This is a genomic window from Borreliella mayonii (assembly GCF_001945665.1).
GTDB lineage: Bacteria > Spirochaetota > Spirochaetia > Borreliales > Borreliaceae > Borreliella > Borreliella mayonii.
Window position 1 is genome coordinate 807401 of sequence record NZ_CP015780.1, and the last position, 96987, is coordinate 904387.

General features: G+C 27.9%; 80 protein-coding genes, 1 tRNA gene and 1 pseudogene (1 of these 82 running past the window's edge). 54 read left to right on the forward strand and 28 right to left on the reverse strand.

Annotated features, from left to right (window positions below):
* The 13 genes from Bmayo_RS03865 to flgF form a co-directional block, all read right to left on the reverse strand.
* Window positions 1-426, reverse strand: the beginning of a protein-coding gene (locus Bmayo_RS03865; RefSeq protein WP_075552405.1) for a two-component system sensor histidine kinase NtrB. 723 nt of this gene lie to the left of the window's left edge; 426 of the gene's 1149 nt are visible here — the first part of the coding sequence; its start codon is at window positions 424-426; the stop codon falls past the left edge of the window.
* A complete protein-coding gene (locus Bmayo_RS03870) occupies window positions 423-1469 on the reverse strand; it encodes a DNA polymerase III delta subunit-related protein (RefSeq protein ID WP_075552406.1) in 1047 nt (348 codons plus the stop codon). The genes Bmayo_RS03865 and Bmayo_RS03870 overlap by 4 nt, the downstream gene beginning before the upstream one ends.
* A gap of 10 nt (window positions 1470-1479) precedes the next feature.
* A complete protein-coding gene (locus tag Bmayo_RS03875; protein WP_075552407.1) occupies window positions 1480-1968 on the reverse strand; it encodes a CvpA family protein in 489 nt (162 codons plus the stop codon).
* Window positions 1965-3056 carry an undecaprenyldiphospho-muramoylpentapeptide beta-N-acetylglucosaminyltransferase gene (gene murG / locus Bmayo_RS03880; protein ID WP_075552408.1) on the reverse strand — a complete coding sequence of 364 codons (1092 nt, stop codon included), beginning with the start codon at window positions 3054-3056 and terminating at the stop codon, window positions 1965-1967. Before murG ends, Bmayo_RS03875 begins: the two co-directional genes overlap by 4 nt.
* Before the next feature lie 150 nt (window positions 3057-3206).
* Window positions 3207-4001: a PfkB family carbohydrate kinase gene (locus Bmayo_RS03885; protein WP_075552409.1), complete on the reverse strand. Its 795-nt coding sequence runs from the start codon at window positions 3999-4001 to the stop codon at window positions 3207-3209.
* Window positions 3976-5016, reverse strand: a complete 1041-nt coding sequence (tsaD, locus tag Bmayo_RS03890) for a tRNA (adenosine(37)-N6)-threonylcarbamoyltransferase complex transferase subunit TsaD (protein ID WP_075552410.1) — start codon at window positions 5014-5016, stop codon at window positions 3976-3978. Before tsaD ends, Bmayo_RS03885 begins: the two co-directional genes overlap by 26 nt.
* On the reverse strand, window positions 5013-5891 hold the full coding sequence (locus tag Bmayo_RS03895) for a divergent polysaccharide deacetylase family protein (protein ID WP_075552411.1): 879 nt from the start codon (window positions 5889-5891) through the stop codon (window positions 5013-5015). Before Bmayo_RS03895 ends, tsaD begins: the two co-directional genes overlap by 4 nt.
* A gap of 50 nt (window positions 5892-5941) precedes the next feature.
* A complete protein-coding gene (gene rpoS, locus Bmayo_RS03900; RefSeq protein WP_075552412.1) occupies window positions 5942-6742 on the reverse strand; it encodes an RNA polymerase sigma factor RpoS in 801 nt (266 codons plus the stop codon).
* A 146-nt stretch (window positions 6743-6888) separates the two neighbouring features.
* The gene (locus Bmayo_RS03905; RefSeq protein ID WP_075552413.1) at window positions 6889-7209 is read right to left on the reverse strand and encodes a rod-binding protein; all 321 of its coding nucleotides are present in this window, start codon (window positions 7207-7209) and stop codon (window positions 6889-6891) included.
* The gene (locus Bmayo_RS03910; protein ID WP_075552414.1) at window positions 7199-8197 is read right to left on the reverse strand and encodes a flagellar basal body P-ring protein FlgI; all 999 of its coding nucleotides are present in this window, start codon (window positions 8195-8197) and stop codon (window positions 7199-7201) included. The genes Bmayo_RS03905 and Bmayo_RS03910 overlap by 11 nt, the downstream gene beginning before the upstream one ends.
* 171 nt (window positions 8198-8368) lie before the next feature.
* A complete protein-coding gene (locus Bmayo_RS03915) occupies window positions 8369-8803 on the reverse strand; it encodes a hypothetical protein (protein ID WP_075552507.1) in 435 nt (144 codons plus the stop codon).
* Window positions 8804-9002: 199 nt separating this feature from the next.
* A complete protein-coding gene (flgG, locus tag Bmayo_RS03920; protein WP_075552415.1) occupies window positions 9003-9800 on the reverse strand; it encodes a flagellar basal-body rod protein FlgG in 798 nt (265 codons plus the stop codon).
* A 12-nt stretch (window positions 9801-9812) separates the two neighbouring features.
* The gene (gene flgF, locus Bmayo_RS03925; RefSeq protein WP_075552416.1) at window positions 9813-10661 is read right to left on the reverse strand and encodes a flagellar basal-body rod protein FlgF; all 849 of its coding nucleotides are present in this window, start codon (window positions 10659-10661) and stop codon (window positions 9813-9815) included.
* 245 nt (window positions 10662-10906) lie between these two features.
* Here flgF and Bmayo_RS03930 point away from each other — a divergent pair, with 245 nt between their 5' ends.
* From Bmayo_RS03930 to Bmayo_RS04010, 17 genes are all read left to right on the forward strand, one after another.
* On the forward strand, window positions 10907-11467 hold the full coding sequence (locus tag Bmayo_RS03930; protein ID WP_075552417.1) for a DUF2147 domain-containing protein: 561 nt from the start codon (window positions 10907-10909) through the stop codon (window positions 11465-11467).
* A 63-nt stretch (window positions 11468-11530) separates the two neighbouring features.
* Window positions 11531-12061: an adenine phosphoribosyltransferase gene (locus Bmayo_RS03935; RefSeq protein ID WP_075552418.1), complete on the forward strand. Its 531-nt coding sequence runs from the start codon at window positions 11531-11533 to the stop codon at window positions 12059-12061.
* Between the two features lie 56 nt (window positions 12062-12117).
* Window positions 12118-12429, forward strand: coding sequence for a 50S ribosomal protein L21 (gene rplU / locus Bmayo_RS03940; RefSeq protein WP_075552419.1), 312 nt, complete (start codon window positions 12118-12120; stop codon window positions 12427-12429).
* A gap of 5 nt (window positions 12430-12434) precedes the next feature.
* A complete protein-coding gene (locus tag Bmayo_RS03945) occupies window positions 12435-12755 on the forward strand; it encodes a ribosomal-processing cysteine protease Prp (protein ID WP_075552508.1) in 321 nt (106 codons plus the stop codon).
* Window positions 12755-13000 carry a 50S ribosomal protein L27 gene (gene rpmA / locus Bmayo_RS03950; protein ID WP_075552420.1) on the forward strand — a complete coding sequence of 82 codons (246 nt, stop codon included), beginning with the start codon at window positions 12755-12757 and terminating at the stop codon, window positions 12998-13000. Before Bmayo_RS03945 ends, rpmA begins: the two co-directional genes overlap by 1 nt.
* A 45-nt stretch (window positions 13001-13045) precedes the next feature.
* Entirely contained in the window at window positions 13046-14032 is a 987-nt protein-coding gene (gene obgE / locus Bmayo_RS03955; RefSeq protein ID WP_075552421.1) for a GTPase ObgE, read from the forward strand.
* Window positions 14033-14115: 83 nt separating this feature from the next.
* Window positions 14116-14697 carry a nicotinate (nicotinamide) nucleotide adenylyltransferase gene (gene nadD, locus Bmayo_RS03960; RefSeq protein WP_075552422.1) on the forward strand — a complete coding sequence of 194 codons (582 nt, stop codon included), beginning with the start codon at window positions 14116-14118 and terminating at the stop codon, window positions 14695-14697.
* Window positions 14694-15878: an LCP family protein gene (locus Bmayo_RS03965; protein ID WP_075552423.1), complete on the forward strand. Its 1185-nt coding sequence runs from the start codon at window positions 14694-14696 to the stop codon at window positions 15876-15878. The genes nadD and Bmayo_RS03965 overlap by 4 nt, the downstream gene beginning before the upstream one ends.
* Complete coding sequence (gene rsfS, locus Bmayo_RS03970; protein WP_075552424.1) at window positions 15853-16203, forward strand: ribosome silencing factor; 351 nt, start codon at window positions 15853-15855, stop codon at window positions 16201-16203. Before Bmayo_RS03965 ends, rsfS begins: the two co-directional genes overlap by 26 nt.
* Before the next feature lie 113 nt (window positions 16204-16316).
* Entirely contained in the window at window positions 16317-16610 is a 294-nt protein-coding gene (spoVG, locus tag Bmayo_RS03975; protein ID WP_002557374.1) for a DNA-binding protein SpoVG, read from the forward strand.
* A 68-nt stretch (window positions 16611-16678) separates the two neighbouring features.
* A tRNA-Gln gene (locus Bmayo_RS03980) sits at window positions 16679-16750 on the forward strand.
* Between the two features lie 23 nt (window positions 16751-16773).
* Window positions 16774-17322 carry a 50S ribosomal protein L25/general stress protein Ctc gene (locus Bmayo_RS03985; RefSeq protein ID WP_075552425.1) on the forward strand — a complete coding sequence of 183 codons (549 nt, stop codon included), beginning with the start codon at window positions 16774-16776 and terminating at the stop codon, window positions 17320-17322.
* 4 nt (window positions 17323-17326) lie between these two features.
* Window positions 17327-17893: an aminoacyl-tRNA hydrolase gene (gene pth, locus Bmayo_RS03990; RefSeq protein ID WP_075552426.1), complete on the forward strand. Its 567-nt coding sequence runs from the start codon at window positions 17327-17329 to the stop codon at window positions 17891-17893.
* Entirely contained in the window at window positions 17893-19215 is a 1323-nt protein-coding gene (tilS, locus tag Bmayo_RS03995; RefSeq protein WP_075552427.1) for a tRNA lysidine(34) synthetase TilS, read from the forward strand. The genes pth and tilS overlap by 1 nt, the downstream gene beginning before the upstream one ends.
* Window positions 19212-21131, forward strand: coding sequence for an ATP-dependent zinc metalloprotease FtsH (ftsH, locus tag Bmayo_RS04000; RefSeq protein WP_075552428.1), 1920 nt, complete (start codon window positions 19212-19214; stop codon window positions 21129-21131). Before tilS ends, ftsH begins: the two co-directional genes overlap by 4 nt.
* Window positions 21132-21141: 10 nt before the next feature.
* Window positions 21142-22623 carry a hypothetical protein gene (locus Bmayo_RS04005; protein ID WP_075552429.1) on the forward strand — a complete coding sequence of 494 codons (1482 nt, stop codon included), beginning with the start codon at window positions 21142-21144 and terminating at the stop codon, window positions 22621-22623.
* A gap of 105 nt (window positions 22624-22728) precedes the next feature.
* Window positions 22729-23832: a thymidine kinase gene (locus Bmayo_RS04010; RefSeq protein ID WP_075552430.1), complete on the forward strand. Its 1104-nt coding sequence runs from the start codon at window positions 22729-22731 to the stop codon at window positions 23830-23832.
* On the opposite strand, the gene Bmayo_RS04015 is transcribed toward Bmayo_RS04010, so the two are convergent.
* Window positions 23829-24458 carry a DUF8513 domain-containing protein gene (locus tag Bmayo_RS04015; RefSeq protein WP_145924595.1) on the reverse strand — a complete coding sequence of 210 codons (630 nt, stop codon included), beginning with the start codon at window positions 24456-24458 and terminating at the stop codon, window positions 23829-23831. The two genes, Bmayo_RS04010 and Bmayo_RS04015, sit on opposite strands and share 4 nt — an antisense overlap.
* A 13-nt stretch (window positions 24459-24471) precedes the next feature.
* Complete coding sequence (tmk, locus tag Bmayo_RS04020; RefSeq protein WP_075552431.1) at window positions 24472-25080, reverse strand: dTMP kinase; 609 nt, start codon at window positions 25078-25080, stop codon at window positions 24472-24474.
* Window positions 25081-25165: 85 nt separating this feature from the next.
* Here tmk and Bmayo_RS04025 point away from each other — a divergent pair, with 85 nt between their 5' ends.
* The 18 genes and pseudogenes from Bmayo_RS04025 (at window position 25166) to Bmayo_RS04110 (ending at window position 52468) form a co-directional block, all read left to right on the forward strand.
* Complete coding sequence (locus Bmayo_RS04025) at window positions 25166-29566, forward strand: translocation/assembly module TamB domain-containing protein (RefSeq protein ID WP_075552432.1); 4401 nt, start codon at window positions 25166-25168, stop codon at window positions 29564-29566.
* Between the two features lie 17 nt (window positions 29567-29583).
* A complete protein-coding gene (gene bamA, locus Bmayo_RS04030) occupies window positions 29584-32049 on the forward strand; it encodes an outer membrane protein assembly factor BamA (protein WP_075552433.1) in 2466 nt (821 codons plus the stop codon).
* Between the two features lie 20 nt (window positions 32050-32069).
* Complete coding sequence (locus Bmayo_RS04035; protein WP_075552434.1) at window positions 32070-32603, forward strand: OmpH family outer membrane protein; 534 nt, start codon at window positions 32070-32072, stop codon at window positions 32601-32603.
* 283 nt (window positions 32604-32886) lie between these two features.
* Window positions 32887-35475 carry a DNA mismatch repair protein MutS gene (mutS, locus tag Bmayo_RS04040; protein WP_075552435.1) on the forward strand — a complete coding sequence of 863 codons (2589 nt, stop codon included), beginning with the start codon at window positions 32887-32889 and terminating at the stop codon, window positions 35473-35475.
* 1 nt (window position 35476) lies between these two features.
* Window positions 35477-36098, forward strand: a pseudogene (locus tag Bmayo_RS04045) (ComF family protein).
* A 101-nt stretch (window positions 36099-36199) separates the two neighbouring features.
* On the forward strand, window positions 36200-36637 hold the full coding sequence (gene rimP, locus Bmayo_RS04050) for a ribosome maturation factor RimP (RefSeq protein ID WP_075552436.1): 438 nt from the start codon (window positions 36200-36202) through the stop codon (window positions 36635-36637).
* Window positions 36638-36650: 13 nt separating this feature from the next.
* A complete protein-coding gene (gene nusA, locus Bmayo_RS04055; RefSeq protein WP_075552437.1) occupies window positions 36651-38099 on the forward strand; it encodes a transcription termination factor NusA in 1449 nt (482 codons plus the stop codon).
* Between the two features lie 2 nt (window positions 38100-38101).
* Window positions 38102-40681 (forward strand): translation initiation factor IF-2, encoded by a 2580-nt coding sequence (infB, locus tag Bmayo_RS04060; RefSeq protein ID WP_075552438.1) that lies wholly within the window; start codon window positions 38102-38104, stop codon window positions 40679-40681.
* 23 nt (window positions 40682-40704) lie between these two features.
* A complete protein-coding gene (rbfA, locus tag Bmayo_RS04065; RefSeq protein ID WP_075552439.1) occupies window positions 40705-41067 on the forward strand; it encodes a 30S ribosome-binding factor RbfA in 363 nt (120 codons plus the stop codon).
* Window positions 41068-41069: 2 nt separating this feature from the next.
* Window positions 41070-41921 (forward strand): tRNA pseudouridine(55) synthase TruB, encoded by an 852-nt coding sequence (gene truB / locus Bmayo_RS04070; protein ID WP_075552440.1) that lies wholly within the window; start codon window positions 41070-41072, stop codon window positions 41919-41921.
* A gap of 168 nt (window positions 41922-42089) precedes the next feature.
* The gene (gene rpsO, locus Bmayo_RS04075) at window positions 42090-42356 is read left to right on the forward strand and encodes a 30S ribosomal protein S15 (RefSeq protein ID WP_075552441.1); all 267 of its coding nucleotides are present in this window, start codon (window positions 42090-42092) and stop codon (window positions 42354-42356) included.
* A 14-nt stretch (window positions 42357-42370) separates the two neighbouring features.
* On the forward strand, window positions 42371-44539 hold the full coding sequence (pnp, locus tag Bmayo_RS04080) for a polyribonucleotide nucleotidyltransferase (protein ID WP_075552442.1): 2169 nt from the start codon (window positions 42371-42373) through the stop codon (window positions 44537-44539).
* A gap of 6 nt (window positions 44540-44545) precedes the next feature.
* A complete protein-coding gene (locus tag Bmayo_RS04085; protein WP_075552443.1) occupies window positions 44546-46066 on the forward strand; it encodes a ligand-binding sensor domain-containing protein in 1521 nt (506 codons plus the stop codon).
* Window positions 46041-47330 (forward strand): LptF/LptG family permease, encoded by a 1290-nt coding sequence (locus Bmayo_RS04090; protein ID WP_075552444.1) that lies wholly within the window; start codon window positions 46041-46043, stop codon window positions 47328-47330. The genes Bmayo_RS04085 and Bmayo_RS04090 overlap by 26 nt, the downstream gene beginning before the upstream one ends.
* Window positions 47327-48394, forward strand: coding sequence for an LptF/LptG family permease (locus tag Bmayo_RS04095; protein ID WP_075552445.1), 1068 nt, complete (start codon window positions 47327-47329; stop codon window positions 48392-48394). Before Bmayo_RS04090 ends, Bmayo_RS04095 begins: the two co-directional genes overlap by 4 nt.
* 27 nt (window positions 48395-48421) lie before the next feature.
* Window positions 48422-49549, forward strand: a complete 1128-nt coding sequence (tgt, locus tag Bmayo_RS04100; RefSeq protein WP_075552446.1) for a tRNA guanosine(34) transglycosylase Tgt — start codon at window positions 48422-48424, stop codon at window positions 49547-49549.
* Window positions 49542-51062: a murein biosynthesis integral membrane protein MurJ gene (gene murJ / locus Bmayo_RS04105; protein WP_075552447.1), complete on the forward strand. Its 1521-nt coding sequence runs from the start codon at window positions 49542-49544 to the stop codon at window positions 51060-51062. Before tgt ends, murJ begins: the two co-directional genes overlap by 8 nt.
* Window positions 51059-52468, forward strand: coding sequence for a HEAT repeat domain-containing protein (locus Bmayo_RS04110; RefSeq protein ID WP_075552448.1), 1410 nt, complete (start codon window positions 51059-51061; stop codon window positions 52466-52468). The genes murJ and Bmayo_RS04110 overlap by 4 nt, the downstream gene beginning before the upstream one ends.
* Before the next feature lie 24 nt (window positions 52469-52492).
* Here the strand turns inward: Bmayo_RS04110 and coaBC are convergent, their stop codons facing one another.
* Window positions 52493-53665 carry a bifunctional phosphopantothenoylcysteine decarboxylase/phosphopantothenate--cysteine ligase CoaBC gene (coaBC, locus tag Bmayo_RS04115; RefSeq protein WP_075552449.1) on the reverse strand — a complete coding sequence of 391 codons (1173 nt, stop codon included), beginning with the start codon at window positions 53663-53665 and terminating at the stop codon, window positions 52493-52495.
* A 74-nt stretch (window positions 53666-53739) separates the two neighbouring features.
* Between coaBC and Bmayo_RS04120 the strand changes: the two genes are divergently transcribed.
* From Bmayo_RS04120 to miaA, 9 genes are read left to right on the forward strand one after another with little or no spacing between them, the layout of a single operon-like run.
* Window positions 53740-53934 (forward strand): DUF997 family protein, encoded by a 195-nt coding sequence (locus Bmayo_RS04120; RefSeq protein WP_075552450.1) that lies wholly within the window; start codon window positions 53740-53742, stop codon window positions 53932-53934.
* 59 nt (window positions 53935-53993) lie between these two features.
* Window positions 53994-55328: a sodium/pantothenate symporter gene (gene panF, locus Bmayo_RS04125; RefSeq protein WP_075552451.1), complete on the forward strand. Its 1335-nt coding sequence runs from the start codon at window positions 53994-53996 to the stop codon at window positions 55326-55328.
* 9 nt (window positions 55329-55337) lie between these two features.
* Window positions 55338-56285 carry a pseudouridine synthase family protein gene (locus Bmayo_RS04130; protein ID WP_075552452.1) on the forward strand — a complete coding sequence of 316 codons (948 nt, stop codon included), beginning with the start codon at window positions 55338-55340 and terminating at the stop codon, window positions 56283-56285.
* Complete coding sequence (locus tag Bmayo_RS04135) at window positions 56254-57201, forward strand: hypothetical protein (RefSeq protein ID WP_075552453.1); 948 nt, start codon at window positions 56254-56256, stop codon at window positions 57199-57201. The genes Bmayo_RS04130 and Bmayo_RS04135 overlap by 32 nt, the downstream gene beginning before the upstream one ends.
* Window positions 57191-58597, forward strand: coding sequence for a UDP-N-acetylmuramate--L-alanine ligase (gene murC, locus Bmayo_RS04140; RefSeq protein WP_075552454.1), 1407 nt, complete (start codon window positions 57191-57193; stop codon window positions 58595-58597). The genes Bmayo_RS04135 and murC overlap by 11 nt, the downstream gene beginning before the upstream one ends.
* Window positions 58598-58607: 10 nt before the next feature.
* Window positions 58608-59474: a YicC/YloC family endoribonuclease gene (locus Bmayo_RS04145; protein ID WP_075552510.1), complete on the forward strand. Its 867-nt coding sequence runs from the start codon at window positions 58608-58610 to the stop codon at window positions 59472-59474.
* Complete coding sequence (gene cmk, locus Bmayo_RS04150; RefSeq protein WP_075552455.1) at window positions 59471-60013, forward strand: (d)CMP kinase; 543 nt, start codon at window positions 59471-59473, stop codon at window positions 60011-60013. Before Bmayo_RS04145 ends, cmk begins: the two co-directional genes overlap by 4 nt.
* A 35-nt stretch (window positions 60014-60048) precedes the next feature.
* On the forward strand, window positions 60049-60249 hold the full coding sequence (locus Bmayo_RS04155) for a DNA-directed RNA polymerase subunit omega (protein ID WP_075552456.1): 201 nt from the start codon (window positions 60049-60051) through the stop codon (window positions 60247-60249).
* Entirely contained in the window at window positions 60236-61156 is a 921-nt protein-coding gene (gene miaA, locus Bmayo_RS04160; RefSeq protein ID WP_075552457.1) for a tRNA (adenosine(37)-N6)-dimethylallyltransferase MiaA, read from the forward strand. Before Bmayo_RS04155 ends, miaA begins: the two co-directional genes overlap by 14 nt.
* Window positions 61157-61294: 138 nt before the next feature.
* Here miaA and Bmayo_RS04165 read toward each other — a convergent pair whose 3' ends face one another.
* On the reverse strand, window positions 61295-61666 hold the full coding sequence (locus Bmayo_RS04165) for a hypothetical protein (RefSeq protein WP_075552458.1): 372 nt from the start codon (window positions 61664-61666) through the stop codon (window positions 61295-61297).
* A gap of 80 nt (window positions 61667-61746) precedes the next feature.
* On the opposite strand from Bmayo_RS04165, the gene Bmayo_RS04170 reads away from it, so the two are divergent.
* A complete protein-coding gene (locus tag Bmayo_RS04170) occupies window positions 61747-62292 on the forward strand; it encodes a hypothetical protein (protein WP_075552459.1) in 546 nt (181 codons plus the stop codon).
* On the opposite strand, the gene Bmayo_RS04175 is transcribed toward Bmayo_RS04170, so the two are convergent.
* The 4 genes from Bmayo_RS04175 to topA all read right to left on the reverse strand — a co-directional run bounded on the left by Bmayo_RS04175 (window position 62285) and on the right by topA (window position 68727).
* On the reverse strand, window positions 62285-62932 hold the full coding sequence (locus Bmayo_RS04175) for a phosphodiester glycosidase family protein (protein ID WP_145924596.1): 648 nt from the start codon (window positions 62930-62932) through the stop codon (window positions 62285-62287). The two genes, Bmayo_RS04170 and Bmayo_RS04175, sit on opposite strands and share 8 nt — an antisense overlap.
* 127 nt (window positions 62933-63059) lie before the next feature.
* A complete protein-coding gene (locus tag Bmayo_RS04180) occupies window positions 63060-63575 on the reverse strand; it encodes a hypothetical protein (protein ID WP_075552461.1) in 516 nt (171 codons plus the stop codon).
* Window positions 63576-63703: 128 nt separating this feature from the next.
* Window positions 63704-66175 carry an ATP-dependent RNA helicase gene (locus Bmayo_RS04185; RefSeq protein ID WP_075552462.1) on the reverse strand — a complete coding sequence of 824 codons (2472 nt, stop codon included), beginning with the start codon at window positions 66173-66175 and terminating at the stop codon, window positions 63704-63706.
* 5 nt (window positions 66176-66180) lie between these two features.
* Window positions 66181-68727 (reverse strand): type I DNA topoisomerase, encoded by a 2547-nt coding sequence (gene topA / locus Bmayo_RS04190; protein WP_075552463.1) that lies wholly within the window; start codon window positions 68725-68727, stop codon window positions 66181-66183.
* Between the two features lie 74 nt (window positions 68728-68801).
* On the opposite strand from topA, the gene Bmayo_RS04195 reads away from it, so the two are divergent.
* From Bmayo_RS04195 to Bmayo_RS04205, 3 genes are read left to right on the forward strand one after another with little or no spacing between them, the layout of a single operon-like run.
* Complete coding sequence (locus tag Bmayo_RS04195; RefSeq protein ID WP_075552464.1) at window positions 68802-70043, forward strand: exonuclease SbcCD subunit D; 1242 nt, start codon at window positions 68802-68804, stop codon at window positions 70041-70043.
* Window positions 70030-72876 (forward strand): AAA family ATPase, encoded by a 2847-nt coding sequence (locus tag Bmayo_RS04200; protein ID WP_075552465.1) that lies wholly within the window; start codon window positions 70030-70032, stop codon window positions 72874-72876. The genes Bmayo_RS04195 and Bmayo_RS04200 overlap by 14 nt, the downstream gene beginning before the upstream one ends.
* A 33-nt stretch (window positions 72877-72909) precedes the next feature.
* On the forward strand, window positions 72910-73845 hold the full coding sequence (locus Bmayo_RS04205) for an ROK family protein (RefSeq protein ID WP_075552466.1): 936 nt from the start codon (window positions 72910-72912) through the stop codon (window positions 73843-73845).
* On the opposite strand, the gene Bmayo_RS04210 is transcribed toward Bmayo_RS04205, so the two are convergent.
* From Bmayo_RS04210 to Bmayo_RS04225, 4 genes are read right to left on the reverse strand one after another with little or no spacing between them, the layout of a single operon-like run.
* Window positions 73842-74663, reverse strand: coding sequence for a hypothetical protein (locus Bmayo_RS04210; RefSeq protein WP_075552467.1), 822 nt, complete (start codon window positions 74661-74663; stop codon window positions 73842-73844). The two genes, Bmayo_RS04205 and Bmayo_RS04210, sit on opposite strands and share 4 nt — an antisense overlap.
* A complete protein-coding gene (ileS, locus tag Bmayo_RS04215; protein ID WP_075552468.1) occupies window positions 74657-77785 on the reverse strand; it encodes an isoleucine--tRNA ligase in 3129 nt (1042 codons plus the stop codon). Before ileS ends, Bmayo_RS04210 begins: the two co-directional genes overlap by 7 nt.
* A gap of 14 nt (window positions 77786-77799) precedes the next feature.
* Window positions 77800-80019: an AAA family ATPase gene (locus tag Bmayo_RS04220; RefSeq protein WP_075552469.1), complete on the reverse strand. Its 2220-nt coding sequence runs from the start codon at window positions 80017-80019 to the stop codon at window positions 77800-77802.
* Window positions 80020-80041: 22 nt separating this feature from the next.
* Window positions 80042-81751 carry a phospho-sugar mutase gene (locus tag Bmayo_RS04225; RefSeq protein ID WP_075552470.1) on the reverse strand — a complete coding sequence of 570 codons (1710 nt, stop codon included), beginning with the start codon at window positions 81749-81751 and terminating at the stop codon, window positions 80042-80044.
* Between the two features lie 137 nt (window positions 81752-81888).
* On the opposite strand from Bmayo_RS04225, the gene uvrB reads away from it, so the two are divergent.
* From uvrB to Bmayo_RS04240, 3 genes are read left to right on the forward strand one after another with little or no spacing between them, the layout of a single operon-like run.
* Window positions 81889-83880 carry an excinuclease ABC subunit UvrB gene (gene uvrB, locus Bmayo_RS04230; RefSeq protein ID WP_075552471.1) on the forward strand — a complete coding sequence of 664 codons (1992 nt, stop codon included), beginning with the start codon at window positions 81889-81891 and terminating at the stop codon, window positions 83878-83880.
* Window positions 83881-83899: 19 nt separating this feature from the next.
* The gene (gene uvrA / locus Bmayo_RS04235) at window positions 83900-86752 is read left to right on the forward strand and encodes an excinuclease ABC subunit UvrA (RefSeq protein ID WP_075552511.1); all 2853 of its coding nucleotides are present in this window, start codon (window positions 83900-83902) and stop codon (window positions 86750-86752) included.
* Window positions 86707-90144, forward strand: coding sequence for an LPS-assembly protein LptD (locus Bmayo_RS04240; protein WP_075552472.1), 3438 nt, complete (start codon window positions 86707-86709; stop codon window positions 90142-90144). The genes uvrA and Bmayo_RS04240 overlap by 46 nt, the downstream gene beginning before the upstream one ends.
* Window positions 90145-90153: 9 nt before the next feature.
* On the opposite strand, the gene Bmayo_RS04245 is transcribed toward Bmayo_RS04240, so the two are convergent.
* Genes Bmayo_RS04245 through Bmayo_RS04255 form a run of 3 tightly spaced genes read right to left on the reverse strand, consistent with a single transcriptional unit; the run spans window position 90154 to window position 92893 of the window.
* The gene (locus Bmayo_RS04245) at window positions 90154-90702 is read right to left on the reverse strand and encodes a hypothetical protein (protein WP_075552473.1); all 549 of its coding nucleotides are present in this window, start codon (window positions 90700-90702) and stop codon (window positions 90154-90156) included.
* The gene (locus Bmayo_RS04250) at window positions 90665-91270 is read right to left on the reverse strand and encodes a ribonuclease H family protein (RefSeq protein ID WP_075552474.1); all 606 of its coding nucleotides are present in this window, start codon (window positions 91268-91270) and stop codon (window positions 90665-90667) included. Before Bmayo_RS04250 ends, Bmayo_RS04245 begins: the two co-directional genes overlap by 38 nt.
* Window positions 91271-91276: 6 nt before the next feature.
* Window positions 91277-92893, reverse strand: coding sequence for a hypothetical protein (locus tag Bmayo_RS04255; protein ID WP_075552475.1), 1617 nt, complete (start codon window positions 92891-92893; stop codon window positions 91277-91279).
* A gap of 178 nt (window positions 92894-93071) precedes the next feature.
* On the opposite strand from Bmayo_RS04255, the gene arcA reads away from it, so the two are divergent.
* From arcA to Bmayo_RS04270, 3 genes are read left to right on the forward strand one after another with little or no spacing between them, the layout of a single operon-like run.
* Window positions 93072-94304, forward strand: coding sequence for an arginine deiminase (gene arcA, locus Bmayo_RS04260; RefSeq protein WP_193402200.1), 1233 nt, complete (start codon window positions 93072-93074; stop codon window positions 94302-94304).
* A gap of 57 nt (window positions 94305-94361) precedes the next feature.
* Window positions 94362-95345, forward strand: a complete 984-nt coding sequence (gene argF, locus Bmayo_RS04265) for an ornithine carbamoyltransferase (RefSeq protein WP_075552477.1) — start codon at window positions 94362-94364, stop codon at window positions 95343-95345.
* A 51-nt stretch (window positions 95346-95396) separates the two neighbouring features.
* Window positions 95397-96821, forward strand: a complete 1425-nt coding sequence (locus Bmayo_RS04270; RefSeq protein ID WP_075552478.1) for a YfcC family protein — start codon at window positions 95397-95399, stop codon at window positions 96819-96821.
* Window positions 96822-96987 lie beyond the last annotated feature (166 nt).

Here is a 96987-nt window from a genome sequence, read left to right on the forward strand (position 1 = left end):
TTCTTCTTGTTTCTTTTTCTCTTTAATATCTTCGATTAAAATAATATTGCCTTCAAGTTTTTTTTCTTTTACATAAGGCATAAATGAAATTTTAATATATATATTGTTTGAGATTGGAACTTCTAATCCTATTATTTTATCTTCTGTTCTAACTAGTTCTTTTATTAAATTTATTAAGATTGGAATTTGAATATCATCAAGAATTTCTATTTTTGATTTAGATGTTAATGCTAAAATTTGGTATAAAATTTTGTTTGAATAGATTATGTTGTTTTGTTTGTCAAGTACAATGATTCCTTCATTAATTGATGCAAATATTCCATCATATATTTCTATTTTTTTGTAAATTTGTTCGATAAATTTAGTTTTTTGCTCATTAGATAATTTGTTTAGCTTTGTTAAAGCTTTTTTAAAAAAATTATTCATATCTCCTCATAATTTAGCATCAAGTTTTCTATTATTAATTTTTTATTTTGATTATAGGGGCGATATTTGTAAATATTTTTCAAATGTTCTGTGTATTTTAGATATTGATTAATATCTATTTTGCTTTCTAAAAAATCTTTTCTAATGTTAATTGCAAGTTCGTTTAAAAATATTTTAAAGCTTTGATCATCTTTTATAAAATCGATTTCTTCAAGATTTAATATAGATTTTTTTTCTTTTATTATATTTAGAATTTTTATTAATTCTTTTTTTATTTTTTTGCTTTCTTCTTTGTAAAATGAGGCAAAATACTCCTCAATTGTTATATCTTTATTTATTAGAAAGCTTTCTTTGAATCTTTGAATTTCTAAGCTTCTTTCTGGTTTTGTGAAATTGTAGACTCTAAGTCTTGAAAGTATTGTTTTTGGAATTTTGTTTTTATTTCTTGCTGATAAGATAAAGTAAATATTTGAAGGAGGCTCTTCTAGTATTTTTAAAAGTGAATTGTGCACGTTAAATGATAAATTTTCAATTTCGTTTATGTATATTACCTTTGGTTTTTCTTTTTCAGAAAAAATCCAAGTTTGAATTTTTTTTACATCATAAACAGTAATACTATGATTTAACTCTTTGTTTATATTTTCTATATTTTTTATAAGCTCATTTTTTATGTTTTCATTGTATTCTTTTTCATAATAAACAGAATTAATGTAGTTGATATTTTTCTGTATTTTTTTCAAATTTTTTTCATTGCTGAAATAATATTTGGTAAAAATTACAGTTTTAATGTATTCTAAGTATTTATTTACTCTCTTGTGTGAATTTATAGAAAGATGCGCTTTTGCTTCTACTGTGTCAAGATTTGAGAAAATGAGCAAATTGGGGTTTGTTAAATTTTTTCCGTTTAATATTTTTTTTGCAAGCTCAATTGCGCTAATCTTTTTTGATGAAAATTTTTCTCCTAGTAAAAGAATTGCATTTGGCAATATTTTTTGATCATATGCGCTTATTATGTCTTTGGCAATCTCTGGAAGCACTGTCATTATTGGTTCCTTATTTTGTTTTTGAAATTTTAAAGAGATAGTTTATTCCAGGATTCAAATAATCAAGTAGTTTGCTTTCTTTTAGGAAATATTCAGGTTTAAATATTTGTTGTGAGTGTATTATGTAAACCACGATTGCAATTATTCCAAAAGCTTCAAGTAGACCAAGTACTAAGCCTAGTATTCTGTTGAAGAATAATAATTTAAGTTGACTTATTATTGATTCTATTAATGATTGTAGGATTAAAAATCCTATATGTATGAGCAGAAAAAATACAAGTAGTGCTTGAATGTAGGATAGTTCAACAATAGGTTCAACCAGTTTTCTAAATTCTTCAGTTTTTTTGTAAAGCAGCAGTATTAAAACAAAAACTTCAGCAAATCCACTAATTTCCTTAATAAATCCTCTTAAAAATCCTCTAAATCCTAAAGATGTAAAAATTATTATTATTAGTATGTCTACTATTCCGGTTATTTTTACAGGATCGTTTGCTATCATTTAGATTTTGTCTCCTTAATGTCTTTTATTAGTAATTTGGCTATTAAAGTTGAAGAATGCTTATTGTTGAATTTTTTAATATTTTCTTTGAGAGAGTTGATTTTTCCTCTATCTTTTAAAGTTTCTTTTATAATTTTTAAAATATTTGTATTTAAAATTTCATCTTCATCTATATAAATGCAAGCATTTTGATTTTTTAGTAATTTTGCATTTTTAATCTGATCTCCTCTAGAGCCTTTTTTAAATGGAATCAAAATTACACATGCACCAGCATTTGCAAATTCTTTTATTGCTCCAGCTCCAGCTCTGCTTATTATTATATTGGAAAATTTAACTATGCTTGCCATTTCCTCTGCGTTAAAAAATTGTCTTCTCAGATAATTATCTTCTCTCAGGTCATTTAAGTTTTTACCCGATTGATGGATGAAGTAGATTCTAGCATCCTTTTTAATACAGAGTGCAAGATTGTTTAAAGCATTAGCACCAAGAGATCCTCCAAGTATGCTAACAATTGGTTTACTAGTGTTTTGGGTTAATTGTTTGATGATTTTGGGATTTGGAGTTAAAAATTCTCTTCTTATGGGAGATCCTGTGTAAACAATGTTTTTTTTGTTTTTAAAGTATTTTTCACTTTCTTTAAAGCTTATATGTATTTTATTTGCGAATTTAGAGTTAATTTTTGTTGCAAGTCCAGGATCTAGATCCATTTCATGGGTTATTCTTTTTATTTTTAGCAAACTAGATGCAATAATTGTAGGAGTTGAAACAAATCCTCCGGTTGCGTAGATAATCTGGGGTTTATATTTTTTTAAAATGTAGAAGCTTTTTATTATTCCGGTTATTACTTTGAAAAAGTCAGTAAAGTTTTGAAAAGAAAAATAGCGTCTAAGTTTTCCGCATGGAACCGAAATAAATTTAATATTATTTTGTTCTTTTATTATTTTTTCTTCTATAGATTTTTTTTTACCTATCCAAAAAAATTCAATTTCATTGTCAAATTCTTTTAATGTCTGTATTATTGATATTCCTGGAAATACGTGACCTCCAGTTCCCCCTCCTGTAAAAAATATTATTTTTTTATTTGACATATATTTATTTACTCATAAAAATAATAAAGCATTTGCTTTGTAATAGATTTTTGTACATTTTATTCTAATAATAATATATTGCAATGCAAATATTTTCTTTGTACTAAAGATCGAATCGATCTTTAAAATTGAATTTACCGAAATTTAAATTCAAAATGTATTTTTTAAAAACTTTTCAATCTGAACCCCTTCTTTTTTAAAAGCATTTTCTTTAATTGAATCTTTTATTATTAAGTGAATAGCTTTTGTTGTTTTTTCTAGGGCCTGTTCTATTTCGAATTTTTCCAAGTATCCTATAAGCAAGCTAGTAAATAAATCTCCTGTTCCACTGAAATTTTGCTCTAATTTTTCTAAAAAAAACTCTGAGTATTCTTTGTTTTTAGGATTGTAACAAATGTTTCCTAAAAGATCTCCCTTTTTAATGCTTGTAACAACCACTATTCCTTTTGTATCAAGATTTAATATTGCTTTTATAATATCATCTTTGTTGTTAAGTTGTGAGCTTTTGCTTAGCATTTCAAGCTCTGTGATATTGGGTGTTATTATGTTTGCATACTTTATGATTTTTCGAAATCCACTAATTATTTTATTATCAAATAGAGGATAAATTATTCCATCATCAGCAAATACAGGGTCAATTACAATTTTTTCAAATTTTATTAATTTAATCATTTTTTCTATTGTTATTTGCTGTTTTTCACTTCCCAGAAACCCCGTATAGAGTATGTCAAAGCGTTCATTTTGCTCTTTCCATATATTGATAAATTTTTCCAAATGATCGGTTAAATCCACTATTTCAAATTTTTTATAAGCTGTGGAAGCAGAAAGGACAGCTGTAACAAAAGGGCACACTTGCATATTAAATGAAGATATTACTGGTATGCATATTGTAAGGGATGTTCTTCCCATGCTTGAAATATCATGCATTGCTAAAATTCTTTTCATTATTTTTCTCCCTATTCTGGTTTTTATAATTTTCTATTCTTGAATTTGCATCAATTTCTATTGGACTTTCTCCATATTTTAAATACATATTAAATCCAAGTCCTGCAATCATTGCCCCATTATCTGTGCAAAGATCAAGAGGGGGGTAGTAAGTTTGTATTTTAAGCTTATCTATTTTTTCTCTTAAGTATAAATTGCTTGCAACACCGCCCGCTATTACTACTTTATTGATTTTAGTATCTTTTATTGCTCTTTTTAGTGGGGTGATTAGATTTTCAAAGGCAGCTTTTTGGAAGCTTGCAGCTATATTATTTTTTGTTGTTGGATTATTTTTGCTTTTGAATTTTTCTAGTTGATGTATGCAAGCTGTTTTTAGTCCAGAGTATGAAAAATCGTACCAGTTTTCTTTTTTTCTAAAGGTGGTAACTGGAAATTGAAATGTATTTTCATCTCCATTTTTAGATATTTGTTCGATGTTTGGACCTCCCGGAAATCCCATATCATAATGTTTTGCTACTTTATCAAAAGCTTCTCCACAAGAATCATCTAGAGTTCTTCCAAGTATTTCAACATCATCGAAATTTTTTTGTTTAGCAATCAATGTATGCCCACCACTTAATAATAATGATATAAATGGATATTCTATTTTTGAGTGCATTAAAGGAGCATAAAGATGGCCTAAAATGTGGTCAATGCAAACAATAGGTTTTTTTAATGAAATTGCTAGACCTTTGGCAAAGTTTAATCCAACTATTAAAGACCCAATAAGTCCAGGTCTAGATGTTACAGCTATTAAGTCAATTTCAGATATTTTAGTATTTGCCTTTTTGAGCGCTTTTATGCAAACAGACATAATAGCTTCAGTATGAAGTCTTGAGGCAATCTCAGGCACTATGCCATAATATTTTTTGTGTTCTGTTTGATTTAATTTTATATTGCTTAAAATATGAATTCCGTTTTCCACTACAGCTGCGCAGCAGTCGTCACAAGAGGTTTCTATTCCAAGCACTTTCATTTGATTGTTTCCTCGTAAAGATTTAATAAGTTATCAAATTCGAATTCCTGGTTTAAATCAGGCTCTTTTTTTCTTAGGACTTTTAGTGTATTTTTAGACCAAATGTGTCCGATTACTTTTACTATTCCATTTTTTCTGGCAATATTTTTTGCTTTTTCAAGCTCCTTAAGTACGGACTCTTCTGTGTCTTTGCTATCAAGAAATACGTCTCTTTTTTCTACTCTAACTCCAATTTCTTTACCCATTGTTTCTGGTATGCTTCCCGCAATAGTTACGCTGTCGAAAAAATATCTGTCAATCTCTTTAAGCTTTTCTAAAATGATTTTCATCAAATCTTTATTTGAAGTGATTAAACTGCCCATATGATTATTCATTATTTTTGCATCAGGATACTTTTTAAATGCTTTTTCGATTTTATTATGTATTTCTTCTTTTTTATCTTTTATGCTTATATGAAATTTTTCTATTGAATTTCTATGTTTTGATTGCATTGGGAAATGTATTATTACTGTTTTGTTGGCATTTTTTAGTTTTTTGTACAAACTCATTGATTTTGGTAAAAATGGAATAATGGCATAATTTATTTTAAGATTAAGTTTTATAAATTGTTCTAACATGAATTCATCATAGCCCACGTCGTCGATGATTAAGTAAAACTTAGGCTTGATTTTAGCTTTTTTATCTTCTTTGTTATTTTTTATCATTAAACTGACTTTTTGTATTTTTTCAAACCCATTTTTAAGTGGTACATTTGCAACTTTTGAATTGTTGTTAAAATAGAAAAAACTTGCAAATGCCTGAGTTATTGCAATAACAATAGAAATTATAATAAAAATTACAATAAACTTGTTTTTTTTAATATAAAATATAAACATTCATGACCACTGACTTACAAGTAGATCAGAACATGTCATGAATGTCAATGTTAATTTATCTCTTCTTTTAGTTTTTTAAGAACTCTTTTTTCAATCTGTCTTACAGTTTCTGATGATATTCCAAGCTCTGTTGAAATATCTTTTAAGGTGCTTTTTTTTGGACTATTGTCTAGGTTGTATCTTTTTTTGATTATGTATCTTTCCTTTTCGCTTAATTTTGTTTCAAGTATATAATTCAAGTGTTTTAGGGTTGAATCTTGTTCAAGGGTAATTTCAGGGTTAAAAGAATTATCTTCGTATAGATTTAAGAGTGTTGAATTTTCAGATCCCTCTATTTCTTTGTCCAGAGAATATTCTTTTTCAAGATAAGGAATAATTTTTATATACTGAGCAGGAGATAAGTTGAATCTTTTCATTATTTCTTCTTTTTTTGGTGATTTTTCTTCTTCTGTTAAATATTTATTTATTTGTAGTATTAGATTTTCTTTTCTGTATGGGACTTTTACCAACCTAGTTTTAGTGTTTAATGCTCTTTGTAGCGATTGCTTAATCCAGAATGATGCATAAGTTGAAAATTTAGTGTTTTTATTTGGGTCATATTTTTCAGCAGCTCTTATTAATCCTAAGTTGCCTTCTTGAATTAAGTCTTCAATTTTTAGTCCTTTGCCTGCATATCTTTTTATTATTTTTAAAACAAGTCGTAAATTTGCATTTATCATCTTGTTTTTTGCTTTTGCATTGCCTCTTTGTATTTGTCCTGCAAGCTTGATCTCTTCTTCATGAGTAATCAGCTTGTGTTCTCTTACCGATTTTAAATATATGTTTAAATCCTCATTGCTAAATATATTCATAATATTATATTTTTCTCCCCTTTTTTGAATTATTGTGATTAAGTTTTTACTACTTAACTTCCATGCAAAAATTGTGCCAATTTAGCTTAAAATCATCTTTAAATTAAATTGGATCTAATTTTGAGATTAGGGTGTGTTTTTTTGAATTATTTACTTTTTTGTAATTGGTTGTAAATTAAATCGGCAAGTCCAAAGCTTTGAGCTTGTGCTATTTGTTTTGCTCTTTGTTCGCAAAGCATGTCTTCGAAAATTTCTTCTACTTGACCTCCGTTTAGCAAATTTTGATCTTTGTTGAGAGTTTTTTTCATGCTTTTAAGCATTTGTTTGATAAATATAGCTTCAAATTCTAAAGAAGCTTTTCGAAGTTCTTCGTTTTTTTGAAAGGATTTTTTTATTTCTGCGGGATTTTTAAAATTATTTATTTGATTTTTAAATTTTAGATTTTGTGAATTAATTTTAGTTTCCATCAACTTCCTCCAAGATAAGTTCTCCATTTAATTTATTGATTTTTTGTGCAGCTTGAATTATTTGAATTAATTCTTTATTGCTAAGATTGTTGGAATTTTTTAATATAAATTCGTTTAATTTCATTGAGTTTACTTGAATTGTTGTTTTATTATTTTTACTTAAAATATTTTGATTGTCTTTTTCAATTGAAAATGTAAACGTACCTATTTTTGCATTTTCACTTGCTAGAATAATGCCATTTTTTTTGTCTATTAATATTTTAGGGTAGGTTTCTATTTCAATATTTTCAATTTCTTCTAATAGGCTTATGTTTTTTGCTTCTATTTCTATGGTGCTATCTGATTTAATTTTGTTATTGATTTTTTTAGAGGTCAATATTTTGTGAATTCTATTTATTAATGTATAATTTCCTTTTTTAAGAATTATATTATAACTGTAGTTAATATTTTGATTCTCATTTATTATTATGCTATCTAGGGTATATCCAGATCCTCTTAATTTGTTATTGGTCTTTATAATTCCTGATGCAATTGCTATTATTTCTCCCTCTTTATTTTTAAGATTTGTTTTTAAAAGTATTCCATTTGTTAAATCTTTTGAGTCTAATATTGATGCAATGCAAGCCTGATGTTTTGAGCCCTTGATTGTATTGCCTTTTACTTGGAGACTTACATTTACTAGTGCAATATTTTTACTTTCTATGTTATTTAGGCCTATTTCATTTGTTGTATTATTTTCTTCTAAAATTTTAATTATAAGGTCTTTTTCTTTTAGAGAGTCTCCTTTCCCAGCAAGACCTGCTACTATCCCAATGCCTGTTAAAAAATTTGTGTTTGTGGGATAAATATCTGCAATTTCTCTTAATTTTACGATTTCAGACAGACTATTGTTAAATGATTGTTCTGCTTTTAGTCCTGTTGAGGCTTTATTTGTTTGGGCTAATAGGCTTGTTGCAAATGTAATTAACATCAACATTAGTTTGTTCATTCTTTACCCTATTTATTTTATTTCTTTAATATCTATTATTTTATATCAATTATTGTAATTAATGAAACTTTTTAGGCAAATTACTAATTAATCCTTGATTTGTTAAATATTATTTGTATTAATAAAGATTAAAATTAATAATTTTTAGATTGAGGAAGATAAAGCAAGGCATTATTCTTTTTGCACTTTATTTAATCTTATCTCTTCATTTTTTATTGTGCTGCGTATAACTTTGTATTTACTATTGTTTAATTCATTTAGACTTAAAACATCATTCATTCTTGTTGTGTTAATTTTGTATTTAAAGTAGATATTGCGTTCATTAAGGATTTCATTTTTTTTTAGATTTTCTTTTGCAAATACAATGGGCTCGATTATATCAATATACATATTAATGTAATTATGTCTTTTGTAGCTTTCAAAGTTTTTTGCATAATAAACTAGAGTTTTTTGAATTGGAATATTTTTGTATGAACTGTTGCTTTTTACTTTAAATTTTATTTTTTTGAAAAATTTATCTTCTATGTTTATTTCAGATTCATCAAAGCTGAATTGAAGTATATACATGTTTTCATTTGATAAATTTTTTGTGATGTAATAAATTATTTCAAAAATTATTGATTTTTTTGTTAAATGTGGAGGGATATATATTTTTGATAAGCTTTGATTGTTACATATTGTTGAATACTTCTTTGAAAAGAAATATGCTTTACTAGGAGTGATATTGAAGCACAAATCATGAGTAGCACTTATAATTGAGCTTGTTGTGGAAAATAAAATAAAAATAAATAATCTTTTTTTTATTTTACTGCCTTTTTAAATTATTTGCAATTCCTAACATATTGTCAGAGGTTTGAATAGCCTTTGAGTTTATTTCATAAGCTCTTTGAGCTACTATCATTGTTACCATTTCTTCAGCAATAGATACATTTGACATTTCAAGTATGCCTTGTCTTAGTCTTCCCATGCCCTCACTTCCTGGTATTCCTGCTATTTCTTGGCCTGATCCAGCTGTTTCTTTAAATAAATTACTTCCAATAGCGCTTAGTCCTGCCGGGTTAACAAATCTTGATATTTCAATTTGTCCAAGCTCTATTGGTTCGTTACTGTTATCAATTTTTACCGACACTATTCCTTGCTCAGATATTGTAATTGAGCTTTGTATATATTCTTCTGGAAAAAATATATTGGGCAATACCTTGTATCCTTGGCTTGTTACAAGCTCTCGATTAGAATCAATTTTAAATGACCCGTCTCTAGTATATGCATAAGTTCCATCAGGTAGAAGAATTTTGTAAAATCCATCTCCTTCAATAGCAACATCAGTGAGTAAATTGGTAGATTGCATTTTTCCTTGTTCAAATATTCTCTGAGTAGCAGCAATTTTTGTTCCGTGACCGACTTGATTTCCAAGCGGTCTTAAAGTATTTTCAGTTGCAGGGGTTCCTGCTCTGTTTTGGGTCTGATAAATCAAATCTTCAAATTCTGCTCTTATTTTTTTAAATCCTATAGTATTCACATTTGAAAGATTATTGGCAATTGTGTCTACATTGTATTGTTGTGCAGTCATTCCGCTTGCTGCTGTCCATAATGCTCTCATCATAAAATATGCTCCTTAATATTTTCCAATTTCATTTATTAATTTTCCTAAGAGACTGTCTTCAGTTTGTATTGTTTTTTGATTAGCTTCATAAGCTCTGTTAATTTCAATCATTAAAACCATTTCGTTAACAGTATTAACATTTGAAGCTTCAAGTGTTTCTGTTTCTATTTTAGGCCTTAATGATACATCAATTTCTTGTGCTTTGCCAGATATTTTTGTATCAACCCACAAAGAATTACCCTGTTTTTTGAGAAATCTGGGATTTTCAAAATTTACAATTCTAATGGTGTCAAGCAGCTCATAATTTTCCCAAGAATTTTCATATTCACTAACAAGTCTTTTGGGGGTTGATTCAAAGTTTGAATTGTGAAAGATTTGTCCCTGAGATGTTATTTTAAAATTATTTTTTTTAAGATATATATATCCTTTTTCCCCTAGAACAGGAAATCCGCTTTTTGTAACAAGGATTCCCTCTTTTCCAATAGTAAAAGAGCCGTTTCTTGTATATCTTTCTCCATCTGAAGTTTGTATTACGAAAAACCCTTGATCAGTGAGTGCTAAATCTAATGGATTGCCAGTAGTTTTTAATGGACCTTGTTCAAACACTGTGTATATCTCATTTTCTTCAACTCCTGTTCCTAGTTTACCTACAACCGGAGCTGTTTCAAGGTGTCCTTTAGGAAATTTATAAAGGCCATCATCATTTAGTCTTCTTATTAGCATTTCTGGAAATGCTTTTTGAATGGATAAATCTTTTTTGTATCCAATAAGATCTATGTTTGCCAAATTATTTGACACTGCGTCAAGTTTGCGTCTTTCTGCCATCATTCCGCTGGCAGCTGTATAAATTCCTCTTATCATAGTTGAATCCTTAAAGACAAATAACTTTATTAATATTAGCATTAATTGTTCCATATAACAATTAATTGACCTATTGTGTTTTGTTTAATTTTATATTTTTATCTAGGTTTTTATTTTTATAAATAATTAAACTTATAGGATAAGTTGTATAATTGTGTTTGTGGCTAATTTTAAATTAGCTGCCTTAAATGAGTAATTTAAAAAAAGAACTATAATTTAGGATTATTTAGTTTTAAGGAGAATTGATGAATAGAGTTTTTTCAAGGTTTTTTCTTTTTCTTTGTTTTTCAATGTTTTTATTTGCAAATTCAGAAGATTCAAATGAAAACAAAATTGTTAATAAAGATGAAAACCTTGGTTTTGAAAATGAAGTTTTAGGATATTGGGTTGGTTATAATGATGTGAGTAACATAAAAAATTCTATTATATATATTTATAAATATAATGGAGAAGTTTATGGTCGAATTTTAGCTATCATAAAAGATGGTAAAAAGTATGATACTAAAAATCCCTCAGGAGACACTGTTGTTGGGTTTGAAAATCTTGCAATAGAAGGTCTTGATTTTATGTGGGGCCTTAAGTATTCTTCTTCTTCTAAAAAGTGGGATAGGGGCAAAATAATAGATCCTAAAAACGGCAAAATTTATAATTCTGAGATGAGTGTTGATAGTAAAACTGGGAATCTTGTCACCAAGGGGAAAGTTTGGATTTTTGGTAGAAGCAAAATTTGGACAAGGGCTAAAGCTGATGAAATGCCAGAAGTAGACTTGCAAAATCTTGTTCCAGCTCCCCCTATAAAAAATTAAATTTGTCTTTTGGTCTTGCTATTTTGAAAAAATATATAAACATATAGATGGGGTGAGTAGGTTATGAAAAATAAGACAGAGTATTATGATCAGTTTATTTCAAAAATACCCGATTTTCCTAAAAAGGGTGTTCTTTTTTATGATATTACTAGTGTTTTGCTAAAACCCGAAGTTTATAGTTCATTAATAAATGAGGTATATTCTTTTTATAATTTTAAAAAGATTGATTGCATTGCAGTTGTTGAGTCTAGGGGATATTTAATAGGTGCTCCTTTGTCTTTAAAAATGCAACTTCCTCTTGTTTTAATTCGAAAAGAGGGTAAATTACCTAGAGAGGTTTTTAGTGAGGAGTATGAGCTTGAATATGGTTTTGGGAGAATAGAAGTGCACAAAGACGATGTTAGGATGTATTCCAATATTCTTTTAATAGATGATATATTAGCTACCGGTGGAACTTTAAAGTCGTCTGCAATTTTGCTAGAGAGAGCCGGAGGCAAGGTTAAAGATATTTTTTGTTTTATTGAGCTTTGTGGTATTAATGGTAGACAAAGCCTTGAAAGTTATGAAGTCAATTCTCTTGTAAGGTATAATTAATTTAATGCTTGACTTTTCTTTTTTATTAAATTTACAATATTTAGTTGAGGTAATGTATGTATGCACTGGTAGAAATAAATGGCAAGCAATATAAGGCTATTGAGGGCGAATTTTTAAAAATAGATAAAATTTCTCATATTGAAAAGGAGAAGTTGGAATTTAATAATGTTTTGCTTATTAATAAAGACGGAGAGGTTAAAATAGGAAAGCCTTATGTTGTAAATTCTCTTATTAGATGCACCTATAAAGAAGATAAAAAAGATAAAAAGGTTGTTTCTTATAGATACAGAAGAAGAAAATCAAGTGAGAGAAAAGTTGGGCACAGACAAACCTATTCTTATATTTTGGTTGATGAAATAGTTTTTTAATTTTGTTGATTAATGTTTTAGTAAAAGTAAAAGACGATGTAATCATTTATCTTTTAGCCAATGGTCATGCTATAAGTAAGAATAATATTAACGTTGTCTGTTCTTCTTTTTCTTTTATTTTAAGAACCTTTTTTAGTGTTCTTGATCTTGAGGGTGAGGCTTTTGTTGTGAAAAATTCAGAAAGAGGTTATTTAGAATTTAAGCCCTTTTTTAAGGATTTGAGCAAAGAAAGTCTTTTATATTATAGTAGGTTTTTAATTAGAGGTATAAATGATTTGTGCTTTGAATATCCTGATGATATTAAATTAATTTTGGAGGAAAATTAATGGCAACAAGTAAAAGTGGTGGTAGTTCAAAAAATGGACGAGATTCTATATCCAAGCGACTTGGAGTTAAAAGAAGCGGTGGTCAGTTTGTTAGGGCTGGAGAAATAATTGTTAGACAAAGAGGTACAAAATTTCATAAGGGTAAAAACGTCGGCCTTGGAAGAGATTATACAATATTTGCACTTTCATCTGGTAAGGTAGAGTTTAAAACTTTGAAGGGACGAAAATATGTAAATATTGTTTAGTTTTAATTGAAAAAATTAGGGATTAATTGAAAAATTGGAGAAAGGTTGTATAACTTTAAGGACTCTGTAAATATAACGGTAGTTTCAGGCAATGGTGGTTCTGGATGTGTTTCTTTTTTGAGAGAAAAGTTTAATGCAAAAGGCGGTCCAGATGGCGGAAATGGCGGGAGTGGTGGAAGTGTAGTTTTTAGGGTGAGAGAAAATCTCAGCACTTTGTCTTTTTATAAAAATGGCCATGTGCTTTGTGCCGAAAATGGTAAACCTGGAATGGGTTTTAAAAGAAGTGGTGCTAATGGTAAAGATTTAATTCTTTTTGTTCCCCCAAATACAGAAGTTTATAATGAAAATGATGGAACTCTTTTGTGTAGGCTTAAAAATTTAAATGACGAATTTGTTGTTTTAAAAGGTGGCAGAGGTGGTCTTGGTAATTGGAATTTTAAAACTTCAGTTAGAAGGGCGCCAAGGTTTGCTCAACCTGGGGAATCGGGCAATAGCTTGGGTGTGCGCCTTGAACTTTTTTTGGTGGCAGATATTGGACTTGTTGGTCTACCTAATGCTGGCAAATCTTCTCTTCTTAATAGAATAACCTCAGCAAAATCCAGGGTAGCAAATTATCCTTTTACAACAAAAATTCCTCATCTTGGTGTGTTGAGACTTTCTTATGATGATTTAATTATTGCAGATATTCCGGGAATAATTAAGGGTGCTAGCTTTGGAATAGGACTTGGGACTGAATTTTTAAAACATATTTCTAAAACCAAAATTTTAGCTTTGGTGATTGATGTTTCTGAAGCAAATTTTTTGGACTCATACAGCATTCTTTTAAATGAATTAAAATCTTATAATTATGATCTTCTTAATAAAAAAAAAATTATTATTGCCAATAAGCTTGATTTGAATGGTTCTGAGGAAAATTTTGATTGCTTGAGAAAAGCTTTAGGAAAAGAAAAGATTGTTGGCATCTCTATTTATGAGAATAGAGGAATTGATGAACTTATTAAAGAATTTTTTATTTTGGCTAAAACTTTTTAATAAAATTGATTTTTATGTCGGGCTTTTTGTTGTTAAGACTTGGTTTTTGGATATCAAGTTTAATTTGATTTAGGAAAAAATTTATGAGAATTGCAATATTGGGAGGCACTTATAATCCAGTTCATATTGGACATATTTTTTTGGCAAAAGAAATAGAGTATTTATTAAATGTTGATAGGGTAATATTTATTCCCACTTGCAATCCTGCTCATAAATTAATTGAAGAGAATGTTAGTATTAATAATAGAATAGATATGCTCAAGCTTGCATTAGAGAATGAAGATAAAATGTTTATAGATGATTGCGATATAATAAATGGTGGCATAACTTATACTGTTGATACTATTTCTTGTGTTAAAAAAAAATATAAAAACGATAAACTTTTCTTAGTTATTGGTGATGATCTTTTTCAAAATTTTGATTCATGGAAAAATCCTCAAAGCATTGTAAGTTCTGTTGATCTTGTTGTTGCTCACAGAGTCTACAAAGAGAAGCTTAAAAGTTCTTTTAAGCATATTTATATAGATAATAAAATAATACCGATTTCTTCATCAGAGATTAGAAATAGAATTGCAAATGGATTTCCTGTTAGCTATTTATTGCCTTTTGGTGTGTTAAAATACATTAAAGATAATAATTTATATGTCAAAAAGGTAAATATTTGAGAAAGGATTTAATTTTTTTATTTTTAATTGTTCTGATAATAGCCAGTGTAGTAGTTTTTTTTATTAGAAGTTCTAAAAAAGAGTTGGTTTACTTCGAGCTTAATACAAAAAGCAATATTAGTTTTTTGTTTTTAATAGAAGATCTTAACAAAAACCTTGTAAGTATGCAAGAAATTTTTATTAACATAAAAACAGGAAATATTGGGTTTTTAGATATTCCAATTCATACTGGATATGAAGATTTAAAAGGGAATATATCTTGGTTTAAAGATCTTTATAAAAAAAATTCTTTTAATAAGTTTTTATCTAAAATTTATACACAATTATCTCATGAATCAGATTATTATATTCGTTTCCAAAAAGAAAATTTTGTTAAACTTATTGATTACTTAGGGGGAGTTAGACTTCTTGTTAAAAACCCAGTAAAAGTTTATAGCTTTGAGGATTCTATTTTAATACCCTCTGGTACTTCCAATTTTGATGGTGACAAGGCATATGATTATTTGAGATATTTTAATGATGTTAATCAGTTTGAAGAGAGAGTTGAATTTTTTAAAGAATTTTTTAAAAAGCTTCTTTTCCAAATTTTAGATTTTGGTATTGAAAATGACAATTTTTTAAAAATATATTCCATGTTAGATACTAATCTTTCAGAGGTTGTTTTTAAGTATATTGTTAAAAATTATAAAATAAATAATGATAAAATTATTTCTATTAATATTAAAGGACAAGAAGAGATTTTTAAGGACAATGATAATAATTTGATAAAGGTGGTTTTTCCTTATTACGGGGGTGCTATTTTAAAAGAATCGGTGGATAAATTGAACAAAGAGCTTGTTAATGAAGGCGCAGAAGAGATAGTAAAGATTGTTGTTTTAAATGGAACAAAAGTTGTTGGGCTTGCAAAAAAAACAGCAAACATTTTTAATTCTTTAAAATTTAAAGTTTTAAAATTTGGTAATGCAGATAAAAATTCTTATAAAAATACCTTGGTTATAAATAATTCAGATAATTTAGAAATGGCTGTTAGAGTTGGAGAGTCAATTAAAACTTCAAATATTAAGCCAATTTCTGAGGTTCAAACTAAAAGATTGTTAGAGCTTGATAATCTTGATATTAATCCTGATGTAATAGTTATTTTAGGAGATGATTTTAATGGAAGATATGTTAAAAGTAAATGATATTAATGATTTATGTAAAATAATAAGTGATTTTAATGGAATTGATGTTATAGGCATTAATGTTAGCAATATTTGCAATTGGACTGATTTTTTTATAATAGCCACTTTTGTATCATTTAAGCAGATGGAAGCTTTGTATATTGATAAGATAATTAAATTTTTTAAAGAAAAAAAAATTAATCTTAATGTTCAAGGAAAAGGGTTGGTTTATGACTGGACTGTTGTTTCAGGTTCAAATTTAGTAATTCATTTAATGAGTGAAAAGTCTAGAAAATACTACGAACTTGAAAAAATATGGTCCAAAGGAATCATTATTTATTCTTAATTACTGTTTAATTAAAATTAATTAAAAAAACTAAAAATATCATAAAAATATGTTTACAAAAAATAGAAAATATTTTAGATTTAAGTTATGTACTTTTTGCGGGAGGCTTATAAGTGGATATTACAGACATAAGGATTAAGAAAGTTGATAGTAAAAATTCTGGTTCTAAATTGTTAGCATATGTTGCAGTTACTTTTGATAATTGCTTGGTTCTTCACAATATTAGAGTTATCAAAGGGCAAAAGGGAGTATTTATTGCTATGCCTAACAGAAGAACTAGAGTAGGTGAATATAAAGACATTGTACATCCTATTAGTCAGGACTTTAGGAAAGCTTTGCAAACTTCTATTTTTAAAGAATATATAAGAGAAAATCCAGCTGATCTTGAGCTTGAATTAGATTTTTAAATAATTGTTGACAAAGCTCGTTGTATCTTGTATGCTTGTCAATTGTAAGTAAGTATTAATAAGGTATTTGGGACGTCGACAAGTGGTAAGTCAACTGGTTTTGGTCCAGTCATTCGAGGGTTCGAATCCTTCCGTCCCAGTATTTTACATTAGGAGTTTTTTGGTGGAAAATAGCAGGATTTTAAGTTGCCAATATAGATCAAGTTTTGGGTCTTCTAATGCTCGCAGAATAAGAGCTAAGTGTGAAATACCGGCTGTTGTTTACGGGCAGGGTAATGATGTTTCACACTTGAGAATTAAGAGTAGTGAGTTTAATAAGAAATTTGCAAAGTTTACAGATAATACTGTCTTAATATTGGATGACGGCAAGCTTGAAAGATGTGTTTTTGTTAAAGATGTTGCAGAAAATATTGCCAGCAAGCTCATTTATCATATTGATTTTTACGAAGTAGATAGGAATGTTGAGATTGAAAAATATGTTCCTGTCAAGCTTATTGGAGCTTCTGTTGGGGTTAAAGAGGGTGGAATTTTGACTGTTTTAAAAGAGCAGGTTAAAGTAAAGTCTTTGCCCTTGGATTTGCCAGAATTCATAGAGCTTGATTTAACTCCTGTTAATAAAGGGGATAGCGTTCTTCTTAAAGATCTTGTGTTGCCTTCTAATGTTAGGCTTGCAGAAAATGACGAGAATTTGGAAGTTGTTATTATAAAGTGATTTTATGGGGTTGTTGATACTTGGATTAGGAAACCCTGGATTAGAATTTTCTTTAACTAGGCATAATGTTGGTTTTTCTCTTTTAGATAAAATTGTTTCTAAAAACGGCCTTTTTTTAAAAAGAAAAAAAAAATATGAATATTCAGAATTAAGAATGATTTCTAGAAGAGTAATTTTGGTTAAGCCTTTGACTTATATGAATCTAAGCGGGTCTTTATTCCCTTCAATATTTTCAGATTTTTATATGTGTATAAAGAATTTATTAGTGGTTCTTGACAATGTTGATCTTCCTTTGGGGAAATGCAGGCTTAAAGAGCGAGGAGGCATGTCTAGTCATAATGGTCTTAAGTCAATTTCAAGTGTTCTTGGAAGCTCTAACTACAGCAGACTTTATATTGGGGTTGGAAGCAATTCTATGTGCGATATAAAGAGTTTTGTTCTTTCTAGATTTTGTAAGGATGAAATAGATAGGCTTGAAAAATTGTATGATTTTTTAAGTGATGAGCTGATTGATATTAGCGAGGCAAATTTTCAAAATAAGGTTCAAAAAATTAATTCTAGTAATTTTTAATGCATTTTTTAGACGATAATATACAAATTAAAATAGATAAATTTTATAAAAAAAATTCTTTAAATAAAAATCGGGTTATTGTTGCTTTTTCTGGTGGGGCTGATTCTACAACTTTATTATTGAATTTAAAATATTATTTGAGCAATAATGTTATTGCATTTTATTTTGCTCATTTTATTAGATCTGATAATGAGCAGAATCAAGAGATAGAGCATGTAAAGGGGTTTTGTGATCTTTACAATATTTCTTTACAAATTAAAAAATGTGATATAGATATAAAAAGTGAATCAGCTAGGTTAGGGATATCTATTGAAGAGCTTGCAAGGAAATGTAGATATAATGCTTTAGAAAATGCTCTTAAAGAAAATGATGCAAATTATATTGCACTTGCTCATAACGAGAACGATCAAATTGAAACAATAATTATGAGATTTTTTCAAGGATCTTTTTTGGATGGTCTTATAGGTATTCCTGGTGTCAATAGAAATATTATAAGGCCCTTACTTGAGGTTTCAAGACTGGAAATTGAGAATTTTTTATCTTTGAATAATATTAGGTTTTTTGTTGATAGCACAAATGCTCAAAATTTATATCTAAGAAATAGGGTTAGAAATAATTTACTACCCGCTATAAAAAAGGTTTTTAAAGGATATGAAAAATGTCTTAAAAGAATATCTGAATTTTCAAAGGAGTTTGTAGATTATTTTGAAAAAGATGAATTTTTTCCTGTTGAGAAAGGTAAATATTATTATTCTTTTGATTTGAAAACTTTTTTAGATTTTCCTAAGTATTTGGTGTTTAGATTGATTTTTAAAATTTTAAATTCAGAAGGAATTGTGACCAAAGTTTCTTATAAGGCCCTTAATGAATTGTTTAAAGTAGAGGTTAATAGGAAGAAAAATAATGTTTTGTTAAAAACCAATGATTTTTTTTTAGAAAAAAGGCATAATAAAATTAATTTAATTTTTAAAAGGGATGAAAAATTTTACAAACCTTTTGATTTTATTTTGGAAGTTGGCAAATGGTATAGTTTATCTTTAGGTAAGATTTTGCTAAAATATTTAGAGTGTAATGCAGCTTCTATATCAAGGTTAAAATGTTGTTCTTATGAGTTTAGGTATAAATTTTTTAAGGATAGGTTAAAAGCAAAAAAATTTTTTTCTAAGTTTATAAGGTGTAATCCAATTTATTTAATGTTGTTAGCATTGGATAACAGGTTAATTGGAATTATTGATTTAAATACTTTAAACTTAGTATGGAGTGAAAAAAGCATTCTTAAAAAAATTAGTATATCTTTGATTGGAGGGCTTTTAGAGGAATGAATGGCAATAATAATATGAATAATAATGGAAAATCTAATAACAAAAAGAAAAATAAAAATTGGATTTTAGGGCTTGTTGTTGTTTTCCTAATTTCAGCGATATTTATGTCATATTTTGTAAAGGGGGGGGAAAGCTATAAAAATGTTCCTTATAGCACTTTTCAGAGCTATTTAGATAATGGTTTAGTTGAGTCTGTAGTAATAATTGATAAAAATTTGATTCAATTTGTTGTCAAGGGTTCTAACTTTGCAAAGTCTTATTTTTCTACCAGTATTCCCTATCTTGATATAAATCTGCTTGCAGAACTAAAAAGTAAAAAAGTTGAGCTTAGCTCAGGAAAAAGTCAAGCTTCTCTGATTGGAGTTTTATTGCAAACTTTGCCATGGATTTTATTTTTTATTTTCTTTTTCTTTATATTTCGTCAAACTCAAGGTGGTGGTGGAAAGGTTTTTACATTTGGGAAAAGTAATGCTCAAAAGTATGAAGCTGGAAAGAATAAAATCACCTTTAAAGATGTGGCTGGCCAAGAAGAAGTTAAGCAAGAGCTTTGCGAAGTTGTTGAATTTCTTAAAAATCCAAAAAAATTTGAAAAAATAGGTGCTAGAATCCCCAAGGGAGTGCTTTTAGTTGGTTCTCCGGGTACTGGTAAGACTTTACTTGCCAAAGCTGTTGCCGGTGAGGCTGGGGTTAGTTTTTTTCATATGTCAGGTTCAGATTTTGTTGAAATGTTTGTTGGGGTTGGAGCAAGTCGTGTTAGAGATTTATTTGATAATGCTAGAAAAAATTCTCCATGTATTATTTTTATTGATGAGCTTGATGCTGTTGGTCGAAGTCGTGGTGCAGGGCTTGGTGGTGGTCATGATGAAAGAGAACAAACTCTTAATCAGCTATTGGTTGAAATGGATGGATTTGGAACGCATACTAATGTAATTGTTATGGCTGCCACAAATCGTCCAGATGTTCTTGATTCTGCTTTGCTTAGGCCCGGTAGGTTTGACAGGCAAGTAACAGTTTCTTTGCCTGATATTAAGGAAAGAGAGGCAATATTAAATATTCATTCTTCAAAAACAAAGCTTTCAAAAGATATTAATTTGCAGGTAATAGCAAGAGCTACTCCTGGAGCTAGTGGTGCTGATCTTGCAAATTTAATTAATGAAGGAGCTTTAATAGCTGCAAGGAATAATCAAGATGAAATTTTAATGAAGGATATGGAAGAGGCCAGAGATAAAATATTGATGGGAGTTGCAAAAAAATCCATGACTATTACTGATAGGCAAAAGCTTGAAACAGCTTATCATGAGGCAGGTCATGCTTTACTTCACTATTATCTTAAACATGCTGATCCACTGCACAAGGTTACCATTATTCCAAGGGGCCGGGCACTTGGTGTTGCATTTTCTCTTCCAAGGGAAGATAGGCTTTCAATAAACAAACACCAAATTCTTGATAAAATAAAGATATGCTATGGCGGTTATGCTAGTGAGCAAATAAATTTGGGCGTTACAACAGCGGGCGTTCAAAATGATTTAATGCAAGCTACTAGCTTGGCTAAAAAGATGGTTACGGAGTGGGGGATGGGTGAAGAAGTTGGTCCAATATTTTTAGTAGACGATGAAGCGCCTATTTTTCTTCCAAAAGAGTTTTCAAAGTCTAAGGCTTATTCTGAGAACACTGCTGATAAAGTTGACAGAGAGGTAAAAAGAATACTTGAGGAATGTTTAAAAGAGGCATCAGATATACTTTTAAAGCATAAGGACCAACTTGTTAAGCTTGCAAAAGAACTTGTTTTAAAAGAAACTTTGACAGACAAAGAAGTGAGAGAGCTTTTGGGTTTTGAAGCTAATAAAGATGAATATGATTTATTAGTGGCAGACTCTATTGTAAAAGAAGCAAAGGAGGAAGATGTAAAAGGCTAGGTAAGTGTTTATGTTTTATTTAAAGATGGGTTTAATTCTTTTTATTTTTATAAACCTAGATGCAATTTCAATCAAAGAAGATGAAGATATTTCAATTATTCTTTTTAATGAGTCTAAAAAATTTTCCAATTTACAAAAAGGAAATGATTTGATTTATGGATCTCTTGATTTCAATTTGTTAGCTTCAGATGCTCTTTATGAACTTTCATTAAAAGAGGATATTGCCTTAATAGATAAAATTTATTTATTAAAAGAAGCAATTAATATTAATAACTTTAAAGTAGTAACTCTTAAAGAAGTATATACTTATTATTTTGCGTTGCTTTTAAGGCAAAATGAAAATAAGAGTATGTATGAAGAAATTATCGCTTTGTATGGAAACTTAAATGAAGAATTGCAAATAGATAAAGATTTAATTTACATGAGACTTGAAGCTTCTGGAAGACTTGAAAGTTTTGGAAAAGATTTTAAAAAAATTTTATTTAAAGCTTTTTCTTTGTATGGCAATGATTTTTTATTTTTTAAGTGGTTTTTAAAAGAAGATAGGTTTTTTTTTAGCATTTTTAATACCATTAAATCAAAAGAAAATTTTTTCTTTACACATGAAAACATTAATTATATATTTAGAAATTCAGATTTTAATTATGACAATTCTGTTTCTTTGTTTTCTTTTCTTAAGGATAAAATTAAAGAATACAATGGAATTCATAGCATTTATTTTTTAAAATACAAACTTTTAGATCCTTCTGAAGCTTATAGGGCTTTTAAAAAATTTCCTCCCGAGACGATAAATGAATATAAAATGTTTTATGATCTTTTAGAGGATCCTGACATGAAGAATAAATTTTTAGAAGATTATAAAAATTTGTCAGGAATTTATTGTATTGATAATAAAAATAATATTGCCATACTCAAAGATGGAGTTTTAGTAGGCATTTTTTCAGGAATAGTAGACTTTGACAATAAATTTAGTTTAAATAGCAAATATTTTAATAAAGTTTATTTTAAAGACAAGTTTCCAGTTTATTATGAGAATAGTTTGCTTGGTTATAAAATAAGTTATTCTGTTTACCCTTACGTTGATATGATTGAGGTTCAATATCCTAATAAAAGAGATGTTTATACTTTTGCTTTACATACTTTTAAGTGCAATCTTTTTAACAATTTGGGCTGCAATTTAAATAGTCTTGGGATCAGGGAGTTGTTCTTGGTTGATATTAAAGATTTTTTTATGCCAAATGCTTTAAATTTATTTTTTAAAAAAACTTCTGTTTTAGATATTAGATCAAGCTTAATAAGTAAAAAAAAATATTTTGGATCTAATTTGGTAGAAATTAAAAATTATGTGGTTGGAGGTTTGGTTTCAATTTATAGAAAAGTTAATGGTTCTGAAAAATTTAATTATATTGAGATTTATGAGAAAGGTAAACTAAAAATAAAGAAGGCTTTATTAGATGATGATATTTTTGAAAGTTATTATTCTTTTGAATAAGAGCTTTAATAAAGGCCTAAAAATTAATATTTAGGCTTTTAGTGTTAATGTTTTTTTGTTCTTTATTTTGTATAATTGAATTTTAATTTACTCTAGGGAGGATTTTTGGGCTTTTGTTTAGACTTTGCTAATAAAGAAGATACTAAATTAAATAACATTGTCTCTATTAGTCATTTTGATTTTAAAGTAAAAATAAACTTAATTCTTGTAGTTGGACCTATGGGAAGTGGAAAAACAGAATATGCTGCAAAAATTTATAAAGATTCGCTTGTTGTAAGAAAAAAATCTTTCAAAGTATTGGGTAATATTATTAAAGGAAATAGAAATAGAGTTAATGTATTTTTTATTAGAAATTTTCTTGACAAGAGGAGGTTTCAGGATTATCCAGAAAATGTAATACCATATAGAGGTGGCGGAAAAGATAAAATTGATGAGATTGGTTTTGCCAGCAACTCTTTTGATATTGAAAATTTAATAGCTTCTAATCCTAGTTGTGGCACCTTTATTATTGATGAGGCATGTTTTTATGATGAGCGTTTAATTTTTGTTTTAAATAAAATTTCATTAAATGAGAATATCTTATTTGTATTGCCCACACTGCTTTATAATTTTAGAAAAGAATCTTTTAATGATACTGCTAAACTTTTGGTAGAATATTCAGATAAGATTTATAAGCTTGGAGCTTATTGTGGGCACATTGATTGCATGGAAGAATCTTTTTTTTCGTATAGGTATTATTTTTACAATAATAAAGAAATTCCAGCTCCTTATTTTGATCCTTTGCTTATTGTTGGTGGTGATGAAAAGATTGAATCTGCTATTTACCCAAATTACTCTACAAGATGTTCAATGCATCATTATCTTGTGGGCAAGGAATATTTTTTTTCTTTTTTAAAGCCATTTGCCTTGCTATATTCACAAGGAGATAAAAAATTTCTTGAAAATGAAATTATAGCGTTAAGCACTGATGTTGAAAATTCTAATTTTGTAAATTCTTTAGATAGTGAAAAAGCGTGTGAATTTAGAGCTGAGATTTTAAGGAATATTTTAGAATTGCCTTTTTTAGCAGAAAGAGCGTTAATAACTCTTTTCTCAGAATATAGTATTTTGAGTAAGGATAATTTTAAAGATCTTGTTTTTAAGTTTTCTTTAAATAAGGATTATATAAATAAAATTTTTTTTCCCAAAGAAGGTAAAGAATTTTTTTAATAATAGTTTGGCCTTTGTTCAAAAAATGCTTTAGTTTCGTCAATTCTTAGTAGTTCTTTTTTAATAATGTCATAGTAATTAAGCTTTTTAAGAGAAATTTTATGATATTCGTCTTCCCAGTTTGTTATTCCATCGTTTTCTAGTTTGACAGATTTGTAATTTTCAAGTTTTTTATGGTATTTTAATGCTTCATTGTAATAATTAATAGCCATTTTATATAATTTTTTCGATTTTTCTAGATTTAGAATAATTCCATTTTTTTCTGGAGTTTTAAAAAAATATAAATTTCTTGTGTCGAATAAATCTCCTAAATGTAAATTTTGCTTAACTAGAAGCAAGTTTACATGCATTTTGAAAAGAAGTTGATATTTTATCCACTGTTCTTTAGTTTCTATTTTAGTTAGTGAGTATTTTGGGTTTCCAAATGGGTATTTTAAGGCTTTTTGAAGAAAAAATATATTTTTTTTGTAGTTTTCAGGTTTTTTTTTCATTTGAGTGTTAAAGATTACGTACCATTGTTCTGCATAATAAAATTTGGACGATGCATTTATCTTTGCAGATGCTACTAAAAGAAGTAAAATTAAATTTATTTGGAAAGTGATATTTTTAAAAATATAATTAATCATATGATTAATTATATTAGAATTTTATTAGATTAAAAATTTTTTTTGCGTTTTTATCTAAATTGTCTTTTATTGAATTGTCGATGTAAATCACATTAATTTGATTTTCTAGTTTTTTAAATATTTTTAAGTATTTTAGAGCAATTTGTTCAAAAGTTTTGTATTTTTCAAGTTCAAAAAGATCACTTTGTGTTCTATTTTTTTGTATTCTTTCATAAGCTATTTTTGGGTCTGTTTTAATAAAGAATACTTTTTCAGGCAATGGAAAGTTTTTATTTAATTCATATCCTAATTTTCCTTGATAGGCAATTGATGAGAATAAATAGCGATCAGTTATTATTTTTGTGGATTTTGTGTTTAAAATTTCTAGTATACCACCTTTTTTATATAAATGATCATGTCGATCTGCTGCATAAAGATATGCAAATGTTGATTCTTTTAAAGGGTTTTCAAAATTCATTAATTGTTCTCTTATCATTTCTCCAATTATTCCGCTTGATGGTTCTTTTGTAAAATAATACTTTGATTCATCGTTGCAAAGAGTTTTTAGTTTATTAGTTATGCTTGTTTTTCCGCTTCCATCAATTCCTTCTATGCAATAAAAGTTTTTTAATATTTTAATCACAAATCTTTTTTCTTCCTTTCTTTTGGTGTTAATAATTAAGTTATCGATAATTATTATATAATAATAATTATCGATATATGAGTGTATGAATTTGGTGTTTTGGAGAAATAAGACATTTTTATTATTGATTTTATCATTTTTTATTTTTGTTTTAATAATTTTTTCCATTAATCTATTTGTTCAAGTTCAAATTTATTCTGCAAAGTTTTTTGCTATAAAATATCTTGAATCAAAATTTGGCTTTAGGATTAAATATGATAAAATTTCACCGTATTTCTTATCATCTATCAAAATAGACGGTTTAGAGCTAAGCTTGGATGGAAAAGATAAGATATTAATAGATATTGTTAGGGTAGATTTAAATCTGTTTAAATTAATTTTAGGTGATGAAAATATTATTTTAAATGTTTATGTTAAAGGAAGTAATTTAAATTTTGATATAAACGACTTTAGTTTATCTGATGATTTAAATCCTAGCAATGCCTATCCTGACAATGGAAATGTAATTTTAAATAAAATTTTAAACTATCTTTATAGGTTAAATATTAATTTAGAAAATATTAATATTAATATTAAGCTTAACAATAATAGTTGGTTGAATTTTAAAGTTAAAAATTTTTCCTTAAATACCGTAGATGAAGATTTTTTATTTAGCTCTGTAGTTGATTTTAGTGCTGTTAAAAATTCAAAAATTAATTTGCTGTCTGAAAGAGTTGATAATGAAATTTTAGATTCAACTTTCTATTTTGAGGGGAAATTCAAAAAAGGCTTTGAGGATGGCTATGTTAATTTTAGTTTTTTTGAATTTAAAACAAGTTATTTTTCTTTGCTTGATCAAGGATTTCAAATAAATTATTCAAAAGGAAATTTAAAAATTTTTAATTTAAGAAGAGAGAATTTTGATTTTAATTTAAGTTATGATAAGGCTAATGGTTTTGTTCGATTAGATGCTTTATTTTTAAATGTTAATCTTTTAGATTGGATTAAGCTAAACAAAGGCTTTGAAATCTATAAAGATTATTTTGATATAAGTTTAAATAGTCAATTTGCATTTTCCTATGATTTTAAGGATAAAGATTTAAGATATGCAGGAATAATAGATTCATCTTTAAATTTAGATACTATAGGTAAAGAAATTCAAGGTTTACAGCTTGAAATCAAGGGAGATGATAGCATTGTAAGCATTAAGAATGCTTTTTTAAAGCTTAAAAGGGGAGTTGTAAATTATAAGGGTTATTATTCTTTGAAAGACTTGCTTCCAATAGGACGTCTTAACTTTAAGTCTGCAAAAATTTTAAACTTTAACGACCTAAATGGGTATTTAGATTTTAGTAAAGATAAAGATATTTTTTCGGTTAAGTCTGATAATTTTAGTCTTGGAAATCTTAGTTTTCAAAATTTAAGTTTAAAAACTTATTTTTTAAACGATAAAATTTTTGTTGACTATTTGATTTATTTAGAAAATAAAAATTCTCAAATTTCTTTAAAAGGAGATCTTAATGATAAAGAATTTTCTTTTAATTTGGGTATTAAAGAATTTCCTTTGCTTTTTTTAAAAGAAGTAATTCCTAATTCTCACTTAATAAATTTTTTTCCCAAGACTTTATTTTCAGGTAAATATTTAAATTTAGTTTCCGATTTTAATTTAAATAAATTTGATTATTATAAAAATAAATTAAAAAAATTCAATTTCATGGTGTTTTCAAAGTTAGACAATTTTAAATTTGTGCTTGATGCTAGTGGAGAAAAAAATTTTTACAAATCAAACAATTTTGATTTTCAATACAATGATCATAATTTGCATTCCAGCCTGTTTGTTGAGCTAATTGAAAGTGGGTTTAATGTTATCACGAATTTTTCTTATTTGAATAAAATTTATCCTTTGCATTTTTCTGTTAATCTTAAAGATAAGTTTGTTGTTGCCGAATCTCCTCTTGGTCTTAAATTAGATTTCAATTATTTTGATTCTAAAATAATTTATACCCTTAATGTGAATGATTTTAAGGTTTACAATAAGACCTCTGATCTTTTGATAAATATAAATTTTTATGGGAATTATTTAGGCTATAATGACAATTTGAAATTTAAAATAGATAAGTTTAATATAATAAAAGCTTCTAAAATACCTGCCTATAATTTTAATTTTGGCTTTAGAGGCTTATATGAATATGATAATTTGTACATTTCTGATGTTAAGTTTGTAAACAAGTTTTCAAATTTACAAGGATATGGACAATTCAATTTAAAAGATAATTTTAATGGAAGTTTAAATCTATTTTCTAGTTCAAATTCAGAGAGATATTTTTTAGGAGTTAATTCCGATGAATATGGAAGTTATTTTTTGCTTAAATTTCAAGATCTGGATTTTTACAATTTTAATTCTTTATCCCTTTTAGAAGGAAAGGTTAATGGAAATTTTTTGCTAAATTTTAAAAAGAATGATTTTAAAGATTATTCTTTGAGTGGATATCTTGAGGCTGATAAATTAACTTTATTAGGCATTCCTATTCGGTTTTCTATGAATTTAGGATTATTGGACAATAAACTTAACATATATGATATAAAGGCTAAGCGCAATAGAAAAGAATTTCTTAGTGGTAGTCTAAGATACGATCTAAACAGCTCTATAGGTGTATCTAATATAGTTTTTAATAGCGACTTGTTTTCTTATAAGTTTAATGCAAATTTTAGAAACTTTCAAAGCAGGGATGAAGAGCGATTTGGGGTTTTGAAAACCAAAACAGAGGGTGAATTTTTCTTTAGAGATATTAAATATAAAAATGAATTTTTATCTAATCTTACGGTTGAATTTAGTAATGATTTTGAAAAATTTAATATGACTTCAATTGATTATGACCTTATTAATGTTTTATATCATTATGGCAGTGGAGAATATAGCTTTATTTTAAAAGATTATTTGCCTTTTAGTTTTAATTCATCAGGCAAAATAATTAAAAATAAAATTTTTGGAAATGTCAGAGATATTAAATTTGATTCAAAAATAATCACTAAAGATTTTTTAGATTCACATTCTTTATTCAATATTGACAATCATTTTATTCTTTACGATCTTCTTTTAAATGGCGAATTTGATATTGATGGGGATTTGTATAATCCCAATATTAATGGAAGTTTAAATATTCAAAAAGGATCAATTAGTACTGAGTATTTAAGAGCTTCTAGAAAGTTTGGTGGCGATAGAGCTTTAGAAATATTTGATATGCCAGTTGAAATTCAGGATAATAAAATCATTTTTAGTAATGAGTTTAGCCTAGATCGATATTCTAAGATTTTTGTTTCTACTAGTTTAAATTTAAATTTTTTAAGCGATACTATTATTGATTATTACAAAATAGACATTAATGTTACTGGTAGAACGGGAGTTCCTATTAAATTTGACAAAATTGCTTTAAGCTTTACAGGCTATGCTTTAGGCAATTTTTCAATTGAAGGAAATTCTGATGAAATTATGTTTAAGGGCATTTTAAATATTTCAAATGCTTGGGTTTATTCTCTTGAAAGTTCTGTTGTTGATTTATTAATAAATCCTTTCAAGCGAGCAAAAAGATCGCAAGCAGTTGATATTAATGTTCTAGATTTTGATATTTTAACTGATCTTGAGATAAATTTTGACAGCGGTGTTACTTTTCATTGGCCAGATAGTAATATTTCTTTTTTACAAGCTACTATTTCAAGAGGGGATAAACTTGTAATAAAATCTGACACAAAAACCGATGATTTTATTATTAAAGGAGATTTAAATATTTCAAGTGGTTTTGTTAATTATAACAATAAAAAATTTATCTTTAAAAGTAGCTCTTATATATCTTTTAATGAGAATAGAACCAAATTTGATCCATGGATAAAAGCTGAGGCCACAAATACTATTAAGGATGGAAATGATAAACTGCTTGTTACAATAAGTATTGATAGTCCTTTAAGTTTATGGAAAATTGAGTTTATGTCTTATCCTTCTAGAACTGAGCAGGAGATTAAATATTTGCTTTCAGGCTCAACAATAGGGGGGGCTGAGGGAGGATTGCGATCGGCAGGCACTAATGCTGCTGAAATGGCAATTGGAATAGTAAGTGACATTGCTCTTGATTTTTTAATTCAACCCATTGAAGATTATATGCGTTCTGTATTAAACTTAGACTTGTTGAGTATAAAGACAGATATATTGAAGAATTCTATTAATAGTAATTTTTTCAAAATCGGGAATCCTACTTTTGTTGATGTTCTTGACAATACAAGTGTTAAGGTAGGCAAATATCTTGTTGAAGGTGTTTTTATTAGCGGGGGCTTTGGCTTTTTGAAAGAGCAAATGACTCCTTTTTCAAAAGATTTAAATTTTGTTATCAATTTGGGCATTGAGTTTGATTCTCCATTTTTTTTGGTTAATTATGAGTTTGATTACAATTTTATGAAAAAAGGTTTAGATGGAATAGGAAATAATATAGGTATTTCTTGGAAATTTAAATATTAAATTGTTAAGAGGTTAAGATGGGTTCAATTAGAGGTTTGTTTTTTGTAAGTTTTTTAATATTTTTTGTTGTTTTTAGTTTTGGTCAAGTTGAAAATTATAAAGGGAAAATAATAAAGGATATTAATTTTGAAGGACTTAAGAATAAGAAGGAGAGAGATTTTATTAATATTTTAAAACCTTACATTGGCTTAGCATATTCTAATGAAATTTTTGATAAATTACAAATTGATCTTTATTCTCTTGATTATTTTTCTGGGCTTATTAAGCCTATGTTTAAAATAGATGGTGAGGATCTTTTTATCACATTTATTGTAAAAGAAAAATCTTTAGTTAATTCTGTTGTTTTTTCTGATAGCAGTAGAGTTTTTTGGAATAGCGAGCTTGTTGAAAAGGTGAATATTAAGACCAATGAGCCTTTAAATCTTGCAAGTGTTAATAAAGGTATTGATAAGCTTGAAGAGATGTATAAAGATATGGGATATTTTGAGGTTTCTGCAAATTTTGAAATCAAAGAAGAAGGAAATTTAGTTGATATTATTTTCAATATAGTAGCTGGACCTAAATATGTTGTTAAAGGGATTGACTTTGAAGGAAATTTAAGCTTTAAAAGCAGTACTTTGAGAAAATCTTTAGCATCAAGAGTAGTATCTCTTTTCTCAGATGGCAAATATTTAAAAAGTAATGTTGATAAGGACAAGCGTCAATTAGAGTCTTTTTATAAAAATAATGGATATATTGATGTTAAGATTATCAATAGTACTGTTGATATTAAAGATTCCCTTAAAGATTCTAAACGGCTAGAAAAGGAAGTTTTTTTGAAATATTTTCTTTCAGAAGGCAATGTTTTTAGATTTGGAAAGCTTGAAATTTCTGGTAATTCAGTTTTTAGTTTAGAGGAATTAAAAAGTTTTATTACCTTTAGTGAAGGTGATATTTTTAATAATTCTAAATTTGAGCAGGATTTTGCCAAAATTAAGGAAAGTTATTTTAAGGAGGGATATATTTTTACAGAAATTATTCCTTCACAAAAGATAAGAGGTGAGTTTGTCGATTTGTTGATTAAAATTTTAGAAAAGGATAAAGCTCATATTGAGTCTATTACTGTTTCTAAAAATAAAAATACAGCTTCGCATGTAATACTTAGAGAAATTCCTCTTCAAGATGGAGATGTTTTTAGTTTGGATAAGTTTAAGATGGGCATGGCGAACTTACAGCAACTTGGTTATTTTTCAAATGTAATTCCCGATATTGTTCCAGGCAATACGGAAGGGCTTATGAAAATAAATTTAAACATTGAGGAGCGAGCAACAAGTAATTTTGGATTTGGTATGAATTTTGGAGGCAATTCAAATTCTTCGTTTCCATTCTCAGTATTTGGGCAATGGGAGCTTTCTAATTTTTTAGGCGAAGGCTACTATTTTGCTGCAAGACTAAATTTATCTTTTTTAGAGCAAAGTCTTAGTTTGACATTTAGAGATAATTGGTTTTTTCAGAAAAGATGGACTGTAGGTGGATTTATAGATTTTTCACATTCTGTTAATACTGCTTATCAGGATATTAATGGGCCTATTTTTTCTGGCAAAAGGGAAGTTCCTGATCCATTTACAAGTTGGGAAGAATATCGAGATGCTAAAAGCTTTTCTGATTTTAATGCTATGAATTATTCTTTGCTTAAACTTAGTTTTGGAGGGTTTACAGGGTATACTTTTTCTAATTATCTTGGTAAGCAAACCCTTCTTGGTACTTTGCAAACCGCTTTAAAATATGTTTTTTATGATAATGAAATTAATAGGCCTTCAAATTATTATTTAAGAGATAATTACAAAACTTTTAGATTTGAAAATTCTCTTAGTTTGAGCGCAGCTTGGGATACAAGAAATTCTACCTCTTTATCTAATAATGGATTTTTACTTAAACAGCAGTTTGATTTTTTTGGTGGATTTTTATTTGGCCAGAGCCATTTTATTAAATCTTCTACAACCTTTGAGAGATATTTTTCTCTTTTAGGATATGAGGATGTGTTTACCCCTTATTTTGATATTATTTTGACCTTAAGGAGTGTCTATTCAAATATATTACCTCCTCTTGGTAATGGTTTTGAAATTGAAATTCAACCCCATCATCACATAGTTCTTAGTGAAAATTTCATGCAGGCTAGAGGTTGGGGGATTTTGAAAAATATTTACAGCTCCTTTGTAAATACTGTGCAAATATCTATTCCTTTGTTAAAAAATATTTTAGTTTGGGATGCTTTTTTTATAGATTTTGCTTCCTATTCTTTAGAAGGGCAAGAAAATTCTTTGTTTAGGCCTTTTAGTAGTTTTGTTTTTAGCTGGGGGACTGGAATTAGAAGTCTTTTGCCTCAATTGCCACTGTCTTTTGTAATAGCTTATCCTTTTTATTTTGACAATGATAAAGTTAACAGTTATTACAAATATTTTTCTGGATTTAAATTTTTCTTAGGAATTGAGATGAGATATTGATTATGCTATGGAGAAAATTTGTGTTTTTTTTGATTTTGCCATTGTTTTTTTTATTATCTTTTAATGTTTTTTCAATAGATGTTGTTAAAATAGGCATTGTTGATTTTGATAGAATTGTGATTGAAGTTTTAAATCCTCAATTGAAAGCTAATCTTGATCAAATAAAAAATCGGTATCAAGAACAAATAAATACATTAAATTTAGAACTTAAGAATTTAAGACAGATGTATGATAAATCGATTGCTGCTAATGACTTAGATAATGCAAGATCTTTTGGAAATCAATATAATTTGAAAGTTGATGAGCTAAAGAGAGTGTCTAGTTTGGCAAAAAATAATTTAGAACAGCAGAGATTGGCCAATATTAATAGTTTAAATAATAATAGTGAATCTTTAAGCAAAATACTTCGTGGTATTCAATATGTTGCAGAAATTAATGGGTTTTCTTTGATTATGAAAAAAAATAATCCGTATATTCTTTACCACAATAGCACTGTTGATATAACAGACGATGTTGTTAAGCATCTTTTGGAAAAGGACAATAAAAATCCTTAAATCTTTTTCTTTTAAGGTATTTTTTTTTAAAAAATTTGCAATATTCTATTTCAGAATAAGTCTAAATGTAGCTTAAACAAAAAGTTATTGCTTATTGTGAAAATTTTTTGTAAATGTTTTAAATTAATTGAATTTAAAACATTATACTTTCTAATAACTAGGTAGCTTTAATTGTATAAAATATTGCTTTTAGAGTCTTTTTATCATTTTATATTCTTTCTTTTTAATTGAATTATATTTATTTTATAATATCAATTGTAATTCAATATTATTTAGGAAGCATATGAAAAAAAATGTTACCCCAATGATGAGGCAGTACTTAGATATCAAGAAAAAATATAAAGACGCTATTCTTTTTTTCAGAGTAGGAAGTTTTTATGAAATGTTTTTTGATGATGCAATTGAGGCAAGCAAGCTTCTTAATTTAACATTGACAAAAAGAGAAAATGTTCCAATGTGTGGTGTGCCTTACCATACTAGTAAGGAATATATAAGAAAATTAATTTTATTTGATAAAAAGGTTGCAATTTGTGAACAAGCCTCTAATTCTACTTCTGTGGGGCCTTTAGAAAGAGAGGTTGTTGAGGTAATAACCCCAGGTGTTATTATTGATGAAGATTTTTTAAATGATGATGTTAATAACTATTTAGTTGCTATTAGTGATTATAAAAATTATTATTCGTTTTCTTATATAGATTTATCTACTTCTAGTCTTGGGATAATGTTTTATGAGAATAGTTTTATTGAAAAGCTTAAAAGGGATCTTGAGAAATACTCTCCTAAAGAGATAATAGTTTCTGAAAATTTTTATTATGAATATTCAGAGAAGCTTAATCTTAGTCGGTTTTTAATTAATAGAGTGCCCACTTGGCATCTTGATAAGGATGTTGCAATAAAAACAATAAAGGAGCATTTTAACATACTTGGATTGAGCCCTCTTGGATTTGATGAAGAGAAGCCTTATTACATTTCAATTTTTCTCATTATAAATCATATAAAAAATAATTTAAAAAATTTATTAAGCAATATTGATAAAATAGATATTAATAATGATTCTTTATACATGTTTCTTGATGATGTAACTCAAGTTAATCTTGAACTTGTAAAAAATAATAATGATTTTTCTTCTCAATATTCATTATATTCTGTGTTAAATGATTGCAAAACTGCAATGGGAAAAAGACTTTTAAGAGAATATATTTTAAATCCAATTTTAAATATTTCTGAGATTAATACTAGACTAGATCATGTTGAATTTTTTTGCAAAAATATTAGCTTAACTATGGCTTTAAGGGAAACTTTTATTAATATATGGGATATTGAGAGAATAATATCTAGGATTCAAATGAAAAGATATATTAAAAAAGATTTTTTATTTATTGAAAAAGCTCTTTCTGTATTTTTTACGGTAAAAAGGTTATTTGACAAACATAATTTTGATTATTGGAATTTTGATAAGTTTGAAGAGGATAGCATTTCTAAGGTTTATTTTTTGATCAATAGTGCAATTTCAAGCTCGCCCGATGAGCTTATTAAAAGAGGTTATGATTTAAAGCTTGATAGCTTGAAAGATTTAAAGATTAATGCAAATAAATATATTGATGAATATCTTGAATCAGAAAAATTTCTTAGCAAAATCAATAACCTAAAGATTAGAAAAACTAATAATAGGGGATTATTTTTTGAAGTTACAAAGAGTAATTATGCTCAAGTGCCTTCGCATTTTATAGAAAGCCAAGCTTTAAATTCTTCAAAAAGATATAAAACAGAAAAACTTATTTCTCTTGAAGCGGATATTAATAATGCTGAAGACAATGTGGTTGCTTTTGAGCAGGAAATTTTTGATGAAATAGCATCAAATGTTGTTAAGCATAATAAAGTTCTTAAAAAGGTTGCAGAATTTTTTGCATATATTGATTTGGTTGTTAATTTTGGTTATTTGGCAAAAAAAAATGAATATGAAAGGCCTGTGTTGACATCTGGTAAAGAAATTTTTCTTGACAAGTCTCGTCATCCTGTTGTTGAGCGCTATGTGAAAAACACTGAAATCTTTACTGAAAATTTTGTAAGGATTAATAAAGAAAAGCATTTTTGTTTAATTACTGGCCCTAATATGGCAGGTAAATCAACTTATTTGCGTCAGGTGGCTTTAATTACTTTAATGGCGCATATAGGTTCTTTTGTTCCAGCTTCTAAGGCTGTAATAGGTATTACAGATAAAATTTTTTGCAGAATTGGAGCAAGTGATAATATTGCCAAAGGGGAATCCACTTTTTTGGTTGAAATGAATGAAACAGCTAATATTTTAAGAAATGCAACAGAAAAGAGTTTAATAATTATGGATGAAGTTGGAAGAGGTACTAGTACAAATGATGGGCTTGCTATTGCTTATTCTATTATAGAGTATATTTTAGAGTATATTAAAGCTAGAAGTTTGTTTGCCACACATTTTCATGAGCTGTCGTCTATCAATCATAAAGCTTTTATTAATCTTTCAATGAAAATTGAAAAGCAAGGCAACGATCTTGTTTTCTTAAGAGAAGTTGAAGAAAAGCCATCTCTTAATTCTTATGGGATTTATGTTGCTCGTATAGCGGGACTTCCTTTAAGGGTAATAGATAGAGCCAATGTTATTCTAGAAAGTTTGGTGGGCAGAAAGGGTAGCTCTTGTTTAGAGTTTTTTCCCTGTGTTTCTTCTGATGGTAATGATAAAGAGGTCTTGAAAGATGACACTGATGTTCATGTTAAATTAAATGAGTATTTAGAGTTAAAAAATTTTATTTCTAGCATAGATATTAATAATATTACCCCTTTTCAATCAATTGAGCTTTTAAATCAACTTGTTTTAAAGGTTGTCTCTCAGTCCAGTTAGTATGCGCTATTTAAATGTTCTAAAGAGTATATTTTTGCCTTTTTGTATTTTTTGTGGAAAAAGATATGTATCTTCTAATGCTCTTTGTGATCAATGTAAGTCACTTTTTAATTTTGAAATTAAATTTGATGAGAATTTGATTTATTTTTTTGAATATAAAGAGCATTACAAATCTTTAATTTTGTCTTATAAGAGGGATGCTCAAAAGTCAATTGGTAGATTTTTAGCAAGTGGAATTGCTGAATGTTTGAATAATTTGATTTTGATCAAATAGTAACGGTTCCTTGTAGTTTTAAAAGAAAATTATTTTATGGTTTTGATCATATGGAATACATTGGTATTTTGTTAAGCCGTTTTGGTTTTAATTATATAAATATTTTTTCAAGAAATTATGGAAAAAGTCAGAAGTTAATGAAAGGAAATCTCAGATTTAAAAATCTTGAAAATAAAATTAAATTAAGATCAAAATATAAAAATTTTCAATTTAAAAAGATTGTTTTGCTTGATGATATTGTTACCACAGGAGCATCTATGTGTATTTGTGAAGACCTTATTATGCAATTGGGAGCTGCTTATAAAAGATGATAAAGCTTTCGTTGGCTAAATCTTATACTTTGGCTTAATGTTGACATTATTTTTGCTAAGTGTTAACCTTGACTTAAGGTTTAGTTTATGTATTTAATAAGGTTCTTTTAAAAGAACCTTATTATTTTTAGGAATACAGTTGATTAAATATTTTGACAAAAATAATGAAGTTTTTAATTTGATAAAAGATTTAACAGGACGGCTAGATGTTGAAATATTAGAAATTAATATCTTTAGAAATAAAAATAATGGAAAAATTCAAATAGTTCTTTATAGTAAAAATTTTTCCTTAGGTATTGATTTGTTGGCTGATTTGCATAAGATGATTTTATTAATTTTAGAAGCAAATCTTAAATATAGTTTTATTTTAGAACTTTCTACTCCAGGAATAGATAGAAAAATAAAAAGTGACAGAGAGTTTGAAATTTTTGAAGGCAAAAAGATTAAGTTGATGCTAGATAATGAATTTGAAGAGGGTTTTATATTGGAGTCAAAACCAAAAAGTTTTATTTTTAAAACAGATAGCAAAGAAGTAAATGTTTTTTATAGTGATGTTAAGAAGGCTATATTAGTTTAAGGAGGAATTTTGGATGATAAAGGGCACGGGGCATATGATTGTAAACATTGCAAATGATCGCGGCATGAGTATAGATTCTATTAGAAAAACAATTAAAGAATCAGTATTGATAGCTTATAAAAAGTATTTTGGAAGTAATGAGAATGCTTTTATTAATTTTGATGATGATACAGGAGATTTGTCTGTTTATGCAAAAAAGAAAATTGTAAAAGAGGTAAAAGATTCTTTGCTTGAAATATTAGAAAAAGATATCTCAAAGGAAAATATTGTAGAAGGCGATTATGCTTATATTGAAATTAATCCTAAAGTTTTTGATAGGCTTTCTATTCAAGTTGCAAAACAAAGAACCAAAAATGACTTGCAAGGAATTGAGGATAATGAGATTTTATCGGAATTTAAAAGCAAGTTGAATAAAGTTGTTATTGGGTATGTTCAACAAAATAGAAATGGCGATCTTTATGTTAATCTTGGCAATACGGATGGTATAATTCCTAGGAAGTATCAGTCTCCAAGAGAAGTTTATAATCTTAATGATAAGATTAGGGTTTTAGTTTATAATGTCAAAAAGGGTAAAAATGGCATTGAAGTTATTCTTTCTAGAACTCATCCAAAGTTTATTGAAGAGCTTTTAGCGCTTGAAATTCCTGAAATTGAAGAAGGCATTATTAAGATCCATAAAATAGTTCGTGATCCTGGTTACAGAATTAAAGTCGCTGTTTATTCTGAAAAAGAAGAGATTGATCCTGTTGGTCCTTGTATAGGACAAAAAGGAGTCAGAATTCAATCTATAATTAAGGAACTTGAGGGAGAAAAAATCGATATTATTCCTTATAGTAAAGATATTAAAGAATTTATAAAGGATTCTTTGACTCCTTCAAAGATAGAGCATGTTTATATTATTGACGAGGATTTGCATAAAGCTTTAGTAGTTGTTAGTGATGACCAACTTTCTCTTGCTATAGGTAAAATGGGTCAAAATGTTAGACTTGCTAATAGACTTCTTGACTGGGCTATTGATGTTAAAACTAGTAGTCAATTTGCAGAAATGAAAGCTAATTCAGAGTTTAAGCAAGAAACACTTGAAATGTTTGATAAAGTTATGCAGGATGTTGTTGAAGAGGAGCAATTTGAAGATATAAGCAAAATAAGTGATCTTAAATTACTCGATTCTTCTGTGATTTCTAGTTTATCAAAAGAGGGGCTTGATGATATTAACAATTTTTTACAAGCAGATGAGGGAGTGCTTTTTGATCTTGGTGTAAGTTATGAAAAACAAGAAGAAATTAACAAAATATTAAAAGAGGGGATGATAATAATTGCTAATGACAATGATGAGTCTATGGAAAAGGTAGAAGAAGATGAGGAGCTTCTTTGTCCTGAATGTGGTGTTGTTATTAATGAAAATATGACCTCCTGTCCGGGTTGTAAAATAGGGCTTAGTTTTGAGTTTGAGGAGGAGTAGGTTTGTCGAAAAATATTGATGATATTAAAAATGAAGATGGCAAAAAAATTAAGATTATTAAGTTAAAAAAGAAGGTAGTAAAAATTGTAACGCATAATGATTTAAGCGGTAAAAATGATTCAAATATTTCTGTTGATTTGCATAAGCACAATAACAAAACTGAATATTCGCAAAACAGAGATAACAGAGGTGAATATTTTCAAAATAGAGACAACAGAACTAGTGGGTATTCTCAAAGCAGAGACAATAGAACTGGCGGGTATTCTCAAAGCAGAGACAATAGAACTGGCGGGTATTCTCAAAGCAGAGACAATAGAACTGGCGGGTATTCTCAAAACAGAGACACCAGAACTGGTGGGTATTCTCAAAACAGAGACACCAGAACTGGTGGGTATTCTCAAAGCAGAGACAACAGAACTGGTGGGTATTCTCAAAACAGAGACACCAGAACTGGCGGATATTCTCAAAACAGAGACACCAGAACTGGCGGGTATTCTCAAAACAGAGACAGTTTAGCCCCTCAATATCAAGGTTCAGCAAAGAAAACATATGTTGCCAAAAATAATTCTCAAAATAAATATACTACCTCTATGTCTTTTAGAAGAGTTATAAAAACCAAAGTTCCTGTTATTGTTAGCAGCACATCTTCATCAGATTCTGAGAATAGCAAGGAGTTAAATCGTAAGCTTGGCGAGAAGAAAAAGCAGCAACAAGAAAGTCAAAAAAGCTATAAGAGAAAAAAAGCAGAAACTGAGAGCAAAACAATTGAACAAAAGGTTTTTGAACAACTTCAAAAAAAGAAAAGAGAAAATTTAGCTAATCCTATTCCAAAGTCAATTGACATTATGGGCAGCATTACTGTTTCTGATCTTGCAAGAAAGATGAATTTAAAATCTTCTGATTTGATTGCTAAATTAATGGCTTTGGGCGTAATGGTGACTATTAATGAAAAGATAGATTCTGATACGGCAACTATTTTAGTTGAAGAATATGGTTCAAAAGTTAATGTTGTTTCTATTTATGATGAAACGGTTATAGAAGAAGAAGTGGAAGATCAAAGTAAAAGAATTGAAAAGCCTCCTGTTATTACAATAATGGGTCATGTTGATCATGGTAAGACCAAGCTGCTTTCTGTGCTTCAGAATATAGATATAAATCAAACAGAATCTGGTGGTATTACTCAGCATATTGGAGCTTATACTATTGTTTATAATGATCGAGAAATAACATTTTTAGATACTCCTGGTCATGAAGCTTTTACTATGATGAGAAGTCGTGGGGCCCAAGTTACAGATATTGTTGTTCTTGTTGTGTCAGCAATTGATGGTGTTATGCCCCAAACTATTGAGGCTATTAATCATGCAAAAGAAGCAAATGTTCCAATTATTGTTGCTATAAATAAGATTGATTTGCCAGATTCAAATCCCGATAAGATTAAACATCAGCTTTCAGAATACGGATTAGTATCTGAAGATTGGGGAGGGGACACTATTTTTGTGTTGATTTCTGCTCTTAAAAATATAGGAATTTCTGAACTTCTTGATATGATTCTTTTGCAGTCAGATATGATGTTATTAAAGGCAAACCCATCTAAAAGAGCTATTGGAAAAGTGCTTGATGCTAAGATTGATTTGGGGCGCGGAATAGTTTGTTCTGTTATTATTGAAGATGGGACCCTTTATGTGGGAGATTCTTTTGTGGGTGGAGCGTGCTATGGTAAAGTTAAGGCATTAATTAGCGACAAGGGTGTTTCTGTTAAGAGTGTTGGACCTGCTAAAGCCATTAGTGTTTTAGGATTTTCTTCAATGCCTCAGGCTGGGGATCCTTTTCAAGTAACTAAAACTGAAAAAGAAGCAAAATTGATCAGCTCTAAAAGGCAAGACCTTAAAAAATATGAATCTTCCAAAAATGTAAAAAAAGTTACCATGTTAAATCTTTATGATTCAATCAAAGAAGGAACGCTTAAAGAGCTTAAAATAATTTTAAAAGCAGATGTTCAGGGCTCAGTCGAAGCTTTAAAGAATTCTCTTGAAAAATTAACAAACGATGAGGTTAGAGTAAGAGTTGTGCATGCATCAGCAGGGGTAATAACTGAAACAGATATTAGCTTTGCTTCAGCAAGCGATGCTATTGTTATTGGATTTCATGTAAGGCCTACTGCAAAAGCTCAGGTACTAGCAGATCAGGAAAAAGTTGAGATTAGAAAGTATAATGTTATTTATGATGCTATAAATGATGTTAAATCAGTTCTTGAGGGGATGCTTGAACCAGACGTTGAGCAGCAGTTTATTGGTTTTGCTGAAGTTAGAGCTGTAATAAATGTTCCTAAAGTTGGGGTAATAGCTGGCTGTTATGTTTCTCGGGGACTAATAAAGCGAGATGCGATTACTAATGTAATGAGAGATGGTTTGCAGATTCATTCTGGTAAAATTTCATCTTTAAAGCGATTTAAAGATGATGTTAAAGAAGTCGCTGAGCAATATGAGTGTGGTATTGTGATTGATAATTATGCTAATATTAAAGAAGGAGATATAATTGAAGCATTTGAGGTAAAAAAGGTAAAAAAATCTTTTAAAGCTTAGTATTGTTTTATTTATGTGTGTTTATGTATAAGAATATAAAAAAGTTTAAACTCGAAAGTTTTATTGCTCAAGAAATTGGCAATTTAATAGTAAGTGGGGAGATTAAAGATCCCAGAATTCATTCATTTTTAACCGTGATTAAAGTAGAATTTTCAAAAGATTTAATAAATGCCAAAGTGTTTGTGGGCTCTATCAAAGAAGGAGCTTCTTTGGATAATGCAGTTAAAGCTTTAAATAATGCTAAGGGATTTATTCAAAGTCAAATTATTAAGCGAATTAAAGTTAGAAGCACTCCTAAATTATTATTTTTTAAGGATGATTCTCTTTCTAAGTCATTTTATGTTAATAAGTTAATTGAAGGATTAAATACTACAAGAGAGAATTAAATTTGGAAAATGGATTCCTTTTAATTAATAAAGAGCAAGATAAAACTTCTTTTGAAACTCTTTTCCCTATAAAAAAATATTTTAATACAAATCGTGTTGGACATGCTGGCACACTTGATAAATTTGCAAGTGGAATTTTGATTGCTCTTGTAGGAAAATATACAAAGCTTTCAAGTTATTTTACTTCTTTAGATAAAGAGTATGTAGCAGAATTTAGATTTGGATTAGAAACAGATACTCTTGATCCGAATGGGAGAATAGTTAATAAAACGGATTATATCCCTAATTTAGAGGATATAGATTTAAAACTTAAAGATTTTGTAGGAGAGATTTATCAAAGTCCCCCTAGATTTTCTTCTGTTCATATTGATGGTAGCAGGGCTTATAAACTTGCTTTGAATGGAAAGTTTTTTGAAATTAAAAAACGAAGAGTGACTGTTTATGATATTCAAAGATTAAGTTATGATTTTACTTCTTCTTTGCTTAGTTTAAAAATTAGTTGTTCAAAAGGCACTTATATTAGGAGCATTGCAAGAGATTTGGCTTATTCTCTAAATTCTTTTGCGTATGTTAGCAATTTAAAAAGAACTAAAGTAGGTATGTTTAGATTAAAAGATTCCACATTGTGTGGAAATTTGAGCAAAGCCTCTTTAATTAGTCTAGAATCTTTAAGAAGTTTTTTTGAAAAGGTTTACATTGATTCTAATAAGATAAATCTTGTTAAAAATGGTGCTTATGTTGAAATTAAAATTAATATTAATGAATTTAAGATTTTAAAATCCAGAGAAGGAAAAATATTAGCAGTAATTCAAGGAGTGGGTTTAAATAAATATAAATATATTATTATATTTTAATTTTATATTTATTTTTTAAGCAATTTAATATTTTTTCTTAAAAATAACCTGAAAAGGATAAATTGCTTTTGTTATTTTTAAGAAAAAATATTATAATCTATCATAGTAAGTTTAAATTATGGCAATAGGTTTGTTAGAGCTTTGTTATAATGGTATAGGAGTTGCTTTATGATAGATAAAAAGCAAAAACAAAAAATAGTTTCTGATTTTGGAAAAAATGAAAGTGATACTGGTTCTGTTGGGGTTCAGATCGCACTTATTACAGGTAGAATAAAGTATTTAACTGAGCATTTAAAGATAAATAAAAAAGATCACAGTTCAAAAAGAGGCTTATTAAAGTTGGTAGGGCAAAGGCGAAGTTTATTGCGGTATTACCAGAAAAAAGATTTAGAAGCTTATAGGATGTTGATATCTAAACTTGGTCTTAGAAAATAAAAAGAGGTTGAATTTTGAGGAAAATATTAAAGTTGAAAATAGGTAGAGACGAGTTAGTGTTTGAGACTGGATTTATGGCTAAGCAGGCTAATGGATCGGTTCTTGCAACTTATGGAGGATCTTCGGTTCTTGCAACTGTTTGTTGTTCAAGCAATGTGAGAGAAGATTTAGATTTTGTTCCGCTTTCTGTTGAATATAATGAGAAATATTATGCAGCTGGTAAAATTCCAGGAGGATTTATCAAAAGAGAAGGAAAGCCAAAGGATAAAGAAATACTTGTTTCAAGGCTAATAGATAGGCCAATGAGACCTCTTTTTGATAAAAGATTTGGTCGAGAAATTCAAGTAATTCCTACGACCTTAGCCACAGATCAGCTCAATCCTCCTGATGTTGTTGGAATGAATGCTGCTTTTACGGCAGTTTTTTTGTCAGATATTCCTTTTAATGGTCCAATTGCAGCTGTTAGAATGGTTTATTTGAATGGTAAGTTTATAGTAAACCCTTCATTTGAAGAGATTCATAATTCTGATCTTGATATTGTTGTTGCTGGAAGTTTAAATGGAATTACTATGGTAGAAGGTGGTGCTAATGAGGTTAGTGAGGATATTTTGCTCTCAGCAATAGACGGTGCGCATGAATATATTAAACAAATTTGCAATGCTCAAAAAGAATTTTTAGATATTGTAGGCAAGAAGGAAAAACTTCCTTTAGCTTTTGAAGAAAAAATATTTGAATTTAAAGAGGAGCTTAGAGATTTTATTTATACTGACCTTAAAGAGGCTTGTTTTGTTAAGGGAAAGCTTAATAGAGATAAAGCTATAACTTTGCTGCGAAATAAATCTTATGAGCATTTTTATTCTCTTGAGAAATTGACCGATAGCAATGAGTCTCTTTTTCATAAAGCTTTTGATGATTTTGAGAAGGAGATTGTTAGAAATTCTATTCTTAACTACAATATTAGAACAGATGGTCGAGCTCCTGATGAGATAAGAGATATTATTGCGGAAGTTGATATTTTAAGTAGAACGCATGGATCTGCACTTTTTACAAGGGGAGAGACACAAGCTTTAGCAGTAACTACCCTTGGTACAAGCATTGATGAGCAAATAATGGATGATATTGATGGCGATAAGCGTCTTAATTTTATGCTCCATTACAATTTTCCTCCATTTTCAGTTGGTGAGACTGGTAGACTTATGACTGGTAGGCGTGAGATTGGTCATGGTCATTTAGCTCAAAGGGCTTTAGAATCAATGGTTCCTGAGAAAAACGATTTTCCATATACTATTAGGGTAGTTTCTGAGGTTTTAGAGTCTAATGGATCTTCTTCAATGGCTACTGTTTGTGCTGGGAGCATGTCTTTAATGTCAGCAGGGGTTCCTGTTAAGGGGCAAGTTGCAGGAATAGCCATGGGGCTTATTAGCGAAGGGGATAAATATGTAGTTTTAAGTGATATTCTTGGAGAAGAGGATCATTTAGGCGATATGGACTTTAAAGTGGCTGGTACAAAAAATGGAATTACTGGATTTCAAATGGATATTAAGATTGAAAATGTTACTAAAGATTTAATGAGGGATGCTCTTGAGCAGGCAAGAATAGGTAGAATACACATACTATCTATTATGAATACTGTAATTTCGAATTCAAGAGTTGGTATATCTAAGTATGCTCCCAAAATTGTTCAACTACAAATTGACATTGACAAGATATCTCTTGTGATAGGATCTACTGGAAAAACTGTTAAGGCTATAACAGATGAATTTGAAGTTAAGGTTCAAATTGAGCAGAATGGAAAAATTATTCTTTTCGGGGATGATGATTTTAAGATGCAAAAGGCTAAAGAAAGAATAGAGAGTATTGTAAGAGAACCAAAAGTAGGCGAAATTTACGAAGGAACTGTTAAAAAGATTAATAGCTTTGGGGCTTTTATTGAACTTACTCCTGCAAAGGAAGGGTTTTTAAGTACTCGTTTGAAACCTAGAGACAGTAAGTATGGTTCTGGAAGATTTGGGAATGGTAATAGATATTCTAGATTTGGCAGTGGCGCAGACAATATAAGAGGCAATACAGGGTTAGTTCGACCTCCAAAATTAGAAGAAGGACAGCGAATTAAAGTTAGAATAATTGATATAGATAAATTTGGAAAAATTGATCTTGAAATTGTTAGAGATAAAGATTATTAAAATAGTATGAAATTTGTTTTGAATAATTTATTTAAAGCTTATCCAATATGTTTTGTCTTGTTTTTTTCCTGCCTTACTACAAATAGATCTATTCAAGATTCTAATATTAGCGATCTTAGTAATTTTGTAGAGAAGCAAAAAGAAGCAGTCATTATTAGTGATAATAATGTTGTTAATGAGAGTAAATTTAAAAAAGACTATTTGATAGGATTAAAAGATAATGAATCTTTCTTCTTTAGTGATGCTTTTCTAAAAGAAAATAATTTTTATTTTAGAAAAGCTAGAGAAAGTTATGCTAAAAAAAATATTGGCTTGACAAATTATTATTTAAATAAAATAGTAGTTAATGAGAATCAGCATAATAGAGAATTACTAGCTAAGGCGAATTTGTTTTTTGGGTATGTAAATTATGAGAATGGTTTTTATGATCTTTCTGAATATAATTTTGACCTCTTTTTAAAAGACTATAAATATTCTCATGCTAGTTTAAGATCAGCTGAGTTGAAATATCTTGTTAAAGAAAAATCAGATGCAATTTCTGCATTTAAAGAGATTAATGAATTTTCTATCTCAGGTTATGATAAAGAGATTTATGATTTTTTAAGTAATAAACTTGGAGTAAGTCATTTAAACTTAGAATCTTTAGGATTTCTTGATAATAGCGTTTTTGACGCATTTGTCTTTAATGATAATATATTTGTAACTAATATATTGGGGGGGCTTTTAAGATATAATATTAAAAAAAATGATTGTAGAGTTTATATTAAGGATAAAAAGAGCATTTTTTTAAATGGTATTAGAGGTTTTGCAGATTATAATGGAATAATTTATATTGGTGGGAAAAATGCTGTTTATTATATAGATGATGTTGATGGAGATTTAAAGCAAATAAATGTTCCCGGTAATGCTGATTTTAGTAATGTACAAGTTTTGCTTGGTGTTAAAAATGGAATATTTGTTGGTACTCTAAATTCTGGGTTATGGTTTTATGATTTAAAAAATTGGAAAAATATACCGCTTGGATCTAATAAAATTTCTTCGCTGTGTTTTAATAGTTTAAAGAATTTATTATTGGTTGGAACGGTTGACAAGGCTATTTATAGTATTAATATCGATAATTTTAAAAAGATCGAACATTTGAATTTTTTTAGCAAAAATGATAATGAAAAAAATATTAATTTTATAAAAGAATATAAAGATAATTATTTTGTTGGAACATATGGTGGAGGTCTTTTTGAATTAAATTTAAATAAAAATAGCTATAAAAAGCACGTTATTGCCAATAATATTGATGTTAATTATTTCATGGATATGGAGATTAAAGATAAAAAGTTATTGTTTGCAACCTTTGATCATGGGTTATTGATTTATGATTCTGAAAATGACAATTGGGATTATTTTGGACCCAATAATGGACTTCTTAATTTGAATTTAATAAAAGTTTCTAGATTTGAAAATTATGTTATACTAGGTACTCTTAATAACGGTTTGGTTTTTGTAGATGAAAATATTAAAAAACAGTTATGAGTCTTACATAATTACTGAATTTTTTAAATATTTTTTAATTACGTTTTTATTTTTCTTTTTCGTATTTTTTATAAATCAAATTTTATTCTTTATGAGAATACTTCTTCAAAATTATGTTCCCTTTTTTAAGGCTTTTATTTTTATTATATATTCTCTTCCCATGGTGATTGCACTTTCTCCCCCTTTTGCTTCTTTGATTTCGGTAATTCTTACTATTCATAAATTCAAGCTTCATAACGAAATTTTAGCTTTTCGTTCAATTGGCATATCAGTTTTTGATTTACTTTTTCCATTTTTTAAATTGGGAGTAGTTATTGTTTTTGTATCTTTTATATCTAATGATATTTTGCTTCCACTTGGATCTATTGGTAGGTTGAAAATTTTTAATGAAATAAAAGAAGAAGTTCCCCATTTAGTATTAAAGCCTTATTCAAGCAAGCAGTATGGAGATTTAATTTTTGTTTCTGGTGAGAAATCGGAAAATGGTTATAAAAATGTAACTTTTTTTGATAACACTAGGCTTAAGGGTTTTGATAGAATATTTATGGCAAAAAATCTTGATATTAGAAAAGAAAATTTTCAAGTGTATTTTATTTTAGATGATGTTCTATCTATTGCTTTAACAGACAGTGAGAGTGGATTTTATGATTATTTTTATGCAGATAAGATGAAATATTCAATCGATCAGGTTACATTTAGTGATAGTTTTTTATTAAATTATGTAACTCCTTCCCAAATGAGTATGAGGGATGTTATAAGATTAATTAAAAAGCAAAATAATTTAATTGCAGATTCAAATATAAAAAATAATTTAGAAGGAGACTTTTTAAGTTTAAATTTTTCAAATCTTTATTTAAATTATTTGTACAATCAAAACTATTATATGGATGAATATTATGTGTTTGAAAATTTAAACTATATGTATAATTTAAATTTAAATTTTAAACCTTATCAAGATAAAAGCATGAAGCAAAATTTGGCTTTGTTTAATCTTGAATTTTATCAAAAAATTAGTTTGCCACTTTCAGTTCTATTTTTTATTTTTTTGGCTTTTTCAATGGGAATGTATTCTAATAGAAAATATTCCATTATTCTTGAGCTTGTAATTTCAATTATTGTTTGTGTTTTTTATTGGGTAATGTTTATTGGGGGGAAAGTTTATACTGTGCAGTATGCACCAAATCCTATTATTGTTACCATTTTGCCCAATTTAATTTTAATTATTGCAGGAGCAATTCTCTTTTTGAGATTGTTGAAAAAATGAAAATAGATAAGCTTTTTGTAAAAAGCATCATTTTGACTTTTTTATCCATGAACTTACTTTTCATGATTTTAATTATGCTTGGTGATTTATTTGTCAATCTTCTTAATTATCTTGAAAAGAATATTGGCTTTAAGGATATTCTTTATATTTATTATTTGTATTTGCCAAAAGCGTTCTCAGATGGAGTGGTTTTATCTTTTCTTTTTGCTATTTCTAACCTTATTGGTAATCTTTCTATGAGAAATGAAATAATAGGTCTTTTTAGTTGTGGAGTTTCACTTACCAGAATATTAAGATCAATCATTTTGATTAGTGTATTTATTTCAGTTGTTCTTTTCTTTTTTGATAATTATTTAGTAATAGATACCGTAGCAAGAAGAGATATTCTTATTAAGAACAGCATTGGTAATACTGGATCTGGCGATAAAACTATAATAATCAGAGATCTTGCTAGAGAAATTTACAATATTAAATCTTATGATATTGATGAGAATGTTTTTTTTAACTTAATGATTATAATTAAAGATAGTGAAGATGAATTTCAAGCAAGGTACGATATAAATAAAGCTGAATGGAAAGATAATAAATGGAAGCTTTATGGTATTAGAGAGTTTGTTAAGGTTGGTAAAAAAATTGAGGAGAATGCCTACGATGTTCTTGATGGAACAGGAATTATTAAGCTAGCGCCTGATTACATAAGAACTGTGATGCTTTCGTCAAAGGCATTAAGTTTTACCAAACTTATTAATTGGATAAGTTTTCTAAAAGCCGAACGTTTAAATTATTCTGATGCATTGTTTGATTTATTAAATAGGGTATTCTTTTCATTTAGATTGATTCTTCTTAGCTTTACTGTTGGGTTTATTGCTCTTGCTCTTAAAAAAAATATTTTTATACTCAGTTTATTAAATAGCATTGCTTTTGCTGTTATTTATGTCATTTCTATTGTAATTTTTAATTTTTTAGCGGATCTTGGCTATTTGCACATATATATAGCAAGCTCTTTTACAACTGTATTTTTTTTGATTATCAATTTTTTTGTTTATAGGGTTGTTAGGAGATAATATATAATAACTATTTTGGATGTTTATATGTTTAGTGTAATTAAAAATGACAAACATTCTAATGCAAGGGTTGGATTTCTGAATCTTCCCCATGGTAGAGTAGATACTCCTTGTTTTATGCCAGTTGGTACTTTGGGGGCAATGAAAGGATTAAAACATACTGTTCTTGAGAAATTGGAATGTAATTTGATGCTTGCAAATACTTATCATTTATATTTAAGACCAGGTATTAAAACTATTGAAAAATATGGTGGTCTTCATAATTTTACAACTTGGAATAAAAATTTTTTAACTGATTCGGGTGGATTTCAGGTATTTTCTCTTTCTGGTCTGAGAAAAATTGATCTAAAAGGTGTGCATTTTAAATCTCATCTAGATGGATCGTATCATTATTTTACTCCTGAGGGGGTGTTTGCTATGCAAGAAATTTTTGGCAGTGATATTATTATGCCACTTGATATTTGCAGCTCTTACGGGATTGATTATAATGAAGCCAATTTATATACAAATATTACAACAAATTGGGCTCGCAGTACATTTAAATCTTATAGAAACAGAAAAGAGGGATGCAACGGGCTTTTATTTTTAATAACTCAGGGAAATTTTTTTAAAGATTTAAGGAAAAGAAGCATCAATGATATATTAGAATTAGACAGCCCAGGTATTGCTATAGGAGGCATTTCTGTTGGAGAGCCAAGAGAGAAATATTTAGAAATTCTTGAATATAGTTCTTTGTTGATACCAAAAGAAAAACCAAGGTATGTAATGGGTATTGGTACTCCTCGTTACATACTTGATGCTATATATTACGGAATTGATATTTTTGATTGTGTTAATCCCGCAAGAATTGCTAGGCATGGGTCTCTTTTGACAGATAATGGGGTTATGCGCATTGGTAGGAAGGAATATAAGGATGATACTTTCCAAGTAGATAAAAATTGCTCCTGTACTTTATGTACAAGGTATTCAAGAGGATATTTAAGACATTTGATAAAATCGAAAGAGCTTTTTGGAATAGTTTTAGCAAGTGAGCATAATATTCACTATATGTTTCGGTTGATTTCAAAGATCAGAACCGCAATTCTAAATGATAATTTTTTAAACTTTAGAACTTCATATTTAAAAAAGTATGAAGAAGGAAATTTCGATGAATAAATATGTTGTTTCTACGATTTTGGTCATGATTTCCACTTTTTTTTCACGAATAATGGGCTTTGCAAAGATAAAGATTTTCTCTTATTATTTTGGTGCAAATCTTGATGCTGATATTTTTAACTATGTTTTCAATATTCCTAATAATTTGCGCAAAATTCTTTCAGAGGGTGCAATGACTTCGGCTTTTTTACCTGAATTTACACATGAAAAAAACAAATCACACGAAAAAGCCGTTTCTTTTTTCAGTACTGTTATAACCTTTAACGTTATTTCCATTGGGTTAATTGTTTTAGTTATGATTATTTTTGCAAAGCCTATTATGTATTTTATATCTTATTATAGGGGGGAAAACTTAATTTTTGCAAGTTCTGTATTTAGTTATTTGGCATTATATATTTTACTAATAAGCCTATCATCAATCTTCGCGTCTGTTCTAAATTCATATAAAATTTTTTTTATTCCTTCATTTTCTCCTATTATGCTTTCTTTTGGAATAATATTGAGTATATTCTTATTTTATGGTCGTTTTGGAATATATAGTGCTGTTATTGGCGTAATTTTTGGTGGGTTTTTGCAATTTTTGATTCCGTTTGTAAATTGCCTTATGATTGGTTTTGCCTGGAAACCAACATTTTATTTTAGAGAAAAAGTATTTTTAAATTTTTTAACCAGATGGCTTCGTATGATTTTTGGATTCTCCATTTCAATTGTTACTCAGCAGATTTCATTTGCATTAGCATCTACCCTTGATGTAGGAAGTGTTTCTATTCTTAGTAATGCTGTAGTTTATTATCAGCTTCCTGTAGGAATTTTTTATATTTCTATTGCAACAGTGATTTTTCCTAAAATGGCAGAGCATGCTGTTTTAGGAGATAATATAAAATTAAATGTCCTTTTAGTAGATGGAATTAAAATTTTATTATTAATTTTTATTCCTGTGTCTTTTTTAATGTTTATTTGGTCTGATTATATTTTAAATTTATTTCTTATGGGGGGCAAGTTTTCTATTTATGATACTCAAAAAACAGCGGGTGTTTTGAAATGTTTTCTTTTGGGCTTACTTTTTTATTCAATGTTTAGTTTTTTCCAAAAATATTATTTTTCTATTCGTGATGCAAAAACACCATTTTATTTGAGCGTTTTATTTTCTATTCTTGATATTGCACTTTCTGTTTTTGGCATTAATTATTATGGTTTGAATGCTTTAGCATTAGCCCAATCTATTTCTTTTATGATTTGTGTAATTGTTTTTTATTTTATAATATTGAAAAGTGGGGTTAAAATTGATTTAATTGAAATTTTATTTGTTCTTTTAAAGTCAATTATTACGCTTTTCCCTTTATATATAATTTATTTCTTTTTTGAAAAGTTTCAGTGGGATGTGGGGTTTAGTTTTAAAAATCTTTATTTTTTAATTACAGCTGGAATTGTTAGTATTTTTATTTTGTTTATTTGTTATTCTATTTTAGGAATAAATAAGCTTTTTAGGTTTATTAGGAGAGATACTTTATGAAATATTTTTATTTTTTATTTTTTTTGCTTATTTTGAATGCGTATGCTCAAAATGTTAATTCTCCAACTTTTCCTAATCCTCCTTTGTTGCCCAAAATTACAGAAAATAAGCCTGTTGAGAGAGAAAATTCTTTTAGGGGTGAGAATTTTTCTAATGTTGGTTTGGATGGTAAGTACGTTAACGATACAATTCTTTATGGACTTGATAGTCAAGTTACAAGCATTATAAAAGCTCTTAAAAAATCAAGTGATAGTCAATATAATTTTTCTCTTAAAAAAAGACTTGAGAAAACTTTTAATGCTGAGATTAAAAAGGAAATACTTGAGTTGTTTATTGCTCTTAAGTATTCAGGGGGTATTGATACAGCAAATTATATTCTTGAAAATTATGAGAGTAAGAGATATTCAAATGCTTTATTTGGCTTGGCAATTTCGTATCTTAAGGAGTTTGATGATAAAGAAAAATTAAAAAAAACTCTTATTGACATTCTTGAAAATAAAGAGGGTAATGTAGTATCTATTGCGGCTTATTATTTAGGAGAGCTTAATTCTCTTGAGTATTCTAAAAATATGATGGAAGTTTTTGAAAAATATTCTGGAAATGATGGGGCTAGAAGAGAAATACTTATTGCTCTTGGAAAAATGTCTGCTGTTGATTATCAGGATAGAATTTATGAAATTTCTTTGGATAATTACGAAAGCCCATCAATTAAGGCTGCTGCAATCGAAGCGTTGTCATATCTTGCTCCAGATAAAGTAACCACAAATGCTGATTTGTATCTTCAGAGTAATAGTAATAATTTAAATGTTAAATTAGCTATTATTGCTTCTTTATCTAAAGATCCTTCTTTAAAGTCTAAAGAGATTTTACAAGGATTTTTAAGAGATTCTGATGATAATATTAGATTTAAAGCTATTAATGCAATCAAAGGGCATAAGGACTCTTCAGCAAGGGATATTTTGATTTATAAGGTTAAAAGCGATCCATCTCTTAAAGTTAGAGAAGCTTCTGCTAATGCTTTAATTGATATGGATCTCGGGAATATTGAAATAAAAAACATCATGTTTGATTTTAAGATTGATAATAATTTTAAAATTTCAATGTTTAGCTACCTTTTGGATAAGGATTCTTTAAAAGCATTGTCAATTGCTTTAGAAATTGTTAAAAAAGAAAATGTTAATAGACCTTCAAATATTTTAAAAGGTATTGCTTCAATGTTGGCTGGTAAAAAGGGTAATTTTGATAATTTTTATTCTAAAATCATTGACAGCAAAAATATTGATTTAAAGCATTTTGCATTAAAAGGAGCTGTTTATAATAAATCTTCATTACTTTTTGATAAACTTAAAAAAATTAAAAGTGAAACGAATTCCGAATATATTAAAATGCTTTTAAAAAATTATTGATTATTAACAAACTGCTAAGTAGCATTAGTACAAAATTTTTAAAATTTCTTTAGCTATTTCTGATTTTTCCATTTCTGGCAGTTCTTTTATGCTTTGTTTATTTATTATATAAGCTTTGTTTAAGTTTGAACCAAAATATTTAAGTTCATTTGCAATGATAAAGTCCAAATTTTTATTTTTTAATTTTTCTTTAGCTTTTTGAATTAAATTTTTAGAATTCTCAGCGCAAAATCCAACAACAATTTGGTTTTTAAGCTTATTGTGTCCTACGTGTTTGATTATGTCAGGATTTTTTACCAATTTTATATATAATCTATTGGTTTCATTTTTTTTAATTTTACTATTGAAAATGTGTTTGGGCTTAAAATCTGCAACAGCGGCAGCTCCAATTATTATTTCAAATTTATTATATATTTTGAGAACTTCCTTATACATTTCCATTGCAGTTTTTATTTTTATAATACTGACCCCTTCAGGCTCATTTTCATTAGTTGGTCCTGTAATAATTGTAACTTGAGCTCCTAGTTTGACAGCCTCTTGTGCTAAGCAAAACCCCATTTTTCCCGTTGATTTATTTGAAAAATAGCGAATTGGATCTATTAATTCTTCAGTTCTGGATGCTGTTATAAGTATTTTTTTGTTTTTTAGGTAATCTTTTTGATTGAATTCATTCAATATTATTTTTATAATTTTCTCTTCATTTTTAAGGCGCCCTAAAGCATTGGATGAGCAAGCCAAAAATCCTTTATCAGGCTCAATGAATTTGTAATTATAGTGTTTAAGCTTTTTTATGTTTTCTTTTAAAATAGGGTTTGAATACATTATGTTATTCATTGCTATTGCAAAATAAGTGGGGGCTGTACTTGCAGATATTATTGTAGTTAATGCATCATCAGCAATTCCTGATGCAATTTTAGATATTGTATTGTAAGTAGCAGGAATAATAAGAATTAAATGTGCCCATTTTGCAATTTTTATATGCTCAACCTCGTTATGGTCTAAATCCCATAAATTAGTAACTATTTTGTTTTTAGAAATGGTTTCTAAAGTTAATGGAGTAATAAATTTAGTTGCATTTTTTGTCATTATAACTTTAACGTTGTATCCTAATTTAACCAAACTAGAAACTATGTAAACTGACTTGTAAGAAGCTATACCTCCACATATACCAATTAATATATGTTTATTTTTGTTCATATAATATATATTATATAATATACGTTATATTTGAATTTATAAATTTTGATGTCCTTTTATTAAGGTTGTTTTAAATGAAAAATAGGATTTTTTACGCTATATTATTGTATATTTTTGTGTTTGTATTGTGGTTTTGTTTTGCTTATTTTATTGACACATCAGCTACTATATTTAATATTCCTTTGTGGTTTTTTTGGTCAGTAATTTTATTTCCCAGTATAAATTTTATTTTGGTTTGTTTTTTTATTTTAGTAATTAGTAAAACTTGATACATTATTGATCATTTTTTTATTTTTATATCTTTTAAAAAAGAAATAGAGGTAGGTTTTTGTTATTAAATAAATATTTTCTTGCAAATCGAAATATTAATTTTATTGTTATGGCTTTGTTATTTTCTTCTAGCTATATTAGTGCTAGTAGTTTTATTTCTGGTCCTTCTGCTGTTTATAAGTATGGGTTATCTTTTATATTATTGGCTACCATACAAATTCCTACAACTTTAATTGCTTTTATTATTGTTGGTCAGAGATTAAATCGTGAATCAAAAAAAATTAATGCAATTAATATTATTGATTACATTAGACATAGATATGAAAGTGATTTTTTGGCGTTAATGAGTGGATGTGTATTGATTTTTTTTTCAATGTTTTTGATTTCTGCTCAATTAATAGGTGGTGCTAAGCTTATAGAAGTTTTTTGGGGTATTGATTACGTAGTCGGTCTTTTGCTTTTTTCCCTATTGGTTTTTATTTATGTATTTTTTGGTGGCTTTAAAGCAGTAGCTTATACGGATTTGATTCAAGGATTTTTAATGCTAGTTTCATCTGTTATTTTGTTTTCTAAGATGTTAGATTTGGGAGGGGGTATTAATAATTTATTCAAAACAGCAATGTTTAGTTTAGATAAAAGCCTTTTGCTTCCTTCAAATGTTGACTTAAAACCACAATATATAATTTCTTTTTGGATATTAATAGGAATAGGAATATTAGGGCAACCTCAGATTATTAATAATTTTATAGCATTTAAAGATGAGAATGCTATAAAATTATCTCTTCCCATTTCTACTTTTATTATCAGTTTTTTAATTGTTTTGATGCATTTAATAGGGTTTTTTGCTGTTATTCTTTTTCCAGATTTAAATCCAAATGATAAAGTTGTTTTAAATGTAGCTTTAAAAGTTTTAACTCCTTTTTCTTGTTTTATGTTTTTTATGGGTCTTTTATCTGCAATAATGTCTACAGTAGATTCAAATTTACTCTTAATAACTTCTGTTTTAATAAAGTCAATATTTATTTATAAAAAAGATTTAAAAGAAGATATAAAGGTTGGCAAGGTAATAATGATTTCTAATATTTTTTTTATTTTAATAATACTTATATTTTCCCTCTTTCCTCCCAATTTTTTATTCTTTGTTAATATTTTTGCTTTTGGGGCTTTGGAAGTTTCATTTTTCCCTATTATTGTTTTTGGACTTTATTTAAATTTTGCAAGCAAAATGGCTGCTTTTGCTTCTATGTTTTTAGGTTTAATATTTTATTTGTGTATTTTATGCTTTGGTTTAAATATTTGGTTTTTTCACCCTGTTTTTCCATCATTTTTTGTTTCTATATTTACATTTTTAATAGTTAATTTTTTTTACAAAAAAAATAGTAAGGTTTGTTAGGCATATTTTTTGCGTTTGGATAAATATATTTTTTTAGAAGTACTTGCTAATGATAATGGCAAGCGACTAGATTCAATTTTAATTAAAATTTTGAATTTTTCTAAAGTTCGGATAATAAAACATATTAGAAAAGGCGATATTAGGCTGAATGGCCTAAAATCACATTTTTCATGTAGAGTTTTTAAGGGTGATAAAATTTATTTATATAAATCTTTAGCTCAAAGCTTAAACTTAACCACAGATGAATTTTTGAAAAGCAATATTGATTTTGAATGTATTCGAAAAAGAATAATTTATGAGGATAGCGATTTGCTTGTTTTGGATAAGCAAAGAGGGATTTTAGTTCATGGAGGTAGAAATTCTCTTGATTTTTTGGTAAATGCTTATCTTTTAAGTCAAAATTTAAGATCTCTAAGCTTTAAGCCTTCGGCAGTTCATAGACTCGATAGGAATACTTCTGGTATTATTGTTTTTGCAAAAAATATAAATACTGCAAGAAAGCTAAGTGCGGCATTTAGTAGTGGATCTATAATTAAAAAATATTTTGGAATACTTTTAGGCGAGGTTAAGTCGACTGTTGTTTATAAAAATCATTTATTTAGAAATAAAAGGCTTAGAAAAACTTTTGTTTTAGAGGATAAAGGGGTTATTAATGCAATTACAAAGGTTAATCCAATATTATCTTCTAAAAGAGCTACTCTTGCTGAGATTGTTATTGAAACGGGCTTTACTCATCAAATAAGGTCTCAGTGTTCTTTTAATAATCATCCTTTAATTAATGACAAGAAATACTGTGATAAATTCAAAAAAAGCGATTACTTTTTACATGCTTTTTTGATAAAATTTAATGGAGCATTCTTTAAAAAGAATGAATTTTACTCTAAGCCTAGTTTAGAATTTTTAAAACAAGTAAAAGATATTTTTGATGTCTATGAATTTTCAGAATTTTTCAAGTGATTTTTTTTTAAAAAAAATATTAAGCAAGGTTAAAAACTTTGCAACTAGCATTAAGCATAAATTTATTAAGGTGAAGGTGTATGCATTGGTAGGATCTGCTGGAACTGGTAAGAGCTTTAGATCTCATTTGGTAGCAGATAAATATTCAATACCTTTAATCATTGATGATGGCGTTTTAATTAAAGACATGAAAATTATTGCTGGGAGTTCTGCTAAATTTGAAGATAATGTTTTTAAAGCAGTAAGGCGATCTGTATTTGAAGATGATGCTCATTGCAGTGAAATGCTTGAAGTTCTTGCAAAAGAAGAATTTAATAAAATATTAATATTAGGAACAAGTCTTAAAATGATAGATAAAATAATTTCAAAGCTTTTGTTGCCAAATGTTTTTAAGATTATTTATATAACAGATGTTTCAACCAGACAGGAAATAGAAAAAGCAAGGATTTCAAGGCAAATGGGTGAGCATGTTGTACCAGCAGCTGCTTTTGAAATAACGTCTGTTAGACCCAATTTGCTATTAAACTCAATTAAAGTTTTTTTTAAAAGCGGATGGTTTTTTGCTAGGAAGAAAAATTATATTCGATCTGTTGTAAGACCCCATTTTTATGAAGAAGGGGCTTTGTCTATTTCTAAGAGAGCTGTAAGGCAAATTATTGAACATTGTGTTTCTGAGTATGATAGAAATTATATTGTTTATGATCTTAAAATAAAAAAAGATGGAAACAATTATCTTTTTAAGCTTTTTTTAAATATTCCCCTTGGAAATAACTTGCTTAATAATACAGAAATGCTTAGAACCTATATTATTACAAACGTACTTAAGTATACAATAATTAATATATTATCTATTGATATAGTTATACATAAATTTTATGACAAAAAAGATTATTTAGAAGAGAGCTATGAAGGTTGATTTTGGCAGTTTGAATAATATTTTTTTTGTAGGAATAAAGGGAAGTGGAGTTTGTTCTCTGGCTTGTTTTTTAAATTCAAAAGGATATTGTGTAGAAGGGGTAGATGTTTCTGATAAATTTTATACTGATGAAATTTTAAGTAATAATAAAATATCTTATTATGAGAATATTTATGAGTTTTCATTAAAAGGGCTCGATAGGTCTTTTGATTTAGTAATATATTCTTCAGCTTACGATAAGGATGGTTTGCAAGTTTTACTTGATGCAAAAGAATTAAATATACCTATTTTGTCTTATCCTGAGGTTCTGGGTGAGCTTTCTAGAAAGTACTATAGCATTGGAATTGCAGGTTCTCATGGAAAAACTACCACTACGGCGTTTTTAGGTGTTCTTTTTAACAAATTAGGATTGAATCCCAATGTTATTGTGGGATCAAGTGTTAAAGATTTTAAAGATAATTCTGCAATAGCAGGTATTAGTAATATTTTTATTGCTGAGACTTGTGAGTATAAAAAACATTTTTTGAATTTTAGCCCTAATATTCTCATTTTAACCAATATTGACTACGAGCATGTTGATTTTTTTAAAAATTATGAAGCTATTGAAGACGCTTTTTTACAGTATATTAATAATTTGAAGAAAAATGGAATATTAATAATTAATTCTGATGATAATAATTTGCTTAAAATTAAAAGGCAAATCAATAGAAAAGATATCAATATTTTCAGCTATGGAACTAGAGATTTGTCTGATTTTCAAATAAGTAATATTGCAGTTAAGAGTGAATATTTAAGTTTTTCTTTTTTAGGCTTGTTTAATGTTGAGCTTAAGACTGTTTTATTTCATAATGTATTAAATTTTTCAGCAGCTCTTTTGGCTTTAAATCTTTTTTTAGAAAGTAATGGAAAATCAATTTTTGATTTTGAAGAAGCAGTAAAGAGAATTGCAAGAAATTATAGTGGTATAAAAAGAAGGGTTGAAGTTGTTAAAGAGGAAAATGGAGTGATTTACATGGACGATTATGCTCACCATCCTAAGGAAATTAAAAATACGCTTTTGGGTATTAAAAATTTTTATAAGAACAAACGTATAATTTTGGATTTTATGCCCCATACCTTTACAAGAACAAAAGAATTTTTTAATGATTTTGTCGAGGTTCTAAGTACTGCTGATATATTAATTTTGCACAATATATATCTTTCAAATAGGGAATCTTTTAATCCAGACGATCTTTCCGCTAAATTGTTTTTAAATATTAAAAAAATAAATAAAAACACTTATTTTTTTAAAGATATTAAAGGCTCTATTAAATTTATAAAAAGTTTATTAATATCCGGAGATTTGTTTATTACAATGGGTGCTGGAAATAATTTTATTTTACATAATTTTCTGTAAGGGTGTTATAGTGAAAAGTATGACGGGATTTTTTTATTTGGAAAAGATAATTGGTAATTATATGTTTAGTGTTAATTTGAAATCTTATAATGGAAAGTTTTTAGAATTTAAATTTAGGTTACCAGAAATTTTTTCCGGCTATGATCTTGATATAAGAAATTTGATTTCAAAATATATTAGCAGAGGCAATGTCTTTTTAAATGTAGGATATAAAGAATTGGTTCCTCGTATGAATTTTACAGTTAATCCCAATTATATTGAGGCTATTTCTAGACTTAGAGATTCTTTGGCACATACTAATCTTAATATTAAAAACGAACTAAGTTTAGGCGATTTTTTATCATTAAAGGGAGCTTTGATAATTGATGAGGATAGTGAGCATCAAGAAGAGATTTATGGTTTGTTTAAGGGTGTTTTAGAGGAAACCTTATTTCATTACAATAATGGGAGAAGTTTTGAAGGAGAAAATACTAAGTCGGATATAGTATCAACTCTTGTGCTAATAGAGCGAGACCTTAAAATTGTTAAAGATGCTTGTAATGATATAAATGTCAGATTATTTGCAAGCATTAAAGAAAATATCTCTAAATTAATGGATGACTTTAGAGATTTAAGTATTGCAGAAGAGGCAGCTAAAATGGCAATTCGTCTAGACATCAATGAAGAGATCATGCGTTTAGATTCTCATATAGAGACTTTTTATAAAAATCTTGAATATGAGATATGTGGTAAAGTTCTTGAATTTATTTCTCAAGAAATGCACAGGGAAATAACAACTATGAGTAATAAGGCGGTTGATCTTGATATTAAGAATTTGATTTTAAATATGAAATTAAATTTAGAAAAAATAAAAGAGCAAATAAGGAATGTTGAATGAAAATAGCACTTTCTGGTAAGAGTGGTTGTGGCAATACTACTGTAAGCGGTATGATTGCTAAACATTATGGTCTTGAGTTTATTAATTATACTTTTCATGATATTGCAAGAGAGCATAATATTCCTTTTTCAGAGTTTTATGAGAAAGAGATAATAGGAAGAGATGATTATTATTGGGATAGATATCTTGACAATAGATTGTCTGTGCTTTCTAAAAAAAATAATACAGTGCTTGCTTCTCGTCTTGCTATTTGGATTTCTAAGAGTGCTGATTTAAAAATATATCTTTATGCTAAAATGGAAGTTAGAGCCGAGAGAATAATGACTAGAGAGGGGGGCATGTATTCTGATGTTTTAAGTAGTACTTTTAGTAGAGATGAAAATGATAAAAAAAGATATTTAGCTATTTACAATATAGACATTGATGATTATTATTCGGAGACCGATTTAGTGATTGATGCTACAAATATTAATTCAAATGAAGTTTTTGAATTAATTAGAGATGAAATTGATAAAAGAAACTTAAAAAAAATTAGCTAAACTTATTTAATATGTTTAGCTTGTAAGGAGATTAAATGACTAAAGTGCCTTTAAAAAAAATACAAGATTTTGATGGAAATTTTTATGAACTTGTTGTTGCTACTATAATGCGCACAGAGCAAATCATAGACAATATTTCTTTAGCAGAACATGCTCTTTTTGATGATAAAATATTAGGACAAGCTTTTAATGATATTTTGACTGGTAAATTTAGCTATTCAATTGAAGGAAGATAGAATAGTTTTTATTTTTGGCCCTACAGCTGTGGGCAAAAGCAATATTTTGTTTAATTTTCCAAGAAATAAAGCGGAAATTATTAATGTTGACTCTATTCAAGTATATAAAGAGTTTAATATAGCTTCTTCAAAGCCAAGTAAAAATTTAATGAAACATATAAAGCATCATTTAGTAGATTTTTTAGATCCCGAAAAGGAGTATACTCTTGGAATTTTTTACGAACAAGCTTTAAAAATAGTAAAAGAAATAAGACAGAAAAAAAAAATTCCTATATTTGTAGGAGGTACCGCGTTTTATTTTAAGCATTTAAAGGATGGATTTCCCTCAACACCTTTGGTTGCTTCTAAAATAAGAATTTATGTAAACAATCTTTTAGATCTTAAGGGTAAATCTTATCTTTTAAAAGAATTGAAAAATGTAGATCCTATCAGATTTAATATGTTAAATAAGAATGATATTTATCGCATTAAAAGATCTCTTGAGGTTTACTATCAAACAGGAATTCCTATTAGTCAATTTCAAAAAAAACAAAATAACGAATTTGAAAATATTGTGATTATAGGTCTTAAAAGATCTTTTGAAGATTTGAAAACTAGAATATCGATAAGAATTAATGAAATGCTTAATAGTGGATTACTTTCTGAGATTAAAGGTTTGTTTAGCAAGGGCTACAATGAAAATACTCCGGCTTTTAAAGGGATAGGCTATAATGAGTTTTTGTTATGGAAAAGTAGACCTTGTTATGGTTTAAATGATATAATAAGTTTAATAAACAAAAATTCGTTTTTATATGCAAAAAGGCAAATGACCTTTTTTGCCAAAATTTCTGATGTTTTATGGCTTCATCCAGAGGATGATTTAGATGACATTTTGAATTTAATTTTTAAGGTTAATAAGGAGATTTAGGGAGTGCCTTGCGGAAGAAAAAGAAAATTAAAAAAAATTTCTACTCATAAAAGGAAGAAAAAAAGAAGAAAAAATAGACATAAGAAAAAAAATAAGTAATTTACATTGACCGGACTTTTGTTCGGTTATGTAGTGAGGCTATTTGGAATGTTCAATTATTAGATTGTTGACTATATTTATGTCTTTGCTAAAGATGTATCTTTTAGTCCCTTTGTAATTGACTAGGATCCAATTTCCTTCAATTCCATAGCGTTCTGTTTTTTCTAGTGTTTTTTCAATTTTTACGACTTCATCTTTTCTAAGTAGAGTTGCATAATCATAATCCAATTCGCTATTTTTCTTAGTGCTTTTGCTAAGAAAAGCATAATCTTTTATTATTATGCCCATTTTATTACTAAAACCAAGGATGCTACTTTTGGGCAAATTTAATTTTTGAATAAGAGGAATTTTGTTGTTTTTATTACAAGCTAAAAGAATTAAGGATATTAAATATAATGTTTTTGTATTCATAATTTCCTTGATTTTTTATATACTATTTTAGTATGTTACTATAATAATATAGTATTTTTTAGAATTTTTAAGGATTGTTAATGAAGAAATATCTTTTTTTTATTTTATTTCTCATCTCTTCTAATAATTTAATTTTTTCTTATCCACTTTCTTTTGGCGGAGGTTTTTCTTATCAATTTACTAATTATACTGATAAAACAGGCGCCACTAAATTTGCTCCAAATTTTACTAGAGCAGATCATGGGATTAATTTGAATTTATTTTTTGATGCAAATTATGCACTTTTTGAAATGTCTTACAAAGAGGCTTTTGTTGCTACTCACAATGGGAGATATTTCTCGCTTGGACTTTATGGAACATATCCAATGGTTTTCAAAGAGCAGGTTAGAATGCTTTTTCCATTGATTGGGTTTAAATATGCATTCGATTTGAGTTCTAATAACTTCAATCTATTTTTTTTTAGCATGGGGCTTGCTGCTGATCTTTTTATTCCCGATCTTGAGGGTTTATACATTAGGCCTTTGTTTATGCTTTCCATCTCCCCATTTTCTAATTATAAGAATTTTTCTGGGTTAACGACTGAGATTATGCTTGGATTTAATATTGGTTGGAGATTTTTCAATTAGGAAGTTTTATTCCTAAATGAAATGGAACAGATCTTTCTTGTCCAAAGATGTTTGCAGTGAAGTTTAATTTGTAAGGAGCATTATTTGATTTGACAACAAGAGTGCTTGATCCCCCTCCATCTAGATTAATGGCGTTAGTCATGCCATAGCTTAATGCAAAATCAATAGCTTCATTTAGAGAAGCTCCTTTACTATTATTGACACCCCTTCCTTCTATTGTAGCAAGAAATAAATACTTATTATTTTTGTCAGTTCCTATGATTGTTCTTGGATGCTTTGTTTCTTTGAAATTTTTTTTATACTTTCCGTTTTTGATTAAAACAAAAAATCCGCTAAATCCATAATCGGAGTTTTTTATTTCATCTTCTTTGGGATTTAATATAATTTTATTGTGTTTTATTACAATCTCTCCGTAGTTATTTATTTGTTTTGAAATCATTTTTTTATTATATATGTATAGTCCTTTTGGAAAAAACATGTTTTGTTTAACTTCGTATGGACTTGTGTTGATTGCAATGTCAACGTTGTTGGAAATTAAGAAATGGCTTGTTGTTTGGCCTTTAAAGTAGTAATTGTTTAGCTTTTTGTCGCAAATAGGTTTTGATATGGTGAATTTTAGATCTTTATTTTCAATTTTCACTAAAACATAATTGCTGTTTATGAAATAACCTCTAACAACTTTGTATTTAGGTTTTTTGGCGATTGATTTGGACAACATTAGTCCTGATGAAATACTTAAAACCAATATTAGCAGTGTTAATATTTTTTTATTCATTTCTTTTTATTTTATAAGAATAAATGCTTTTGGGATAGTTTGTTAGTATGAGGTTTTTTATTTGTTTTGCTAATTTTTCATTTTTAAATTTCATAAGACTAAATATTTGATAAATTATTTTAACATCTATATTTTTTTCATTATTTAAAATTTTTTTAATTTCTTCTTCATTAATATTATCTTCATTTATTCTTAATTTTAGCGAAATGATTTCGTTTTTTATTTTTTTATTTTTAATCCTTTTTTGGTTTATTTTGTTTAAAAAATTATTAGCTTCTTTATATTTTTTTATTTTTAGATAGTATTTTGTAATTAGCAGATAATATTGTTCTAAGTCAAAATTTTTAATTTTATTTATTGTTTCTAATTCTTTTGGCAAGTTATTAGTTAAATCATAAAGCATGTATAGTTTTATTAAATTTTCTGCATTTTTCTTATCATTACTTTGTAATTCAAAAGGAAAAATTACTAAAAATAATAAAACATGAAAAAAGGATAGCCAGTCCATAATTTATTATAAACTTTGTTTTGAGAATAATGAAAATAATTTAAAATTATTATTAGCATTGCTGTTAACTTTGAATAATATTTGATTATTATCTTTTCTATTATAATAAGGCTTTCAAAGTTTAGTTTTTAAAAAAAGTAATTTAATTTTTTGTAAACTTTATTTATTAATTTTTTTATAAAATGTAGCTTTTGTATGTATTCTTTGTTTTCTATAAGGCTTTTTATGCTTTCCATAGATTCTTCTATTGCCATTATGAAATTTTGCTTAGGTTTTAGTCTAAAATTTCCAGAATAATCTGTTTCCAATGATAAAAAAAGAGCATTTTTTTTAGGGGGAGAGCTTATAAATTGCATTGTACACTCTAAAATATTTTTCATTTTTTCAGGTTCGTCAATGTTTACATTGTTTGTTTCATATTTTTTTATACAATGCCAATCTTTTCCCATGTTTTTGACTATTTCTATAGTTTCTAAAAATTTTTTATTGTTAAAAACTGTTATATTTTTATGCATCAATTGTATTTTAATTTTTTTCAAATTTTCATTATTTTGATTGTTTAGTTCGCTTTTAAGAATCATTTCTTTTATCGCTTCTAGGTTAATTTTTATTACATAAATGTTATTTTTGTATTCCGCTTTGAAAATTTTTTTTCCTATTTTGATTTCATTGATAATTTTTGTCTGTTTGGCATTTGTTATTTGTTTATCTTTGCTAGATATATCTTTATGTTTAAACTCTTCATTAAGAATGATATCATCAATCCATTCTTTTTTTAAGACACCAATAGATCTTGCATACATTTTTGTAGTTTCTATAATTTCCCCTGCAACGAAATATTTCACAGAATTGGTACTAATAAGTGATCCGGGATGAATTATTACGTTTTGAGCTTTGATGGTTTTATATTTATTTTTTGAAGTTTTAAAACAAATATAATCCCTCATTCCTCTCATTATTGATTTTAAATATCCTTCGTTATCAAAAACACCTTTTTGTATTATTGGTATATTTAATTTGCTAACAATGTTTTCAAGCTGCATTTGCACATTTACTATCTCTTCAAGTCCTTGTAGATCTAAATAATTTTCCTTTGTGAAAGCTTCTTTATTTGCAGCTTTTTTAAAATCTTCAAAGATATTGACAAACCCAATTAAATCTCCTATTGGATTTTTATATTTTAAGTGAGCTTGTCTGGCTTCCATCTCTTCATTTTGAGGTAGTAGGAAAATTCCACTTGTGGATAAAAATGATAGACCTATTGTGGTTTGATAGATTGCTTGTGGATAATTTATCATTGCCTCGACTAATGCTCTTGAATGTGCTGGTATTAATGGGAATAGTATCATATATTTTCCAATTTCTGTAAGTTCGTTTTTATTGTTTATAGCATCTAGAGATTTTAATATTTTGCTTGCAGTTTGAATCGAATGTATTGATGGTTTTGAGATAAAGTCAAAGTGGGTAAAATCTCTAATTCCAATATCTGCCATTCTCAGTATTACTTCAGATAGGTCTGTTCTATATATTTCTTCTTTTTGATAATCTTCTCTTAATTGATAATCTTCTCTTTTATAAAGTCTGTAACAAGTTCCTTTTGAAAGTCTTCCTGCTCGACCAGCTCTTTGGGTTGCTGATGATTTTGAAATTGGAACTTCTTGGAGCGAATAGGTATGAGTTTTTGTTTGGAATTTGTTTGTTTTAACTTTTCCGCTATCTATTACTATTTTAATATTTTCAATTGTGATTGAAGTTTCTGCGATGTTTGTTGACACTATTATTTTTCTTTTATTTTTAGGAGTAGTCATAAATATTTGCTCTTGAGCTTCTTTTGGCATTCTGCCGTATAAAGGAAATATTATTAAGTTTTTTTTTGAGTTTAATTCTTGTAATTCTTTTATAGTTTCTTTTATTTCTTTCTCTCCAGATAAAAATATAAGAATATCTCCTGCTTTTTTTTCTTTTATTACGTTTGAGACAATTTCTTTTATTTTTAATATCATCCCTTTTGATGTGTTTAAAAGAGGGGGATTGTATATTATTTGTACTGGGTAAGTGATAGTTTCAATACTAACAACCGGCGCATTGTTGAAATATTTTGAAAATATTTTTGTGTTTATCGTAGCAGATGAAATTATGATTTTAAAATCATCCCTTTTTCTTGAAATGTCTTTAATGAGACCTAATATAAAATCTATATTTAAACTTCGTTCGTGTGCTTCGTCTATTATTATTACATCATATTCATAAAGTAGTGTATCTTTTTTTAGCTCTTGCAGAAGCACTCCATCAGTCATTAGTTTGATTTTGGTTTTTGGACTTGTAATTTCTTCAAATCTTATTTTGTAGCCAACTTCTTCTCCAACATTTACGCCAATATGCTTGGCAATATATTCAGCTATTGATATTGTAGCTATTCTTCTTGGTTGAGTTACTCCAATTTTTCCTAATTTTGCAAAACCCGCTTCATATATTATTCTTGGCAGTTGGGTGGTTTTTCCACTACCTGTTGGACTTTCAACAATTAAAACATTATGCTTTTTTAGTACTTTAATTAATTCATCTTTGTATTTATAAATTGGGAGTTTGAAATCATTCATATTATTTATAACAAGCTAAATACATATTTCTCATTTATTTCGTCAAGATTAATGTTATCAGGTAAATCAATCTTTTTTCTTTTAATTTTAGCATAAAATTTTTCGTTTTTTTTGTAAATATATATTTTGTTGCCGATTTTGTTTTTAGAAAATGTGATTATTTTAACGATTATGCCCACTTTATTGGCTCTTTCGTTGAGTAGGCTTATGGCCTTGTCTAGTGTTATGTCATATGCTTTTAAATCTTTTTTTAGCGAGCAAGCAATACTTCCGCTTTCAGTTTTAATATAGTCTCCAAAAACACCAGTTGCAGCAATGATTTGTTCATTGGTTTGGGGATGTTTGCCGATTGATTTTGGCAGTGAGAGTAATTTTAAAGCAAGTTCTAATGTTATATTTTCAGGGTCAATTTTTTTAGTTGATGTTTTTTTTGCTTTTATTATTTTTAATTTTTTAGGTTTTCCCTTTTTTGTGTATTCTTGAGGAGCATGAGTGTCTTCTCCAAGCTGTACAATGTTTCCATAAATTGTATTTTTAAAGATTACATTAAGTCCTGTTAAAGGATCAATCCCAAGTATATTTGGTTTTAGCTCTTTTTCATTTATTATTTTTTCTATTTCATCTTTTTTGTACAAATTTTCTAATGGAGTTTTTGTATTAATTGAGTAATTATGCCCTTTAAATATTAAATAAGGCCCATATTTGCCAATGTTTATTGTGTAATTAATGCTATTATTATTTTCTATGTCTTGACTTTCAATAACAGTTCTAAATTCAGAGGAATCAATTTTAGGCTCTAGCTGTATTACTGTGTCTTTTAGGCCTTTTTTGCCATTATAAAATTTACTTAAATATTTTATTTTGTCTAGCTTTCCTATTGCTATTTTATCTAATTTTTCTTCCATATTAGAGGTGAAATTTAGTTCAATTAGTACTGGAAAATATTTCTCAAGAAGATTTATTACAGCAGCTCCTTTTATAGTTGGTATTAATGTGTTGTTAAGTTTGAATGCATATTCTCTTTCTAAAAGCGTTGATATAATTGTAGAATAAGTTGAAGGGCGACCTATTCCTTCTTTTTCCATTTTTTGTACAAGAGAAGCTTCTGTGTATCTAAATGGAGCCTTTGTTTCGTGTTCGCTTGTTTTCATTTTAACTATAGAAAATATATCTCCCTTTTTTATTAAGTCGAAATTTATGTTAAGATATTCATCTTTTTCTTTAGTATGTTTAAGAAATCCATCAAAAATTATTTTTGTAAAACTTGATTTGAAAATTAAGTTTTTATATCTAAAAGTCAATTTTATATATTCTTTTATTGCATCTTTCATTCCAGAAATAATGGTTCTATCCCATATTATTTTGTAAATTTCTTTAGCGGTTTTGCTTTCTATTTCTATTTTTTCATTTGGAATAAACATTTCAGAAGGCCTTATTGCTTCATGTGCATTTTGAGCCATTTTTTCTTTTTCATAAATTCTATCTTTTTCCTCTATATAGTCTTTTCCATATTTATTTTTTATTATTTTTGTTATTTTGTCTTTTGCAATTTTAGCAATATTATGAGAGTCTGTTCTCATGTAGGTAATGTATCCGTGTTCGTAAAGTTTTTGAGCATGTTGCATGATTTGCTTTGTTCCAATTTTAAGGCGCTTATTTATTTCTTGTTGAAGTGTAGATGTGGTAAATGGTTTTGGAGGGGATATTTTTATTTTTTTAGTTTCTATTGAAATTAATTCAATTTTTTGACCATTTTTTAATTCTTTTTCAAGCTCGATCATTAAATCTTGGGTTATTATTGTTGTTTGGGCGATATTTTTAAGTTTTCCAGTTTCATTTTCAAAATCTTTACCTTCCGCTACATTTTTGCCGTCAATTTCTTCTAATTTTGTTTCAAGCAGCAAGTCTTTTTTATCGTGTTTACATTGAAGTAAAATTGAATAATAATTAGCCTTTTTAAAATTTATTCTAGTTTTTTCTTTTTCTATTAATAATTTTAATCCAACAGATTGTACTCGTCCAGCAGAAAGTCCATAAGCTACTTTTTTCCAAAGTAGGGGAGAGATGGTATATCCGTATAATCGGTCTAATATTCTTCTAGCTTCCCCAGCATTAACAAGGTTCATATCTATATTTCTAGTATTTTTTAGTGATTCAGTTATTGCAGTTTCTGTGATTTCATGAAATATCATCCGTTTGTAATTTGTGATTCTTAATACTTCTTTTAAGTGAAATGCTATAGTTTCTCCTTCTCTGTCTTGGTCGGTTGCAAGATATATTTCATTTATTGTTTTTACTAATTTTTTTAGTTTTGATATAATTGGTTTTTTATTGTTAGGAATAATATAAATTGGATTAAATCCATTGTTATAATCTATAGAAATATTTGCCCATTCATATTTTTTATATTCTTTGGGGATTTCTTTTGCATTGTTTGGTAGATCTACTATGTGCCCAATGCATGCTTCTACTAAGAATGATTCATCGAGAAACTTTTTTATTGTTTTGGCTTTTGTTGGCGATTCAACTATTATCAATTTTTTATTTTGCATAAATTCCTTATATTTATATATTGTATTATAATATATAAATATAATTTAAGAATTAAAAAAAGTGAGAGTATTTTGTGAGCAATTATAAAATTCTTCATACTTCAGATTGGCATATTGGAAAAAAGATTGAAAATTTTTCAATACTTAAGGAGCAGAAAAATTTTTTATCTTTTCTTTTAGAATTTCTTAAAAAAGAAAAGATAGATCTTTTACTTGTTGCCGGGGATGTTTATGATTCCAAAAGACCTGGGTTTGAAGAGCAAAAGTTGGTAAATAATTTTTTTTATGAACTTTCTTTTACTTCTTGTAAATGGTGTGTGATTATTTCTGGAAATCATGATAAAAAGGATTATTTGAGTATAAATAAAAAACTTCTCTCACGGTTTAATTTTTTTTTAATAACAGAATATGATTCTGATGAGCAAATAGTTTTATTAAAAGATAATGGAAATATTAAGTTTATTGTTGTTTGTCTTCCACATATAAATGAAAGGCTTATTTTAGGGCAAAATTTTGACAATATTTTTGGATTAGAAGATCAGTCTTCCAGTAAGCTATTTCTTGAAAATTTAGAAAATGCTTACAGAGAAAGAATATCAAATTTATCTAATTTTTTAGAAAACAAGTATAAAGGAATTCCTAAAATATTAATGGCTCATTCTTTTTTTGGTAGCAGTAAAAAGATTGATACCCTGGGAGGCAGTTATATTATTCCTTTTAATGTTTTTGGAAATAGTTTTTCTTATGTTGCTCTTGGGCATATTCATAAATTCATGAAACTAAGAGATAATATTGTCTATTCAGGATCTCCTATGCAATATTCATTTAATGAGACCTGCGATAAATATATAAATGTTTTACATTTTAATGACAATAAATTAATCTTGCAAGAAGCATTTCCAGTGCCGGTTTTTAATAAATTAATCTTTGTTAAAGGTTCTTTGAATGAAGTTCTTGACTTTTTGGCTAATGTTAAAAAAGAAGAGTCTTTTACCATTTATTTGAAAATTGAACTTAATGAGGCAGTTGATACTAGTGCTGAGGAGACTATTTATGATTTAATAAGGCTTAATTTTATGAATTTAGTTTCTATTTCCTATTCCTTACCCTCAAGTCAGGATTTGCAAGACGATTCCAACTTTATTGGAGAACTTGAGGTGCTTGAAATGGATGAAAAATATTTTTTTGAGAAAAAGTTAAGACGAGATTTTGAGAACGGTGTTATTAGGGATATCAAATTTAAGGAAGAAGAGCTTATTTCTCTTTTTAACGAGGTTTTAACTAACGGATATTTGGGTGAATATGAGGATAAATAAGCTCATATTTAAAAATATTGCTTCTTATAAAGGTGAGCATGAGTTAAATTTCGATACGCTTCTTTTAAGGCAATCAGGCATTTTTTTAATTTCTGGCAATACTGGATCAGGCAAAAGTACTATTTTAGATTGCATAACTTTGGCGCTATATGCTCGTGTTTACAGACTTGGAAAAAAAATTGTAGATATTATATCAAAAGGCGAGACTAGCGCTTATGTTAAATTAACATTTACTATTTCTGGAAAGATTTATGAATCTTTTGTTGAGCTTAATGTGAAAAATATAGAGACCCCCAAGAGTATGCTGCTTAGTTGTTTTTTTGATGGTAGGATTATTGAGGGTCGAACTGATGTTTTAGAGTATATTAAAAGTCTTTGTCGATTAGACTTTAACCAATTTTGTCAAACTGTAATTTTGCCACAAGGCAATTTTCAAGAATTTTTAACATCAACTCCTAAAGAGAAAGCTGCAATAATTGATAATATTTTTAATTTGGAAAAATATGATAATTTGGAATTTTATTTAAAAAGCGACTTTGAGCGCACAAAATTTAATATAGATAAATTGTTAAATTCTGAATCTTATGAAAAATCAATTCTTGATTATGATGAGAGGGAGTATAAATCCCTTAAGGATTATTTGGATTTAGTTGATATTGATCGATTAGAAATTGATCTTGAAAATATTAGAAGAACTATTTCTTTGTGTAATCAGGCAATAGCGTCTAATGAGAGATATTTGGAATTGGAAATTGAAATGTCTTCTTTAAAGGATCAATTATCTTATCAGATTGAATACCAAAATTCTTTAGAGAAGGACTACTTCCTTCAGAAAAAAATAAAAGAAAATTTAGATTTGGATCGAAAAATTTATTTATGTTCAGATTTTTGGAATTTGAAAAATCTTGTTGCTATGCAAGGCGAATTATTTAATGATATTGGATTACTTGATTTAGAGTTTTCAAAAGTTATGAGTAATTTAAAAGAAATCAAAGATTTGGATAGTAATAATTTTAATTTTAATTATGTTAAGGAACTTTATAATAGAAATTGCAATCTTTTTAACTTAAGACTTGTTGAGAATGATTATCAAAGCTTACTTTTAAGAAAGAATAGCCTTGAGGATGAAAAAAAAGAATTATTAAAGTCTCATAGTAAGAAAAATGATGAGATTAAAAACATTTCTTCTGAGAAATCTAATTTTGATTTTGACAAATATGTTTACTATGAAGCATTGAAATTATTTCAAACTTTTAATGATGAGTTGATTTCAAAATATAGAGATAAGTTAGAGTTTTTATTAAAATCCATTGACAAAGAAGATTTTAATAAAAATAAGGAAAAAAATATTATTAAAATTGACTTGTATAAAGAGTTGTTAAAATATCTTGATGATAAAAATTTTTTTATTGAGAGCGATAAAGAGAAGCTAAAATATATTGAGTCTGAATATAAAAATTATCAGCATAAAGATAAATTATCGGTTTGTAGTTTGAAAGAGCTTTACGCTTTAAATTCAAAACTTCATTTGATACAAAATCAAATTGATGAGCTTAAATATCAGCTATCTTGCAGACAAGAAGAAATCTCTAAACAAGAGGTTAATGCTTTGGAGTTTAAAAAGAATAATGATGAGATTTTAAGATTGATTGGAAAAAATTTATTTGATAAATACATAAATTATTTTGACAGAGAAAAAATTTTAGCATTTGAAAACAAGTTGGAAAAGCTTGAACAATTTAAGGTTAGGAAAAAAGATTTAAAAATTGAGATTTCTTTAAAAAATAAAAATTTTGATCAAAATCTTTTAAAGATTAAGAGTTTATTATTAAAGCTTAATTTAAATTTAAGTTTTAACGATTATTCTTCTTTGGAAAGAGAATTTAATGTTGTTTTGGTTAAGCAGAAAATTGTAGAAAATGAATGGAATATTCTTGTTTTGAATCTTAAAAATTTAGAAGATTTGAAAATTAAAACCGAAACCCAAATTAAATTTATAAAGGAATCTATATTGACTTTAAAAGCGAGATTAAATGAAGAGCAAAATAGTTTTATTAATATAATTTCAAATTTAAAAAGTGTTTTTTTTAGTTCATTTTCTTTTGAATCAGAAACTGCTTTAGAACAAATTAATAAGAATAGTTTGCATTTCTTGCAAAAATTTAGCTTATCAATTAGTTCTAAGCTTGAATTTTTATCCAGAGATATCGAAAAGTATAAAATCAAGCTTTTAAATTTTCAAGCTCTTCAAAAAAAGATTAATCAACAAAGAATTAATTTAGACGCGCTTAGAGGGGAATTAAATCTTGCCAAAGAAAGGAAAGATAAGCTAGATGTTTTAAGGAAGGTGGTTATTAGGTCTTCTGGATTGAAATATTATGTTCAAACTTTTTTAATTAATGATATTTTAAGGCTGGCAAATGAAAAGTATTTAAGATGGATTTTTCCTGATTTTGAGCTTAAAACTAATAAAGAGAGCAAAGAGTTTGATTTTTTAATTGAAGACAAAAAAGATGTTAATAAAATAAGAACGGTAAAAACTTTGTCTGGGGGTGAGAAATTTCTTGTATCTTTAGCTTTGTCCTTAGCTTTATCTGATAAAATAAGGGATAGTGAGTTGAAAATCGAAGCTTTTTTTTTAGATGAAGGGTTTGGTAATCTTGACGAAGATACTTTGGCTCAAGTTATGCCTAAGCTTTCTAAGTTTCAAATGATGACTGGACGACAAATTGGTATAATTTCTCATGTTTCTTATTTGAAAGAGATGATTAAAGCACAAATAGTTATAAACAAGATTTCTAAAATTTCTTATATTGCTATGGAAAATTTATGATCATTTATGTAAAATTAGGCTTTGAGGATAAATATGAAACGTTATTTAGCAATTGATATTGGAGGGACTAGTACTAAATATTCGCTTGCAGATTCAAGCGGTGTTTTTTTTGATAAAAATGAAATAAGTACGGGCGCTACTTCTGATGAGCAAGTAAATATTTTAGTTAACCTTATTAATTCTTATAAAGAATCAAGCGATATAGCGGGAGTTGCAATTTGTATTCCCGGGTTTGTTGATCTTAAGGGAAATGTTATTAGGGTAAATGCTATTTCTGGATTTGTTAATTATCCTTTAAAAGAGCGATTAGAATCTTTAACCGGAGTAAGTATAGAGATTGAAAATGATGCTAATTGTGTAGCCTTGGCAGAAAAATTTAAGGGTAATGCTATTGACTCTAATGATTTTATTGCTATAACTCTTGGGACAGGAATTGGTGCTGGAATTTTTGCAAATGGCAAGCTTTTAAGAGGGAGTTCTTTTATGTCTGGAGAAGTTGGATTTATGATTACTAGGGGTATTAGCAATAATATTCCTTTTAATTGTAGATGGGAATCTATTTCTTCTGTTTTGGCCTTAAGAAAAAGAGTTGCTATGCGATTAGGGAAGCCTTTAAAAGAGGTTTCAGGAGAATTTGTTTTTGATCTAGCTGAGAATGGGAATCTTCATGCAAAAAATGAAGTTGATAGATTTTTTGAAAATTTGTCATTTGGTATTTTTAATTTAACTTTTATTTTGAATCCTGAAAAAATTTTGATTGGAGGAGGAATAAGCGCAAGGTCCGATTTAATAGATAGAATATATGAAAAATTAGAAAATTTATGGTCTTTAGAAATGGCTTTTAATAATAATAATAGTATAAAAAATCTTGTAACACTTGAGCCTACTAAATTTAATAATGAATCTGGTAAAATTGGAGCTTTGTATCATTATTTTACTTGTAAAAAGCAAAATAATACCTCATTTTAGGTTTGAATATTTGAAGCTAGTTTTTCTATAAGGTTTTCAACGCTAGATTTTTGAATATTAAATTCTATTTCTACTGTATTTTGGTCTTTTATTGTGGCCTTTATATGGCTTGATATTGTGAGATTGGTCATGTTTGCCAAGACAGTTGGAATTAACTTTTTTGATAATATTTTTAGTATTGGCGGGTTATTTGTTTTGATCAAGGATTTAAAAATATATTCGTTTTGATTTAAGCTGTTTATAGACAGAGTTCCGCTGCTAAAAGGGATTAAATTTTTGTTGCTTACTATTTGGTTTGGGAGCAGTAATTCTGAATCTTGAATCCAAAAAAACATTTCATTCTTTTCCACTTCCTTGATGTATTTTGTTGTTAGTATATTATTGTCTTTTACGGTTTTATCTTTTTGGGCTATTGTAATACTAGTTCTAGCTTTGTTTGGGATAATATATATATTTGAATTTTTAAGTTTCCATTTTGGATTTGTAAGTATATTGCCTATTGATTCTGTATTTCTATTTTTATGAATTCCCCAAAAAATATCTTTTGGAAAATTGCCCATTATTAGTAGAGCAAAGTCGTTATTTTCTTTTTTATAGCTAAAGTATAAATCGCTTATAAGCCCTAGAATGGATTTGTATTTAGGGCTTAAGGAGTTATAAATAGACCTGTTTTTAATTAAATTTACATGGGCGTATAAATTTGCGTCAGGCAAAAGTTCCATTAAGTAATTTAGTTTTTGTTTTGGAGGGCTGTAAGGCAGACTGGCGCATCCCACTATGAGACATGAAATGGTGATTTTAGTTAATGTTTTTAACATTTTTCAATTCCTATTAGTATAAATATGTCATCGGCAAGGTTTATTTTTTTTTCTAGCTTACTTTTGTTTAATATGATATTTAAGGCCAATGTTTCAGTTTTAATGTATTTTTCAAATTTATTTAGCATTTCCTTTAATGTTTCATTATTTTCTATGTATAAATTTATTCTATCGCTAACATCAAAATTTTTTTCTTTTCTTAAATTTTGTATTTGTCTTACAAATTCTCTTGTAAGCCCTTCTAAGTACAATTCTTTAGTGATTAGCGAATCTATTCCTATTGTAATAGATTCTTCATTGATTACTTTTAAGTTATCTTTTTCCTCTCTTTCTAATATTATATCATTTAATGATAAATAATGCTTTACATTAGCTGATTTTATCTCGTAAGACGTTCCATTGATTATTTTTATTATGTCTTCATTTTTTAGCTTGCTAATCTCAATAGATACTGCTTTCATATCTTTTCCAAGCTTTTTCCCAAGTTCTTTAAAGTTTGCTTTTGCTTTGTAAGTTATAAGCTCTTCTTCGTTAGATTTTATTTTCATTTCTTTTGCATTTATTTCATCTAATATTATTTCTTGCATTTCCATTAACATATTTTGTTCATTTTGATTTTTTGTGACGATATATATCGTACTAATAGGCATTCGTATTTTTATATTGTGCAATGATCTGAGCGATCTTGCCATTGAAGTTATTTTTCTTGCGAGATTTATTTTCTCTTCAATTTTTTTGTTAATGAAATTTTCATTTGCTTTTGGATAATCGTTGAGGTGTATTGATTGTTTATCTTCATCAGTTTTTAAATTTTGATAAATCTCTTCTGTTATAAATGGAATAAAGGGCGCAAGTAAAATCATTAAAGTTTTGATTGCATAATATAATGTTTCGTAAGCGTCATTTTTGTCTTTATCGTTTTCTGATTTCCAAAATCTTCTTCTTGATCTTCTTATATACCAATTGTTTAATTTATCTATAAATTCAAGTAAAGATTCTATTGATTTTGTTAGATTGTATTTATCTATCTCTGTATTTAGTATTTTTTTTAGGCTTTCAAGTTCGCTTATGATCCATTTGTCAAGGCTATTGTTTTTAACTAGGCTTAGATTTTTCGGAGGCTTGAATTTATCAATTATTGCATAAGTTGTGAAAAAGGAATAAGCGTTCCAAATGGGTATTATTATGTTTTTAAGAACGTCTCTTACTCCATTGTCGCTATATTTTAAATCATCAGCTTTAACTACGGGGCTCATTATTAAATAAAGCCTTAAGGCATCGGCTCCGAAGGTGTTTATTACTTGCATTGGATCTGTATAATTTTTAAATGATTTTGACATTTTTCTTCCATCGCTTGAAAGCACAAGTCCATTTACAATGACGTTTTTGAATGCTGTGTTTTCAAAAAGAGCAGCTCCCAGGATTGTAAGAGTATAAAACCATCCTCTTGTCTGATCTAGACCTTCTGCAATAAAGTCAGCAGGAAATATGTTTTTAAAATTACTTTCATTTGCGAATGGATAATGATTACTTGCGTAAGGCATTGCTCCAGATTCAAACCAACAATCAAGAACCTCGCTTGTTCTGACAAATGTGCCACCGTCTTTACTTGGCCAGGTTATTTTATCTATTCGGTCTTTGTGTAAGTCTTCGATTTTTTGACCAGATAGGTTTTCAAGCTCTTTTTTTGATCCAACGCAAATTTTTTTTCCTGTTTTTGAGCATATCCAAATTGGAATTGGATTTCCCCAAAATCTGTTTCTGCTTATTGCCCAATCCTTTGCATTTTCTAACCATTTTCCAAATCTTCCTTTTTTTAAATGGGCTGGCATCCAATTAATTTTTTCATTTACCTCTAAGAGTTTGGTTTTTATTTTTTCTACATTTACAAACCATGAGCTTATTGGTCTGTAAATAATTGGACAGTTTGTTCTGTAACAAAATGGATACCTGTGCAGATAATTTTCTCTTTTGAATAAAAAATTGCGTAATTTTAGGTTTTCTATTATTTTTTTATCAGCATCTTTTACAAAAAGTCCTTTAAAATCTTTTACCTGATTTGTAAATTTACATTCAGCATCTAAGGGGTCTATTATATCGACATTTGTGTGTTTTTTAAGTATTCTGTAGTCTTCTTCTCCAAAAGGAGCAAGATGAACAATCCCTGTTCCATCGTCAGTTGTAACATAATCGGCTGTGTATACCTTGAAAGCCCCTTTATCTTTTTGTTCTAAAAAGTAGTTAAAAATAGGTTCATATTCTATGCCTTCAAGCTTGCTTCCTTTGAATTTTTCTATAATAGTATATCCATTTTCATTGTCATAATAGCTATTAAGCTTTTTTGATCCAAGTATTAAAATCTCTTCTTTTTTTTTGTCAAAAATTTTGGAATATTCTATTTCTTGTCCTACTGCAATTCCAAGGTTTGAAGGCAATGTCCAAGGGGTGGTTGTCCATACTAGTAAATATTCGTTTTTATCTTTGATTTTAAATTTTATTGTTAATGATGGGTCATTGACTTCTTTGTATTCTCCAAGATTCACTTCGAAATTTGAAAGTGGAGTTGCAAGCTTTGGGGAATAGGGTAGTACATAGTAACTTTCGTAGATTAAACCTTTGTTATAAAGATTTTTAAATACCCACCACACAGATTCCATAAAGCTTATATCCATGGTTTTGTAGCCTTTTTCAAAATCTACCCATCTTCCAAGCCTCAAAATTATATTTTTCCATTCTTTTGTATATCTGAGTACTATTTTTTTGCATTCTTTGTTAAAATTTCCAATACCATAATTTTCTATTTCGTATTTGCCAGAAATTCCTAATTTTTTTTCTACTTCGTATTCAACAGGTAGTCCGTGAGTATCCCATCCAAAATTTCTTTTAACATATTTGCCTTTCATTGTTTGATATCTTGGAATTATGTCTTTTATTGTGTTTGGAACAAAATGTCCAAAATGAGGAAGTCCTGTTGCAAAAGGCGGTCCGTCATAAAATGTAAATTCTTCGCATCCTTCTCTTTGTTCCATTGATTTTTCAAAGATTTTATTGTCATTCCAAAATTTTAATATTTTTTCTTCTATTTTAGGAAAATTTGCTTTGTTTTCTACTTTTTTAAACATATTATAATTCCTCTTTATTTTATTATTATTTTTTCTTTTTCTAAATAAATTGTTATTTTATTTATGTTTTGATTTTCAGCTATTTTGGTGATAATATTTTCTTCTATTTTTTCTTTTATTGCAGCAATTACGCTTCTTGCTCCTGAATTTTTTTTATAGTATTTTGCGGTTATGAATTTTTCAACATCTTTTTTTATTTCTATTTCAATTCCTTTGGAGTTAAATTTTGTTTTAAGGGTGCCTAAGTAGTTTTTGCAAATTTCTTCTACATTGTCCTTTGTAAGGACATTTAGGATTATTTTTTTTTGAATTCTATCTAAAAGTGACAACTTGAATCTTTTTTCAAGATCTTGTTTTATTTCTTCTTTAAAGTTTTTTGTTTCTAAGCCTTTTTGTTGATTTTTGTTGAATCCAATATTCTTTTCTCCAAGAAGCATTCTAGATCCAACGCTTGTAGTCATTATTATAATTGTATTTTTAAATAGTATTTTGTCTTCTTTGCTATCAATAAGTTCTCCATTTTCAAGCATGCGACTTATTAGGTTTAATATAGAGTTGTGGGCATTTTCAATGTTTTCAAGCAATATTAAAGTTTCAAATGAATGTTTTAATTTATTTGTCAGAATGCCTCCATCAGAGTAGCCTATGTATCCTGGATTTGTGCCAATTAATTTTGAAATAGAGCTTTCTTCTTTGTAGTCTGACATGTCTAGTCTTAATACTGAATTTTGATCCTTGATAATTTTTTTAGATATTTCATCAGTTAAAGTAGTTTTTCCGCATCCACTTGATCCTATTAGCAATATTGAGGTTAAAGGTTTAGAATCGTCATTAAGTCCAAGTTTGACTTTAACAATTTCTTTAATAAGTTCGCTTATTGCATGTTTTTGTCCGATCACTTTTTGATTGATTTTACTCTCTACTTCTTTTAATTCTAAAATTTCTTCTTTTATGTTGTTTGCTGTTTTAATGGATAATATTTCATTTATTACTTTTTGTATATCATCTGATGTTATGACCTTGTCTTTTGTAAGTTCTTCCTTTTTGATTGCACCGGCAATGTCTATTATATCTATTGCTTTATCTGGGAATCTTTTGTTTATTAGATATTTGGATGAAAGTTTTACTATATTTAAAAGAGCGCTTTTTTCATAGATCACTCCATGATAGTCTTCAAAATTTTTTGCAATATTTTCGATTATTTTTAGTGTATCTTTTTCATCGGGCTCTCTTACAGTAATTGTTTGGAATCTTCTGGCGAATGCTTTGTCTTTTGAAATATATTTTCGATATTCATTATAAGTAGTTGCTCCAATAATTTGTATTTCAGCTCTAGAAAGTGATGGTTTTAGTATGTTTGACGCATCAAGAGCTCCTTCGGAGTTTCCAGCTCCTATTAAAGTGTGTATTTCGTCAATAAATATGATTGTGTTTTTATTTTTTTCAATATACTTAATTATATTATTTAAACGATCTTCAAACTCCCCTCTATACTTTGTTCCCGATACCAAGTTTGAAACCTTAAGCATTAAAATTGTTTTGTTTTGTAGTTTGCTACTTATTTTTTTTTGTACTATGCTTGATGCAAGTCCTTCAACTATTGCTGTTTTCCCTACGCCAGGTTCGCCTATTAGCATTGCGCTATTTTTGTTTCTTCTCAGGAGTATATTTGTAAGAGTTTTAATCTCTGTTTCTCTTCCAATCAAAGGGTCTAATTTTCTATCTTTTGCAAGTGCTGTTAAATTTTTAACATACTTTTCAATTTCGAAGTGTTCATTTTCAAGTCGTATTTCTTCATCAAATTCTTTGTAGGTTTCAATTAATCTTATTTTATTTTTTTCCATGTATTCTAATATATTTTGATCTTTAAAGTTAAAGCTAGATTTACTTAGTTTGTGCTTTTTAAGAAGTTTTTTATTTTTTAATATTTGATAAAAAATTTCTTTTGCCCCTATTAAGGGTTTGGATTTAAATTCCTTTTTAGCTTCTTTTATGAGGGTAAAGATTTCTTTATTGATTTTTGGAATAATTATCTCGTTTTTTTCTATTAAAATTTTCTCTAATTTATCTATTTCGCATATAGCTTCTTGTTTAATGTTTTTTAGAGTTTTAGTATCTATAAATTTTATTTCAGATTTTTTGGGAGTAGTAATTATAGACATTAATAAGTGCCAAATTGAAACTTCTTTATTTTTATTTTTTCTTGCAATTTCTTTTGAATCTATTTCTACCAAATTTATTAAATTTTCTGTTATGTTAATATTTTTTTATCTCCATCTTTATTGCATTTATTATACCAAATATTTTATGTTTTTCCTTATACTCTAATTTTATAGATATGTAAAATTTAATTTTTGGCTCTGTTCCAGAAGGTCTTACAATTATTACAATTTCGTTTTCAAGTATAAATTTTATTGCATTTATAGGGCATTCATATTCTTTGATTTCTGAAATTTCTTTTTTGAAGTTAATCTTTTTAAGAGTTTTATAGTCTAATTTTTCGATTATTTTAATTCCTGCGAATTGTGCTTTTTGTTCTTTTCTTAGTTTTAGCATTAGTTCTTCTCTTTGAATTTCCCCATTGGCTCCCTCAAAATTTTTTTCTATATTAAATTCTTCATAATATCCAAATTCTTTGTATATCTTTTCAAGATAATTCTTAATTGTTTGTTGCTTAGCTTTTAAGTCAAGCGCTAAAGAACAAATTCCTTTTATGGCTGAAAATGCGTCCTTATCTCTAACTTTTCTTCCTATTAGATATCCATGACTTTCTTCGCATGCAAAAGCAAATTTTTTATTTGGTTCATTTTTTTCCATTTCATTAATTAAGTTTCCTATCCATTTAAATCCTGTGTAAGTTCTAAAAATTTGAGAGTCATGCTTTTTTGCAATTTTTTCTAGCATTGGTGTTGTTACAAACGATGATATTACAAATGTATTTTTAGGATTTATTTCTTTTGAGAGTATATAGTTCATTAAAATGCATGATATTTGATTTCCGTTTAAGAATATCCATTCATTTTGATCTTTAAATGCAATTCCCATTCTGTCAGCATCTGGATCTGTTGCAAGGGCAATGTCACAATCTTCTTTTTTTGCAAGTTCTATTACTTTAAGCATTGATGTTTTTTTTTCTGGATTAGGATAATTTATTGTTGGAAATTCAGGGTTTGGTAGTATTTGACTTTTTTCTAAAAAAAGCTGTATTTTGCTATTTGCAAAGAGTTTTTTTATTATGGTTCCGCCGGTGCCATGTAGTGCTGTGTAGGCTATTTTTAAGTTTGTTTCTTTGCTCTTCTTTTCAAAGTCAGGGAATTCTTTGTTTATTGTTTTTACATACTCTTCGTCTATCTCATTGTCAAGTTCTTTGATGATCCTTTTTTCAATACCTTCTTTTATAGTAATTGTATTTATTATGTTTTTTACTTTTTTAATTTCATTAGTTATTAGTGTGTCATGAGGTGGTATTATTTGGATTCCACTCTTCCAATATACTTTATAGCCATTATATTCTTTTGAATTATGACTTGCTGTTATCATGACACCAACATCACAATCAAATTTTCTTATTGTATAAGATAGCTGGGGAGAAGGTCTTAAGCTTTTATATATATATGTTTCAAAATTATTTGAGGCGAAAATTTGAGCAGCGTTGTAAGCAAATTCTTTTGAAAAATATCTTGAATCATAGCTTATTGCAACTTTAGGGTTTTTGTTTATTTTAAGTACGTAGTTGCATATTCCTTGGCTTATTTTTTTTACATTATATGTGTTTATGTAGCATGTTCCAGCTCCAATGACTCCTCTTATTCCAGCGGTGCCAAATTCTAGATCTTTGTAAAATCTGTTTAGAATTTCTGTTGAATTATTTGTTTTTTGAATTTTTATTGCTTCTTCTTGAAAATATATATCTTCTTCAAGAAGAATGTAATTTTTCAATTTTCTTTTGGCTTCAATTTTTAGCATCAATTATCCCTTTTATTTTATTTTTTTAAACAAAGATTAATTAAATTATATTGGTTTATAATGAATTATATACTTGATATAGAATTTATTATCATATAATTTATAAGAATATGTATTAAATTTTGGTCGTTAAATTAATGATAGATTTTTTTTTGAAGTCAGAATATCTTCCTGCTGGTGATCAGCCTAAAGCAATAAAAGAGATTGAAAATTCTATTTTACTGGGGAATAAATATCAAACATTAAAAGGTGTTACAGGCAGTGGAAAGACTTTTACAATTGCAAATATAATTAAAGATCTAAACAGGCCTGCCTTGGTTGTTAGCCATAACAAAACATTAGCAGCACAACTTTATAGGGAGTTTAAAGATTTTTTTCCAAACAATGCTGTTGAATATTTTGTTTCTTATTATGATTATTATCAACCTGAATCTTATGTGCCTTCAAAAGATTTATTTATTGAAAAAGAAGCTACTATTAATGCTGAGATAGAAATTAAGCGAATAAGGACGGTAACTTCTCTTGCTAAAAGACGAGATGTAATTGTTGTTGCAACCGTATCTTCAATTTATGCTCTTGGATCTCCAGATTTTTTCAAAAAATCAGCACGAGAATTTTTTGTAGGTCAAAAAATTTCTATTAAAGAAATATCAGATATTTTTGTAGAGCTTTATTACGAGAGAACTTTGATAAATCTAGAAAGAGATAAATTTTCAATTAAGGGGGATGTTGTTGAAATTTGGCCTAGTAGTGAGCATGGAGAGTTTGCTTATCGAATTTGTTTAGATTTTGATGAAATTGTTGAAATATATAGGATTAGTTCATTTTCTAAAAAAAATTTAGGAGCTACAAATAGTTTTACTCTTTTTGCTAAATCTTATTTTGTCATTCCTTATAAGAACGTATTAGAAGCGATACCTAAAATATCTTATGATTTAAGTCTTCAATGTCAATATTTTAAAGATAATGGCAAGCTTGTAGAAGCCGAGAGACTTAAGCAGAGGGTAGAGTATGATTTGGAAATGCTTAGAGAAACAGGATTTTGTTCGGGCATTGAAAATTATTCTAAATATTTGACTGGAAGCACAATGGAAAGGCCTTATTGTCTTTTTGACTTTTTCCCGAAAGATTACTTATTGTTTGTAGATGAATCTCATGTTACATTGCCTCAATTTAGGGGAATGTATAATGGAGATTATTCTAGAAAATTAAATCTTGTTAACTTTGGGTTTAGACTTCCTGCAGCGCTTGAAAATAGACCTCTTAAATATGATGAATTTGACTCATTAATTAATCAAGTTGTGTTTGTATCTGCAACTCCAGGTTTTGAAGAAAATGAGAAAAGTAGTGTGGTTGTTGATCAAATAATTCGTCCCACAGGCCTTGTTGATCCGGAAATTATTACTAGGCATTCTTATGGGCAAATGGAAGATCTTTATAGTGAGATTCAAAAAAGAGTAGCTCTTAAAGAGCGGGTTTTAATTACTACTTTGACAAAAAAAATGTCTGAGGATTTGACTGAATATTTAGTAGGTCTTGGCGTAAAGGCAAAATATTTGCATTCAGAACTTAATGCTCTTGAAAGAGTGGAAGTTATTTCGTTGCTTAGAAAATCTGAAATTGATGTTATTGTTGGCATTAACTTGCTTAGAGAGGGTTTAGATATTCCAGAAGTATCTCTTGTTGCAATATTAGATGCTGATAAGGTGGGGTTTTTAAGATCTACTACTTCGTTAATACAAACAATTGGCAGAGCTGCTAGAAATTCTAATGGACTTGTAATAATGTATTACGACAAAATTAGTGTAGCTATGCAGGAGGCAATTGAGGAGACTAATAGAAGGCGTCAAATTCAAATTGATTATAATAAAAAAAACAATATTACTCCTAAGACAATTGTTAAAAAGATTCAAAATATTTTAGAAAAAGAACTTAATAGTAAAAATAAAAATGCTGGCTATGATTTTGAAAAAATTATTTCAGGTGAGAGATTGTCTAAAAAAAAGCTTATTGATAAGCTTAAATTTGAGCTAGAAGAAGCTGTTAATGATGAAAGGTTTGAAGACGCAATTGTTTTAAGAGATAAAATAAAAGAGCTTAGTAGCAAAATTAGTGTAGCTCGTAAGTAAAAAAAGAGAGGTGTAATTTTTGGAAAAAAATTTGAAAAAAAAAATTATCGTGAGGGGAGCAAAAGAGCATAATTTAAAAAATATTGATATTGATATTCCAAAAGATGGTTTAGTTGTAATATCTGGCAAGAGTGGCTCTGGTAAGTCTTCTTTAGCTTTCGACACTATTTTTGCAGAAGGGCAAAGAAGGTATATGGAATCTGTTTCAGCATACGCAAGACAGTTTTTAGGTGTAATGAAAAAGCCCAATGTTGATTATATAGATGGGCTTTCTCCTTCTATAGCTATTGAGCAGAGAACAATAAGCAATAATCCCCGCTCTACTGTTGGAACAATTACTGAGATTTATGATTATTATAGACTAATATTTGCGAAAATAGGTAAAGCATACTGTCCAAATGATGGTAGATTAATAGAAGAGCAATCTTTAGATAAAATAGTTAATACTATTTTAAGTTATTCTGAGGGATCTAAGGTTATACTTTTTGCACCAATTGTAAGGGGTTCTAAAGGTTCTCATAAAAAGGTTTTAGAGAAAATATTAAATCAAGGTTTCAATAGAGTTAGAATAAATTCTGAAGATTATTTAATAGAAGATGCACTTAATTTAAATTTACATAAAAACAAAAAACATACCATTGAAATTATAGTTGATAGAATTAAGCTTGGCAATAATGTTCGAATTAGGCTTGCAGAATCTATTGAGACTTCTCTTGCTGTTTCTAATGGATATTTGCGAGTTGAGATTGATAATGATTTGGAAAAAATAGACAAACTTTTTACAGAGCATAATAGTTGTCCTTTGTGTGGATTTTCACTTCCTCTTATAGAGCCCAGACTTTTTTCATTTAATAGTCCATTTGGTGCTTGCAGCGAGTGCTCTGGTCTTGGCGTTACACTTGAGTTTGATTTTGAGAGCATTTGCCCTGATACTAGTCTTTCTTTTAATGATGATGCTTTTATTACGTTTAAGACAAGTTCATCTTGGTCTGTGGCTATTTTTAAAGGACTTGCCAAACATTATAATTTTGATTTAAATACCCCTATAAAAGATATTTCAGACAAAGTTCTTAAACAGATTTTATACGGCTCAAATGAAAAAATAGATTTTATTTATCAGTCCAAAGAAATGGAAGCAAAGGAGGTAGATGGAGGATTTCATTATTCTAAGACATTTGAAGGACTTTTGCCTCTTTTAAAAAGACGATATCTTACAACAGAATCAGAGAGCACTAAAATTTTTTACGAGAATTTAATGTCTAAAAAAATATGTAATTCATGTAAAGGGAAACGTTTAAGTGCTGGAGCTTTGACTGTGAAAATCAATGGCAGAGATATTCAAGATCTTACTAATTTGTCTGTATTTGACTCTTATGTATTTTTTGAAAACTTGCAGCTTGATTTGGTGGATGAAAAAATATCTAAAGAAATTTTAAAGGAAATTAAAAGTAGGCTTAAATTTTTAATTGATGTTGGTCTTTCTTATTTGTATTTAAATAGAATATCAGGCAGTTTATCTGGTGGTGAGGCTCAGCGTATTAGGCTTGCTACTCAGATAGGCTCAGCACTTTCAGGTGTTATTTATGTTCTTGATGAGCCAAGTATTGGTCTTCATCAAAGAGATAACGAAAAATTAATCTCTACTCTTGTTAATCTTAAAAATCTTGGCAATACGGTAATTGTTGTTGAGCATGATGAGCAAACTTTGCGTACCGCAGACTATATTATTGATATGGGTCCTGGTGCTGGAATTCTTGGAGGCGAAATAGTTGCAAAGGGAGCCTTAATTGATATTTTAAATAGCAAAAATAGCTTAACTGGTCAATATCTGAGTGGCAAGTTTAAAATAGATATTCCAAGCTCTAGAAGAAAGGCAGATAAGGGAGAAATTTTGCTTTTAGGTTCTAATAAAAACAATCTTAAAAATATAGACGTAAGCATCCCTTTGGGAGTTTTTACCGTAATAACAGGTGTTTCTGGCAGTGGAAAAAGTACTTTGCTTAACGAGGTTTTATATCCAGCTCTTGATAGTAGATTGAAGCTTAATGAAAAGTATTGCGATGGTTTTAAAGACATTGTAGGGTACGAAAAAATTGATAAAATTATTCAAATAAATCAAAAACCAATAGGTAAAACTTCAAGGTCAAACCCAGCAACTTATGTTGGATTTTTTACAGAAATTAGGGAGCTTTTTGCTAAGCTTCCGAATGCAAAGTCAAGGGGTTTTAAAGCCGGTAGATTTTCTTTTAATGTTAAAGGTGGAAGGTGTGAGAAATGTCAAGGAGATGGATATCTTAATATTCAAATGCATTTTTTACCAGATGTTTTTGTTCCTTGTGATTTGTGTAAGGGTAAAAAATTTAATGAAGAAACTTTAGAAGTTAGGTACAAAGGAAAAAATATACACGATGTTTTAGAAATGAGTGTGTTTGAAGCAAGTCAATTTTTTGAGAATGTCCCCAAAATTAGCCATTATTTAAAATTTTTGATTGAAGTTGGGCTTGAATACATTAAATTAGGACAATCTGCAACAACCTTATCAGGGGGTGAAGCTCAGCGCATTAAGTTGGCTTTTGAGTTAAGTAAAAAGAGCACAGGTAAAACCTTTTATATTATTGATGAACCAACAACTGGGCTGCATTTTGATGACATAAAGAAGTTGTTAGAGGTTTTGCAGCGATTGGTTTCCAATGGGAATACAGTTGTACTCATAGAGCATAATTTGGATGTAATTAAACAGGCAGATTATATAATAGATTTAGGTCCTGATGGTGGGTTGGCAGGGGGGAATATCGTTGTTTCTGGTATTCCTGAAGAGGTTGCAAAATGCGAGAATTCCTATACAGGGATGTTTTTAAAAAATCTTTTATAATATTTTTAATTTTTTTAACATTTTGTAATGCAATTTTTGCCCAGACTGTAAATGACGAAAATTCTAAAAAAAGAGACAAGCTAACTTTAAGTCAAAAATCTTATTTAAGAGAACTTGAGCTTTCAACTGATGAAGATTTGAAAAAATGGGCCTTGCAAGAGGGTATAAAAGAAACAGATGTTTTAAAAATACGAGAATTGCTTTTAAAAAAGTTTGGAATAGATCCTGAGCTTTTTGTCAAAGGAAAGGGACTTGCTGGGTCTGGTAGATATAAAATAATAATTGAAACTACAGACAATCTTGAAAATTTCACTTATGGACTTACTAAGGATGAAAGCGTTGTTTTTGAAGGAAGAGTTAATATCTTGGTTGAAGATATTAAAGAGAATAAAAAACACAATATTAAAGGTGACAGGATAGTTCTTAATAGGAACTCTAAAAAACTTTATTCTATTGGAAATGTCGAATATATTCTTGATATGGATAACAATGAAAAGCTTTATTTTTATGGTAATGAATTTTTTGTTGATTTTGATTCTCAAAATTTTCTATTAAAAGATGGTATTCTTCAAAAAAAAATGCAAAAAAATCAAATAGATCATATTCTTTCTTTTGGAGGAAAGGTTTTAAAAAAGATGGACAATGATGTTGCTATTTTGGAACAAGCTTTTGCAACAACTAGTAAAATTCCAGAGCCTTACTATTCAATCAAGGCTTCTAAGATATGGGTATTGCCTTCAGGAGATTTTGGGTTTTTAAATGCTATATTTTACATGGGAAGAGTTCCAGTATTTTATATTCCTTTTTTTTTCAGACCGGGAGATAGTTTATTTTTTAATCCATCTTTAAGCTTAAATCCACGAAAAGGCTTTTCTGTTTTTAATACTATTTATCTTTTTGGTAATAAATCTTCAGGTGAAGATTCTTCTTTTTTGGATTTTGATTTCAATTCTGTTTATAGTTCAGGTAAAAAACCTTATATAAGAAATGGATATTTAACTTATTTTTTTGCAGAAAATTTAGCACCCAGTCTTAGTAAAGATTATGTTAAGTTGATTTTTGACATTTATGCTAATCTGGGATTTTATTCTGGAATTGATTTTAATTTGGGCAATACTTTGGGGCATTTTAAAACTTTGGAAGGAAATCTTGGATTAGGTTTTACTAGGAATGTTTATAGTTACGATGGAGGATATTATCCTTTTGACAATAGGGCTTTAAAACAATCTCTTTTTAGTTTTTCTAATCTTAACAAAGGAGATATATTTGGGTTTGAAGTTCCTTTTAGGTATTTACTTAAATTTAAAACAGAATTTCTTTTAAGTGATGCGCTTTTTTCGGTTGTTTTAGAGCATTATTCCGATCCATATGTTAATATTGATTTTAGAGAGAGAATAGAAAGCGCTACATTTTTTTCTCTTTTAAATTTAGATAAAGATTCGGTTAAAGAGCAAACCAGCATTAGCACTTTTGATTGGAATTTATCTTCTTTTTATAAGCGAACATTTAATGACGGTTCAATTTTAGATTATAAATTAAATAATTTAGGCTTAAATTTTAAATTGTCGGGCTATGAAAATATTTATGTTAAATCTCCTTTGGAGAGGCCAAAAGAGACTAATGATCCTACAAGAAAATGGTTTTATCTGGATAGAATTTATGCTCCATATATTGATTTAAATTTCCAAAAAGATCTTTACAATAATCAATGGACATTTTCAGATGATACTAAAGAAATGATAATGCGTCCAGAAGTTAAAAATCTAGAAGATAAAAATAATGATAAAAAGAGTGTGAGGGAAAAAAATACTAAAAAAACAACAGAATTGACTAAAGATTTATATATTCCTCCAGAACCAATTACTTTAAAAAATATTGATCAATTTGATTCTTTTTTTATTAGGTTTGGCATTAATCCTTATTTAAGAAATAATGTTTTTTTTAATAATTATGGCATAACAAGCCCAAAGGACTTTAATTATGAGATAAAAAATTATTTATTTGATATAAAAAATAAAACGGATATAAAAATTCATGCTGATTTTTATAATCGTTTAATTACTTTTGAAAATTTATTATATCTTAATACTATTGAGTATAATCCTTTAAATAAAGATTTTAAGGTTGAAGATAAAGATAAAAAAAGTGAGCACTCTATTATTAACCAAATAAATTTAAACTTGCTTCCTTTTATTAGGTATCCTTTATTTTCTAGAAGTACTTTAAATTTTGAAAATAAGGCTACTTTATATTCATTTAATAAAAAATATGATTCTGATGTAAAATCTTTGGTTAATAAAAATAGTAGTATTTTTTTATCTGATCCAGAAACTTTTTATCAAAGTTTAACAGCTTCTTTGATTTATGATTATGATTATTTTACTACCGAGCTTTCAGGCGAATTAAAAAATAGTTTTGAAGATATTAAGGCTTCTTCTGAGCTTAAACTTTCTTTAGATTTTCCTTATTTATTACAAGAAGCTGGGATTGGAATTAAATATTATAAAAAGTTTAAAGAAGATGCTAAAAATCCTGGAATTTCTGCTGTTCAAAATCCTTTGGAGCCTCAAAAACCATCATCGCCTTATAAAAATTTAGAAATGTCTCCTGCTTTGTATTATAAAATTGAGCCAAGATATTTGGATTATTTTAAATTCAGTTTCTTAGCTGCTTATGATCCTTTGATAAATAGAGTTTCCGAGCTTTCTTTTAAGCTTAATGTTTTTGATTTTCAGTTTTTGTTTGCTATGAAAGATGATTTTGAATATAATTATGATTCTTTAAAAGGAGATTTTTCTAAGATTGGTACTACAACCAAACTTGTTCCATATTCTTTTGATTCTAGTTACAAGAAGGAATTGTATGTTTTAACTTTTTTTGATAAGAAACTTTCTTTTAACTTAGGAATAGATTTTGGCTGGAAAATAAATTTACAGAAATTTACGGATAATGAACTTCGATCTGCATTGACTTTGAAGCTCAAATATACAGAATTTTTAGAAATTTACTTTTCTACTTTTTCTATTAATACTAAGACTTTTAAATACTTTAAAGGATATATGGATCAAATTGGGCTTGAGACCGTTAATGTCTTCACTGATTTATTAAAATCTTTCAATTTCTTTAATTCTCAAGACAGAAAAGATTCACTTTTTAAAATTAAAAAATTTTCATCAGGCTTTAAATTCAATTTTTATGATTGGAAGTTTGTTGGTGAATATAATTTGGAACCAGATTTGCTAATAGGATCTGACGGGATTTATTCTCCTATTTGGAGAAATAATTTTACAATTTATATTTCTTGGAATTTTTTTGCTCCTATAAAAGCATCATTTGAAAACAATAAAGATACAAGCTATGAGCTTATCATTAATAGAAAAGCAAAAAAATAATAACAATTTTTATGTGTTAGTAACATTGATTTTTATAGTTCTTGTTATTAAAACATTTATTGTTTTTTTTGCCTCAATTCCCACTTTTGTTATATTGAGTTTTAAAATAGATGGATATTTAATGGCTGGGCTTAAGTTGTTACTATTTTTGTTTTGAGAGAGAATTTTTAGTGGATATGCTTTAAATTTAAATGAAGTTTTAGGACCAATAAAAAACTCTCTATATTTATTTTTATACTTTATTTCATTGTTTATTGTAAGATCTTCTTTTTTTAAGACGATCTTATCGTTGTTAAGACTAGTGTTTTGCCAATTTATTTTTACTACGTCTAAGCTATTGTTTGTAATTTGAATATAAATATATTCATTTGTAGCTTTAATTACATCTATGTTAATGTATTTAGAGGGAGATTCTAGAACTTTAAAATCAGTTTCATAATCATGGTTTATTTTTATTGTTGTACAACAATAAAAATAAACCATTGAAATCAGAAATATTGTTTTTATGTATTTTTTGGCACTATTTCTGCTTAGTTTTATGAAAACCAAGATCTGCAATATTTTCATTTCCTGGAATAAAAGAAATTTTTCCACCCTGTTCTTCAAATTTTTTCCTTAGTTCAACTGTCTTTTTGATTAAATTAATAGTAATTTGTTTTAATTTTTTGCTATTATAAATTCCTTTTGACCAATAGTCAATTATTAATTTACTGTCGCCAAATATGTTTGTTATATTTTCTTTTAATGCTATTTTGAGCGCTGTATATAGGGCAAGCAGTTCTCCAAAATTATTACTAATTCCTTGAAAATTTTTGACATAATGATTTCCATATTCATTAATCAAGGATTTATCTAGGATTTTGTCCAATATTGGAATCTTTTTTTCGTTTACAACTCTAATTTCTATACCCTTTCTTCTTCCTGTTCCAGAATCAAAATATATTCCAATTGGGTGATGATGAATTTTATTCTCATTATCAAGTAGCCAATTTTGAGCTTGTTCTATTGTTTTAAAACTTTTTATTTTATTATTTTTTCCTTTAATAGCAGTTTTGCATTCTTCCCAAGATTTGAAAATAATTCTTTCATTACTATTGATCAAAATGCATGCATAATATTTGTCCATAGGTAATTAACTTCCTGAGCACCAGAGGTTTGTTATATTGCAAGCTTTTCCAAAAATTTTTTCTTTAGATTTTTTTAACTCTATTGTGTCTACTATTTCTTTATTGTAACCAATGAATTTTTCTTTTAATGTTGGTTTAATGAGTCTTTTTGGAAGCGCGCTTGGTAGTATTCCTGTAATCGTATAAGACATGTAAAAATTGTAAGCGGCTGCATTTATTTCTCCAGGAGTAATTATTCCCGAAATTTCGTAATTTCTTGATACATTAAGTCCTACTGTTTTATATATTCTATCAACCATTAAAGAACAATAGGTTTTGCTGTGAATTTCTTCAAGATTAAATGAATCTGTCCATAAATTAGAGGATATTAATGGAACCATATATCCAAAGTTATTGTCAATGTATCTGCTTCTTCCAAAATTAATAGCTTTTTGAATTGTTCTTGTGTCTGTTATTGGCGAGAATATTTTTAATATTCTTGATTGTACATATGTTGAAAGTTTTTCATATCCTGAGCCTTGAGTAGATGCTGTATCGAATTTGATTTGATTGCTTGTAATTATTGATTTTATATCAAAACTATCATTTCCATTGAATGCAATTTTTTTAGTAGCTTCGTATTTTTCTTCATCAAATATTCCTACATGTTGCCAAAAATAAAAAAACTCTGTCCAATCTATTTTTGGTTTGATTAGTATTATGTCGCCGTTTGATAAAAGAGATCTTAAACTCCTAGGGGTAATTTCAATGCCTGTATTTGGGTCTATTATTTTTGGTATTATGTCGTATTTATTGTTATTATCGGAGTCAGTTGATCTTTTTCTTCTTCTGGTGGGCGTGGGCGGTGGTTGTTTTGAATAATACAATTCATTGTGAAGATCTGAAATTTTTTGTTTTTCAATTATTGTTTTTATTGTGCTGTTTTCAACTTTTAGAAAGTGCATAAATTGTTCAAAATATTTTTTATCTTTTATTTTTAATAATTGATTTGCTATTATGTGCGGCGCAACATATTCTTCTCCATCTATTATTTCTTTTGTTATTGAGTGTATATTTTCTTGAGGAAAGAATGAATTAATGTGGCTTAATTTTATGTATCCTAAATTTTTATCATGAAATGTTTGCTCAATTAAGTTTAAAATTTCTTTTTCTAGGTGCATTTGCAATTCTATTAGTTCTGTTAAATTTTCATTATCTGAATTTGTATGATTAAAATTTATTTTTTTTTCAAAGGAAGTATCAATTTTAATTGTTAGATTGCCATTAACACTGCTTTGTTCTAAAAACTTTATCCATTCTGTTTCATTATTTAAATAATTTTTATAAGCGTTTAGATAGTTTTTTATTTCTTCTAGTTTTTGTGGGCTTATTTTGATTTTTGCTGCTGTTTGTTTTATTAAAAAAGAATTATCATTTTTATTTAAAATTTCTTGGATACTGGATATTGGTATTCGATATTCTACACTAGAAGGATTTTTTATTAAAGAGCTTTCTAGTGGTGTTTTTTGTGTTAATATGATTTCTGATGTGCTTAGATTTTTTGACTTGTTATCTGTAATTAAGGCGCAAGAGAATAATAAAGTGTGTACAGTCAGTATTAATAATCTATTAATTTTCTTCATTAATAGTATTTTAGCATAATTATTGTTAATGTTTTTGATTTTTAAAAGTTCTATTTTAGAACTTCTTTTTTGTTTTTAGAATTTTTACATTTGTTTTTTTAAAAATATTAAAAATAGTTGATATCTTTTAATATAAACTGTAATATTTTAATATATGGCAATTTTTATAAAGGGGAAATTGATGGGAGAATATTTAAATCCAATAAATATATTTTCAGAAATAGGTCGTTTGAAAAAAGTTTTGCTTCATAGACCAGGAGAGGAATTAGAAAATTTAACACCCTTTATTATGAAAAATTTTTTATTTGATGATATTCCTTATCTTAAAGTTGCAAAACAAGAGCATGAAGTTTTTGTAAATGCTTTAAAAAATAATTCTGTTGAAATTGAGTATGTTGAGGATCTTGTTAGTGAGGTTCTTGTTTCTTCTGTAGCGCTCAAAAATAAATTTATATCTCAATTCATTCTGGAAGCAGAAATAAAAACAGATAGTGCAATTAATATTTTAAAAGATTATTTTTCTAATTTAACTGTTGATAATATGGTTTCTAAAATGATTTCAGGTGTTGCAAGAGAAGAGCTTAAAGATTATGCATCTTCTCTTGATGATTTGGTTAATGGCGTAAGTCTTTTTATTATTGATCCTATGCCCAATGTTTTATTTACCAGGGATCCTTTTGCCAGTATTGGTAATGGAATTACAATAAATAAAATGTTTACTAAGGTTAGGCGCAGAGAGACAATATTTGCAGAGTATATTTTTAAATATCATTCTATTTACAAAAAAAATGTTCCAATTTGGTTTAATAGATGGGAAGAGACTTCTTTGGAAGGTGGGGATGAGTTTGTTTTAAATAAAGATCTTTTGGTTATTGGAATTTCAGAAAGAACAGAAGCAGAGTCTGTAGAAAAACTAGCTGCTAGTCTTTTTGAAAATAAGACTTCATTTAACACAATTTTGGCTTTTAAAATTCCAAAAAATAGAGCTTATATGCACTTGGATACAGTTTTTACTCAAATCGATTATAGTGTTTTTACAAGTTTTACGAGTGATGATATGTATTTTTCAATTTATGTTTTAACTTATAATTCAAGTTCTAGTAAAATTAATATTAAAAAAGAAAAATCTAAGCTTAGAGATGTTTTAAGTTTTTATCTAGGCAGGAAGATTGACATAATAAAATGTGCAGGTGGAGACTTAATACATGGTGCAAGAGAGCAATGGAATGATGGTGCTAATATTTTGGCGATAGCTCCGGGAGAAGTAATTGCTTATTCTAGAAATCATGTGACTAATAAGTTGTTTGAAGAGAATGGTATTAAAGTTCATAGAATTCCGTCTAGCGAGCTTTCAAGAGGTCGTGGCGGGCCAAGATGTATGTCTATGCCTTTAGTAAGAGAGAATATTTAATATTTGTATGAGTTAAATGAGTTTTTAAAAACTTGATTGTAAAGGTTTGGGGGGTTGATGTATAATTTACGAAATAGGAGCTTTTTAAATCTTTTAGATTTTACAAGCAAAGATATTGAATATTTACTTGATTTATCGATTGATTTAAAAAAATCAAAATATGCGGGAATTGAAGTGCAGAAACTTAAGGGTAAAAATATAGTTATAATTTTTGAGAAAGATTCAACAAGAACGCGGTGTGCTTTTGAGATTGCAGCGTATGATCAAGGAGCAAATATTACTTATTTAGGACCTAATGGCAATCAAATAGGCTCAAAAGAATCTATGATAGATACTGCCAGAGTTTTGGGGCGCATGTATGATGCTATTGGGTTTAGAGGATATTCTCAACAAGCCGTTGAATGTTTGGCAAATTATTCTAATGTTCCTGTTTACAACGGTTTGACAGATATTTCTCACCCAACCCAAATACTAGCTGATTTAATGACGATAAAAGAATATAAGGGGAGCTTAAAAGCGATTAAAATAGTATTTTGTGGCGATGGTAGGGGGAATATTGCCAATTCTTTGTTGAAAGGTTGTGCTATTATGGGACTTGATTTTAGAATTTTTGCCCCCAAAGAGCTTTTCCCAGACTCCGATTTGACTCTTAAGGCTAGGTCTTTGGCTCTAGAGAGTGGGGGTAAAATTACAATTACAGATTCTAAAGAAGAGGCTGTTAAATGTGCTGATGTTGTGTATACGGATGTATGGGTATCTATGGGAGAGAATAATTGGGAAGATAGAATAAATCTTCTAAAGTCTTATCAGGTTAATAAAGAGGTAATGGGTATAGCAAAAGATGATGCAATATTTATACATTGTTTGCCCGCTTTTCATGACCTAAACACCGTGATTGGTAAGGATATTTTTGATAAATACGGACTTGATGGAATTGAAGTTACAGAAGAAATTTTTGAAAGTAAAAATTCAATTGTTTTTGATGTGGCTGAAAATAGAGTACATACCATTAAAGCTATTATGGTAGCTACTTTGGGATAACGGTATTTTTTATATGAAATTAAATTTATAAAATTATTTAGGAGGAAGGTTATGATCAAAATGCCAAGTAGTTTTACAATAATATTTTCTTTAATTGTATTTGTTACCATATTAACGTATGTGATTCCTGCTGGTAAGTTTGATAAAGAGTTTAAGCAAATGGATGATGGATCTAAGAGAGAAATAATTATTGCTGGAACTTATCAGCCTATAGATCGAGGGCCTAGGGGATTTTTGCACCCTATTATGACTATTTTAACTGCAATGTCAAAAGGGATGGAACATGCAGCTGAAGTTGTTATTTTTGTTTTAATTGTTGGGGGTGCCTATGGGATTATTATGAAAACAGGAGCAATAGATGCGGGAATCTATTGTTTAATAAAGAAGTTGGGGCACAAAGATAAATTGCTTATTCCTTTATTAATGTTCATTTTTTCAATTGGTGGAACTGTAACTGGAATGAGTGAAGAGACCCTCCCTTTTTATTTTGTTATGATTCCTTTGATAGTAGCTTTGGGTTACGATAGTCTTGTTGGAGCGGCTATTATTGCCTTGGGGGCTGGAGTGGGTACTATGGCTTCTACTGTAAATCCATTTGCTACAGGAATTGCCTCTGCAATAGCTTCTATTAGTTTGCAGGATGGATTTTATTTTAGAATTGTTCTTTATTTTATATCAGTATTAGTTGCTATAATCTATGTCTATGTTTATGCATCTAAAATTAAAAAGGATCCTTCAAAATCACTTGTGTATTCTCAAAAAAATGAACATTATCAATATTTTGAAAAAAAAAATGGGCTTTCTGCTGGAGATAATACTCAGAATGCTCTTGAGTTTACTTTTGCTCATAAATTAGTTTTACTTTTATTTGGATTTATGATATTGATTTTGATATTTAGTATTGTTAATCTTGGTTGGTGGATGCAAGAAATGACAATGCTGTATCTTGGGGTTGCTATTATAGCAGCTTTTATTTGTAGATTGGGTGAATCTGAAATGTGGGATGCGTTTATCAAAGGTTCTGAAAGTCTTTTAACTGCTGCTCTTGTTATTGGGCTTGCTAGAGGTGTTATGATAGTATGTGATGATGGGTTAATTACAGATACTATGTTAAATGCTGCTACTAATTTTTTATACAATCTTCCAAGGCCCTTTTTTATCATATTGAATGAAATTATTCAAATATTTATAGGATTTATTGTTCCATCTTCATCAGGTCATGCTAGTCTCACTATGCCAATAATGGCTCCACTTGCTGATTTTTTGTCAATTCCAAGATCTTCAGTTGTTATTGCTATGCAAACTTCATCTGGACTTATTAATTTAATAACACCTACTAGTGGAGTTATAATGGCTGTATTGGGGATATCTAGATTGAGTTATGGTACGTGGTTTAAGTTTGTTTTACCATTATTCATTATTGAGTTCTTTATTTCTATTTTAGTTATTATAGCTAATATTTATTTGAGTTTTTAAGAAGGACAGCTGATAGCTTATTTTCTTTCGGTCAAAATATAAGCAATTTATCTAATGTTATTTATAATATTAGATAGTTTTTATATGTTATTATGTATAAGTAGTGTTGTTGTATAAAATAGTTTTTTAGATTTAAATCAATTTTTATACTATTAGATTATATTAT

Excerpts from the sequence above, each read along its gene's own strand:
- Bmayo_RS03870 (WP_075552406.1), bottom strand. The coding sequence starts at position 1,469 with ATGACAGTGCTTCCAGAGATTGCCAAAGACATAATAAGCGCATATGAT.
- murJ (WP_075552447.1), top strand. The coding sequence starts at position 49,542 with ATGAATAAATATGTTGTTTCTACGATTTTGGTCATGATTTCCACTTTT.
- nusA (WP_075552437.1), top strand. The coding sequence starts at position 36,651 with ATGATAAAGGGCACGGGGCATATGATTGTAAACATTGCAAATGATCGC.
- Bmayo_RS03910 (WP_075552414.1), bottom strand. The coding sequence starts at position 8,197 with ATGAACAAACTAATGTTGATGTTAATTACATTTGCAACAAGCCTATTA.
- rpmA (WP_075552420.1), top strand. The coding sequence starts at position 12,755 with ATGGCAACAAGTAAAAGTGGTGGTAGTTCAAAAAATGGACGAGATTCT.
- Bmayo_RS03905 (WP_075552413.1), bottom strand. The coding sequence starts at position 7,209 with ATGGAAACTAAAATTAATTCACAAAATCTAAAATTTAAAAATCAAATA.
- ileS (WP_075552468.1), bottom strand. The coding sequence starts at position 77,785 with ATGTTTAAAAAAGTAGAAAACAAAGCAAATTTTCCTAAAATAGAAGAA.
- rpoS (WP_075552412.1), bottom strand. The coding sequence starts at position 6,742 with ATGAATATATTTAGCAATGAGGATTTAAACATATATTTAAAATCGGTA.
- Bmayo_RS04250 (WP_075552474.1), bottom strand. The coding sequence starts at position 91,270 with ATGGACAAATATTATGCATGCATTTTGATCAATAGTAATGAAAGAATT.
- mutS (WP_075552435.1), top strand. The coding sequence starts at position 32,887 with ATGAAAAAAAATGTTACCCCAATGATGAGGCAGTACTTAGATATCAAG.
- Bmayo_RS04225 (WP_075552470.1), bottom strand. The coding sequence starts at position 81,751 with ATGCTAAAAATTGAAGCCAAAAGAAAATTGAAAAATTACATTCTTCTT.
- rplU (WP_075552419.1), top strand. The coding sequence starts at position 12,118 with ATGTATGCACTGGTAGAAATAAATGGCAAGCAATATAAGGCTATTGAG.
- bamA (WP_075552433.1), top strand. The coding sequence starts at position 29,584 with ATGGGTTCAATTAGAGGTTTGTTTTTTGTAAGTTTTTTAATATTTTTT.
- Bmayo_RS04240 (WP_075552472.1), top strand. The coding sequence starts at position 86,707 with ATGCGAGAATTCCTATACAGGGATGTTTTTAAAAAATCTTTTATAATA.
- Bmayo_RS04155 (WP_075552456.1), top strand. The coding sequence starts at position 60,049 with ATGACTAAAGTGCCTTTAAAAAAAATACAAGATTTTGATGGAAATTTT.
- coaBC (WP_075552449.1), bottom strand. The coding sequence starts at position 53,665 with ATGAACAAAAATAAACATATATTAATTGGTATATGTGGAGGTATAGCT.
- murC (WP_075552454.1), top strand. The coding sequence starts at position 57,191 with ATGAAGGTTGATTTTGGCAGTTTGAATAATATTTTTTTTGTAGGAATA.
- Bmayo_RS03935 (WP_075552418.1), top strand. The coding sequence starts at position 11,531 with ATGAAAAATAAGACAGAGTATTATGATCAGTTTATTTCAAAAATACCC.
- flgF (WP_075552416.1), bottom strand. The coding sequence starts at position 10,661 with ATGATAAGAGGAATTTATACAGCTGCCAGCGGAATGATGGCAGAAAGA.
- flgG (WP_075552415.1), bottom strand. The coding sequence starts at position 9,800 with ATGATGAGAGCATTATGGACAGCAGCAAGCGGAATGACTGCACAACAA.
- cmk (WP_075552455.1), top strand. The coding sequence starts at position 59,471 with ATGAAAATAGCACTTTCTGGTAAGAGTGGTTGTGGCAATACTACTGTA.
- Bmayo_RS04085 (WP_075552443.1), top strand. The coding sequence starts at position 44,546 with ATGAAATTTGTTTTGAATAATTTATTTAAAGCTTATCCAATATGTTTT.
- Bmayo_RS04025 (WP_075552432.1), top strand. The coding sequence starts at position 25,166 with ATGAATTTGGTGTTTTGGAGAAATAAGACATTTTTATTATTGATTTTA.
- tilS (WP_075552427.1), top strand. The coding sequence starts at position 17,893 with ATGCATTTTTTAGACGATAATATACAAATTAAAATAGATAAATTTTAT.
- Bmayo_RS04210 (WP_075552467.1), bottom strand. The coding sequence starts at position 74,663 with ATGTTAAAAACATTAACTAAAATCACCATTTCATGTCTCATAGTGGGA.
- Bmayo_RS04180 (WP_075552461.1), bottom strand. The coding sequence starts at position 63,575 with ATGGACTGGCTATCCTTTTTTCATGTTTTATTATTTTTAGTAATTTTT.
- Bmayo_RS04165 (WP_075552458.1), bottom strand. The coding sequence starts at position 61,666 with ATGAATACAAAAACATTATATTTAATATCCTTAATTCTTTTAGCTTGT.
- Bmayo_RS03895 (WP_075552411.1), bottom strand. The coding sequence starts at position 5,891 with ATGTTTATATTTTATATTAAAAAAAACAAGTTTATTGTAATTTTTATT.
- uvrB (WP_075552471.1), top strand. The coding sequence starts at position 81,889 with ATGATAGATTTTTTTTTGAAGTCAGAATATCTTCCTGCTGGTGATCAG.
- Bmayo_RS04170 (WP_075552459.1), top strand. The coding sequence starts at position 61,747 with ATGAAGAAATATCTTTTTTTTATTTTATTTCTCATCTCTTCTAATAAT.
- rpsO (WP_075552441.1), top strand. The coding sequence starts at position 42,090 with ATGATAGATAAAAAGCAAAAACAAAAAATAGTTTCTGATTTTGGAAAA.
- Bmayo_RS04090 (WP_075552444.1), top strand. The coding sequence starts at position 46,041 with ATGAAAATATTAAAAAACAGTTATGAGTCTTACATAATTACTGAATTT.
- Bmayo_RS04120 (WP_075552450.1), top strand. The coding sequence starts at position 53,740 with ATGAAAAATAGGATTTTTTACGCTATATTATTGTATATTTTTGTGTTT.
- tgt (WP_075552446.1), top strand. The coding sequence starts at position 48,422 with ATGTTTAGTGTAATTAAAAATGACAAACATTCTAATGCAAGGGTTGGA.
- Bmayo_RS03885 (WP_075552409.1), bottom strand. The coding sequence starts at position 4,001 with ATGAAAAGAATTTTAGCAATGCATGATATTTCAAGCATGGGAAGAACA.
- tsaD (WP_075552410.1), bottom strand. The coding sequence starts at position 5,016 with ATGAAAGTGCTTGGAATAGAAACCTCTTGTGACGACTGCTGCGCAGCT.
- Bmayo_RS03930 (WP_075552417.1), top strand. The coding sequence starts at position 10,907 with ATGAATAGAGTTTTTTCAAGGTTTTTTCTTTTTCTTTGTTTTTCAATG.
- nadD (WP_075552422.1), top strand. The coding sequence starts at position 14,116 with ATGAGAATTGCAATATTGGGAGGCACTTATAATCCAGTTCATATTGGA.
- Bmayo_RS03875 (WP_075552407.1), bottom strand. The coding sequence starts at position 1,968 with ATGATAGCAAACGATCCTGTAAAAATAACCGGAATAGTAGACATACTA.
- Bmayo_RS04095 (WP_075552445.1), top strand. The coding sequence starts at position 47,327 with ATGAAAATAGATAAGCTTTTTGTAAAAAGCATCATTTTGACTTTTTTA.
- Bmayo_RS04015 (WP_145924595.1), bottom strand. The coding sequence starts at position 24,458 with ATGATTAATTATATTTTTAAAAATATCACTTTCCAAATAAATTTAATT.
- Bmayo_RS04270 (WP_075552478.1), top strand. The coding sequence starts at position 95,397 with ATGATCAAAATGCCAAGTAGTTTTACAATAATATTTTCTTTAATTGTA.
- Bmayo_RS04110 (WP_075552448.1), top strand. The coding sequence starts at position 51,059 with ATGAAATATTTTTATTTTTTATTTTTTTTGCTTATTTTGAATGCGTAT.
- pth (WP_075552426.1), top strand. The coding sequence starts at position 17,327 with ATGGGGTTGTTGATACTTGGATTAGGAAACCCTGGATTAGAATTTTCT.
- rbfA (WP_075552439.1), top strand. The coding sequence starts at position 40,705 with ATGTATAAGAATATAAAAAAGTTTAAACTCGAAAGTTTTATTGCTCAA.
- Bmayo_RS04205 (WP_075552466.1), top strand. The coding sequence starts at position 72,910 with ATGAAACGTTATTTAGCAATTGATATTGGAGGGACTAGTACTAAATAT.
- Bmayo_RS04255 (WP_075552475.1), bottom strand. The coding sequence starts at position 92,893 with ATGAAGAAAATTAATAGATTATTAATACTGACTGTACACACTTTATTA.
- Bmayo_RS04200 (WP_075552465.1), top strand. The coding sequence starts at position 70,030 with ATGAGGATAAATAAGCTCATATTTAAAAATATTGCTTCTTATAAAGGT.
- murG (WP_075552408.1), bottom strand. The coding sequence starts at position 3,056 with ATGTCAAATAAAAAAATAATATTTTTTACAGGAGGGGGAACTGGAGGT.
- Bmayo_RS04135 (WP_075552453.1), top strand. The coding sequence starts at position 56,254 with ATGTCTATGAATTTTCAGAATTTTTCAAGTGATTTTTTTTTAAAAAAA.
- Bmayo_RS04185 (WP_075552462.1), bottom strand. The coding sequence starts at position 66,175 with ATGAATGATTTCAAACTCCCAATTTATAAATACAAAGATGAATTAATT.
- topA (WP_075552463.1), bottom strand. The coding sequence starts at position 68,727 with ATGCAAAATAAAAAATTGATAATAGTTGAATCGCCAACAAAAGCCAAA.
- Bmayo_RS04005 (WP_075552429.1), top strand. The coding sequence starts at position 21,142 with ATGTTTTATTTAAAGATGGGTTTAATTCTTTTTATTTTTATAAACCTA.
- ftsH (WP_075552428.1), top strand. The coding sequence starts at position 19,212 with ATGAATGGCAATAATAATATGAATAATAATGGAAAATCTAATAACAAA.
- argF (WP_075552477.1), top strand. The coding sequence starts at position 94,362 with ATGTATAATTTACGAAATAGGAGCTTTTTAAATCTTTTAGATTTTACA.
- rsfS (WP_075552424.1), top strand. The coding sequence starts at position 15,853 with ATGGAAGATATGTTAAAAGTAAATGATATTAATGATTTATGTAAAATA.